Below are 111,057 nucleotides of genomic sequence, written 5' to 3' on the forward strand. Positions count from 1 at the left end.
GCACGCGGTCATGGACGACCCGAGCATGCGCGCGAAGATGGCATACGTTGCTCGCCTCCTTCAGTCCGACCCGGATTACGCGAAGAACTTGACGACGAAGAAGCTCATCGCTTTCGTCGAGTCATATCCGGACTACGACATTCCGATCACCACGGTTGACGGGAAGAAGGCGCTGAGGTTCGACACTTCGCCTCAGCACCGGCACCAGATCCCGCGACTGCTTGCCGACGATTATCTCCACAGCTACCTCACTGACCGCAACTATGAGGCGGGTTCGAAGCAGCGCGTCCGAACCTAGCGGAGAGCGGACCCGATGTCAGAGGCGATTCGTGCACGGACATTGCAGGCTCTGCGTGCCGCAGCCCAGTTCGACATCCCGCCGGAGTCGCTCGCTCGTGTGATGGCAGCGACTCCTGACCTGCTCTCCCGGCCGGAGCGCGTCGCGGAAATCGAAGGGCACATTCGGGCGATTCGCTTGGAGGGAGTCACGATTCCCGTGCACGCTCGATGGGCGACGCTTCCAGCGCTCGGCAACATGGCCGAGGCGTTCGTTGAGTCGATGCTCGTCGACTTCGGATGGCAGCCGCTGTATGACGACGACAGCGGGTACTCCGCTGGGCACGGCGTCGATCTGCTTATGCTCGATCCATCACTGTCACCGGTCGTCGCGATAGAGGTCAAGTCGACGATTCAGCGAGGACGCTGGCCGCGGCGTCCCCCGGAGTCCCGAGCGCAGATGACCCCCGCATGGCTTGGGCGCGCGAGCAACGAAGGGATGCGTGAGTGGACTTTCGATGCAGACGATGTCCACTCGATGATTGTGCAAGCGCACCTGGGACGTTTGAAGTGGCGCGTATGTGTCGCGGGTGACTTGGACTCGCCGCTGCCAGTTGCGAGCGTTGATCAATTAGTCGATCTCAGCTGGCTGATCGAGCGCAACTAGATAGATTGGACCTCCCACGTTTCGTGTCGTAGCCAACTGAACGGCCCAGGCGTCCAGACGGCGTCGCCATTCCCGGAATCTTCTCAATTCCGGGGCTCAGATCACGAAACGCATGTCATCAAACGCATGTCATCAAACGCTAAGAAGCGCCACGCGAGGCTCTGCGGCCAATGCCCGATCGCCCACTCTCATCACCTGAGCGTCACCGCGTCACGACGCTCCCGCAGGCGGCCATCGTCCCGCGGACTCTGGCTCCAACGCTGAGGCAGCCACATTTCTTCCAGGGCGCCGTCACAGCTTCCCCCAATCCGCTTCGGCGAACTGAAATGAGTCGCAGCGCTGCGATCATCCAACGCGGTACCGTGTGCGGGAGAATACGGGCATGGTCGAAGTCTTCATGGATAGCGGTACCGCGGAGATGCACAGGTTCGAGGCAATGGGAATCCAGCTGGTCGAGACGATCATCGCGCGAGCTGGTCTCACCGGATCCGTCACGTCGAACCCTCGAATGAGGGTCATCGGCCCCGATTTCGACTATCGGGAGAGCTCGGTCATGTTCGCGGGACGTGTCGGCCGCGGCCCGCTTAGGGTTGCAATGGACACCAACCTCCTCATCGACTACTTCGAGCATGGTCATGCGATGTGGGCGGGAGAATCGGTTGCGAAAGCGCACGTCGGTGAGTATGGGGAACATCTCGAGGCGCTACAGCTGATCCTGGCCGTCTGGGTCCTGCGCGACATCGAATTCGTCATGCTCAAGGAGTCTCTTCGCGACTCGAAACACAGGAAGCTCGCGCCGCACTTGGACAAGAGAAATCGAAGAGCTTGGATGGAGTTCTACAGCGCGCTCACGCACAGCCCTCATCACTCAGCCGACAGAGCCGACGCGGCGCAACGCCTGCACCCAAGACTGATCGATTGGGTCATCGAGGCGGTCCCAGCGGGCGGAGATCAGCGCCTGGTTCGCGCCGCCCTCAACGACGGCGCGCATGTGTATCTCACCCGGGACAAGGGCGTGGTCCGCGCTTCCGATCAGCTCCGAGTTGTCGGGCTTTCCGTGATGACCCCGGGCGACCTGCTCGAAGCTCTATCGCTATACGGTGCGCTCAATTTTCTCTGGGATCCGACAAGCCTCTATTGGCCGCTTCCCGACCAGGAGAAGGTCGCACATATGATATGGGCGTTGCCGAAACGTGGAGAACCTCCCGAGGACGGGGGTAACGATGTGGGTGAACTACCCTGACCACTGTGAATGACCGTCGACCTGAGCTCGCGACCGAGCAACACCCGCTTCGTGTGGTCGCCGCGATTCTGTTCGACGGTCAAGAAGTGCTGGCTTGCCGCCGGAAGCTAGACGGGGCGGCCGGCGGACTCTGGGAATTCCCTGGCGGAAAGATCGAGCCGGGTGAGACCCCCGCTGCTGCGCTCATCCGAGAAATCAGGGAAAAGCTCGACATCGCGATCCTCGTCGACGACGAGCTGAGCACAGATGTCACTCCTGTGCTCAACGTATCGATCGAGCTCATCTGCCTGCGTGCCCGCTTGAAGGGTGCCCGACCGATCGGCAGCTCCGACCATGACCAGCTTCTTTGGCTTCGTGTAGCCGATCTCGATCAGCTCGAATGGGCCGCGCCCTATAGACCAGCTGTACGACGTCTGATCGCGGCGGACGATAGTCCGCGGCCCGCGGACGCTCGGGTGGAGCAATCGGAGCTCCCGGCGACTGGGGAAACCGTTCCCCCTCTGAACACCTCGACGTCGTGGGCGTCCTCACCGGGAGTGCGGCGTTCAATGCTTGGGAATCGAGCTCGCGACACGCAACCCGAGCTCGCGGTACGCGGAATTCTCCACAGGATGGGGCTGCGTTATCGAGTCGATCTCCGTCCCACTCCTCGAGTACGGGCGCGAGGGGACATCGTGTTTCCTCGTCGACGTCTCGTCGTGTTCATTGATGGGTGCCACTGGCACGGCTGTCCCCAGCACTACACAGCGCCCAAATCGAACACCGCCTATTGGTCGGCCAAGCTCGCCGCAAATCGCGAGCGCGATGCTCGCACGACGGACGTGCTGACGGAGCTCGGCTGGACGGTGCTGCGATTCTGGACACATCAGGACTCGGCCGAGATCGCCGAGGAGATCAGGAATGCCGTCCTATCCGATCAACCGACGTCCGACTAAGCGCCGAGACGAGGAGCTCATCGAACCCCATGAGCCGGCGATGGGTTCGCGCGTACGCGACCTTGAGGAGGTGGTCCGGGTGCACATTCAGCGAACCCAGCTGGCGACCATCACGGTCGAGCGCTGTCCAGTCGTCCGCGAAGCAAATCGCGCCGTGGTCGAGCATCACGTGGTGGTTGGGGCAGAGCGACAGCACATTGGCATCGATATCGGGCCCGTCAGCGCCGCCGCCGAGCGGCACGAGGTGGGCGCCCTCACTGTAGGGCCCGGCAAGGGTTTCGATTCGGATGTCGCAGACCTGGCAACGGTAATCGTAGAGCTCCTTGACTCGTGTCGGGACTCCGGAGTCTCGCACGATTCGATAGTGAGTTGAGAGGACTCGCTTTGCCTCCACTTGCTTGATGTCGCCGCTGTCGGACTCTCCGGGTGATTGCAGGGATCTCAAGCGGTACTGACAGATCTGGAAGCCGCTCGCTCCGGGCCGCAGGAAGGCATCCTCGACCACGTACTGACCAGAGTATTCGAACTCGCTCACCGTGGCTCGAATCAATCTGATGGGCTGGGTGGTCTGGGCGTTCACCGCGAGGGAGCGGTTGAGACCGCTGAATTCTTGATCGGCTATTAAACGCCCGCTGCCGTCGCGTCTGCCGATCCCCGTGTAGTACACGATCTGGCCGAAATCCAAATCGTCCTCATTTGCTCCGGACAGGACGACGCTCTCCGCGCCTCGCTTCTTGTCGGCTCCGCCGCAGATGCCACGGCGTATGTCGCGGTGGATCCTTGCGTCGTAGAGCGATCTGCGGTTCCGGAAGCGCGCTCCGATCGGTATCCCGTGGACGGCTCCGTAGGTCACGAGAGTTCCTTCCGCAGGTACCCGTTGCTTCCGAAGAGCGTCTTGCGGTCGAGGAACTTGTTGTAGTGCGAGCAGGATGGTTCACCGATGTGCAGGCAGGCCAGGCACGCGCCGGTCGAGCGATCGCATCCGGGGTCGAGGGGACACCGTGTCTCTGCGTCGACTTGCAGGTCGAGGAGACGATCGAGGTCAGTTTCGAAGACGGACTGGAGTCCGCCGAGAACGAACTGTCCGCGTGGTGTGGCGTAGATGAAGACTCCAAGGTGATGGGGCACCAGGTATTCGGCGAGAGATTCGCGGTCGACACCGGCAAGCACCGCCAGCTGGCGGATGAATCGGTGTGCGTAGGTGTGCAGCAACGAGAGGACCGCGCTCCCGGCGGTCTGGACGGGGACATCGTCGCCGCGGCCTGGGAACTCGGCGGCGTTGACGATCGCGATCCTCGCCTTGGTGGGATCGGTCGGCGCCACTTTGAGGAGCCCGCGTCGATACAGCCATGCTGCGACTCGTACCGGGTCAAGTCGCAAGTACAAAGCCTCGGTCTCATTCGTGTCGGCGTATACCCGAATCGACTGCTGTCGTCCTTGGTAAGCGACCAGCCTGCTCTCTCCTACGGGCTTTCCTCCGCGCGTGTACCCGAAGACGCCTCGCAGGATCGGGAACCGGTCGACATGGTCGACGTCGACGAGTCCGGCGCGATGGATCGCCGGCACGTACTTGTCTTCGTAAATCGCTCGAAGGTTGGCGCCAACAGGATCGCCGGGGAGCTGGCTCGCGGTGCGTCGCCCTTCATATGTGGCTAGGGCGACCTCGAGTGCCGTGGCTTCGGCTTCTTCTCGGCGAAGGGGCGAGATGTCGAGGACATCGACAGGTTTGTCGAGGTGGCCGGCGCCGGCGTCGATCGCGGCCTGCACGGCGGCTTCTGCCGCCGCGAGTGGAAGACCCTGCTGTACGAAGCTGTCGATCATCGACTGTCTGGTCGGTGCCAGCTTCTCGGGACGTGCGGTCTGCATCTCACTCATTAGCCATCGCAGGCTTTTCTCCCGTCCCCCGTCGGCGAGTAGCGCTTGCAGGTGTTCGGGGCGTGCGGGGTTGACCATTGTGAAGGTGTGCGGACTGTAGACCGACGCTGCGCGGTGGACGTTGAATGTGAGTCCTGGCTGTTTGCATCCGGGGCAGGGCCGTCCGGCTCCGAGTCCTTGTTGAAGGGCGCGGTGGCAGATAGGGCATACGAATTCGAGGTCGCGCACGCTACTACTGCTGGAGTGCTTCACGAGGGCCTGATTGTGCTCGGGACACTTCGGGATGAAGGGCTCGCCCAGGTAGCCGCATTCATGGAATCCGACGAAATGCAGCTGTGCCCAGGTCTTGTTGCCGCACACACATTGTCCCTTGAAGCTAGTCACCCGCCGGCAGCTCTGGCAGCGCCAGACGTTTGGCCAGGCGTCGACTTTGACGCCCTGCTCGGGGTTCACGCCGACGACCTCGACAGTCTTTCCTTGGTGGAGTTGGCTAGCGAGGCCGGTGTCGTTTCCTTGCGCACGCCAGGGGTCGATCGCCGACAGGAGGCGCTGCCTGACTCCGTCAGTGTCGACTCGGAGGGTGAGGGGGTTCAGCCAGGACTGCACTTTCCAGATCCGGCTCTTGATGTCGGTGGTCTGCGCGGGCAGGTGTGAGAAGAGGACTTGGCTGGGACTGCGGGTTTCTCTCATCGTCATTCTTCTCCGGTGATCGGGACGCCCTCTTCGACGTCTCGTAGGGATCTCATGGGCTGTCCGCTGGGCGATAGGTCGCTCGGCCACTTTGCTTGGGTGGCGGGGTCTGTGAGGTTGTCGAAGTAGCTGATGGCCCATTCGTTGATGTCTCTGCGCAGCAGTTCGTCGAGTGGGCCGTCCAGACCCAGCGCGTCGGTGAGCGCGGCGGTTTCGGTCTCCGCAGTGATGCCCGCGTCACGGTAGTAATTCCGGAGCTTGGTGATGGTGGTCAAGGCGGTTCCTGCTGTGTATTCGTGGACCGAGAGGCGGCGGGCTTCTTCCGCTCCGATGGCTGTGAGCGCGAGAACGCGACGGCTGGCGCGGGTGATAGGGATCGGTTCGACGAATCGGTCCCCCTGAGTGATGAACTTGTCGAATTGCGCATAGGTCGCGACTTCGCGCTCCCGTGTGATGCGGTGCAGGACGTAAACGATGCCCGGCCACCGGCGTCCGACGCGTGCCGAGGTTTGGATGAACTCTGCCGTGGTCAGCGGAAGCCCTTTCATGACCATGATGTTGAATCGGTCGATGTCCACTCCGTGCGAGATCATGCTGGATGCCGCAATGAGGTGGATGCGGGCCGCAAAGTCGGACTCTGGGGTGTCGAGTCGTTCGAGGATCCGGCGGACATCGTCGAACGGTGTGGCGCCGGTAAGGGATTCGGCGTTGACTGAGTACGGGAACTCAGTCTCGGCGGAACGGCGAGCTGCCTCCACATCGCGGACTGTGTTTCCGTAGACGAGGTCCACTCCGTACTGGCTGATCAAGTGTGCAGCGTGGTCAACGGGGATCCCGAGCGATCCGCAGACGCGGGTCGGGTCGTCAATGAGTTCGCGGACGCAGGATTGGAGCGTGTTCAGAGCGCGGTCCGCGACGAATTCGAGCGTGACACCCCGGGGCGCGACTGCCACGTATCGCCGTGCAGGAACACTGTTTGGTTCGGACCAGAATGACTCGTCGAGCGCTGGTCCCGGTTGTGGGAAGACACGAACGTCGCGCCGGTAGAGGACGTCTACCTGCCGTTCCACCCCGCTGAGGGTCGCGGACGAGGCGACGATCTTCGCGCGAGTGCCGGTAAGCGCGTGCTGCAGGTGGTCCATCAAGGACTCGTAGTGGGAGTCGACGGCGCCCAACGAGTCGCGCAGCAGGTGGAGCTCGTCCTGAAGGCGGAAGCTTGGTGCCCACCTCGACGCGTCCATACCGAGTGGTCCACGGGTGCCCTTGCAGCCTGGAACGAGACAGCCGGAGGGGGACTTGCTGCGGCTGGCGTAGCTGTAGCCGTGTCCAGGTTTGCTGCACACTCCGGCGGGTGGTCCAAAGAATCCCCGCATGGCGGTCTGCATCGCGGCGAGGGCAGCCTTGTCCAATGTGCCGACCACCACGGTCGGCAGGAATCGGTAGATCTCCTGGTCGACGACGTAGAACGGCAGCGGCTTGTCGCCCCATGCGCAGACCGCTTCCCCGCAGACGTGCTCGAGAGTCCATTTCGCTCGGTCGAAGCGCATCGTGATCTGCTCGTTTCGGCAGAACGGGCAGCGCAGCAGCACCTGGTACCGCGCGGGCATGGAGCGGTCGACCGCGTTCGGTTCTCCCTCAAGGGGGATGCTGTTGGGCGTACCTCCCTGGCCAACATAGAAACCGAGGGAGATCGGGGCACCGCCGATTCCGTGTTTGCGGCGTTCCAGTTCGGCGCCGGCGAGAGCGTCCGCGAATCGTTGGGTCTGCTGGAGCGAGAGCATGCGGAGCGGGAACCGGGTCCATGCAGTGATGCCGTCGATCTTGCCGGTGAGGCGGTCATAGATTATCGCGGTGACGAGTAGGCCGAGGTAGGTTTCGGTCTTTCCCCCGCCTGTGGCGAACCACACGGTATCGACTGTCTGAGCATCGTCCGGATCTATGATTCCGGGAAGCGCCGAGATGAGGAATCCGATCTGAAATGGCCTCCAGGCTTCGTATTTCCCCGCCGCGGCGTGGCGGATGGCTGCTGAGGCAACCTTGAATGCCTGCAGTAGCTGCGAATCGGTAACGAGAGCGTCGTATCCACGCTCAAGCCTGTCGACCTCGGCCGTGTACGCCGCGGCGGCTTTCTCTGCTTCGGCGTGCATGGCCGCCGTCCATCCCACGGATCGGGCGACGAGCGCCCCGCTCCCCCAGTGTTCTTCGCCCCATTCCCGTGCAGAATCGATGAGTTGCCGTAGCTGCGGGAGGGGGTGCGTGGACAGTGTGTCGAAGGTGCAGTCGGGCTCGGGTGCGGAGTGATTCCAGTAGCGTGGACGGTTCTTGTCGACCGTGATGGTGTCGCTGGTCCTGAATCCGCTGTCCGTATTTTCGACGCCGCAGTTGATCCCGATAGCGGCGACGCTGCGGTCGTAGCGGAACGAGTCCGGCAACGATTCGAGCTGGAAGTCGGTCGTGGCCAGGCCTGCGACCTCGAGCACTGCTTCGTAGAGGTGCGTATCGGGTGTGTTCTTGTCTGGTTCGTCGCTTGTGTTGACGAGGGACACGACGAGCTCGTCGTGGTCGCGCCATGTTTCGAGATCGACACGGACCTCCGCGCTTCGGCCTGCGAGTCCGAGCGCGCCTAATTGGGTTGCGATCGAGTTAGCGCCGTTGTCCGAGAGAGTTCCGTCTCGGGCCACGGTTGCATTGATCGTCGCAGAGACGAGGGTCGACTTCGTAAAAGTGCCGGCCGGCTGCGGCTCCCAGCAGCGGAGTCGGATGGCGAGTTCGAGGTTCCAGGGTCCTGCAGTAGCCGGCCGCAGGCGGATACCAATCGCGCAGGGGTCGAGTTTCTCCGCACGTTGACCGAGCGGGCTATTGATGACGGACGTCTCGGATGCGAGGCGGCCGAGCCAGAAGCGGTTTCTCGGTGCAGTGTCGCTGGTGTCGAGATGGTCGCCGCGTGCTTCCTCTACGACATGTCGGTGCATCCATTCGAGGAACCGCCAGGACGAGTCGTATCGCCCGTCGGGGTCGTTGTCGTGAGTCATGTGGTCGGGTCCTCGTCAGTCGATATCGGTGAGTTGGGCGAGTGGCGTCCGCAGTTTCGGAGACGCGAGGATTTTATTGAGGATCTGGCGTGCGCGTTCTCGTGTGATGCCATATGCGGCGCCGACTTCATCGAGGGTGCGTTCGTGGTCGTCGTCGAGTCCGTACCGGAGCTTCAGCATGGCAACCGCATGTGCGGTCGCTCCTTTGGCGGTCTTGGCCTGGTGTTCAGCAATGTCGTCGAGGACGACGCGGATATGGGCGTTGGTGAGTGCATTGAGGACTTCGTCGGCGACGTCTGCTGCGTAAAGGTCGAGAATCGCGCCGAGGTCGGTGTCGGTGTCATCACCGACGGGCGCGTCGATGCTGATCGGATCGCGGGCGAGGTCGAGGATGGCGCGGATGTCTGCGGGATCGGCGTCGAGCTCGACGGCGAGCTCCTGCATAGTCGGTTCGCGGTCTAGTGAGGCGCGGAGCCTGCTTTGGGTACCGGTGATCCGTTGCAGTTTCTCGGTGATATAGACGGGGAGTCGGATGAGACGGCCTTTGTCTGCGATTCCTCGTTGGATGGCTTGGCGGATCCACCAGGTGGCGTAAGTGGAGAACTTGTAGCCGAGCGTGTGGTCGAATTTGTCGGCGGCTCGCATCAGTCCGATCGTGCCCTCTTGGATGAGATCTGCGAGGTCCATCCCCGTGGGCCGGTAGCGTCGCGCGATCGATACAACCAGCCGAAGGTTAGCTAGAACTAGCTGATCGTGGGCGCGTTTGCCATCGGCGATTTGTTTCGCTTCGTCGCTTCCATGCAACGGCGACGCATCTTCCTCTGTGAGGTTTTGACCGATGCGGATGCGTCGCCCCAGAAGCACTTCTTCGTCTGCGGTAAGCAGCTTGGCGCGGCCGGCAGCGCGGAGCATCAGGCCCAGCGTGTCCCGGGCAACTCCATTGACATCCTCACTCGCCAAAGAGATGGTGGGGTTGTCGGGCCCATCCTCGTCGAGGTCTATTCCACTTCGGCGGATTGCTGTGAATACTGAGGCAATCTCGGCGCCATCGAGCTTGTGGAGATCAACAAGGCGTTGCACATCTGTGAGGTGAATATATCCCTGCCGTTCAAAGTCGGCCAAAGCGTCGTTCACGCATTCGGCGACCTTGTCGGAGTTCATGACTGAACTCTAGGACCTTGTCCCGAGCTCGTCTAGGTCGACGCCGACTCAGCCGGAAAGATCAGTCATTTGTTATCGACGTGAGGACTCCCAGGAGCAGCTGACGAGCGAGTTGCGGCGGGACCGCGTTGCCGATCATCGTCGCGAGTGCACTGCGCGTGGTTGCCTTGTCAAAGGCGAAGTAGTCGGGAAAGCCCTGTATGCGAGCTGCTTCGTGTGGCGTCAGCGCTCGGGGCAGTTCGGGATGCATGTAGCGACCTTGTCCGATGCTCCCAAAGCCGCTAGTAATCGTTTGAGCCGGCTCCTTCCACCTGAGACGTCCGTACATCGATTTGTATGAATGTTTCCCCTGGTGACATTTTGGACGGAGGTGGTTGGGAAGATCGTACTCGTCTTCCGCAAGTAGGTATCGCATGCGCTTGGTGTTTTCTGCCGACGGCGTCGGGGCTCGATCGAACGGGCCGTTGCTCGCCTGCTCGACCAGATCACCGATCGCCCATTCCAGATCGACGCCGCCGGTGGTTTCCAACGGAAGGCTGTCGAAGATCTCCAGTGCTTTCTTGTCGTTGCGCGTGGCAAGCAGGACGTGGCGTTTCCGCTTCTGAGGCACACCGAGTTCGTGGAGCGAGACCACGCGATCACTGACCTCGTAGCCCAGCGCTGCGAGTCGCTCGCGTACGACCGACACAGCGTTCATTGCCTTATACTTGTCGTTGAGAACGGCTGGCACGTTCTCAATGACTATTACGTCCGGAGAGAGCACTCGGGCGGCCCTGGCCATTATGGCATAAAGGGCGTTCTTAGGGTCATCCCGGCGAGTGTGATTGTTGAGGTTACTATGGCCTTGACAAGGTGGTCCACCGACGAGCACGTCGAGTCCGCCGACCTTCTCGCGCAGTAGTTTCTCGGTCTTGGTTAGCGGCTCGTCCAGCTCAGACGAGAAGAGTGTCGTGATGTCTTCAACTTTGACGTCGCGCGCGTCCGGGAAGTTCGCAAGATACACGTCCGCAGCGACCTGGTCGAACTCGACTGCCAACCGCACGTCGACGCCTCGCCCGACGTGGTCCGCCGCTTGTGCCACCCCAAGGGTGAGCCCCCCACACCCAGCGAAGAGGTCCACAACTGTCACGGGATCCGCGGCAGACTCGAAAGATGGTCGCTCGACAACAGCGAGAGGATGCAGGTCGGTCGCGCCATCGATAGTCATAGATCTCAACAATATCGACGTTCCGACATCCGCTCGAGCACCTGTCGGCATGCTTGGTGTATGGCTTTCGCCGGCCTCATCAGGATCAGCTTCAGCACGCCCCGAAAGAGCTGTAGCACAGGGAGAATGAGCCATCCAGGACCACCTTACGTTGTGAGATTGGTGCAGATGCTCGCGACCACGAGGTAGGACACCGCGAGCAACATCGCTGCGATCAGCTCGGTCGCGATCCGGCGAGGGTGTCAGCGCGGCAGGCTGTTTGCGCGGTGTACATGGTGTCGATTATCGCCTTGTTACTGCCGCCAGCGATGCGATCGTGGTAGGTGTCGATGGCATTGGCGTGGCCGTCGCGCAGGTCGAGAGAGGCGGTCTTCTTCCACTCCTCCACGAACCGGTGCACGTCAAGCAATTCGGGGACATCGTCGCGGTCGTGAACGAGGAGGAAGAACGCGCCACCTGAGGCTACGAATTGGAGGTGCGCCCAGTTCTCACCAGCAACACCTTCGCACCGGCCTGCTCGGCCAAAGCCGTGATGCGGTCGAGGGAGGGACACTTGCAAGGAAGGCTTCGTCGAAGGTAATCAACTGCCCTTCCAGAAAGTCGCATTGGCCCACTGATGGGTGTCCCACAATTTCGCCGTGTTCTCTACGAGTGCCGAAGTCGTCCGCGAGGACTTGCACGGCGACTGCTGACGGGGCGAGTCTGGCGACGCTACCGCGTCCCTGCTCACGCTCTCACGCAGCGCGGAGAGGCCGCGCGGTCGTGGTCTTCCAGGCGCCATCGGGACCGACCCGCACATCGACTACTCGAACGGCCACCGCCACGCCACAAGCGCCGCGGCCTGCACTCGCCAAGCGGTCGCCCTTCCCTCTCAGGTTGAGCGGTACCTTCTCAACAACGTTGATGGGCAGGGTCAGCGCAGTGGCTAAGCGGGCGCCCTCGAGAAGCCGGCGCTAGGTGTATTGACCTGGGACGTTGTGAACGTTTGATGGTTTGAGGGAAGCGAAAACCTCCGTGAGGATGTGGGTTACCACACTCGCATCGCAACACGGAGGTTTTCGTGACCCACGCTAACGCACGCCCGCAGCCCCGCACGCCCGCAGCCCCGCACGATCCCGCGCGCCCTGCCCCGCGCCAGATGGGCCACTTTCCCCCCATCAAACGGCTCAACATGGGCGCAAACTGACCTCTTGACCAGCCGCAGCGACACCGGGACGGCCGCGGATACGCCCGGCAGTGAAGAACTTCCGCGGGACGACGCCCACGTGCGTACGTTTCCGACCCGGCCGCGCACACCCCCGCACGCACGGCCCCGCGCCAGATGGGCCACTTTCCCCCCATCAGACCGCTCAACATGGGCTCAAACTGACCTTCTGACCAGCCGCAGCAGCAGCGGGAGCGGCCGCGGATACGCCCGGCAGTGAAGAACTTCCGCGGGACGACGCCCACGCGCGTAGGCTTCCGACCCAGCCGCGCGCATCCCCGCACGCACAGCCCCGCGCCAGATGGGCCACTTTCCCCCCATCAGACCGCTCAACATGGGCTCAAACTGACCTCCTGACCAGGCGCAGCGACACCGGGAGCCGAAGCGGAAGCAGAAGCGGAGGCGAAAGCAGCGGTCAGCGGAAGCGGCGGTCAGCGAAAGCGGCGGGCGCTGGGTGCGGCGGGCATCGGGGGCTGTGGAGAACTTCCGCGGGACGACGCCCACGCGCGTAGGTTTCCGGCATGGCCGCGCGCATCCCGATCCCCGAGGAGCTCAGAGACCGCGCGTTCGGGATCGCGGAGGGGAACGCCGCGGGTCTCACGAAGAAAGCCCTTGCCAGGCAGAGCCTCGCTCGTCCGTACCGCGGAGTGCGAGCGACGGAGCCCGCACACGACACCAGGGAGCAGGTCCTCCGCTTCGGGCCGCGACTTCGCGGCGGCCAGGCGCTGAGCGGGCCCTCCGCGCTGCACGCCTACGGGTTGCCGGTACCGCGGCGCCATCGCTCCACGACCGTCGATGTGCTTTGCAGGCAGTCGGCCTCGAGACCACGAGCGGCGGGCGTCCGTGCGCGGCGCATCCGGGATGAGCTCTGGGAGGCGGACCTCATCGACGGGGTCCGAGTGGTTCCCGCGCCGCTGCTCTTCGCTCTGCTGGGGAGCTCGTTCAGCGAGACGGAGCTGATCACGGTCGGCGACGCGATGATCAGCGACTTCGACCGCTACCCGGGGCGGGTTTCGTCCGGCTCGATGACACCGCTCTCGAGCTTGGAGGACGCCGTCGAGCGCTGGGGCCGACTCCGCGGCTGCTCGGTCCTGCGCAGCGTACTGCCGCGCCTTCGGGAGCACGTCGCCTCCCCGCCGGAGAGCTGGCTTCGCTGTCTCATCGTGGATGCGGGCTTCGAGGAACCGGCCGTCAACGCCGATATCCACGCGGGCGGACGCTTCCTGGCACGAGGCGACCTCGTCTTTCGGGCCCAGCGCGTCATCGTCGAGTACGAGGGCGAAGGCCACCTGAGTCCCGCGCAGTTCCGACGCGACATAACGCGCACCGAGGCGCTGATCGCAGCCGGATGGCGCGTGATCCGCGTCACCCACGCTGACCTGTTTCCGGACGCCGCCGTCTTCCTCGCGCGGTTGCGTGCGGCGCTGTCCCGGTGACCCGGCAGCGCGGAAGGGCCACAGGGCCAAGGCCTCATTTGGGTCACTTTCACCCCGTGCGGAGCCGTCCAGAGGGGGGAAAGTGACCCAACTGGCCCAGGCCGGGCCATCCGCAGGGGCAAAGCGACCCAGGCAGCCCTGGAGGCGCCATCCGCAGGGGCGAAAGTGACCCAGGTGTCCCAGGCGACCCAGGCCGGGCCATCCGCAGGGGCGAAAGTGACCCAGGTGTCCCAGGCGACCCCGGCCGGGCCATCCGCAGGGGCAGAGCGACCCAGGCAGCTCTGCAGGCGCCATCCGCAGGGGCGAAAGTGACCCAGGACGGCCAGGGTGCCCGTGCGCGGAGCCGTCCGGAGGGGGAAAGCGACCCAGCTGCCCCCTCCTACCGAGCGGGCCGAGCCGGGATGCGGTCAGGGGATTCGGTCAGGGGATGAGGCGGTCGGCGCGGTAGCGCGCGAAGAGGTCGGCGAAGGCCTGGTCGGTTCGGCGGAAGCTGAGGAAGCCGGCGGCCCGGCTCTTGCCCATGTCGGTGACGACCTCCATCTCGCGTCCGAGGTCGGCGTCGGTGTGCCACCAGGATGCGAGCCGCGAGATGTCCGCCTCGACGAGCCCGTGCTCGGCCGCGATGGCCGGCCAGTGCTGCTCGAGCTGCGCCATCTGCTCCTCGAGCGGGCGCGCCTGCCCGTCGAACCCGACGACCTGCTCGGCGGGGACGCCGAGCATCTCGGCGAGGCGAGGCCACATCCACCGCCAACGGAAGATGTCCCCGTTGACGATATTGAACGCCTCGTTGCGGCCTGCCGACTCCGTCGACGCCCACACCATCTGCTCGGCGAGGACCCCAGCGTCGGTCATGTCGGTGAGGCCGTTCCACTGCGCCGCGCTTCCGGGGAACACGAAGGGCACGCCGAGGTGCTTCGCGATCGTGGCCTGCACGGCGATCGTCAGGCCCATGTTCATTGCGTTGCCGACGGCATGCCCGATGACGGTGTGCGATCGATGCACCGACCACGTGAACTGCTGGCGGGCGGCAGCGGCGAAGAGCTCGTCTTCCTGCGCGTAGTAGAAGTTCGGGGTGTCGAGCCGCTCGGATTCCTCACGGAACGGGGTGTCGGGCATCTCGCCCGCGGCGTAGGCCTCGAATGGGCCCAGGTAGTGCTTGAGACCGGTGACCAGGGCGACGTGCTCCACGGGGGCGTCGTCGAGCGCCGCGAGCAGGTCACGGACCATGGCGCCGTTCACGGCGATGTTCTCCGCCTCCGTCGCCTGTCGCTGCCAGGCGGTGAAGAACACGTGCGTGGGGCGCTCCTCCGCGAGCGCAGCGCGCAGGCTCGCCGGGTCGCGGAGGTCGGCGGCGATGCCCCGCACGGTGCCGCTCGTCACGGCGCGGCGAGAGAGGGCGAGGACCTCCCAACCGTCCTTGCTCAGGCGATCAACGAGGGCGGAGCCGGTGATCCCGGAGGCGCCCACAACAAGCGCGGTCCTCGGTGCGTTGGTGGTGCTGTTCGAGTTCGAGGTCATCAGGGGTGCAACGAGGCTGCCGCGATTGCTATTCCGTGGCCGCGCGGTTCGGGATGCGCGCCACAGGCCGAGAATGGCGCGGTTCTACACTGGGTCGGTGAGTGAACCCGCGTCTCCCCCTGACCCCAGCACGCTGCATCCGATCGAGGGGCAGGAGCGGGTCATCCTCCTGAAGCCGCTCATCACGAGCCCGCTCATCAGCGTCGGAGACTTCACGTACTACGACGACCCCGACGACCCCTCGGCGTTCGAGACGCGCAACGTGCTGCACCATTACGGGCCCGAGCGTCTCGTCATCGGGAAGTTCTGCGCGATCGCCTCCGGCGTGCGGTTCATCATGAACGGCGCCAACCATCGCATGTCGGGGCCGTCCACGTATCCGTTCCCCATCATGGGCGGAGCCTGGGGGCAGCACGTCGACCTCGTCAGCGACCTGCCGAGCCGCGGCGACACGGTCATCGGCAACGACGTCTGGATCGGCGGGGACGTCACCATCATGCCGGGGGTGCGCATCGGCGACGGGGCGATCGTCTCGACGGGATCCGTCGTGACGAAGGATGTGCCCGACTACGGCATCGTCGGCGGCAACCCGGCGACGCTCATCCGTCGCCGCTTCGATGACAATGACGTCCAGACGCTCCTCGATACTGCCTGGTGGGACTGGCCCCTCGAGGCGATCACGGAGCATGTCCGTGTCATCGCCGACGGATCAGTGGCCGAGCTCGCTTCGATCGCCGGCCGGTTGGCGTAGCCGCGGCGCTGCACGATCACGCCGCGGCGCGGCGCGGCGCCACTGCACAGCCGCGCTGCACAGCACCGCCGCGCCGCACCGCGCCACAGTCGGCTTACGGGTAGGCGACGTAGAGGCGGTACATGCCCGCGAACGTGCCCGTCGTGTCCTGCGAGCAGGCGTTCGGCCCGATGTACACGTTCGATCCGGTGCCGACGGAGCCGCCGACGACGGCTCCCCACTTCGTCACGCACTCCGCCTGGGTCTCGAAGGCGTAGTAGGCCGACCCGGCGGCGCTGGCGGGGGTGGCGGCGAAGAGCGCTCCCGCGAGCGCGCCGACCGCGGCGAGTCCACTGAGCCCTGCAAACTTGCGAGTCTTTGAATTCGTCATCGTGCGAGGCTAGGACGCCTCCTTGAGCGAGCCATCCGAAGTCCCTCCGTATCCAGTGGGCGCAGGAGAAGCAGGAGATCCAGCTCAACGCCCGTTGACGATCGCGACCACAATCCAAAAGACCGTGTGCAGTGCCAGTGCGGTCGCAACGACTCCCGGCGCAAGCCACGCGGGCACGCGGAATCCTCGACCCACGACGGCGGCGAGCCAGACGGACAGCACGATCAGCCCAGCCGCAACAGCTCCCATACCGAGCGCCATGGACAGCGCTTCCTGCCGGTACGGATTCGAAGTGAAAGACGGGTCTCGCTGAAGGAAATCCATCAGCTCCAACGAGGCGAGCCCCCCGATGAAGAAGAACAGGAAGTTGCTGACCATGACGATGGCCGCGACCGCGAACCACGCGCGCAGCGGGCCATCGGCCTCATCGAGAGGCTCTTGGCCCTCGCTGGAGGCACCGTCGCGCTGAGCGGTCTCGCTCACAGGGAGCCCCTCGGGAAGCGCATGCGACGAACCTAGCTCACGTCGGTCGACTACGCGGTGGCGTCCGCGACCTGGCGCAGCACGTTGGAGTCGAGCGCCGCGAGTGCGACGACCTTGTAGCCCTCCGTCTCGAAGAAGATCGTCGCCCGGTCCTCTTCCACGCTGATGACCGTGCCTGCTCCCCACTCACGGTGCTCGACGGACTCGTCGACGGCGAGCGGCGCGTCCGCCGGCACGCTGTCTGCCTGGGCGTCTGACATGTCCTCGCGCCGCTCGCAGCCGTCGCAGTTCCCGCACCAATCCGGCCCCTCGACCCCGAAGTAGTCGAGCAGCACGCGACGGCGGCACTGGGTCCCCTCCGCGTAGGCGCGCATCATCGCCAATCGCGACTCGGCGATTCGCTCCCGGGCGGCGGACGCCTCCTTGACGGCCTTCACCACGGCATCGACTCGGGTCTTGCGCAGCGGATGCACGCCCCCGGTCGTCTCGACGAGTTCGGCATCCACGAGCTGGTTGACGAGCCTCGCGACGGTTCTTGCGGGCTGACCGACGGCCTCGGAGAGGTCCCGGATGCTCGCACCTGGCGTGCGCGCGATGGCGCGCCACAGCTTGCGCAGCCCGGCCTTGTCGAGCGAGCGCTTCGCGAAGAAGCGCCGCAGCGCGAGGTCCTCGACGCGGTAGTGCAGCACGGCCGTCGCGGGCTCGCCGTCCCGCCCCGCGCGGCCGACCTCCTGGTAGTAGGCGTCGAGCGACTCCGTCGTCGCCGCGTGGAGCACGAAGCGCACGTCACCCCGGTCGATGCCCATGCCGAACGCGGACGTCGCGACGACGACATCGAGTTCACCGTCCCGCCACCGGTCCTGCACCGCTCGGCGCTCTGCGACCTTGAGGCCGGCGTGGTAGGCGGCAACCTCCCGCCCTTCCGCGGCGAGCTCGGCCGCATACGACTCCGTCTCCTTGCGCGAGGCCACGTAGACGAGACCGGGGGCGGTCCAGCTGCGCGCTTCGTCGACGATCGCGGCCCGCTTGTCGTCCTCGCTCTCATGGCGCTGGACTGCGAGTCGGATCTCGGGTCGATCGACGCCGTGCACCTGCACGTCAGGATCCTGCATCCGCAGCCGCTCGATGATGTCCGCCCTCACCGGCTTCGACGCCGTCGCGGTCATCGCGAGCACCGGCGGGTCGCCGAGCTCTGATCGCACGTCGCCGAGCCTCAGGTAGTCGGGCCGGAAATCGTGCCCCCACGAGGAGACGCAGTGCGCCTCATCCACGACGAGCAGAGCAACGTCCTGCGCCGCGAGGCGGGCGACGTTGTCCTCGTTCGCGAGCTGCTCTGGTGCGAGGAGCACGTACAACGACCCGCCCGCGTCGATCCGTTCCCAGGCGCGGGCCACCGCGGCGGCGCCCCGTGATGAGTTGATGGCGACGACATCCGGGGCGTCCGGGGCGGCTTCGATCGATGCGCGCTGGTCTGCCTGGAGGGCGATGAGCGGCGAGATGACGAGAACGATGCCGCCGCGCGCGGCGCCCGCGACCTGGTAGACCGCTGACTTCCCGCCACCTGTCGCGAGCACGAGCAGCGTGTCGCGCCCCGCAGCCGCAGAGCGGATCGCGTCGCCTTGACCAGGGAGCAGCGACTCCCACCCGAACCGCTCCCGCGCGATGCGCTCGAGCGTGCGACGGGTTGGTGCGGAGGAACTCATGCACCGACGCTATCTTCGTCGAACTGCGCGAAGACTTCGCTTGACAGGCCCGACGGCGCCGTGATCGCAACCCTCTGCGCCCCGTCCGACCGCGCCAATGACGAGACGGCCGGCACCCTCTGGGGCGCCGGCCGTCTCAGCAGCTGCTGGAAGCTAGTTCACTTCGTTGGGGTGCGCCGCGACGCGTCCCTCTTCGCCGCGCTCGAGTGCCGTGATGGCGTCGTACTCGGCGCCCGACAGCTCGAAGTCGAAGACCTGAGCGTTCTCGACCATGCGCTCACGCGACGTGGTCTTCGGGAAGACGATGTTGCCCTTCTGGAGGTGCCAGCGGATGACGACCTGCGCGGGCGTCTTGCCGTGTGCGTCCGCTGCCGCCTTCACGGGCTCCAGCTCGAAGAGCGGGTACTTGGCCTGGCCAAGCGGTCCCCACGCTTCGGTCTTGATGTCCTCGGCCTGCAGGTAGGCGTCGAGCTCCGGCTGCTGGAAGATCGGGTGCTGCTCGATCTGGTTGACGACCGGCTTCACGCCGGTTGCCGAGATGATGTCGCGCAGGTGCGACTCGAAGAAGTTGCACACGCCGATCGACGTGGTCAGGCCGGCCTGCTGCAGCTCGACGAGCGCCTCCCAGCTCTCGACGTACGTGTTCTGCTTCGGCGTCGGCCAGTGGATGAGGTAGAGGTCGGCCTTCTCGAGGCCGAGGCGCTCGAGGCTCGCGTCGATCGCCGCGCGGGGCGTGTCGCGGCCCTGCTCGTCGTTCCAGAGCTTCGTGGTCACGTAGAGCTCGTCGCGCGGGATGCCGGACTTCGCGATAGCCCTGCCCACGCCCTCCTCGTTGCCGTAGATCTTGGCGGTGTCGATGTGGCGGTAGCCGACCTCGAGGGCGTCGGACACGATGCGCTCGGTCTCTGCCGGGTCGACCTTGAAGACGCCGAAGCCGAGCTGGGGAATGCTGGTGCCGTCGTTGAGGGAAACGTTGGGGATCTGCAATGCGGTCATCCCACTGTTCTAGCAAGCGGAACTGGTTCCGCGCTGACCGGACACGGCAATAGACTGTAATGCTCATGACTACGACTCCCCTCGAGATCTCCTACCCGCCGGAGCTGCCCGTCAGCCAGATGCGGGACGAGATCCGCGACGCCATCGCCGGCAACCAGGTGGTCATCGTCGCGGGCGAGACCGGGTCGGGCAAGACGACGCAGCTGCCGAAGATCTGCCTCGAGCTCGGCAGGCAGATGATCGGGCACACGCAGCCTCGACGCATCGCCGCCCGCACGATCGCGGAGCGGATCGCGGATGAGCTCGGCGGCGACATCGGCGGGCTCGTCGGCTACCAGGTGCGCTTCACCGACGAGGTGTCGGCCGAGACGCGCGTGAAGCTCATGACCGACGGCATCCTCCTCAACGAGATCCACCGCGACCGCCTGCTGCGCAAGTACGACACGATCATCATCGACGAGGCGCACGAGCGCAGCCTCAACATCGACTTCCTCCTCGGCTACCTGAAGACGCTCCTCCCGAAGCGACCCGACCTGAAGGTCATCATCACGTCGGCGACGATCGACCCCGAGTCGTTCTCGAAGCACTTCAACGACGCCCCGATGATCGAGGTCTCGGGCCGCACCTTCCCCGTCGACGTCCGCTACCGGCCGCTCGTCGCCGACGCACCGCTCCCCGGCGACGAGGACGAGGACGCCGCCCCGCAGACACCGGAGCGGGACATGTTCGAGGGCATCGTGGACGCGCTCGACGAGCTCGACCGCGACCTGCCCGGCGACGTGCTCGTGTTCCTGTCCGGCGAGCAGGAGATCCGGGACGCGCAGGACGCGATCCGCGCCCACGTCGCGCGCGACGCTCGCCCGGAGTCGACCGAGGTCCTCCCGCTCTTCGGCCGCCTCTCCTCCGCGGAGCAGCACCGCGTGTTCGAGTCGAAGCGTCCGCCCGGCGTGCGCCGGCGCGTGGTGCTCGCGACGAACGTCGCCGAGACGAGCCTCACGGTGCCAGGCATCGTCGCCGTCATCGACACGGGGACGGCGCGCATCTCCCGCTACTCGACGCGCGCGAAGGTGCAGCGCCTCCCCATCGAGGCGATCTCGCAGGCGTCCGCGAAGCAGCGTTCGGGCCGCGCCGGCCGCACCTCGGCTGGCGTCGCCATCCGCCTCTACTCGGAGGCCGACTTCGATCGCCGCCCCGAGTTCACCGAACCCGAGATCCTCCGCACGAACCTCGCGAGCGTGCTCCTGCAGATGCTCGAGCTGGGCCTCGGGGCCCTCTCCGAGTTCCCGTTCCTGCAGCCGCCGGACGCGCGCGGCATCAAGGACGGCACCGACCTCCTCAGCGAGCTCGGGGCCGTCGAACCGGGCAAGGCCAGCCACGGGAAGGACAGCCAGCTGCGCCTCACGAAGACGGGCCGCAGCCTCGCCCGCCTCCCCATCGACCCCCGATTCGGCCGCATGGTCATCGAGTCGAAGCAGCACGACGTGAGCCGCGAGATCCTCATCATCGTCGCCGGCATGACGGTGCAAGACATCCGCGAGCGTCCGCTCGAGAAACGACAGAAGGCCGACGAGCTGCACGCGCGGTTCCGCGACCCGTCCAGCGACTTCCTCACGCTCGTGAACCTGTGGAACTACCTCGAGGAGCAGAGCCACGAGCTCGGCTCGAGCGCGTTCCGTCGCAAGTGCCGCGACGAGTTCATCAACTTCGTCCGCTTCCGCGAGTGGCAGGACGTGTTCCGTCAGCTCCGCCAGCTCGCCGGCCCCATCGGCTTGAAGGTGCAGCGGCCAGCCGCCGGGCAGGTGCAGGAGCCCGGCGCCCTCGCCGACGCCATCCACCGCTCGATGCTCGCCGGGCTCCTCAGCCACATCGGCATCCGCGACGAGCTGAAGCGCGACTACGCGGGAGCGCGCGGCACCCGGTTCCAGATCTTCCCCGGCTCCGGGCTCGCGAAGGCGAAGAAGCAGCCGGATGTCGTCATGGCGGCGGAGCTCGTCGAGACGAGCCGCCTCTTCGGGCGCACCGTCGCGAAGATCGACCCAGCCTGGGCGGAGGTGCTCGCGGGCTCCCTCGCGAAGCGCAACCACTCCGACCCGCACTGGGAGAAGAAGCAGGGTTCCGCCGTCGCCATCGAGCGGGTGACCCTCTACGGCGTGCCCATCGTCCGCGGACGCACCGTGCAGTTCTCGAAGATCGACCCGGCCTGGTCGCGCGACCTGTTCATCCGCCACGCCCTCGTCGAGGGCGACTGGAACGGGCGCCACAGCTTCGACTCCAAGAACCGGGCGCTGCGCAAGAGCCTCGCCGACCTCGAGGAGCGCACCCGTTCGCGCGGCGCCTACACCGACGACGAGGACGCCGTCTTCGAGTTCTACGACGAGCGCCTCCCGAGGGACGTCGTCTCGCAGTCCACGTTCGAGAAGTGGTGGCAGGGCGCGCAGCAGCAGACGCCGCAGCTGCTCACCATGACGAGGGCGGATGTGCTCGGCGAGGAGCACGCAGACCCCGACGAGCAGGGTGCCGGGTTCCCCACCGAGTGGAAGCAGGGCGACCAGCGCCTCCGCCTCCGGTACCGCTTCGACCCGGGTGCGCCCGACGACGGTGTGACGGTCAACATCCCGCTGCCTCTGCTATCGCGCCTCGACGACCGCGGCTTCGACTGGCAGGTGCCCGGCATGCGCCGGGAGCTGGTCATCGCGCTCCTGAAGTCGCTGCCGAAGGCCACCCGCCGCAACTTCGTGCCCTCCGCGGACTGGGCCGACAAGCTCCTCGGCGAGCTCGGCGAGGCGAGGCCAGACCTCGGCCAGGGGGTTCCTGGCGACTTCGACGACGCGTTGCGGCAGATCATGCAGCGGCAGGCGGGCATCCGCTTCGATGTGAGCGAGTTCGACTGGAGCCGTGTCCCCTCGCACCTTCGGGTTCGCTTCCGAGTGCTCGACGACCGCGGCCGCGAGCTCGGCACGGGAGAGGACCTCAAGGCGCTGCAGGAGAAACTCAAGAAGGCATCGGAGGCGTCGGTGCTGCGTGCGACGCAGCAGGTCGCGGCGCCCGCCCGTCCCGGGAACGGCGTACGCGAGGCCGGTTCGGTGCCCGCGCAGAGCGCGTCGACCGCGGAGCTCCGGTACGACCAGCACGGCCTCACCGAGTGGCCGCTCGACGAGATCCCCGAGCTCATCGACATCAAGCGCAAGCACGGCGTGATCCGCGCCTACCCGTCGCTCGCCGTCGTCAAGGGGAGCATCGACCTGCGCCTCGTGACGACGCCAGAGGACCAGGCGCGCGAGCATCCCATTGGTGTGGCTGCCCTCCTCGTCGCGTCGGTGCCCTCCCCTGCGAGCTACGTGCAGGAGCACCTGACGGCGAAGGAGAAGCTGGCTCTCGCGACGAGCCCATACCACTCGACTCCCGCGCTCTTCGGCGACATCGTCGCGGCCCTCGCCCAGGATGCGGTTGCCGCGTATAGCCAGGAACATGGCGGCCCCGTGCGCACGCGCGCCGCGTTCGACGAGCTGCGCGAGACGTTCAACGCGACCCTGCTCGACCGCATGTTCGCGCAGACCAAGCTCGTCTCCGAGGTCCTCGACCGCTTCCGCGAGGCCAACAAGGCGCTCAAGACGGCGAACCACATCTCGGTGCTGCCATCGCTCTCCGACGCCCGCTCGCAGCTGCAGGCGCTCGTCTACCCTGGCTTCGTGTCGAAGACCGGCGTCACGCGGCTTGCGCATCTCCCCCGCTACCTGCGGGCGCTCACCTACCGCCTGGAGCGGGTGCTCAGCCACTCCAGCATCGAGCGGGCCGGCCTCATGCAGGTGGAGCAGGCGACGGCCCTGTACACGGAGGCGGGCGGCACGTTCCCCGCGAACCGTTCCGCCCCGGCGTCCGTCGTCCAGGCGAGGTGGATGCTCGAGGAGTTCCGCGTGAGCCTCTTCGCGCAGCAGCTCGGCACGGCTGAGACGGCCTCGCTGAAGCGCATCCGCCAGGCCCTCGCGGAGAAATAGCAGGCCCTGGCGGAGAAGCAGCGCCGGACGCGGACGCCGCCCCGCAGCCTACTCTCGCGCCCTACCGCATCCACCCACCAAGCGCAAAAGTCAGCCAGATGCACCCTCCCGGTGTTGGGAGCGTGCATCTGGCTGACTCTTGGAACGCGAGCCGGGCTGCGCTGAGCCCGCCAGCCGGCGCTAGACGGCCGTGTAGCCGCCGTCGACGAGCACGTAGGAGCCCGTCATGAAGCTCGCCTTGTCGGAGAGCAGGTAGGTGGTGAGGTTCGCGACCTCTTCCGCCTTGCCGAGGCGCCCCAGCGGGTGCTTCGCGACGAGGGCTTCGAGCTGCTCCTCGCTGAGGTGCTTCTCGAGCAGCGGCGTGGAGATGTACCCGGGTCCGACGGCGTTGATCCGCAGCCCCTGCGGGCCGTACTCGGCAGCCGAGTTCTTCGTGATGCCGACAACCGCGTGCTTGGACGCCGTGTAGGCGCCGCTGCCGATCGCCGCGACCGTTCCGTGGATGGAGGCCATGTTGACGATGGCTCCCTCTTCGGCGCCAGCCTCGAGGATCGCGGGGATCTGCGCGCGGAGCCCGTACAGCACTCCGTTGAGGTTGATGTTGATGACGCGGTCCCAGTCGTCGACCTCGACGTCAGCGGCGGGGGCCGCCTTGCCGCCGATTCCGGCGTTGTTCACGGCGTAGTTGAGCTTGCCGTAGGTGGCAACGGCATGCTCGACCGTGCGGACGCTGTCCTCTGCGACGGCGGTGTTCGCCTCGAACGGCGAGGCGGTGCCGCCGGCCGCCTCGATCTCGGCGACCACTCGCTTCGCGCCCTCGAGGTTGATGTCGGAGACGACCACCTGGACGCCGTTGGCGGCGAGCTCCTTCGAGATCGCCTCGCCGATTCCCGAACCGCCGCCGGTCACGATCGCGACTTTTCCTGCAAATGCCATGGTGCTGTTCCTCTCAGAGTGCGCGGCCGGTGGTCACCGGTTGCTCCTTCGAGTGTGCTCCCGTGCACCCACAGTTGGCTGTGTTTCGGGTCAGCGAACAGGCGTAGCATTCAGTTGTTCTGTATCCCTGACCGGCCCACTGTCTCTCCCGGCGTGCACACCCAGCAGCTACTCGGCGGCGCCCAGCCAGACCGTCGTATCGGTCTTCAGGAGACCGGCGTCCTCGACGTTCGCCACCTCGCTGCGGGCGAGCACTCGAAGCCCCTCCGGCAGCGCGACCGGCCGAGCGCCGAAGTTGGTGATCACCGTGACGTCGCCGTTGCGGTACGCGAGCACCTCGTCGCCGAAGCCGTCGACCCACGCGAAGCGGGCATCCCCCATGCCGAGGTCGTGCTCGCGGCGCAGCGCCAGCAGGGAGCGGTACAGGTTCAGGGTCGAGGAGGCGTCGTGCACCTGCTCGCTGCGCGCGAGCTCGGCCCACAGCTCCGGCTGCGGAAGCCACGACTCTCCCGTCGCGCTGAAGCCGTAGCTGTCGCCATGGGCCTCCCACGGAATCGGCACCCGGCAGCCGTCGCGGCCGTACAGCTCACCCTCCGAGCGGATGAAGATCGGGTCCTGGCGGGCCTCGTCCGCGAGGTCGATGACGTCGGGCAGGCCGAGCTCCTCACCCTGGTACAGATAGCTGGAGCCCGGCAGACCGAGCATGAGCGCCGTCGCAGCTCGTGCGCGCCGCTCGCCGACCACTGGGTCAGGCTGACCGGGGGTCTTCGGGCCGACGCCGGCTCCGTGCGCGTTCGGCTCGGTCAGGGCGAGGCGGGTCGCGTGGCGAACCGTGTCGTGGTTCGAGAGCACCCACGTGCTCGGCGCACCGGATGCGGCGAACGCGGCGAGCGACCGGGTCACGACCTCCTTCTGGCCATCCGCATCCCACGGCGCGCGCAGGTAGGCGAAGTTGAAGGTCTGGTGCAGCTGGCCGGGGCGAACCCACTCGGCCATCTCCTCGACGCTCGGCAGCCACGCCTCGCCGCACAGCACGCGGTCGCCGTCGTACTCGGCGGCGACGAGGTGCCAGGCGCGGAAGATCTCGTGGACCGCTTCCTGTCCGAGGTACGGGGTGCGGGGGTCGCCGACGATGGGCAGGTTGCTCTCGACGGGGATGTAGTCCGGCAGACCGTCCTCCTTCGCGAGGCCGTGGGCCACGTCGATGCGGAAGCCGTCGACGCCGCGGTCGAGCCAGAAGCGGAGGATGTCCTCGAAGTCCTGGTGCACAACCGGGTTCGACCAGTCGAAGTCGGGCTGCGTGGAGTCGAACAGGTGCAGGTACCACTGGCCGGGCGTGCCGTCTGCCTCGGTGAGACGTGTCCACGCTGGCCCCCCGAAGAGCGACTGCCAGTTGTTCGGCGGCAGCTCGCCGTGCTCGCCCTTGCCCTCGCGGAACAGGTAGCGCGCACGCTCCGGACTGCCGGGGCCGGCGGCGAGCGCGGCCTTGAACCAGGCGTGCTCCGACGAGGAATGGTTGGGGACGATGTCGACGATGATGCGGATGCCCCGCGCGTGGGCCGCCTCGAGCATCCGGTCGAACTCGTCGAGGGTGCCGAAGACGGGGTCGACGTCGCAGTAGTCGGCGACGTCGTAGCCGGCGTCATTCAGGGGTGACGGGTAGAACGGGGAGAGCCAGATGGCGTCGATCCCGAGGTCGGCGAGGTCCGGGATGTGCGCCGTGACGCCAGCGAGGTCGCCGATGCCGTCGCCGCTCCCGTCTGCGAAGGAGCGCGGGTAGACCTGGTAGATGACGGCTGAGCGCCACCATTCGGATCCTGGGGTGGTGTCCTTCGCGAACTGGGCCTCTGTGGGTGCATCGTTGAGCGTCACCACGACAGGCTAGTGGATGCGACGTGCCCCCTGTCCGCTGGACAGGGGGCACGTCGTCGCCGAGCGCCGGTGAGCGCGGTCGCTGTTAGATCTACTGCTAAAGGACCTTGCCGAGGAAGTCCTGCGTGCGCGACTCCTTCGGGTTCCCGAAGAGCTCGTCGGGAGTGCCCGTCTCGACGATCTTGCCGTCGGCCATGAACACGACACGGTCGGCGACTTCGCGCGCGAAGCCCATCTCGTGGGTGACGAGGGCCATCGTCATGCCCGACTTGGCGAGGTCGCGGATGACCTGGAGCACTTCGCCGACCATCTCGGGGTCGAGGGCGCTCGTCGCCTCGTCGAAGAGCATGATCTCCGGGTCCATGGCCAGCGCGCGGGCGATGGCCACGCGCTGCTTCTGACCGCCGGACAGCTGCGAGGGGCGGCGGTCCATGAGGTGGTCGAGGCCCACTCGACGCAGCAGCTCCTCGCCGCGCTTGTTGGCCGCGTCCTTCGTGACGCCCTTGATCTCGCGGGGCGCCAGCGTCACGTTCTCGAGCACCGTCATGTGCGGGAAGAGGTTGAAGTGCTGGAACACCATGCCGATGCGCTGTCGAACCTTGTCGAGGTTCGTCTTCGGGGCGGTGATGTCATCGTCGTCGACGAAGACGTGCCCCTTCGTGACCTCTTCGAGGCGGTTCAGGCAGCGGAGCAGCGTCGACTTACCCGAGCCGGACGGGCCGATGATCGCGATGACCTCGCCGTTCGCGATCTCGAGATCGATGCCCTTGAGCACCTCTACGGGTCCGAAGGACTTGTGCATCTCGACGACCCGCACGCGCGGCTGGCCGGAGTTGACCGCGTCGAAGCGACCGGTGAATGGCGTCTGCTCCACGGCTGATGCATCCGACGCTGAGTTGTTCACGTCACTCATTTGTTGAACCTCTTGTCGACGTAGTTGGAGAGGACCGTCAGCAGGTAGATGACGATGAAGTAGAGCACGCCGACGACGAGCCAGATCTCGAACGACCGGAAGGTCGAGGCGATGACGATGCGGCCCTGGTAGGTGAGCTCAGCGAAACCGAGGACGGACAGCAGCGAGGTGTCCTTCAGCGTGATGATGAACTGGTTGATGAGCGACGGCGTCATGATCTTGAATGCCTGCGGCAGCACTACCCGGCGCATCGACTTGCCGCGGGTCAGGCCGAGCGAGCGAGCGGCTTCCATCTGGCCGGGGTCGACCGACTGGATGCCGGAGCGCACCGTCTCCGTGATGTACGCGCCGGCGTTGAGGCTCAGCGTGATCACACCGGCGGTGAGCGCGTCGAGCGAGATGCCCGTCACGGCTGGCACGCCGAAGTAGAAGAAGAACGCCTGCACCAGCACCGGGGTGCCTCGGAAGATGTTCACGTACGTGGAGGCGATGCCGCGAAGCAGCAGGTTCTTCGAGATCTTCAGGAAGCCGAACGCGAGGCCCAGGATCATCGCGAAGACGAGCGACAGGGCGGTTGCGAGCAGCGTGTAGCCGAGGCCGACCATGAGCGACGGGAAGGCGGCGACGACGAGCTCGAAGAAGCCGAGCTGGCCCGACTCCTCTTCGCTGCCGAGGTAGCGGTCGCTGATCGTCGCGAGTACGCCCGTGTCCTCGGCGTTGGCGAGGCCAGCGTCGAAGAGCTCGAGGAGCTCTGGGTTCTGGCCCTTGAGGACTGCGAAGCCGTACTCGCCACCCTCGATGGGGTCGGTCACGGTCATGAGGCCGTTGCCCTGCTGGATGCCGTACTGCAGCACCGGGAAGTCCTCGAAGAGCGCGACGGAGTTGCCCGTCTGCACCTCCGCGATCATGTCGGCGGTGTCGGAGAACGTGCGGATCGTGAAGCCGTATTCGGAGGACAGCTCCTCGGCGGTGGTCGCGCCGACCGTGCCGGTCTTGACGGCCACGTTCTTGCCGGCGAGGTCCTCGTAGCCGGTGATGCTGGTGTCGCCGTCCTTGACGGCCATCTGCACGCCCGAGGTGAAGTAGGGCTCCGAGAAGTCGAAGACCTGCTTGCGCTCGTCGGTGATGGTCATGCCGGCGATGATGCCGTCGGCCTGGCCGGACTGCACGGCCTGGAGCGCTGCGTCGAAGCCGAGCGGCTTGATGTCGATCTCGAAGCCCTGGTTCGCGGCGATGGCACGGATGAGATCCATGTCGATGCCGAGGAGTTCACCGTTCTGCTCGAACTCGAAGGGCGCGTAGGTGTTGTCCGTCGCGATGACGTACGAGCCTTTGTCCTTGGGGGTGTCGACGGCGAAGAGCGGGTTCTTGGGGAGCGTTCCGGGGCCGTCGTCCTCGATGACCTCGTTGCCGAGGGTGACGACGCCGCCGGAGATCTTGGTCGCATCCGGTGCGCCGTCGCCGAGGTACTCGTCGAGGATGCCCTGGTAGGTGCCGTTCTCTACGACGTTCTTGAGTCCGTCGTTGAAGGCCTCGCGGAGTTCCGCGTTCTGGCCCTTGTTGACGGCGAAGCCGTAGGAGGAGGCGCGCTCGGGCTCGGTGACCGTCTTGAGGTTGATCTCGCCGGTCTCGATGCCGTACTGGAGGATCGGGAAGTCGTCGAAGACCGCGACCGAGTTGCCGCTCGTGACGTCGTTGAACGCGTCGGACGCGTCCTGGAAGCCCGTGACGGTGAAGCCGATCTCCTTGCCGAGCGTCTCGGCGAAGGTGAAGCCCTCTGTGCCGTTCTTCGCGGCGACGGTCTTGCCCTCGAGGTCTTCGTAGCTGGTGACGTCGTTGTTGCTCTTGGCGACGGCCATCTGGATGCCGGAGTCGAAGTAGGGGTTCGAGAAGTCGAACGTGCCCTTCCGCTCGTCGGTGATCGACATTCCGGCGATCATGCCGTCGACGGCGTTGGTCTGCACTGCTTGCAGCGCGCCGTCGAAGCCGAGCGACTTGATCTCGACGTTGAAGCCCTGATCTTCCGCGATGGCGTTGATCAGGTCCATGTCGATCCCGCGGAGCTCGCCGTCGATCTCGAACTCGAACGGCGCCCACGTGGTGTCGGTGGCGATCGTGTAGGTCTGTCCCTCGACCGCGCTCTTGCCGATCGTGGCCGCTTGAGCGGTTCCCGCGATGGCTCCACCGGTCAGCAGCAGCAGCAGTGCGACCGCGATGACGGACAGGACTTGGTTTCGTGAGTCTGCGACTCGTTGCAGGAGTGAGGTGAGCGAAGTTCGCATCGTGCTCCTCGGCCAGGGCAGTTTCTGGAGGAGCGTTGGAACCTGGCGGAACCCGGCGCAGCCCCCGCTTCTGCCGGTCTGTCAGCAGCCGCAGATCGCAGCAACCGAATTGTGAGCGCAACGCTACCTGGCTGGGAGTCTGCTGTATGACACGATCCGCAGATCGTGTTCGCCTTGTGATGTTTTTGCGATGGCGTCTGGGGCGTCGAGGGTGCGGCGGGAGACGCCCTCGTGATTACGCTTGGCTGGGCCGGATCTGCGGCCGGGGGTCGGCGGAGGGCGGAACGATGCGGGACGAGGACGACGTCAGCTTGCTGTGCGAGCCGTATCTGGTGCTGCCCGACGCTTTGGGCGTGGAAGTCGCCTGGGTGACGGACGGGGAGGCTCGCGACTCCCGCCTCATCGTCGTGCCGATCGGGCTCGGCGAGCGTCTCGCGGAGCTATCGGTCGAGGAGCTGAAGGACCCTGCGCTCGCGAGCTCGCTGCCGGGTGCTCAGGTGATGAGGTCCGCTGGCGTTCAACTGCCCGCGATGGCGGAGGACCGCGAGAGCTTCCTCCCCGCCGGCCTCGAGGATCTCCGGAAGGCACTCGAGACGGAGACGACGGTTGCTCGTGAGGTGTGGCGCCAGTCGGCTCGAGCCTCGGGGCTCGAGCCCGGAGTCGACTACGCGTATCGCGTCGTGAGCGGTGCCGCCGCTTCCCGAGTCGAACGCCTCTCCGCAGCCCCCTCAGCGGACGCTCCTCTCCTGCGCCTGCTGCTGACGAGCGACCACCAGCTCGGCGCTCCCGTCCCCGCCGCGATGCGGCACGCGAGCGAAGCCGCTGGCCCCTTCGATGCCGTGCTGTACGCGGGCGACTTCGTGAATGTCGCCGACCGGGCCTCGGAGTGGTTCGACGATGCTCGCGGCTCCGCGTTCTTCCCATCCATGCGCGACATCCTGCCGAGCGCGCCGATCTTCTCGGTGGTCGGCAACCACGAGGTCCAGGGCAGGCGAGAGCCTGGGCGGACGCTCTCGGAGTCCTTCGAGGGCGCGCTGCCCGTGCGCGTGTCCGAAGACGGTCTGAGCCTCTCGAATTACGAGACCCTGTTCCCCTCGCCATCCGGCTCCCGCTTCTACGCGATCACCTTCGGCGGGGTGCGCATCGTCGCCTTGAGCGCGACGCGGGTGTGGCGCTCAGACCGGGCCGACGAAGACCCCGCCGCTCGCCTGGTGTCGAGCCGCTACCAGGAGGCCGAGCACGCACTCGGGGATCCGCTGGCTCAACGCTACGGATCGCACATCGTCGACGACCTGCAGGCCGGCAGCCCGCAGTTCGAGTGGCTGCGCCGCGAGCTCGCGAGCCCCGCCTTCATGGATGCGAGGCTGCGCGTGGTCGTCATGCACGAGAGCCCGCACAGCATCGGCGTGAACGCGATGCCGCACTTCGCGCATCCCGTTCGCCTCGAGGAGCGCGACGGACTCGGTGAGCTGACCGGCGTGCGCTACGACTACCCGTCGGCCGAGAGCATCCTGCTGCGCGACGTCGCACCGCTCTTCGAAGCGGCACGCGTCGACCTCGTCATCGGCGGGCACTCGCACCTGTGGTCGAGGTTCGCCTCAGCGGCGGGCGTGCAGTACCTCGAGACGTCGCACGCTGGGAGCACACACGGGGCGTTCGATCGGAGCAGCGGGCGCCGTCGAACGCGCCCGCCGTCCCGGTGGAACGCGCACGATGCCGTGGCGCAGGGTGACGCGGGCGGCCTCGACCCGATCGTTCCGACGCGTGCGCCTCGGCTCGGCGCGGCCGGCGAGCCACTCCCCTATGTCGCAGAGCCGGGGCTGAGCGTGTTCAGCGTGCTGACCGTGTCTGCAGATGCAGGCGCGCGTGCAGGTGCAGGTGCGAAAGCGGATTCGGCTGCCGTGGTCGAGAGCTACCTGTACGACGCCCGGACCCCCGCGGTGCCGGCTCAGGTCTTCGACGCGTTCGTCGTCGGCGAGGCGTGAGCCGCTCGGTCGCGGGCATTTCTGAGGAGCCTTGGGCCGACCGTCCAGAGGAGCAGCACGAGCACGGCCACGGCTCCCCCTGCCCAGATTCCGGCGGTCGGCGAGACCACGAAGTCGAACACGAAGAGCACGATCCCGACGAAGAGCAGTGACGCTGCGATGAGGCAGAGGATGAGGATGGCGCTGGCGGCGTGGACGAGCTGCGCTTTCGCCCGTTCCCCGAACAGGATGCGGTGCAGCATGACGGGCGCGAGCGCGAGGAGTGTGACGAGGACGGCGAAGATGACGAGGCACAGGTAGAGCACGTGGTCGAACGGCCCGAGCTCCGCGAAACGCTGCTGGAACGGCAGCGTCAGCAGGAACCCGGCCATGATCTGCGTGCCGGTCTGCAGCACGCGGAACTCCTGCATGAGCTCGCTCCAGTTGCGGTCCGAGCGCTCGTTTGGGGTTTCGTCTCGTCCGTCGTCGGACGTGGTGTCGACGTCGTCGTCGATCATGGCTTCTCCTGCGGTGTTGGGAGGCGTTCGCCCATCGCTCGTCCCTCCGGGTGCCCGGCACGCGGCTCGTGGCGTGCCGGGCTCAGCGGTCAGGCGAGGTCGCTGATGCCGTCCTGGCGTCGGCGGTCCTGCGATCCTTCGTCGTCGACGGCGCCGTCGCCGGTCTCGAACTTCTCGTCGCGACGTTCCTGGCGGTGCTCTTCCTGGTGCTCGTGCTCTTCGCGCAGCTCTTCGTTCTTGTCGTGTCCCATGGGGTCTCCTCGATCGTCTTCGGCGCATCGTTGCGCTGCCCGCGCGGCGGAGTGCCGCAGGCTGAGCGTAGCGCTCGGCGCTTGGATGCCGGCAGGGATTGGCTCGCATACACCAGGACGAAAACAACCCCAAATCCGCCACGGGCGCGGCCTCCAAGATCGACGGCGGTGTTGTGGTCGTCAAAACTCACCGAAGGCAACCACTAGTCCGCTACCGACTCTGAGGGCAACGGTTTGCTCGTCACGTGCGGGGCGCGGCCGGGCGTTGTAGCGTGACACACCTCGACGCGGCACCGACCAGTTTCCTGGTCGGTGCCGCGTTAAGGGTGACGCCGTCGAAGTCGTGAGCTTAGGTCCCAGACCCTCGTCTTGCGTGTTGATGCCTCACCGATGGCTTATGAGCGGGCGATCCGTTGTCTGGAAGTGCCCAGCGTTTCAGCTAGGCCTTGTGACGGCGATCCTGTTCACGCAGCCAACCCGCCAGGTAGGCCTCGAAGGCCGAGGGCAGGTCTTGCCCCAAGTCCAATGCGCTCAGACTGACGCGCGCATTGGAATCATGGACGTTTCGCAGATCCTGGCGCTGTTGGAGCGCCCACTTGGGCGATCTAGTGACTCGCCCCGTGACCGAGGAGACCGTAGCCTCAACGTCTTGAACGTGGCCGAGCACACTCTTCTTGTGAAACCTGCCAGCTGTGACCAACGGATTACGTCTTGCCCAGTCACGCGGGACCAGGAGCAGGGGTTTGCCGTTGGCTGACGGGAGTTCAACAGAGCGCACAACCCAGTCCCGAGTTTCCGGGTTCCACATCTTCGCGTCTACAGGGAGCGCTCCGTACGACAGCTGAGGGTATTCCCCGAGCATCGCCGCCGTGAACCCCGCCAAGGCCGAGTAGGTGACGCGCGTCGTCAGGTCAGAGGTGATATCGGACCCGATTCCCGAAACGTACAGCGGGATTCGGTCGAGCTGTGAGAGCAGCCCTACCTCAACAAGAGCGCGACGATCGGTAACGAGCGCGTCCCAGATGTCCGCCCCCACCCCGTCTGAACCTCCGTGCCCAAAGTAGCCATCTTTGGACATGCCGAGACGAGTCTCCCAGGGCTCGCTGAATTGGGAGAGAAGTGCTCTACCGAGCTCGAATGAGGAGCCCGAGCCGGCATGCACGTACGCCACGATGGTGCTCATAAAACTGTCGGCTTGCCGCAGTGCCTCCGCCCGGAAGGGTTCCGGTCCGGTGCTCAGCCTGATGGCGTGCAGGTCCAAAAACGCCAGGTTGTCGGCGTCGACCTCGATGTCTAGGAAGGGAACGTCTCCCGGAATACCGAAGTACTCGGTGATGCTGCTCATTGGATTGCCAATCTGGGCTTCGCCCGTCTTGACACGCGGGACCGGAGCAGGTGGACAATCCACCATCGGACTCCGTAGGCTGAGGACGACGCTTCACAGTCATCTTCGATGCCCCTCGGGTGTCGAATCTGGCCCTCGCATGCTCGAACATGCTGGGGCCAGAAATTTTTGTCGTTGCAACCGCATTGCCTAGACGACCAGGGGCCCCTACACGCATGTAGGGGCCCTTGGTGTGATCAGGAGCACGGTCGGCGTCGTGCGGTGCGCACTTCTCTTGGGCGAGCAAAGGTCCTGCGTATGCTCGCGTTGGGAAAATTTCACCCAACGGTTGCTCAGCACCTTTACTCTCACCCAAGTTCTTCATGCAGATACTCATCGTCGTGGGTCTAGAAGTCCCAGTCCTCGTCTTCCGTGTTGACGGCCTTGCCGATGACGTAGGAGGAGCCCGACCCGGAGAAGAAGTCGTGGTTCTCGTCGGCGTTTGGCGAGAGCGCCGACAGGATCGCCGGGTTCACGTCGGTGACGCTCGAGGGGAACATGGGCTCGTACCCGAGGTTCATGAGCGCCTTGTTGGCGTTGTAGTGCAGGAACTTCTTGACGTCCTCGGCGAGGCCGACTTCGTCGTACAGGTCGTGCGTGTACTGCACTTCGTTCTCGTAGAGCTCGAAGAGCAGCTCGAACGTGTAGTCCTTGAGCTCCTGGCGCTTGGCCTCGTCGACCAGCTCGAGACCCTTCTGGTACTTGTAGCCGATGTAGTAGCCGTGCACTGCCTCGTCGCGGATGATGAGGCGGATGAGGTCGGCCGTGTTGGTGAGCTTGGCGTGGCTCGACCAGTACATGGGCAGGTAGAAGCCCGAGTAGAACAGGAACGACTCCAGCAGCGTCGACGCGATCTTCCGCTTGAGCGGGTCGTTGCCGTGGTAGTAGTTCATGACGATCTGCGCCTTGCGCTGCAGGTTCTCGTTCTCCGTCGACCAGCGGAACGCGTCGTCGATCTGCGGCGTGCTCGAGAGGGTCGAGAAGATCGACGAGTAGCTCTTGGCGTGCACCGACTCCATGAACGCGATGTTCGTGTAGACGGCCTCCTCGTGCGGTGTCAGCGAGTCGGGGATGAGGCTGACCGCGCCCACGGTTCCCTGGATCGTGTCGAGCAGGGTGAGCCCCGTGAAGACGCGCATGGTGAGCGTCTGCTCTGCAGGCGTGAGCGTGTTCCACGACTGCACGTCGTTCGACAGCGGCACCTTCTCGGGGAGCCAGAAGTTGTTGACGAGTCGGTTCCAGACCTCGACATCTTTCTCGTCTGGGATGCGGTTCCAGTTGATCGCCTGGACCTTCTCGAGAAGGTGGCTCGTCTCGGCCTGCGGGTTCATGTGCGTGGAGTTCTTTTCTGTCGCGTTCGTGCGGGAATGGTCGGGCAGCTCACCCGGAGGCAGGCCTCACTCGAGAGCAGGGCTGACTCGAAAGCAGGGAGGGGCCTACAGCATGCAGCTGACGCAGCCGTCGACCTCGGTGCCCTCGAGCGCGAGCTGGCGAAGACGAATGTAGTAGATCGTCTTGATGCCCTTCTTCCACGCGTAGATCTGCGCGCGGTTGATGTCGCGGGTCGTCGCCGTGTCCTTGAAGAAGAGCGTCAGCGACAGGCCCTGGTCGACGTGCTGCGTCGCCTCGGCGTAGGTGTCGATGATCTTCTCGTAGCCGATCTCGTAGGCGTCCTCGAAGTACTCGAGGTTGTCGTTCGAGAGGTAGGGCGCCGGGTAGTAGACGCGGCCGAGCTTGCCTTCCTTGCGGATCTCGATCTTGGACGCGATCGGGTGGATCGAAGAGGTCGAGTGGTTGATGTAGCTGATCGACCCGGTCGGCGGGACCGCCTGCAGGTTGCGGTTGTACATGCCGTGCTTCTGCACGAGCTCACGCAGCTCGGCCCAGTCGGCCTGCGTCGGGATGTGCATGCCCTCGAAGAGCTCGCGGACGCGCTCCGTCTTGGGAGCCCACTCGACGTCGACGTACTTGTCGAAGAACTCGCCAGACGCGTAGGTGGAGCGCTCGAAGCCCGCGAAGGACTTGCCACGCTCGGTCGCGATGAGGTTCGAGGCGCGGATCGCGTGGAACACGACCGTGTAGAAGTAGATGTTCGTGAAGTCGAGAGCCTCTTCGGAACCGTAGAAGATGCGCTCGCGGCCGAGGAAGCCGTGCAGGTTCATCTGGCCGAGGCCGATGGCGTGCGACTCGTCGTTGCCCTTCGCGATGGAGGGCACCGACGCGATGTGGCTCATGTCGCTGACGGCGGTGAGGCCGCGGATCGCGGTCTCGACGGCCGTCGCGAGGTTGCGCGAGTCCATTGCGGCGGCGATGTTCATCGACCCGAGATTGCAGGAGATGTCGTTGCCGATGGTCTCGTACCCGAGGTCGTCGGTGTACGTCGTCGGCGAGTTGACCTGGAGGATCTCCGAGCACAGGTTCGACATGTTGATGCGGCCCTCGATGGGGTTCGCACGGTTCACCGTGTCCTCGTACATGATGTACGGGTATCCGGACTCGAACTGAATCTCGGCAAGCGTCTGGAACAGCTGGCGTGCGCTGATCTTCGTCTTCTGGATGCGTGCGTCGTCGACCATCTCGTAGTACTTCTCCGTGACGGAGATGTCGCCAAACGGCTTGCCGTAGACGCGCTCAACGTCGTACGGGGAGAAGAGGTACATGTCTTCGCCGCGCTTGGCGAGGTCGAACGTGATGTCCGGGACGACGACGCCGAGGGACAGCGTCTTGATGCGAATCTTCTCATCGGCGTTCTCGCGCTTGGTGTCGAGGAATCGCATGATGTCGGGGTGGTGCACGTTGAGGTACACGGCTCCAGCGCCCTGACGCGCGCCGAGCTGGTTCGCGTAGGAGAAGGAGTCTTCCAGCAGCTTCATGATCGGGATGATTCCCGAGGACTGGTTCTGGATCTGCTTGATCGGCGCACCCGACTCGCGGATGTTCGACAGGTTGAAGGCGACGCCGCCTCCGCGCTTCGAGAGCTGCAGGGCGGAATTGATGGAGCGGCCGATCGACTCCATGTTGTCCTCGATGCGGAGGAGGAAGCAGGAGACGAGCTCGCCTCGCTGCTTCTTGCCCGTGTTGAGGAACGTCGGGGTCGCGGGCTGGAAGCGCCCGGCGATCATCTCGTCGGCGAGCGACGTGGCGAGGGTCTCGTCGCCCTGCGCAAGGCCGAGCGCGACCATGAGCACGCGGTCTTCGAAGCGCTCGAGGTAGCGCTTGCCGTCGAACGTCTTGAGCGCGTACGAGGTGTAGAACTTGAAGGCGCCGAGGAAGGTCGGGAAGCGGAACTTCTTCGCGTAGAGGCGGTTGCGGAGCCCCTCGATGAAGGAGTGCGCGTACATCGCCAGGGTCTCGGGCTCGTAGTACTCGTTCTCGACGAGGTACTCGAGGCGCTCCTCCAGGTCGTGGAAGAAGACCGTGTTCTGGTTGACGTGCTGGATGAAGTACTGGTGAGCGGCTTCGCGATCCTTGTCGAACTGGATCTGGCCGTTCTCGTCGTACAGGTTGAGCATCGCGTTGAGCGAGTGATAGTCGAGCGTGTTCGCCGCGGTTGGTGCGTTCATCGTGATGACACTTGCGTCGTCGAGAGCGGTTGTTGCTGCCAAAACCTGTCCAATCCAGAGTTGACTGCGGCGACGTCGTCTGGCGTGCCGAAGAGTTCGAAGCGATACAGCGTGGGTACGCCGCACTTCGAGGAGATGATGTCGGCGGCGAGGCCGTAGCCCTTGCCGAAGTTCGTGTTCCCGCCGGCGATGACGCCGCGGAGGAGCTCGCGGTTGCGTGGCTCGTTGAGGAATCTGATGACCTGCTTGGGGACGGCCCCGCGCCCATCTCCCCCGCCGTAGGTGGGGAGGATGAGCACGTAGGGCTCGTCCGCGACAAGCTGGGGTTCGCTCGGGAAGAGCGGGATGCGGCTCGCTGGCCGGTCCAGCTTCTCGACGAAGCGGCGCGTGTTCTCGGAGACGCTCGAGAAGTAGATGAGCCCGGTCATGGGTGCACTCCCTTCTTCATCCGCGTCATGTCTTGATGCGCGTCATGAGTCGCGTTTCGAGATGCGAGCGCTCAGAGCAGTGAGGATTGAGCCTCGCGCGGTGCGACGGCTAGGCCGTTGCGAGAGCAGCCAGCTGGCTGATCTTGTCGGGGCGGAAGCCCGACCAGTGGTCGTCGCCCGCGATGACGACGGGAGCCTGCATGTAGCCGAGCTCCTTGACGGTCTGCAGCGCCTTCTCGTCTGCGGAGACGTCGAAGATCTCGTACTCGATGCCCTGCTTGTCGAGGGCACGGTAGGTGGCGGTGCACTGCACGCATGACGGCTTGCTGTAGACGGCGATTGCCATGGTTTTCTCCTGGTTCCTAAGTGCTTGGGGAGTGCTATTCGTGCAGTGTGTTGAAAGCGTCTCGCCCGGTCTCTCGCGGCCCTGCCGAAGCAGTCTCACGCGGTGCCAGGTGGATGAACCCCCGTTGTGTCGCAGTTTCCTGCGGCCACTACATCTTGTGCTCGATGAGGCTACCACCACTAGATAGGGTGTTACAACCGTGTAGTTCTCCACAAGTCCTCCACAGAAAATGCCTCAGTTTCCGGCGTTTCTCCACCGTTTTCCGGCGGTTGTGCACAGTCTGTCCCCAACCACCGACATTCCTCGTCCGAGGCGTACGATTGTCGGCGCTGTGACGAACTACGCGACTGTACTCAGAACCCCAGGCCTGACACGACTCCTGCTCTCGCAGCTCGTCGCCAGGTTCCCCGCTGGCATGCTCTCGCTCGCGATCCTCATGCACGTCGAGGACACCTACAACAACTTCACCTCCGCCGGCGTGGTTCTCGCCGCCCTGAGCATCGGCCAGGCGGTCTCAGGCCCGGTCGCCGGGCGCCTCATGACCGTCTGGGGCATGCGGCCCGTGCTGATCTTCACGATGATCGCGTGCTCGCTCTCGCTCACGGCGCTCGCGCTCTGGCCACCAGTACTCTGGCAGGCGGCGATCCTCGCGGTGCTGGCTGGGCTCAGCATCCCTCCCGTCTCCCCCGCAGTCCGGACGATCTACCCCAAGGTCGTCACCGCATCGCAGCTGTCGCGCCTCTTCTCGCTCGACGCCTCCCTCCAGGAGGTCATCTGGGTGATCGGGCCCGTCGCCACGACCGCCGTCGCGTTCGCGATCTCGCCAGCAGCCGGCATCCTCGTCGGTGCCGGCATCACCCTCATCGGCGGCCTCTGGTTCGTGGCCGCCCCGGAGGTGGGCAAGGTGCGCATCCCGAAGTCACGACGCAGAGCGGGGGCGGTGCTCCGCAACCCGGTCGTCGTCCTCATGGCCGTGACGGGCGCCCTCCTCGTCGGCGCCTGCTCCGCCATCGAGGCCGCCGTCGTGGCGGAATTCGGCCACGAGCGCGCGGAGACCGGCATCCTGCTCGCCGTCTTCGCCGTGGGCTCCCTCGTCGGCGGCCTTGCCTTCGGGCACCTGCCGCTTGCGCCCCTCTCCCTCGCCCGCCGCATGGGGATCGTGTTCCTCGGCATCGGCCTCGCACTGATCTCGACGAACCCGGTCTGGCTCGGCGCCGCGTTCTTCGTGAGCGGCCTCGGCATCGCGCCCGTCTTCTCCGGCAGCTTCTCTGCGGTCTCCTCGAGCGTCCGCTTCAGCGAGAGCGCCGAGTCGTACGGCTGGATGGCGACGGGGCAGCTCATCGGCGCCGCGGCGGGGTCCGCGCTCGCCGGCATCGCGAACGACCTGGCTGGTTCCCTCGGCGGCTTCCTGGTGAGCGCCGCGTTCGCCCTCGCGGGTGCAGTCGTCGCCCTCCTCTGGCGCGGGCACATCCCGGACCTGCGTGGTGCCGACATCGCGCCGCGACCCGACACCGAGCCCATGAACATCCTGAACGCCCCTTCCTGATCCCGCTCCCGGTGCTCAGAACGCCGACCGAAAGGCCTCGATGACCTCGCCGCTCACCCCCAGCCTGACCATGAACGACGGCATCGAGATCCCCCAACTCGGTCTCGGCGTCTACAAGGTGCCGGACCTCGAGGCGACCAGGGTCGTGGTGGATGCCATCGACCTGGGCTACCGGCACCTCGACACGGCGGCGTTCTACGACAACGAGGCGGGCGTCGGCCGCGGCATCCGCGAGAGCGGGGCTCCCCGCGAGGAGCTCTTCGTGGCGACGAAGGTCTGGCACGACCGGCACGGCTTCGAGGAGACGCTCGCCTCCTTCGATGAGAGCCTCGAGAAGCTCGGCCTCGACTACGTCGACCTCTACCTCATCCACTGGCCGGCCCCGGCGCAGGGCAGGTACGTCGAGACCTGGCGCGCGCTCGAGCGGCTCCATGGCGAGGGGCGTGCCCGATCCATCGGCGTCTCGAACTTCAAGGGACACCGCCTCGACCGCCTCGCGGCAGAGACCGAGACCGTGCCAGCCGTCAACCAGATCGAGCTGCATCCTCGCCTGCCGCAGGTCGAGACGCGCGCATACAACCGAGCGCACCGCATCCTCACGGAGGCCTGGTCGCCGCTCGCACGGGGAACGCTGCTCGACGAGCCGACGCTCCTCGCCCTGGCAGACAAGCATGGCAAGACGGTCGCCCAGGTCGTGCTGCGCTGGCAGCTGGACCTCGGCAACGTCGTCATCCCGAAGTCGGTGCACCGCGACCGACTCGCCTCGAACCTCGAGGTCTTCGACTTCGCACTCGACGCCGACGACCTCGACGTCATCGCCGCCCTCGAGTCCGGCGAACGCACCGGCAAGGACCCCGACCTGTTCTTCTGATCGCGCGCCAGCAGCGGATCTCTGGGGGAATTCGGAGCACGCCGAGCCCCGCCAGGTGCTTGCATGACTCCTATGCGCACCTCATTCCGGCGGCTCGGCGCCGCGACCGCCCTTGCCCTCAGTGCGCTCCTCCTCTCCGGCTGTGCGGGCGGCATGTCCTCGACCGAGTCGCAATCCGAATCGGCACCTCAGGGCGTCGCGCAGGACTACGCGGGAGCCCCGGAAGCGGCCGCGGGCGCCGCCCAGGAGAATCGCGACGTGGTCACGACGGGCTACGTCGGGATCCAGACGGGCGACGTGCCTGGGGCTCGCACGCGGGTGGAGGACCTCGTCGAAGCACGCGACGGGCGCATCGACGCCCGATCGGAGACGGGCGGGGATTCCGTCTCGGCGCAGCTGACCGCGCGGGTGCCCGCAGCCGACTACGACGCGTTCATCACCGAGCTGCGCGAGGTCGGCGACGTGGTCTCGGTCGAGACCTCCGCCGTCGACGTCACACTGCAGAAGACGGACATGTCCTCACGCGTCTCGACGCTCGAGGCGTCAGTGACGTCGCTGCGAGGGATGCTCTCCTCGGCCACCGAGGTCGACGACCTTCTCGCGATCGAGACGACGCTGACCGAGCGCACGAGCGAGCTGCAGAGCCTGCGCGCGCAGCTGGAGGTGCTCGAGGAGAGCATCGCGTACTCGACCGTCTCCATCTCGATCTCGAGCGATGCCCCTTCCCCAGGGCAGGAGCCCGCTGGCTTCCTCGCGGGCCTGCAGGACGGCATGGCGGCGCTGTTGCGCGGGTTCGCCTCGTTCTGGACCGCGCTCGGCTTCGCGCTCCCCGGGCTCGCCCTCCTCGCCGTGCTCGGCGCCGCAGCCTGGCTCATCGTGCGTCTCAGCATGCGGTCTGCAGCTGCTCGGGCGGCCCGCCGGGCGGAGGCGGTCAGCGTTGCACAGCCTGCTCCCGCGGCACCGGAAGGCACAGGCCGCGCACCCGCCGAGCCCGCTTCCTAGCGCCGACTCGGCCAGCGCACCGCTGCAATCGCTAGTCTTGTGCAGGTCGTTCGTGCGCACGTGGGCACGAATGGCCCGCCACATCCACGTTGACCGAGGAGCACAGCATGGCTGCCGACGACACGAACACGAAGTTCGACCCCGATTTCGAGCCGCGCGACGATGACACCACGCGCATCGAGGCCGCGGGTGTCCCCGACGAGGACCTGGCTCCGGGCGACACGATCGGGGACCTCGCAGACGACCCCATCGAACCGCCCCAGGAGACCGACGAGGCCTCAGACTCACTTGCCGCCGGCACCGGCCATGTGAGCGGCGAGAGCAGCGCAGCCGCCCAGCTCAAGGCCCACGAGGCGAAGCTCACCCGCATCTTCCAGGCGACCGTCTTCGGACCAGGAGACGAGCGGATCGGCCGTGTAGGCCAGGTCTACCTCGACGACCAGACCCGCGACCCCAACTGGGTCACGGTGAAGACCGGCCTGTTCGGCACCAAGGAGTTCTTCATCCCCCTCGACGTCGCGGAGCTGGACGAGAAGCGCATCCTCGTGCCCTACTCGAAGTCGCTCGTGACGAGCGCTCCGAGCACGGAGGTCGACCAGAACCTCAGCCCTGCTGAGGAGGACGCGCTGTACGTGCACTACGAGGTTCCCGGGCGCATGCCCGAGAACGGCACCGAGACGAGCCTCGTCGAGGGCGGAAGCGAACTCCGTCCGGGCAGCGCTCCCGTCATCCTGGAGCCGAGCGGCGACGACTTCGACGACGCCGACGAGGCGTCGCGGACCGAGGACGCCCTGCTCGCCGAGACCGTCGCCGATTCCGCCTTCGACACCGAGGCCAGCATCGACGCCCATGAGACGGCAGCCCCTCTGCTCTCGGCCGACGACGACGACACTCGCCTCATCGCGACGGCGGAAGCCGCGGCAAGCGACGACGAGTTCGAGGCTCCGACGGTGACCGAGTGGGAGGAAGTCAGCTTCCAGCGGCCGAGCGACGAGCCGATCGACCCGACCAGCCCCGACCGGAACTAGGAGCCTCCGTGCCTCTCTTCGCCACGATCTACCACTACGCAGACGGCTCAGCCGACACTCGCGACGAGCACCGCCCCGCGCACCGAGCCTGGCTCGGCGAGCAGAAGGACGCCGGCATCCTGAAGGCCTCGGGCCCATGGGCCGCTCCTCACTCGGGCGCGCTGCTCCTCTGGGAGAGCGACGACGAGGCGTCCCTGCGTGAGCTCCTCCCCGCCGATCCCTTCGCCGTTGTCGGCGTCATCCGCCAGACCGACGTCTACGAGTGGACACAGGTCTTCGGACCGTTCACCCCGTAACTGACGAACTCCCCGGCACCTCGACGAAGCCGGTCGCCGCACTCGCGGCGGCCGGCTTCGTCACGAGCTAGGCCTTCTCCTGCGCCTGCACCGACTCAGCGGAGCTGCTGGGCGCCGCTGCCCTCGGCTTCTCGAAGAACAGCACGACCACCGCCCCCACGAGGAAGGCGGCGATCGGCAGCAGCAGCGACTGCCCCAGCGCTGCGGAGAATCCCTCGGCGACCGCGGGCGGCAGCGCGCCGCTGCTCTGCTCTGTGGCATCCGCCGGCATGCCAGGCAGCTCGGCCGCGAGACGCGAGCTGATGAGGGCGGCGATCGCGGCAGAGCCGAGCACCGAGCCGACCTGGCGGGTCATGTTGTAGACGCCGGACCCCGCGCCCGCGAGCGCGGGAGGCAGGTTTCGCGTGGCGCTCGTCGCGAGGGGTGCCCAGAGACCGGAAAGCCCCAGGCCGAGGAACGCGGGTGGGATGAGCAGCTGCCAGAGCGGCGTGTCGGCCGTCATGAGCAGCGACATCCATCCGAGAGCGGCAGCCACGATGAGGAAGCCCGCGAACGCGATCCAGCGTGGCTCGGTGCGGTCGGTGAGGCGACCCACGAACGGCGCCATGACCCCGGACACGACGGCCATGGGAACCAGCATGAGCGCCGCCTGCGTCGGCTCGAGCGCGCGCGCCGTCTGGAAGTAGAACGCGATCGGGAGCGGCATGGAGACGATCGCGAGGCCGAGCACCGAGATGCCGAGGTTCGCGACCGTGAAGTTCCTGTCGCGGAAGAGCCCCAGCGGCAGGAGCGGCTCCTTGCGGTTGAAGCGCTGCCAGACGACGAAGCCGACGAGCACGACCACACCCGAGACGATGAGTCCCCACACGGAGATCGGTCCGACGATCTGCCCCCAATCGAACGTCTCGCCTTCCTGGATGCCGAACACGAGCAGGAAGAGACCCGCCGCGCTCAACACGACGCCCAGCCAGTCGAACGAGTGCGCCTTGGTCTCGAGGTCGGGCACGAGACGCCAAGCCAGGATGAACGCGACGACACCGACGGGCACGTTGACGAAGAAGATCCACTCCCAGCCGAGGCCGTCGACGAGGAACCCTCCGAGGATGGGGCCGACAAGCGTGGCGACGCCGGCGACTGCACCCCAGAGCCCCATGGCCGCGCCTCGCTTGTCCGGCGCGAAGATCCGAGTGATGACCGACATGGTCTGCGGGGTCATGAGGGCGGCACCGAGGCCCTGCACTGCACGTGCCGCGATGAGCATCCCGATGTCGCCCGAGAAGCCGCACCAGAGCGACGCGAGGGTGAAGACGACGAGGCCGATGAGGTAGATGCGCTTCGGGCCGAAGCGGTCGCCGAGGCGACCGGTGATGAGCAGCGGCACTGCGTAGCTGAGCAGGTACGCGCTGGTCACCCAGATGACGGCGGTGATGTCGGTCTGGAGATCCTTGAGGATGGCCGGGTTCGCGATGGAGACGATCGTCGAGTCGACCAAGATCATGAAGAAGCCGATGACGAGGGCCCAGAGGGCGGGCCAGGGGCGGGAGACTGTTTCCACGAGGGTGGATGCTACGCCCCTTGTCGGACCGTTGCGCGCCACGCGAGGAATAGTCGGCGGGCGGGGCGCGTTGTGCTCCCCGTACGCCCAGAGACAGGAGACGCATGCCAACCATCGACATCACCACCGAGACGTTCAAGGACACGGTTGCCTCCGAGGGCATCGTCCTCATCGACTTCTGGGCCGAATGGTGCGGCCCCTGCCGCCAGTTCGGTCCCATCTACTCCGCCGCGTCGGAGCGCCACGAGGACATCACCTTCGCGAAGGTCGACACGGAGAACAACCAGGAGCTGTCCGCTGGTCTGCAGATCACGTCGATCCCGACGCTGATGGCGTTCCGCGACGGCGTGCTGCTCTACCGCGAGGCCGGCGCCATGCCGCTCGCTGGAGTCGAGAAGCTGATCGAGGCGCTCGAGAACGTCGACATGGATCAGGTTCGCGCTGAGATCGCCGAGAAGTCGGGCGCCGTGCCCGCCAACGAGGCACAGTAGGCCCAGAGCTTCTCCCCCAGCTCGGGGTCGTAGCTGCGCCACTGCGAGGTGCCGATCACGGGCATTCCTCGAGTGAGGTGGGCGGGGACGATCGTCTCCCCGCCTGCCAGCTGCGGGTCGGTGACGGCCCTGAGCTGGCAGAGAGCGCCCTCGTGCTTCCCTTGCGCCGCGAAGGCGAGGAGGCTGTCCAGGGCGCGCTTGCCGAGCGACGGCTCGTGGACGCCCGGGATTGTCGGCGTGAGACCGCCCGTCGAATAGCCGGGATGCGCGACGAGGCTGCGTACGTGCCCGCCAGCGGCGCGTGCTCGCCGGTCGCCCTCGATCGCGAGCACCTGCGTCGCGAGCTTCGACTGCGCGTAGGCGTTCCACGACGTGTAGCCGCCGCGCAGCTGCACGTCCTCGAGGTGTGCCCTCGTGAGCGCGGGCGCGATGCTGCCGAGCCACACGACCGCGGCGCCCGCTCGGAGCGCTGCCCCCACCGAGAGATGGCTCAGGAGGGCGAAGTGGCCGAGGGCGTTCGTGGCGAAGACCCGCTCGATGCCGTCGCTCGTCTCCTCTCGCTCGGTCGGCGGATGCACGACTCCGGCGTTGAGGACAAGACCGTCGAATCCGGATGCAGCTGGCGAAGCATCGACGAGGAGCCTGGATGCCGCGCCGCGGGTCGCCTCGAGCTCCGCGATATCGCAGACGAGGGTCGTCACGAGGTCGGCTCGACCCATGGCTGAGGCCGCTGCCTCGAGCCTCGCGGTGCTTCGTCCCGTGATGACGACATTCGCACCCCGATCAACCAGGCTCTTCGCCGTGAAGAAGCCGAGCCCCGTCGACGCGCCCGTGATCAGGTAGCGCCTGCCGGAGAGGTCGTGAGGACCGAACTCCGCTGCGGCGCTCATGCTGCGTCGCCTTCGCGCGCCTCGATGAGGCAGAAGCTGGCGCCGAAGGGATCGACGAGGGTCGTCATCCGGCCGAACGGCGAGTCCGCCGGTGCACCTCGCACCTGCCCGCCCAGACTTGCAGCCCTCGCGGCGGCGGCATCGACGGAGTCAGTGATGAAGTACACGAGCCACTCGGAGTCGGGGGGTACGTCAGCTCCGTGCTGCCGAGGACTGTCCGTGCTCGTCTCGAGCGCGCCGAAGCGAGCATCCACCCCGCCGGGCTGAGGACCGAACTGGGTGTAGCGGAACTCCGGGGAGTCGACCATGGGGTGCGATTCGAAGCCGGTCACTGCGGCGTAGAAGCCGGTCGCGGCCTGCAGCCGCGTCGTATGGAGCTCGAACCAGGCGGTCGTGGCGGGCTCACCCCACGCGTCGAACCCTCGCCGCCCCGCGGGCTGCCAGAGCCCGAAGGTGACGCCCTGTGGGTCGGAGAGAAGCGCCATGCTCCCCTGCTCCATGACGGCCTCAGGTCCCGCCACCGAGCTCGCTCCGGCCTGCAGAGCCCGTTCGCGGACCGCGTCGAGGTCCGGAGCGTTGAAGTACACGATCCACGAGCTCCGCTCCCCTGGCTCGGCAGCGCCGAGCCCGCCCACGGTGGCCGGGCGACCATCGGGCAGCGGGCCGGCTGAGATCAGGTGGTAGTGCCCCGACTCCGGCCCCATGTCGCGCAGACTCCATCCGAGAACGCTTCCATAGAAGGACGCAGACCCGAGTGGATCGGGCGTCGCCAGCTCCACCCAGCAGGGGTCGCCCTCATCGAAGTGCTCGTACCGTGGCATGGTCCGCTCCTCTTGACTCTGGCTGAGAGATCTTGCCCCAGCAGTCTAGGAGCGTCAGATCTCCAGAGCCGGGGAGGCCTGCAGGTCGTAGCCGAACGCGTAGAGGTGCACGACCACGCCGGGGGCGACCTCCTTGGGCCCCTCCCGGTCGGTGAGGTGGACGAAGCCGAGCCGTTCGTACAGGCGGTGGGCGCCGAGCATTTCCGGGCCGCTGTTCATGACGACCCGCGACGCGCCCCGATCACGCCCGAGGGCGATGACGTGGCCCGCGAGCGTCTGACCGATGCCACGCCCGCGCGCCTCGGGAGCTACGGCGAGCATCCTGAAGTCGAGCTCGCCCTGCTTGGCGAGCTGCGAGATCCGCTGCCCTGGTCGTGGCGTCCAGACGGAGCCGAGGATCGTTCCGGTCGCGATGTCCTCGGCGACCCAGACCTCGTCCTCGCTGGCCCGGCTCGCCGCGTCCCGCAGGTCCTCGGCGTAGCTCGCCGTGACCTCGTAGTCGTTGCTGTAGGCCCGCTCGGTGAGGCGCCCGACGAGCTCGACCTCGTCGTGCCGAACCAGACGAAGGCGAACCCCTTCGGTCTGCGTGAGGTCGTAGCGATAGGCGAGCTCGGCTCCGAACGTCTCGTCATCGGTGTCACGTCCTTTGACACGCGAGAAGCCGACGCGTTCGGCCAGTCGCCGCGCCTGCGAGTTCGCGACGCCGACATCGAGCACCGCCGCGCGAGAGCCGCTTCGCCGCGCGAGGTCGAGAGCGGCGTGGACAAGCGCGTCTGCGACTCCCGCGCCGCGAGCTTCCGGGGCCACGGCGGTGAAACGCAGCTCCGCCTCATCGCCACGAGCGAGACGCGCCGGTTCGGTGCCGGCGCGCAGCAGCGTCGAGGTGCCGATGATGCTCGGAGCGCCGTGCTCGGGTTCGGCCGCGACGGCGACGAGGACCGTCCCGGCTTCGCTCCGGGCGGCGACGTCGAGTTCGGCTGCCCGGCGGGATTCGCGCCAGCGATCATTGCCATGCCCGCCCGAGTCGAACGAGCGAACCGTGAGTGCTCCGATGGCGGCGAATTCGTCCGCTTTGGCCTCTCGAACGGTGAAGGCGCCAGGGTTCGTGTTCGTGCGGGGATCGACGCTTGGTGCGACGCTCATAGACCATCCAATACTTCTCCGGGCAAGCCGCGCCCGCATGTGCAACTGTCCAGCATACGACGATGGAGTCACACGCGCGGCGGCGCGGTGCCGCTCAGGAGTCAGTTGTCGTCGTCGTCAGGCGCGATGATGCGGTGCGAACCGGTCGCCGGATGCGCGGCCCTGGCCCGCACGGAAGCGAACTGGCTCTCGACGACGTCGGCGACGACGGCGATCGACTGCTCATCGAAGCGGTCGTGTTCCCCCGCGGCGACTTCCTGCGCGTCGACGTGGCGCAGCCACGACGTCGTGGCGCTCACCGACGAGGGTGTGTAGCCGTTCGTCTCCGCCACCGACCCGCCGAACAGGAACGCGACGGGAACTCGGAGACCTGCGAGGGCGTCGCGTGACGAGGAGCCGTGGTCGTCGGCGGGCAGGGTGTCACCGAGGCCGCCGTTGACGAGGACGAGGGCTCCGACACGATCTGGGTGAGCCGCGGCGACGGCGACGGCGAGGTCTGCACCCGCCTCCGTGCCGACGAGCACCGCTCGCTCGACGGAGAAGTGGTCCATCAGCTCCACGACCGCGTGCGCGGTCGTTTCCCTCGCCACCCTCGAGCGCTGCGGCCAGCCCAGGTCGTCGATCGACGGTGCCAGGACGTGCGCGTCCGGGAGCAACCCGGCGAGCGTCTCGGCCCTCGCGCTATGTGCCTCCCCGAGCAGCAGGAGATTGTCGTGCTTGCGTCCCTCTCTGGAGACGCGAACCAGCACCCCGACGCTGCCGCCGGCGAGGTCGACGCTGAGTCCTCTTGGCCCGACCGAGTGAGGTTCCGGCTTGGCGGAGCCGAGTGGTCGCAGCGCGCGAACGGGGGCGTCTGCCTCGTCACCCGTCATGCGATCCACTCCTTCGCTGGCTCTCAATGCTACGCACCCTTGCTCCAGCGTAGACGCGGCACCGTGTGCACCGCAGACAGCGCACCTCTCGGATGCGCCCACTGGCCCAGCCGCACCCTCGCGACTAAGGTAAACCTAACCCGAGAAGGAGCGCCCATGTCGAACATCGCCACCACGCACGCCGCGAGCGGTCTCGTCAGATCGCGCCTCGCGGCCAGAGAGCGAGTGAGCGAGCACGTCGTCCGCGTGACGCTGGAGGGCGATGACCTCGCTCGTTTCCAAGGCCTCGGCTTCGACCAGTGGTTCCGCCTGCTGCTCCCACAACAGGACGAGACCGTCTTCGATCGCGTGCCCGACCGCATCGACTTCAAGGGCTACCTCAGGTACCTGCTCATCTCGCAGTCGAAGCGCCCCGCCATGCGCAACTACACCGTGCGCGAGTTCCGCCAAGCCGACCGGCAGCTCGACATCGACGTCATCGTGCACGGCGACGCCGGCATCGCCGGCCCGTGGGCTCGCGACGCGCAGATCGGCGCACCCGTCGCGTTCATCGACCAGGGCTGCGGATTCGCGCCACCCGCATCCACCGACTGGCAGCTGCTGGTCGCCGACGAGACGGGGATGCCCGCGATCGTCGGCATCCTCCGCGACCTGCCGAGGGCAGCCCTCGGGCACGCGATCGTGGAGATCCCATCCCAAGGGGATGCGCAGCCCGTGGAGCTCCCCTCGGGGTTCACGATCGACTGGGTGACACGCCCGAACGGGGCGCGTCCGGGCGAGATGGCGCTGCAGGCGGCCCGAGAGACCCGGCTCGAGGGCTCGACGCCATACGCCTTCGCCGTCGGCGAGTCGCAGCTCGCGACGGGCGTCCGGCGACACCTGGTCAGGGACCTCGCCGTACCCAAGACCCAGGTGACCTTCTGCGGATACTGGAAACTCGGGCGCAGCGAAGCCCCACAGGGCTGACCGAACGGCGGGAATGGGATGCGTGACCCCGCGTGACTTTCCCACGAGAAATCACCTTCGATTGCGAGCTCGGAGCGTGATAGCGTTGGTTTCACGCGCTGAGCGTCGGGAAGCCGTCCAGTAGCACCGCAGTTAACACGGGTCGAGCGCGCGCCCCATCCGAATCGGAACTGCCCCCAGACAGCACCGAGCCCAAGAACTTATCCACCCCTTATCTTTGCTTTTCTACGGCGCCGTGGAAGAGCAGCCCGAATCGTCCAAGATTCGGCAGCGCATTCCTGCGCGAAATAAACCGTGCCTAATAAGCACAGATCCGTTCGCGGATCACCCGCCCGAAGTACGGGCTGCATAACAATGAAGGAAGAAAAACATGGCAACTGGCATCGTGAAGTGGTTCAACGCAGACAAGGGCTACGGCTTCATCGCTCCGGACGACGGAACGCCCGACGTCTTCGCGCACCACTCCGCAATCGACGTCCAGGGTTTCCGCACGCTTGAAGAGAACCAGCGCGTGGAGTTCGATGTGACCCAGGGACCCAAGGGTCTCCAGGCCGAGAGCATCCGCCCGCTCTAAATACAGGCTCTCAGCGGTCCCCGTCCTCTGACGGGATGACCACGCACAACGAGTGCGACCTTCGGGTCGCACTCGTTTTGTCTGTCCTGACGGGTGCATCCCGGTGACCATTCGCCACGAATGACCCTGCGGCTCGCAGAGCAGAAGCCGACTTCACCTCACCCGCAGCCTCCGATCTGTCAACGACGACGATCGCGGCGAACGCGTGGTGCCCGCTTGACGAGGCGAGAGAGCAGAGCATTCGCCTCGCCGACGCGGAATGGTCAGTCCCATCCGTCTGCGCTTGCGGTTCGCGGCGCTCGCGACTGCGCGACCGAGTCCCGTCACGAGCCGCCTTGGGGCAGCATTCGTCGTTCACGGGGAGTCCTGCCCTGCGAGCCGAAGATCAGGTGTGTTCCAGGCTCAACCGGCAGGGAGGAAGGTATCCTTCTGGGGCGAGGCGCGGACCCCCGGCCGCGAATACCTCGTTCACTACCAGCACCAGACCTCGAACGGAGCAACACTCCCTCCATGACCACTCCCCCCACGTGGCCTCATACCCCAGTCGTCCGCCCCAAGGACCGCAAGCAGCGCATCGAGTCCGCCGCCACCCAGGCATTCGCCCTGCGCGGCTACCACCAGGTGAGCATGAGCGACGTGGCAGCGTCGGTCGGCATCTCGGCCCCAGCCCTCTACCGTCACTTCGCGAACAAGTACGACCTCTTCAAGCACACGGCATTCGGCATCGTCGACGCGGTCGAGACGGCTACTGACGATGCCGCCGAGAGCGCAGCGGTCACCAGCGCTCCCCCGGCCGAGCAGTCAGCGGCGCTCATCGGCGCAACGCTCGAGAGTCTCATCAAGTGCCGAGGCACCGGAGAGATCATCCGCTGGGAGTCCCGCTACCTCGAGCCCGCCGACCGCGCGTCCGTCGACCAGCGCCTCGCCAAGGTCTACGGCCGCTTCTCGACGGTGCTCAAGGAGCTGCGCCCGAACCTGCGCAGCGAAGACGCCGCCTTGCAGAGCCGCGCCGCCTTCGCCGTGCTCGCGAGCGTCTCGATGCACCGCACGAGCATCTCGTCTGCCGCAGCCGACTACCTCCGGGCGGCCGCCCAGCGTGCCTTCGACGCGGAGCTGCCCGAAGTCGAGTCGTACGTCGCTCCCGCAGCCACCGGAATCCCCTCCACGGCGAAGCGTGAGCAGATCGTCGCCCGGTCCATCGAGCTCTTCTTCGCCCGCGGATACAACCTCGTGAGCATCGAGGAGATCGGCGGCGCCGTCGGCATCACCGCATCCGGCGTGTATCGGCACTTCGAGAGCAAGAGCGGAATCCTCGCCGCTGCCTGCTCCCGTGCGGCCGAGTACCTCGGCCAGGTGACCCGCGAGGTCTTCGCCGCCGTCGACAGCCACGAAGACGCGCTCGATGGCCTGATCGACGCCTACGTGGAAGCCCAGCTCGCCCACCACCGGCTGCTGCAGGTCTACATCGCCGAGTCGACGAATCTCGGCGACGATGAGCGGGAGCGCCTCATCGCTCTCCAGCGCGACCACGTCGAAGAATGGGCAGGACTCCTGCGTGCCGTGAAGCCGCAGTTCTCCGCCTCAGAGGCGCGCTGCGTCGCGCACGCCGGTTTCCACGTCGTGGACTCTCTCGGGCGAGTGCTCGCCTGGCAGGACACGCCGAGCAACCGAACGCGCGTCGCCCACATGCTGCGTGCGGTCCTCGACGTCTGACGTTCGAGCACACGACGAGCCGTGGCCCGCCCCGTTCAGGGTGCGGGCCACACTCGTCTCTCGACCCGGGCACGTCACACGACGGTGCGTTCCTCGGCGGCCCCGGTCGCACCTGCAGACTCGGGACGGCCTGCCGCTCTGACCTGGTCGGCGAGCAGCTGCGCGCCGCTGGTGGTGAGGGCACGACGCCACGGCAGCACACCCTCGATCTCGATCTGGATGGACATGCTCAGCACCGTTCGGATCACGACGATGAGTCCCAGGATGAGGGCATCCTCAAGCGAGGGCTTCGACGTGATCGTGCGGACGAGGTCGGCGGCCACGAGCACCTCCAGCCCGAGCAGGATGCCAGCTCCGAGCGAGGTGCGGAGCGTCGCGAGGGCGACCTTGCCGCCCCTCCCGCGCACGAGCGCCAAGACGGCGAGCACCACCGCGATGACGATCCCGATGACGATGGCCGACGCGCCGAGTACCTCGACGACGACCGCGACGATCTCGAACACCTGGTCCATGGATTGCTGCATACCTGCCCCTAGGAGGTCGAGTCTGATCGGCGGGTGCGCCCGGCGAGGACGCCTGCGCACAGGAACGCCACGATTCCGGCGATCGGAACCACGATAAGCCCGACGCGGAGCGACGTCGCGTCGGCAAGCAGCCCGACGAGGGGCGGTGCGGCGAGGAAGCCGAGGCGCATGAGCCACGAGACCAGGGTGATGGCCGTGCCCGGCTTGAATCCGGGCAGCTCATCTGCCGCGTGCAGGGCCGCGGGCACCAGCGTGGCGATTCCGAGACCAGCGGCGGCGAAGCCCGCGATCGTCCCCCCGACGCTCGGGAAGAGCAGCGCGACGCCCATGCCGAGCGCTGTCACGAGGCCACCCGCCTGCGCGACCCGACGCTCCCCGAAACGATCGACGAGCCGATCCCCGAGCATCCGCCCCACGAACTGCGCGCCGACGAGCGCGATGAAGCCGAAGGCGGCGAGCGCTTGAGGGGCCTCGAGCGAACCGGACAGGTACAGCGCCGCCCAGGTGCTGCCCGAGTCCTCGACGACCGACCCGGCCACGGTGAGCAGCACGAGCGCGAGCAGCACCAGGTACTTCGCCGACCCTCCGCGAGCGGAAGTCCCGGCCTTGACGACCCTGATCCCCGCCGTCGTGACCTCGACGTCGTCGTGCTCCGGGCCGGGGATCATCCACCGGTACGCAAGGATCGCGACGAGCGTGAACACGGCGCCGCTGAGGCCGAGGTGCAGCGGGAGCGGCACCTGGAGTGCCACCGCGGCAGCCCCCATGAGGCCGCCGAGTACGGCCCCGATCGACCAGATCGCGTGGAAGCCGTTGATGATGGAGCGCCCGAAGCGACGCTGCACCCGCAGCCCGTGCGAGTTCTGCGCCACGTCAGTGAGCGCATCCGCTGCCCCACCGAACGCGAAGGCGGCCGCCAGCAGCAGCCCGTTGGGGGCGAAGCTCGCGGCGAACAGCGCGAGGCTCGTGATGGCCGTCCCGGCCACGGCGAGACGCGACGACCAGAAGCGGCGGATGAGCGCCGCGGCCGCCAGCCCCGCGAGAAGGGCCCCGCTCGGGTAGGCGGCGACGACGAGCCCGAACTCGACGTTGCTCAGCGCGAGCTCGGCCTTCAGCCCCGGATAGCGTGGCAGCAGATTCGCGAAGAGCGCCCCGTTGGTGAGGAACATGGCCGCGACAGCGATGCGCGCGCGCCGGTCGACCCGGGAGGTCACTCCCCGACCGCGATGTCATGGTTCTTGCTGAGCATGCTGCAATCCAAGCACAGCGCGAGCACCCGGCTCGCCGCAGTCACTGCTGCACGAGCGGGAAGGCGAGGCAGCGCAGACAAGGCTGGCGGGCCCGGCGGCGCTGGATCATTCCACCGTCTGCGAGGCGCGGGGCGCCGCGAGGGCCGCGAACCGCTGGCCAGTCCAGGTCACGGCCGCCTCCAGCGGGCCGCGCCGCTGCCACCAGAAGAAGACCGCACCGACAGCCAGGGCCCCAGCCACGTGGATCAGCCAGATCGGGGCGCTCGAGACGAGCCAGAACAGCTCGGGGGCCTCCGCGAGCCACCCTCCGCTGACGAGGGTCGTGTAGGTCACACCCGCGACGATCACATGCAGCGAGTAGATGGTGAGCGGCGTCGCACCTGCACCCAGCGCGGGTCCGATCGCACGGATGGCCGTGTCGCCGAGTCGGAGGCAGACGGCCAGGCACAGGCCGATCGCGATGAGCGAGGTGCCGGCTGTGATGGCGAGATCGAACGTCGTTCCCGAGTGCGGTGCGGGTGAGGCGAGGAACCAGCTGCTCTCCGTCGGCGTGGTGCCGAACGCCGCTGAGTAGAAGAGCTCGGAGGCCTGCGCCCCCGTGCCAGTCGAGGCGCCGATCGAGTTGAGGCCGCCGAAGGGGCCCGCCAGCAGCATGCTGATGCCGACTCCGACCAGTGCGAGGAGAGCGCCGACTGCCGTGAGTCCGAGGCTCAGCTGCAGGATCGTGCCGCGTTCTCGGGCCGCCAGCAGCATCCGCCCGACCACCATGCCCACGATCGCGTAGACCACCCAGGTGAGCACGGGATAGGTGCCCGTCACGAAGAGTCCCCGGAGCAGCTCGAGCGGATGCGCCAGGTCGAACCAGTTCGGCGTTCCGAGCTCAGAGCCCACGTTGAGCGGGGCCCGCAGCAGCATGGAGAGGAAGGGCCAGAGGCCGGCCCAGGCGGTCGCGACCATGAGCAGGGAGAGGTTCGAGAGCCGCAGCAGTGGGACGAGGAGCCAGAAGACGAGCCCGTAGTAGACGAGGATCACGGCGATCGGTGTGGGGACGAGACCGAGCGTCATGCCGATCAGCATGAGGGCGAGGCCGCGCCCGAAGACGTTGAGGGCCGCGGCGCCGAATGCTCGGCGCTCGCGCTGCCGCTGCGTCGTCAGCACGACCCCGATGCCGGCGAGGACGGCGAACAGGGCTGCGGCCTTCCCGCCGAGGAACGCGGCGAGCGCTGGCGTCGAGCCGTCGGCGTTCGTGACCCAGACGTGCGTCGCCATCATGCCGATGAGCGCGAGGAACCTCGCAAGGTCCAGCCCGGAGATGCGTCCGCCGCGCCGAGAGCCCGCGCCGCCCCCGATCCGCCGGCGACCGAGAGAGGAAGTGGCCGGGTTGCCTGCGGGGTTCGGGGCGCTCACACCCTCACGCTACCGGCAGAGAGCCCCGCGCCGCACTCCGCCGACAGGCTGGGCCTCAGGCGCGGAGGATCTTCTCCATCGCCTTGCCCTTGGCCAGCTCGTCGACGAGCTTGTCGAGGTAGCGGATCTCCTGCATGAGGGGCTCCTCGATCTCCTCGACACGGATGCCGCAGACGACCCCGGTGATGAGCGAGCGCTTCGGCTGCATGAGCGGCGCATCGCGGAAGAAGGTCTCGAAGTCTACGCGCGTCTCGATGGTGCCGCCGAGCTGCTCTTCGCTGTAGCCGGTGAGCCAGCGGATGATCTCGTCGACCTCGGCCTTCGTGCGTCCTTTGCGCTCCGCCTTCGCCACGTAGTGGGGGTAGACGTCCGCGAACGCGGTTCCGTAGATGCGATGCCCGGCCATGTCAGCTCCTCCGTGTCGTCGAGATTCTACCGGCGTCACATGCCGTCACCCGGTGTCATCTCGGAAGAGCCGCCTTCGTCCGCGAGTTGTCTCGAGCATGACGACTCTTGGAATCATCGGAGCAGGGAACATCGGCAGCCAGGTCGCACGCAAGGCGATCGAGGCGGGCTACGACGTGGTCATCGGCAACTCGCGCGGACCGGAGACGCTCGCCGGCCTCGTCGCGGAGCTGGGACCGAATGCCCGTGCGGCGACGGCGCTCGACGTCGCGGAGGCCGCCGACGTCGCGGTCGTGACCGTGCCGCTGCATGCGTACCAGAGCATCCCCGTCGACGCCCTTGCCGGCAAGATCGTGCTCGACACCAACAACTACTACCCGCAGCGCGACGGCAGCATCGCCGAGCTCGACGATGAGTCGACCACAACTGCCGAGCTCCTCCAGGCGCACCTGCCTGGGTCTCGCGTCGTCAAGGCCTTCAACCACATCGCCGCGGCCGACATCACCGCCGACGCTCGCCCAGCGGGTTCCGACTCGCGTCGCGCGCTCGTCGCGGCGAGCGACAGTGACGAGGCGCTGGAGTTCGCGCGCGGTCTCTACGACCAGTTCGGATTCGACACCGTCGCGCTCACCCCGCTCGCGGAGGGCTGGCGCATCCAGCGCGACACCCCCGGCTACGGAGCGAAGGCGTCCGAGGCGGAGCTTCGGGACCTGGTCTCGGCCGCCAAGCGGTATCGCGAGACCGCCTGAGCCCATCCGGCCGGCGGTCACCGGCGCCCCGCGAGGGAGCGAGGTCGGGCCCCGCCCACAACCCGCAGGTACCGTGCGGGCAAACAAAGAAGCCCGCCGGAGACCGGCGGGCTTCTTGTGTCTGGGTGGACCTAAGGAGATTCGAACTCCTGACCTCCTCGATGCGAACGAGGCGCGCTACCAACTGCGCCATAGGCCCTGACGAACGGAAACACTACCACCAGGGGCCCGACACCGCCAATCTCGCAGGCGCCACACGGGCGACCACTCACACCACCCCGATCAGTCGCTACCCCTCACCGCGGCTAACCAGGATTCTGAAGGTTGCAGAATGCTCGTGAGCTTCTTGACGACGCATGGAAGCTTGTTGGAACGGTCCGAGCTTGTGTAGCATGTCGAAATATGCGCACCGCCGGACCGCTGCCCACATGGCAACCTGACTCTCGCACCCTTGTGCTCAAACCAGATATCTCACCTCCCCCTTCACTGCTCCCCGCAGCCAGGAGCTCGCCAGTGCAGAAAGGCGGGAGGCCACTCGAGTGGGAGCCCCACTCCCACCCCGTCAGTCAGCTGCTCTCTGTGCAACGCGGAGTCCTGAAGGTCGTCGTCGAACGAAGCGCGTGGGTGGTGCCTCCGCATTTCGCCGTTTGGGTCCCAGCGGGCACAGTGCACACGAGCCGGGCAACGGCACGCTGTGAATTCCAGGCAACATTCTTCTCAGAGCGCGAATCGTTCCTCCGACCCCGCGAAGCGTACGGAGTCACCGTCACACCCCTGCTCCACGAGCTCCTCGAGCGGCTCGCGGCCGAGGGCATCTCGCAGATGCAGCGTCGCAACATCGAACGAGTCCTGTTCGACAACCTGGACCCGGCCAGCCACGACCTGCGGGTCCGCATGCCCCGCGACCACCGCATCAGCCCGATCGCGGATGCGCTCAGGGCAGAGCCCGGCAACCGCACGTCACTCGAGGAGTGGGCTTCCTCCCTCGATGTCAGCAGCAAGACCCTGGCGCGCATCTTCCAGAACGAGACGGGCGTCTCCTTCCACAGCTGGCGCCAGATGGTCCGCGTGCAGTCAGCGCTCGAGCAGCTCTCGAACGGATCGAGCGTCGCCCTCGTGGCGCGCTCGCTCGGCTACGCGCAGACCAGCACCTTCATCGACGCCTTCCGGCGCGTCCTCGACGTCACGCCCGGTCACTACCGCGCACGAGCGCTCACCGTCTGAGCTGCTCCGGGAAGCGAGACCAGGTCGCCTCAGCTAGTCGCCGTTCGGAGCCGACGTGAAGTTGGGCCCACCTGTTGGCTCCGGCTCAGGCTTCGGATCCTTGGACGGCTCAGGAGCGGACGTCTGCGACGGCGCTGGTGCCTGAGTCAGCTGAGGCGCTTCCGTTGCGGGCGGCTGCGTCGCCGCGGAGCTCGTCGGGGCGGGGGCCGCGGTCGTGGGGGCCGGTGGAACGTACGTCCTGCGGTTCCCGAAATGCTCGGCTCGCGCGTCACCGACAACCTGCGGGATCTCGATGACGGCAGACACAAGAGCGGTGAGGTCCTGCCCTTGCGCATTCGCCCGCACGATCGCGATCAGCTCGGCCAGGCGCTCGTCGGTCTCGTACTCGGACTGGACGTACTCTTCGACCTCCGTCTCGGCAGCCGTCGCTACGCGCTGCGAGTACTCCGACACGAAGTACGGCACGGCCGACTCCATCGTCGAGGCAGCACCCGCGGCATCGTTCACGTTGATCTGGTCACGAGCTGTCGCCAGCATGTCACCCATCGTCGTCTTCGACTCGTCCGTGACGAGGCCGTTCGACATGACATAGGCGGGCTCGATGGCGTCGACCTGCGCGCTGACCGCGAGCGTCTCGGCGCTCAGCACGACAACGGCAGGCTGGGCGGGCGCATCGGTGGAGGCGGCGAGCGACTCCTTGCGGACAGCGGCGAACGAGCCGATCGCGACGGGAATGACGACGACCACGACGAGAAGCGCGACCGCAGCGACGAACCAGCTCACGCGAGCAGCGGAAGGCGCCGCACGGAACCGCGCGAAGGGACCGCCGAGCACCAGGCGCGCATTCGTCGCGCCAGTGCGGTCAAGCATCTCGTCACCCGCCGCGAAGGTACCGTTCGGCACATCGATCGATGCGTTGTCGGTCAGCGCGAAGGGGTCGCCGTCTACTGGTGAAGCCATGATCCGACCACACTAGTGGATGGCGCGCGAGGCCCGGCGGCAACTAGCCGACACGGCGACGGCGCAGTGCTGCATCGAGGTCGCCCATCCCGGGCTCGATCTCCTCGATGACCCCCATGCTCGCCCAGCGGCTCGGCCGCTTCTCGACGGGGGCGACGACGATCGGGTTCAGGACGACCTCGCTCAGCGCGGGCGACGACTGCGCGAGGCCCGCCCGGGTTGCAGCGGTCTGCGCAAGCGGCATGCCCTGCGTCGCAGCAGATGCGCGCGTCGAGAACGTCGCGATGCCCGGCTGCGCGTGTGCATCCCTGATCTTCTGCTCGGAGCGACGAGCCGCCTCGCGAAGCAGCTCGAGGTGGTTGATCTTCTCGACCTCGACACCGCCGCCGGGACCATCCGGGCCGGGACGGCCGGAAGCATCCGCCGAATTCTCGACGGCAGTCAGCTCCTCGACCGGCTGGCGCTCGAGGTAGAGCGGCTTCGGCACGGGAACCGGAACCCAGCTCGCGAGTGGCTCCGCGGCGTCAGCAACCGCAATCGGCTGGATCTCGACGGTGGGGGCGTCGCTCACGGAGAAGTCGATCGTCGAGTCGGGGCGACGCTCGGCGCGCGGCGCCCGCTGACTGCCGCCCGCCGCGCGCACCGCGAGGCGCTGCGCGTTCGCGATGCGTGCAAGGCGCTGGAGACCGGCGACCCCGGCGAGCACGGTCACGACTCCGGCGACGAGCACCCACCAGACGCCGATGCTCGAGCCCAGTGCGATCCCGACGCCGACCGCGATGAGGCCGGCGAGCGTGAGCAGGGAAGTGACGAGGCGGCCGCGTCGAGTCGCGCGGGCGGCCCGCTGACGGTCCTCGACGGAGCGTGGGACGGCGACCGTCGGAAGAGCACGCCGCGCGGCTTCGTCCCGCTCGCGTTCGGCGCGCTCCGCCTCAGCCTTCGCGCGCTTGATGCGTCGCTCCTGCTCGACCACGCTGCGACCGTCGGCACGCACACGCGCCTGACCGAGCTCGCTCGTGTTCGCGAGCGAGTGGAGCGCCTGCTGCATCCGGATCGCGTTCTCCTCGGTTGCGAGGTAGTTGCGACGGCGCACCCACGTCGGCACGAAATAGGCAAGCCAGAGCGTCACCGCCAGGGCGAGGACGAGACTGCTGCCGAACTGCATGGCGTCAACATTAAGCGCGGACCGAGCCGCCAACCCCGATTGGTGCGGAGTGTCTGATTCGGGATTGCCGAACTTCTTGCGACAACCGGCGAAGCGGGTGAATATCGACGCTCGAAGCGGGGTGACGACTCAGACGAGGGGCTGCGCGGTCCGCGCCCAGTCGGCCTGGGGCACCTGCGCCTCGCGCTCATCAGCGAGGCCCTCCCGCCAGCGCCGCAGCACGCCGTGCGGGACTTCCTCGCGGACGACGCCGAAGCAGAAATGGTCGCGCCAGTCGCCATCGATATGAATGTAACGACGACGCAGGCCCTCGTACCTGAAGCCGAGCTTCTCGACGACCCGCAGGGACTTGGCGTTCTCCGGTCGGATGCACACCTCCATGCGATGCAGGCCGAGGCCCTGCAGGCAGTGATCGGTGGCCATCGCCGTGGCGATCGTCGCGAGCCCCTTGCCGGCGAACTCACGTGCAACCCAGTAGCCGAGCGTCGCGGACGAGAGTGCGCCGTAGCTGATACCGGAAACGGTGAGCTGTCCGGCGAATCTGCCCTCGTAGGTGATCACGAACGGCAGCGCAGTGTGCGCCGACGCCTGGGACAGGAGCGAGCGGATGCCACCCCGAACATCCCAGCGGCCACCACCGCCGGGGCTCGTCGCCTCCCACGGCTGCAGCCACTCGCGGTTCGCGAGGAGCACGGATTCCAGCTCACGCGCATCCCGGACCCTGATGGGACGCAGCGACACCGGGCCGTGCGTCAGCGTGGGGACGGATGCGCTCATAGAAAGCGGAGTCTACTCGGCGATCGAGGCGGCGAACTGCTTCAGCCACGGGCCGAGCGCGGGTCCGAGCTTCGGGTCGTCGACAGCGAGCTCGACGATCGCCTTGATGTAGTCGAGCTTGTTGCCGGTGTCGAAGCGGCGTTCACGGTAGACCACGCCGACGACCCCTCCCAGCTCCTCGCGGTTCGCGGCGAGCACCTGCAGCGCGTCGGTGAGCTGGATCTCTCCCCCGGCACCCGGCTTGGTCTGCTCGAGCACCCCGAAGACCTCGGGCCGCAGCAGGTAGCGGCCGATGACCGCGTAGTTCGACGGAGCATCCTCGAGCGCGGGCTTCTCGACGAGCCCGGTGATCTGGATCGTGTCCGGCCCCGCCCCGGGAACGCCGTCTTCGACACTCGACGACGCATCGTAGGCGGCGACACCGTACGAGGAGATCATGGCCGGGTCGACTTCCTGGAGCGCGACGACGCTTGCGCCCGTCGCCTCGTGCACCTCGATCATGCGCGAGAGCAGCGAGCCACCACCCGCCATGATGTCGTCGCCGAGGAGCACGGCGAAGGCCTCGTCGCCGACGTGCTGGTGGGCCCGCAGGACCGCGTGCCCCAGACCGAGCGGATCGCCCTGGCGCAGATAGTGGACATCGGCGAGGTTCGTCGCCGCGCGGACGCGATCGAGCTTCTCGGTCTCTCCACGGGCCTCGAGCAGCGCTTCGATCTCGGCGACGCGATCGAAGTGGTTCTCGAGCGTCGTCTTGTTGCGCCCGGTGATCATGAGCACGTCCGAGAGGCCCGCCTCGACGGCTTCCTCGACCACGTACTGAATGGCAGGGCGGTCGACGACCGGGAGCATCTCCTTCGGAATGGCTTTCGTCGCGGGAAGGAACCTCGTCCCGAGGCCCGCAGCTGGAATAACGGCCTTAGTGATGCGCGAGGACATAGGCCGTATCGTATGGCCACCGAATGCCATCGCGAAACGCAGCTGTACGTGGCGCGTCACTGCGGCACGGGCTGCGGGTTCTCGCCCAAGCTCTCCCCAACCCGCGACGGGGCGCTTCGCTAGGCTCGTTCCCATGTCGACCGATGCGAAGACCGAGAAGCGAGCCCTCCGCGCCGACACCAGACAGCGCCGCCGCAATCACGGGGAGCTGCTCCTGGCGGAGCACGGGGAACAGATCTCCCTCCACCTGCAGCAGCTGGTCGCCGAGCACGGCGCGAAACGCATCTCCTGCTACCTGTCGGGCGAATTCGAACCGAGCACACGGCCTTTCCTCGCCTGGGCCGGTACAGCTGACATCACCGTGCTGCTCCCCGTCACGCGGGAGGACGGACTCCTCGACTGGGTCGTCTCCGACGGGCAGTCTGAGCGCCCGCACGAGCTCGGGTTCCCCGAGGCAACGGGCGACCTCCTCGGCCCGATCGCCCTGGGCGACGCCGACCTGCTCATCATCCCCGCCGCGTCCGTCGACCGGGACGGCTACCGGATGGGCTGGGGTCGCGGCTACTTCGACCGCACGCTCGGCTCCATGGCCGGGCGACCGCCCGTCTACGCGGTCGTCTACGACGACGAGGTCCTCGAGGCGGTCCCCCGCGAAGTGCACGACGAGCGCGTGGATGGGGTCGTCACCCCATCGGGAATCCAACGTTTCTGAAGCATTCCCCCGCCGGCTCTCTCGCGCGATTATGCTGTTCTGGTCCCGAAAGCGAGATTATGCCTACCTACTCATACCGTTGCACCGAATGTGACAACGCCTTCGATATCCAGCAGGGGTTCGCTGACGCGAGCCTCACCGTCTGCGACAAGTGCGGAGGCAAGCTGCGCAAGGTCTTCGGTGCCGTCGGCGTCTCCTTCAAGGGATCCGGCTTCTACCGGACCGATTCCGCAGCCAGCGCGAAGAAGAGCTCGAGCTCTTCCTCCGCCTCGACTTCCGCGGAGGCGAAGCCCGCCGCGGCCAAGAAGGAACCGGCACCCGCCGCCGCCTCGAGCGGCAGCAGCTCCCCCGCCGCGTCCTGAACTGACACGACTCAGCACTCCAGCACAGAACGAAAGGGGGACCCCGTGAAGGGATTCCGCGAATTCATCATGCGTGGCAATGTCATCGAGCTTGCCGTCGCCGTCATCATCGGTGCAGCGTTCACGAGCATCGTCAACGCCATCGTCGACGGCATCTTCAACCCGATCATCGCCAAGCTGTTCGCGGCTGACGACATCGCGGCCGCCACGGTCACGATCGGCACGGTGCCCATCGGCTTCGGCGCGGTCATCGCCGCGATCATCCAGTTCGTCCTGATCGCAGCGGTCGTGTACTTCGCGATCATCCTGCCGATCAACAAGCTCAACGACATGAGCTACCGCCTCATCCACGGCAAGCCGAAGCCCGCCGTCGAGGCCGCTGTCACCGAGAAGGACGTGCTCGAGGAGATCCGCGACCTTCTCAAGGCACAGCAGGAGGCACCTGCGAAGCTCCAGGGTGAAGGCCCCGAGACCCGCTCCTAGGGCCCCGAGGCCGGCGTAGCAGCGCTGCCGGCTCGGACCACTACGCAGAGACAGGAACGCCGCCGGTCACCCCGGCGGCGTTCCTGTCTCTGCGCGCACACGCTCCTGGCCGCATCCACCAAGGGGCGCGGGCCGTCGCTGACGCCGTGCCCTCGTGCACCTCCACGCTGTGGGTCGGGTCCGCTCAGGACGAGCGGAACGTCTCGCGCCCCCACACCCAGGAGAGGCAGGCGATGGCGAGCATCATCGAGGAGATGATGATCGCCCAGGTGAAGCCGAACAGGTCGGCGATGACGCCGGCGACGATGGGGCCGAGGATGCTGCCGGCGTCCTGCGTCATCTGGTAGGTGGAGAGCACCTGGCCGCCGCTGCGGCCGTAGCCGATGATGTCCGAGATGACCGCCTGCTCGGCGGGCGCGGCCAATCCGGAGCCGAGCCCGAGTACGAAGCTGAGGGCGAGCATCGTGACGATGTCGCCGGCGAACGCGGTCGCGAACATCGCGACCGCGGAGACGCCGAGTCCGACGAGGATGAAGGGCCGTCGCCCGATGCGGTCGGTCTTCCGGCCGGCGTACTGGAGCGAGATGACGTTCCCGACGGCGCCGACCGCGATGACGACACCGATGACCCAGGGCTCCTGGCTGATGCTCGTCGCGACGAACAGCGGGAGGATCGCCGTGCGGACCCCGAAGTTCGCCCATCCGTTGGCGAAGCCGAACACGAGGGACGCGCGATACGCGGAGTCCTGGAGCGCCTCGCGGAGCGACTTCGGCTCGAGCTTCTTGGCCGCGGGCGCGCGATCGTCGCCAGCGTCGTGCAGGCCGGCCTCCTCGGCGGTCTTCTTCGCCGTGATGCGGTGAGCGCGGCCCATCATGATGCCGACGATGGCCGCCGCGATCACGAGCGTTCCCGAGTAGACGAGGAACGGCACCCCGATGCCGAACTGCGCAAGCGCCCCGCCGACCGCCGGGCCCGCGATGTTCCCGATGAGGAATATGCCGCCCCAGAGGGCGGAGATGCGGCCACGGATCTGCGGCGGCGAGTAGCGGGCGATCATGCCGGCCGCCGAGATCGTGAACATGACCGATCCGACGCCGCCGAGTCCACGGAACACGAGCAGCTGCCAGTAGTCCTGCGCGAACGCGACGGCAGCGGTCGAGGCGGCGACGATCAGGAGTCCGGCGACGTAGATGCGCCGCTCCCCCAGTCGGTTGATGAGGGCTCCCGCTCCGGGCGCGAAGACGAGTCGCATGAACGCGAACGCACTCACGACGACGGACACGAGCGTCGCGCCGACACCGAAGCTCAACGCGTACTGCGGGAGGACGGGCACGATGAGCGCGAAGCCGATCGCGATGAAGAAGGTCGCGACGAGCAGGACCCAGATCTCGGCGGGGATGGGCGGTCGCGGGTCGTCGGCGCTCGAGACGATGGGGACCTGGCCGGTCGTCGGATGCTCGGGATCGGAGCCGGGGACCGTCGGGTCGTTCGGCTCTATCGCCCGCTCAGCCATAGTGCGGTGGCTTGTCGGCGCGCAGCCGGTCGTCGTTGGGCCCGCGGGGGCTCTCCACCCGCTCGTCGGCGTAGCGGACGGGCGCGTCGCCCCAGGCTGCGGGCGAGTCCTCGCCAGCGAGCACGGCTGGCCCGCTCGAGCCGTCGGGCGATTGGGGGGTCGGGTCGCTGCCGGGAGGTGGTTCCGTGGTGACTCGACGTCGCGGTTTCCGTGGTGCGGGCGTGCCGGGGTTCACGCTCAGCTCGCACCGCCTGGCTCGCCAGGGCGGCCGATCGCGATCTGCTGGTTCCCATCCGGCAGGGTGACCGATTCGAGGTTCGCGCTGGATGCCGCGCCACTCGACGCTGCGGAACCGGAGGTGAGCTGGCCGAGCTCGCCCTGCAGGGAACCGGCCGTGACGACCGAGGTCTCTGCCGGCAGCGGCACCTTGAGGGCCTTCGCGATGCGTCGCGCCACTGCTTCCGGGTGCGCGAAGAGCTCGAAGGAGTGCACTCGAAGGTAGTACCAGCCGAGGCGTTTGAGGAGCTCCGGGCGGAGGCGCAGCGTCTCCCGCAGCGTCGCATCGGCAGAGCCCGCGATTCTCAGGTCGAGGCCGTCGGTGTCGATCGCTATGGCGCGGCCCTTGTACGCCGCGGCGAGGGGGACGCGGCCACGGTGGAACAGCTCGACCGTCATGCCGAACGACTCGAGACGGTTCGCGAGATCGAGCAGCATGGGCGGCGCCTCGACCTCGCGGTCGTCGCCCTCGGTGCCGTCATCGCCGGACGTGGAAGTCTGCTCGGCTGCACCCTGTTCGGCACCTGGGTCCGTGCCCGTGCCCGATGCATCGCCCTTGGTCTCTGCCTCGCCCAGGATCTGCGCGAGTCCGAGCACTCCGCGGGACATGCGCGAAGGGTCGAGCTCGCCGGGGCGGATGCACGACACGATGACGAGCGAGCGACGCGCCCGCGTCATCGCGACAGCGAGCGCGCGCTCGCCGAGCTCGGTGCCGAGCACTCCGAAGTTCGCGAGGACGCGCCCGTGGGGTGTCCGGCCGAAGCCGATGGAGAAGATCACACGGTCGCGCGACTGCGCTGTGGCCAGCTCGATCGTGGTGACGGTGAACGGTTCGCCACGTGCTGCGGTGAAGAAGTCGGCGATGTCGCTCCGGCGCGAGGCGGCCGAGTACACGGCCTGCTCGACTCGGCGGGCGTGCAGCGCGGAAGCCGTGACGACCATGAGCGACTCGCGAGGCCGGTGCACGGCGTGGTCGACGACGAGCTCCACGACACGGCTGACCTCGCCGTCGGTGGATTCCACCCCTCCCGTGATCGGGTCGGGCAGGCCCGTCCCGTTCTCGACGAACGAGAAGCTGAGGCTCGAGTGCCCGAGGAGGGTTCCCGCCCACGGCATGGAGCGGATGCGTCCCTTGTAGAAGCGCCTGTTGATGAGCTCCGCGAGGTCCTCGCCGCCGGCCCGGTAGCTGCGCGTGAGCGCGTGCTCCGGCAGGAACTCCGCGAGCCGCGAGTACACCGACTCGCCGACGGCGTCCTCGTGACGCAGCCCCCACGCGTCGGTGCTGTCCGCCGCCGGGCGGGTCACGGCGACCGTGAACGGCGTCGGGTACTGGGTGACGGGGTCTCCGAATGCGACGACCTGGTCGCCTCTGCGGATCGCGCCGATGCTCTCGGCGATCGACATGGTTCCTGCATCCACGAGCACAACCGTGTCGAAGTGGATGCGTTCGCTCACGAGCGGCACGTCGTACGGGGTGGTCAGCCACAGCTGCGCGATGCTCTTGGAGACGTCGCCGGCCTCGACGGCCAGCTTCGTGGAGGGAACGCCGGGACGGCGCAGGAGCTGGCGGAGCGCATCCGCCTGCTCGCTGTAGTCGACGATGGCGACCTTCCATGCTTCGGCGAGCTGCCAGGCGAGCTGGGCGGCCGAGTGGTCGGTGTGGGCCTGGTCGACGACCCGGAAGTCGCTCTCGAGGCGAGTCACGACTCGCGTGTTGGCGTTCAGGAGCGCCTTGTCGCGGTCGAGGAGATCTTCGAGCACCGACTGCCACCAGGCGAGCTCGAGCTCGTCGCCGAGCGCCTCGGCCTCGACGTGGCGTTCGGAGAGGTCCTCGAGCAGCGGCGTGAGGCCGAGGTTCTCGAGGCGCTCGATGATGGTGAGGCGCTCGACGAGGTTGTGCAGCACCTCGCTGTCGGCCGCGAGCTCCGTGATGCGCGCGGGGAGCTCGGCCAGGGGCAGCTCGCTGAGCGAGACGGCTCCGGCGTCGACGAGCGGCTCGTCGAGGAGGCGCAGCTTTTCCGCGACCTCGCGGTGGAACTTGCGCACGTCGGAGATGCCCGTCGGGACGGTCGGCGTGGAGCCGTCCGTGACGTAGCGGTGCCAGAGGATGCGCTGGCGCTGGGCGAGCTTGAGCGACTCGTGGAGGTCGTCGACGACGACGCCGGGCCGCACGTAGTCCTTCGCGAGCTGGCGCAGCTGGCGGCGGCGGGCCGATGTCAGGTCGCCGCCGTCGCGCTTCGGGTTCGTGGCGTGGATGACGTCCGTCAGCGAGTGGTCGAAGACCGCGGGGCGGAAGCGGTCGAGGGTTTCGCGCAGGTCGAGCAGGAGGCGCAGGTAGATGCCGAGCTCGCCGTAGGTCTCGGCCGGGCGCATCCTGGTGCGTCCGACGAGTTCCTGGGCCCGGTCGATGACCTCGACGAGGGTGCCGGCGTCGAGCTCGATGGCGGCTTCCTGCGCCCGGTTCGCCTCGTCGGTCGACTCGAAGGAGACGCCGTACCAGGGTGAGTCGTCCGGGCCGTACTTGAACTGGCCGAGCTCGCCAGCGGCGCGCAGCTGGCGGGCGATGGCGTCGCGGCCCGTCGCGATCGCCTCGATGGCGTCGCGGTCGAGTCGAGCGGTCGTCGTCGGGGGCTGCTCGCGCAGCTCGAGGCGGGAGAGCTCCTCGAGCGCGTCGAGGGCCGAGACACCGAGGGCGGGGTCGGGATGCACGAGCGCGTCGCGGTAGTCGGCGAGCACGTGGCGGAGGCGGACGAGGGCGTCGTCGAGCTCGTGCATCGCGGGCTTGCGGGCCTTCTCGTTGCGGGAGATCGAGGCGATCGCGTCGCGGCGCAGGGTGCGCGGCGTGACGGCGAGCCCCTCGAGGCCGACGCTCTTGAGGCGCGCCCGGATGGCGCGAATGCTCGCGGAACGGGGCGTGACGACGAGCACGCGCTTGCCGTCGGCGACGAGCAGGCCGAGCGCATTGATGACGGTCTGCGTGAGGCCTGTCCCTGGCATGGTGTTGATGACGGCCGAGTTGCCGGCAGCGATGGCGTCGACGACGCGCTCCTGCTCGGTGTCCGCGTCGAGCAGGAACCGGTCCCCCACGGGGTCGCGGCGGTCAGGGCTCGGCCGCTGCTCAGCAGGCTGCACGGCGGCCACCTTCTGGCGCGCCTCCTCGTCTCCGGCGAGTGCCCGCAGGACGGGGTGCGTGAGCTCGTTCGTGTCGCGGAGCATGGCGCTCGCGACCTCCCCGAAGCTCGAGATGACGGCGCGCGCCGAGACCGTGAACTGCGGGATGGATGCGCCGAGCGCTCGAGTGCGGTCGAAGACGTGCTGCGGGAGGAAGGCGTCGTTCGACTTCGCCAGCTCGAGCAGCTCGGCAACCGGGAGGCGCACTCCGAAGTGCTGCGCGAGGTGCCTCGCAAGGGAGGCGTTCACCCGGCTCGGGCCCTTGAGGGTGAACTCGTAGTCGCGGCCCGCGCGGCGCAGGTCGACCGTTCGGGTCAGGATGGGGGCGCGGAAGTGCGTGCCGTCCTGCGTCCACTCGGCGAATCCCGTGGCCAGCTGGATCGTGCTCATGCCACGGCCAGCGAGCAGCTCGGTGCCCTTCTGCGCGATGAGGTCGGCCGCGTCGCGCGCCCCGCGGAACGAGGAGTGCTCGCGGACGAGGGCAGACAGCAGCACGGTCTTACCCGCCGCGAAGGGGGCGATGCCGCCCGGGTGCGCGCTGGTCAGCTCGACGTACGTGCCAGGTTCGTCGGCGAAGTCGAGAAGAGGGGATGGTCCGCCGAGCTGCGCGAGCTCGTGCAACCATGAGTCCTGCGCCGCGTCGACTGCGGCCTCGAGCGCCCTCGCCTGTTCGGCGCGCTCGAGATCGAGCGCCGTGAGTGCTTCCTCGTCAGCGGAGGGAACCGGATGGGTCTTGCGCTCGTGCGCAACCGCATCCGCGACCCAGGAACGGCCTCGCGTGAGGCTCGGGCCGTCGCCGCCGCGTGCCCTGACGCCGTCCTCGTGATCGCGTCCGAGATCGAGGTCGTCGTCCGCCTCGCGGGACTCGCTGTCGCGCGCCTCACGCTCACGTTCGAGGCGTTCGCGCACTGGACTGAGGTCGGGTATCGGCTCCGTCTCATTGTTTGTGGGCGCACCCTTGCCGGAGCCGTGACCGTCGCTCTTCGCGTCGCCCGGCTCTGAACCTCGTTTACGAAACAGACCCCACACGCGTGACACTGTAGGTGTCCGGGCCGGTCGGCGGGTGGAGGCGCGCGTGCGTCGCCCGCACCTCGACCAAGATTTCGTCCACAAATCAGGCGCCAGTGCACACGGGAGGCCGCCAGCACCGGTAGCATTGTCGCGCCAGCCTCTGTAGCTCAATGGAAGAGCAGTTGCGTCCTAAGCAAACGGTTGGGGGTTCGAGTCCCTCCAGGGGCACCCACTCTAGAGCCACAGAATCGGCCTACTTCCGCATGTTTGCGCGGAAGTAGGCCGATTATCGTTGGCGCGGCATTCAGGCCGATTCGGGGCTATTCAGGGCGTTTCGGGGTCATGTTGTGGGCAAAATGTGGGCACCGAGGCCGACACTCTTCGCGGCCCTCGCGCGCCTCGGACCGGGGTGCTCGCCGTGCCCGCACTAGGCTCTGCCTCAGATACGCCAGCGACGCCGAGGAGAAACCGTGCCCCGATTCAACCCCGCCCCTGGATGGCCGACAGCACCAGCGGGATGGACGCCAGGCCCCGACTGGCGTCCAGACCCCGCCTGGCCCGAGGCCCCCGCAGGCTGGCAGTATCTAGTCGAGGATGAGGTCGAAGCTCAAGCCGCGCCGTCATCAACACCAGCCCCGTCTCGCGCTGCCGCGGCACTCAAGAAGCTCCGCACTGCGACAGGCAATTCGAGCGCCACGGGCGCGGGATTCGGCGAAGGCGACGACGTCACCAGCGACGACCTGCTCTGGGAAGGCAACTCCAAGACCATCACCGGCGTGGGTGGCGGACGCTACAAGCTCACGCGCTACTACCTCCACTTCGAGAAAGGTGTGCTCTCCACCAAGGGGCAGCAGATCGCCATCGAGAAGATCACCGACGTCGACCACAAACAGTCGCTACCGCAGAAGGCGCGCGGGGTCAGTGACCTCCACCTCCACGCTGACGACCTCAGCGAAACCGCCATCCTCGAATCAATCACCGACGCTCGCGACGTGCAACAGCTGATCAACGAGGCTGCCCGCGCCCGGCGACACGAACTGCAGCGCCGCTCTCGGCAGCTTGCGCACCCGATCTACACGCAACAGACCACTCCACCAGTGACACCTCCCACCCCGGCGAGCTCAACGGTCGCCCCGGGGCTCATCGAAAAGCTCCAGCAGCTTGCCGACCTTCACGCCGCAGGCGCGCTCACGGCGGAAGAGTTCACGGCCGCGAAAAAGCAAGCCCTCGGTCTGTAGACAGACATGAACGAACCAGCCGTGCAGGTCACAGCCGAAGTCGCCCTCGGGTCGCTGGCGTTGCGGTGCGAGACGGTTCGTGAGCGGGTTGACTCGAAGTGGTCGAAGCGCATCGTCTGCTGGCGTCCGGTGGCGACGAGGCCCGTCGACGGCATGTCATGGCTCCTGTGGGGCGAGACGCCGCCACTGCAGGACGTCGACGGCGAGCTAGTGCCGGCGCAGGCCACCGTCGGCGGCGACACGTACGAGCCGATCCTGTTCGAGCCGGTCGAGGTGTTCAACGAGTGGCTGGACATGTTGCAGTGGGTGACCGAGGGCGACGTACGCGCGGAGGTGCGGGACGCCCTCGAAGTCGGGACCATGACCGAGAAGGAATGGGCGATCTCCCACGGGAACGCGCAGATCCGCGGCACCGTCACCCTCGAAGGCGACGCCCTCGCATCTGAGCGCCTCGCGTCCGAGCTCTCGATCGCGCTGCTCTACATGGCTTTGCGGGCGACGAGGAAGAAGGGTTGGTGAGTTCCCCACAGCCCCGTCACGGGCCTGCCGGCGCGGCTACGCTCCCGGCATGGACGATGACTCGATCGGCTGGCCGAAGTGCCCGCGCTGCCTCGTGTTGCTCGAGGTCGGCGAGGCGATGCGGTGCCGCGTGTGCGGGGTCGTGGTGATTAACTGAACGCACGTCACCTACGCGGAGCGGTTTCCGTCGTCGCTCTCATCGTCTTGTTCCGCAGCCGCTGCCTCGAGCAGCTTCTCCTGAAGTATTCTGCGGAGTTCCCCGTACCTGACTTCCAGAGCTGACATTGCATCCTGAATCACGGCGGTTCGCTTAGTAGACCAGTCGTCGCTGTCTTCCTCGTAGAGAGAGTTAAATCGCGGGATGAGGTCGTACGCGAGCTCGAGGCTAGTGCTCAACATGAGACTTGGCCGGGTGAGACTGTCCGGGAACTGGAGACCAGATTTTCGGATTTCGAATCCTCCGTCGACGTGGACCCGCACCTCGTATGCATGGCGCTCATCGCCGACGCTCTTAACGAAACGCATGTCGATTGGTCCGAGGGTGTCACTCTCAGCCACAGCCGTGAGGAAGTTCGGCCTCTCGAAGTCCACTCCGTACTTCAAATCAGCCGTGCGACGCGCTTCGTCACGGCTACTGATGCCGGCTATGACATCCAAGGTGATGTCGTCTGCAATCTTCTCATCGTCCCTCTGCTTCACTGCGAGCCAGAGGAAGAACTCTTCGTCTTTGAGTTCGAGGTGGGAGCTCCATCGATCGATCTTGATGGTGGCGTCGGCCGATTGGAGGATGCTGGTGAGAGATGCAAGAATTCCCTCGGCGCGCCCCAGGTAGCTCCGCGTCCGCGTCGAGAAAAGCAAGCCAATCTGTTGATCCGATAGCGCGGTGATCATGACATCGATTGCGTTCAGACGTCTCGCCCTCAGGGGGTCCAGAGGCGAGGCGCCGCCGTAACCCGATGGCACAGGATCCCAGTAGTAGAAGCGTGCCTGGAGTATTTCCGGCAAGGCACCGTTCGCGGGAACGATCACCGGGTCCGACGTAGGCGGCGCGAGGCCAACAGTCCTGAGATTGGAGCGCAGATCGCTGATACTCGCCCACCCGCCCCGAAAGCCATCCAGGCTTGGCCGTCGAGAAGCCATGGCATCTCGGATCTCGACCAACGTCATGGCCGATCGCGATCGCATCGGCAACGCACTGACCGATTCCTGACTCATCACTGGCATTTACGGTCCTACCACTCGAAGATGTTTGACTGCCTTGCTTCGCCAGATGACAAGGTTCAGCAAGAACTTCACCACGGGGCACCTGTGGTGAAAGACGTAGTCGACGTTGAACTCCTCCCGGGTTGGTGTAGAGATGTTCCGCCAACGCACATCCGCATAGTGCCACAATTCGGGCCGCTTGGGTGCGCGCCCGAGGTCCACGATGAAGCCGTGGAAGCTATCCTCGGCGCGAATCGTGGGCAAGTCGGCACAGAACGAGGTCGACTCACAGGTCGGAACGAGGTCCACACGATCTACCCGAACCTGCAGCTGGACCCTCATCGTCATGAGACCACGCAGCAGGAGATAGCCAAGCCACCCACCCCCGATTGAAGTGATTTTTAAAGCGAATACCTGCGAATCAGGCCTGCGCTTAGTTATGCGGACCACGATCGATGCCAGAACGGCATCATCCGCCTTGTCGACCCACTCGATTTTGAGGCGCGGCCATCCGAGAAAAACCTGGACAAGAATCTCGAGCACCAGTGCCGCCATCAGCGCGGCCACTAGGAACGGCCATGGTTCAGGGATTGCTTTCAGGGTTTCGCTCACATGAGGCTCGAGGCGGAGCGCAGCCCACGCAGACACTGAAATTTTCGCCGTTTCGACAAGAACCGACGTAACGCGGTTACTCAAGACAAGTGCAATTCGCGCCACGCGTCTGCGAGTAGAACCTCTGCGGCCTGCACCACAGAAGTCTCTACAAAGCCGCGGCGTCGAAGACTTAGATGCAAGCCATCCGTTGGCGAAATCAAGTCGACGCCAACGACATACATGCCCTCGAACTCGTCTCCCATCGCGGCCACAAGCTCGCTGCCACCGTACTCACGCAAGATCCTGACCATCTCGTCCGAGACTGCCCCCTCTTCATCTGGATCGATTGGCGCTAGGTACGGATCAGCCAGCATGAAGGAGGTCACGTTCGCGCCATGAGTGGTCGCGTACGCTGCGAAGCGAATCAGATCCTGACTACCAAGATGTAGCTCACGGCCATCGTGCTTTTTCCCTGCCACGAGGGCGCTGATGTGCAAGTCAACGCGGCCGTCACTCGACGGACTCAACACCACCTGACTCAGCATGGGACCATTCTGGTCTAATTTTCTGACTTTGGGCACTGCACTCGGAACACGAAACCGCCCCCTCCCGCGAAGCGTCGTCCCGGGTGTCCGGGATCGCTTCAGCGAGAGGGGGCGAAGTCGCGCTCAGGGATGGCTCAGGCGGCGTGCTTGGGCCCGTCGTGGACACCGGTCGCCTGGACGGCGGCCGAGATGCCGGAACCCTTGAGGATGCCGTAGTGGACGGCCACGGCGGTCACGAACGTCGCGAAGCCGAGCAGGATGCCCTGGCCGATGTCGTACGGGGTGCCGGTCTCGGCGGAGTTCAAGAGCGAGGACGCGATCGACGTCAGGAACGAGAGGGCCGCGAGGAGCACGCCCTTCAAGCCACCCGACCAGGACGCCCTCGTGACGAGCCCCACCAGGATCGGGAGCAGCGAGCCAATGACCAGCTGCAGGATGAGCACCCAGCTGAGCGTGAACTCGATGATGGGAGCGTCGCTCGTCGCGGCCGGCGCGAGCGCGGCGCCCGTCGTCAGCACGACGAGCGCCGCGGCGACGACGAGCAGCACGAGCGTGCCGCCGAAGCGCTGGTAGCTGACGTGCTCACGCGTTGCAATGGGATCAGGAATGAGGCTCATCGCCTACCTTTCGTTCGAGCGCCCGCTCTCGCTTGCGCAGTTCTTTGAGTTCTTCGTCGTGGGTGTCGAGCTTGTCGGCGTGCCGGCCGAGGTCTTTGCGGATGCCACGCACGTCCGCGGCGCCAGCCTCGAAACGGTTCTCCATGCGGTCCCAGAGGTTCTGGATCCTGTCGAGCAGCTGGTCGTGCTTGGCGTCCATGTCGTCGCGCATGACCCCCGAGTGGGAGTTCTGCACCTGGTCCTGCACGGCGGCTGCCGACTTCGAGGTGCGCAGCAGGATCGGCCAGAGGATCGCCGAGACCGCGCCGACCTGGATCAGCGTGACCTCGACGAGCTTCCCGGAGAGCATCGGCTTCCCGTCGGCCCCGTCGATCGAGCCGAGCGCGATGACAAAGACGACGACGCCGACCGTGGTCACGGCCGTCCAGACGAGCGACCAGTTCCGCTTCTGCGTGTGAGGGTTCGCGCTCGGATCGTGAATCGTGCGAACCGGCCGCGACTCCGTGGACGGTTCGATCATCAGCTGATCTTGAGCACCGAAGCGATGCGCTTGAGGATGCCGGGCCTCTGGTCGGTGCCGGTGAGACTGCGCGCCTCGGCAAGTGTCGCCGTCGCCAGCGATCCTTCCTGCAGCGCCTCGGAGAGGTTCGTGATGTAGTGCCACGGCACGTTGGCGGGCTCGGACCAGGAGGGCCCTGTGAGCCCTGAGATGCGGTTCATCTCAGCGATTTGGGCGACGATGGCCGGGTCTTTGATGTAGCCCGCGCCTCCTCCGCCGATGACGAAGATCTGTCCCTTGTTGCCGACTTCGCGGAACATGCGAGTCATGGTGCTCTCCTTCTTGAGGTTGCTGGGTGGGGTGGGCTTCGCCGGGGTGACGACGCCCTGCACGGTCGCGACCCAGGGGCCGAGATCGGTCTTCGGCTCTGCGAGGGGCTCGCAGTGCCAGGACTCGGAGGCGACGTTGAACTCGAGGCCAGCGAGGTAGGCGCCCTGAGCGCGCAGCATGAAGTCGCGCAGGGTGGGGGCGTTCGAGTCGAGTGCTTCGCCCGTGCGGTGCTTCGAGAGGTTCGAGCCGCTCGCGTTCGGGACGATCGCCGACGGCGTCTCGCCCCGCCACATGCGACCAACCTGGAACCACTGCGTCGAGATGCCGGCGCTCGTCATGAACGGCAGCGGCACGTCCGCATCCGAGCGGACGCCCGTCGGCCGGAAGCCCTCGTTGATGGAGAGATCCGCGCCGTTCTGCTCCATGAACCAGACGAGGATCGCGACCCTCGCGGCCATGTGCAGCTCGAAGAGGCCCGACGTGGACCGCCCCTTGCCCGCGCCGTAGACGCGGAACATCACGAGGCCGCCGACGATCTCCATCAGATGGCAGCTGCGCGGCGCTTGCGCAGCGCCTCGCCCGTGTCTGGCGCCTCGATGCTCACGCCGTTCGCGCGCTGAATGATCGCCTCAGCGGTGTCGTCCATGAGGCACGCCGTGCCGTATGAGACTCCCCAGCGGTCGAGCATCTCTCGGTGCAGGTAGACGTTGTTCCGCGTGAGCGCCTGCAGGCCACGGTCCGCCTTGAGGGCAGCTGCGACGCGGCCGAAGGCAGCCTTGGCGGCCGGTGAGAGGCGGTAGTCAGGCGCGAGCGTGGCGTTGGCGGTCTCCGCCGTGATTGCCGCGGCGTCGAAGGAAGCGCTGCCGCTGGTCCATGCTCGGCGATTGAGGTTGACGACGCGGATGATGTCGCCGTTGTCGTCGATCGCGAGGTTCGAGGACACCTGCCGGGAGCCCGACTGCACCATGCTGATGTAGGCGGCAGCCGAGCGGATCGTCGAGTGGTGAGGCTGGAACGCGTTGACCGTCGCGCCGTTGCGGGACGACGACTGGCCGCCATCACCGGTCGCCCGCGTGATGAGCGCGCAGAGGTTCGGCCACATCGCGATCTCGTCCGCCGTGAGGCCAGGCGCGTACCGACTGACAGCGCGCGGCATCGCCGAGAGCAGCGACATGGCCGGTGCGACGAGCGCACGGGGCGTGCCGTCGACGTCGAGGCCAGGCTTCGGGTCCGCGACGACAAGCCATGCCTCGGCCTGGCCGGGGTTCAGCTCGTCGGTGCGCACTGACTCGAGGGACGCCTGCGCGATCCGCAGCCGGGACGCACCCGGCGCGATCGCCTGCACCTCCGCGCATAGGTCCGGCTTGATCTCGAGATTGACTTCGACGAGCTTGCCGTCGACGCGCGCCGTGAGCGACGTCGGCGTGACCGTGACCACGTCGACATCGCGGAACTTGCGACCGCTGAGGAGCTGGTCGGGAGAGATCATGAGGGCCTCCTTGACATGAGAAAAGCCCCGCACGGTGAGTGCAGGGCCGGAAACATAGGAATGGAATTGGTGACTTGTGACCGCGGCAAGCTCCACCGCCACCTTGTGGATATGGTTCGTCTCGTGGACTTCATCAACTTGCACGGAACCGCTGCCGGGTGGATCGGGGCAGTTGGAACCCTTGCCGAGGTGTTCGGGGCGATTGGAACCGTCGCAGCGTTTGGCATTGCCGCGGCCGGTTACTTCTGGAGCGTGCGGCGCGCGAGAGAAGCGCAAGCCCGACGCGTCTATGCGCACGTCGACGACCTCGTCTGCCACCGAGAGCGGGAATTTGTCGATACCGGGCAGTTCATCCGCGGCGGAGAATCCGACACGGCGTACAGCGAGCACCTTTCCTGGGAGCCAGGCGAGGACCGCCACGGCAATAGCATCCGCCACTACTCGACACCGATCGTCGCGTGCCACGTCAAGCTCTCCAACGGGAGCGACGAGATCATGGGTCCAATACGAGTCGACCTCGTCGACCCAATCAGTGGCTCCCTCGTGCGCGATGGCTCGAGTGAGGTGCGTCGTCTCGAGCCACTCGGGTCGCTCATCCGTGTCATGGTCATCGAGGACGAGTGGAGCGGGCGCCCGCCCCTCAAAGCGCGCATCGTGTTCCGCGACAGCTCGGGAACATGGTGGCACCGCTACGAGAGCGAACCCATCCAGAGAGCCCCACGCTCTATCAGAGGCGGAGCATCTGCCGAGCAAGTATTCGCGCGAAAATTGCGGTCGCGGGGCTAGTGAAGACCGTGGAGCACCAGCGAATCTTGCGTGCCCTCGCGTGATGCTTCCCCACCAAATTCAGGAGTCAAAGCGTGCCAAAGAGCAGACACCAGCGCCAGGACTGGAACCGCAAAGCGAGCAAGCAGGAAACGTACGACTACTTCGTGCGCGCCTCAGTGCGTTTCACCCGACACTTCACGAGCTACAGGGAAGGCGAGTTCGCGGCAATCGATGACGTTGTGGCGCTCATGCGGACACTCTGCGGAGATGGGCTGATCGCACGAGCCATCGAGACATTCGAGCTGACCGACCCAGTGCTCTACACCTCGAAGGCTCCGGAGCGCTCCGCAACGACGCACTTGACCGTCGGGAACCTTCCGTTCCTGATCGAGCAGTCCGAGTCCACGCAGACAACGCTCACCGGCTGGCTGAAGTCACCCGCTGCGATCTTCACTGAAACTGGCGGCAGTGGAGGCAAACAACGAAGTCAGCGGATTCGGTCTTGGTCCGATCTGCTGGCGGGGATCAGCAACACGTCTGGATCCCACGCGAGCGAGTGGATCCCCAAGTGGATCGAAGAGACGCGGCTCGTGGGTATCGATACCTTGAACCTCGCGGGCTACCTCGTGGAGTTCGCGGCCGCCGTCGTTGAGCACTGCCTGGCAGACCTGCTCACCGAGCTTGGAGAAGCGGAACACGCTCCGAACCGTCACCCCATACCGATACGACCAGTGAACCTCGCCTGGCTGCATCTCTACCTTGACGACCAGAAACTCATGCACTTGGAGTTCTTCGGAGGCTCACATGAAGGAACCCCAGACGGCAAGTACACGCTGATCCGAGTGCGACAAGGCGGTCTCGAAGTCGGTATGGACCTCATCCGTAGCGGTGGCCGGGACCTGCTCTTCAGTATCCCCGTGCGCACGGTCTCCTAGTCACCAACCTCGGCAGACCAGACACGTATCTGCATCTCCTGGTCGACCCCTCCGAACATGACCTGGCCGTCGACGACTGCGGCTACCTCGAGCGGGAGCTCGCGCCACCCCTCCGAGAGAAGTACGAGCGTTGCATCGGGGTCCGCCGAGGCCAGCACCTCCCGCAACTCTCTGACCGTGATTCCCATGAGATCATCGCCTCTTCTCTACACCGACGGCGTCGGTGCGCTGTCGCCCTCGTAGCGTCCACCCGTTCCGAACGCGGCCGCCCAGAGCGCCTGGTCACGCTGACGCACTTGGTCGAACGAGCGGCCCGACACGGTGAGGTCTTCGATGTAGACGCGGTAGAACCAGCCCGACGGTGACTTCATCTCCTCACCCGAGAGGCGCGCGCCGTACTGTACGACCTGCTCGAAGGCGCTCGTGACTGCGGCCGTCCATCCACTCGACGGGGCACCGTTCGCGGCGACCGCCTGGAAGCGGTTCACGCCGACACGGACCTCAGTCGCGCCCAGGCGGCGCGCATCCGACGCGGTCGGCGTGGAAAAGAACGTCCCCGCCCCGTCGTGAGCGATGCCGGCGATGGAGGCGGTCGTCGCCGATGACGTCGGGATGATGAACGCGTAGCGCCACGTGGTGCCGGATGCGGGGTTCTTGGTCGGTCGGAACCACAGCGACATGTAGAACTTGTTCGCCTTGTTCGTCGCGATATAGGTGCGAATCGACTCCGGGATCGCGACGCCGAACTGCCGAGGGAACGTACCGGCGGTCTGCGAGACGACCGTGTTCACGCCGCCCTTCGCGGTGCGCTCGACGACGCCCTCGGTGGCGGTGATCGTGTTCTTCGCGATCGCTTCCACCGCTGATGGGGTGACGCCGAGCAGCGCTGCCGCCTGGGTGCGAGCCACGTTGGGGATGGTCGCGTTCTGCGCGGGCACGCCCGCCGCCCACGCTCGGCGCGGGTGTGCCGGCTCCACGAGCAGCAGCGAGCCGTTCGTGAGCATCGGGTCAGCGGGGGTGAGCTCGCCGCTGATGGACGCGCCGGGGGTCTTGATGACAACAGGCATGGGCTACTTCCTTACGGTCGCGAAGAGGTTGAGGCGGATGCCAGGGTTCGTGCCACCCGTGAAGTTCAGGTCGAACGCCACCCGGTGCCGGAGATCGCGGCAGCGCATTGTGCGGCGCGTGACCATTGGCAGCGTGTCGCCCGTGGACGCGATGACCCCGGCAGCGCCACCCACGGGCGCGGCCTTGCCGGCTGCATGCCAGCCGACGCCTTCGACGACGTCCGACTTGATGGATACCTCGTCGAGGTCCACCCAGCGGGGCCGCTGGTACTGGAACCCGGTGGTCGTCTCCACGCACGTCTGGAACTTGAGCTTGATCTCGTACGCGGTCGGAGTTCCGACGACTTCGGCGATTTCCGCGAGCCAGGACACCTCAGTGCCGTAGGCCGCGAACTCGACTCGGTTCGGGGGCTGCACGAGGTGGATCGGGTGACCCTCGGGGCGGAGGATGCCCTGCGACTGCGAGATGAGGATGTGCGTCTTGCCGGCCATCAGTAGTTCCTCACATCGTTGAAGGTCACGACGAGGTCGTCGAACACGACCGCGTTCTCCGTGTACTCCGGTACCCGGTACGAGCGGGCGATCGCGAGGCCGGGGTTGAAGCCGCCAGCGAAGGAATCCATCGCGGAGCCCGCCTGCGGGGCGTCGATCGGTGGCGCATACGCGCGAAGGTCGAACGTGCGGGAGTTGAGCTGCAGCTCCACGTACCCGCCGAGCCCGTCAGGGCCACCAGCGAGGTCGATCGTGAGGCGGTAGTAGTTGAAGTTCCACTTGCGCTCGTTGATGCCCGCCGTGATGTTGCCCGTGCTCGGGACGACGATCTGCCCCTCGCGGGTCGTGATCATCCATGCCGGTGTCGCCGAGCCTGGTCGGGTCGTCAGTGAGGCCCGGTAGAAGCGGCGCACGTCCGCCCACGACTGCGTGTCGAAGAAGATCCCGACGTTGTCGAAGCCCACGTCCTGCGAGCCCGCCGTGTTCGACGCGTCAGATGCCTGCGCGAACCAGCCGGAGAACGACACGAGGCCCTTCTCGCGCGGGAACGACAGGTTCTTGTACGTGCCCGAAGAGTTGGACGCGTTGTCCGCGAAGTACGGCACCGACCCGGTCGAGAGCATCATCGCGTGAGAGCCCGACATGACCGGGTACTGCGTCAGCCCGACCGCGGGAGAGGGCGACCCCGTTCCGTAGTGGTCGCGCCACCCCTGGAACTCGCCGCCATCGAACGTCGAGTGGAACATGACCTTGCCGCGCTTGCGCAGCAGCCCACCCTCCGGGGCGAGCACGTCGAGGTTCATCGCCTGAGCGGCAGCACCCCCGCCGCCACCGAGGAGGCTCTCGAATCCCGTCACAGTGCAACTCCCTTGATGTCGATGAGGTTCCCGAAACCGTCGGTCTCGAACCAGATAGCAGGCCGCCCCGCGGGCGGCTCCGGGGGCAAATGCGGCCCCATGTGAATGCCGAGGAAGCGATGCAGCACGTCGATCACATCCGACGTCGGCAGGCCATTTGCGTTCGCCTGCAGCCACGTCGGGTTGCCGTCCGCGTCGCCGACCGCCACCTCGTAGTCACCGGCCGAGGGTGCTGCCGTCGGGACGCCCTTGCTCTCGAGCGCGGCAATCGCATCGGCCGTCGGGGCGCCAGCCTTGTCCGCTTGCAGCCAGGTGATGTTGCCATCAGCGTCACCGATCGCAACCTCGTAGACGCTCGTCGTGCGCGGCGCAGTAGTCATCACCGACGCATCAGCGAGGGCACCCGAGACTGCCGTCTTCGCCGCCTCGACCACGTCCGGAGACTCTGCGATCACCGGGGTGATGAGATCCTTCGTCGCCTCCTGGACAAGCGAGCCCGGAGTGCGCATCGGGATTTCCATGGACTTGTCCGTAGCGACCTCGATGGAAATACGTTCAGTCTCGATCATTCGAGCGCTCCCTTCTCGATGACGAGCTCGGCCATGCCGTTTGCGTCACCCTTGATGTCGATTGCCAACACGCCGCGACGCGCCTGAGTGATTCCGTAGCCGAGCACGATCGTCCCGATCGCGGCCGCGGCGTCCTCGGCGGCGCGGAGAGACCCGCCGCCTGGTGGCGCGACCACTTCGACGCGATTCACTTCCATGCCGTTGCTGTAGCGACCTACGAGCCAGTAGCGGACGCGAGGTGTGGTCTCGACGTTCGGCAGGAGGTCGAACGTCGCCAGAGACCCGGTGAACGCCTTCGGCTCAACCGCCCTCTCGAAAGCGACCCGATTCCCGCGCCACGCGGAACGCTCCGCTTCGACCGTCAGCCGCAGCCCGGGGATGCTCTGCAGCCCGAAGTCGCCGACGTTGACTGTGTACTCAGGCATCAGCCCTCCCCGAAGGTCTTGACGAATTGGCGTGGGTTCCACGGGATGCCGTGGCGCAGCGTCCACCAGCAGAGGTGCGGGCCGGACGCGTTGCCGGTCTGGCCGACGTAGCCGAGGAGGTCGCCCTGGTTGACGACGTCGCCCTTCTTCACGAGGGGCGCGTCGCGGAGGTGGTGGTATTGGGTTTGGAACTCGTGCTCGTCGCCGTGCTTCATGCACACCGAGTTGCCGACGCCCTCGTTGCCGGGATCGTCGGCGAGCTCCACGAGGGACACCTCGCCGTCCGCGGATGCGTAGACGGGCGTGCCTTCTTCGGCGTTGATGTCGACGGCGTCGTGCTGGACGCGCTCGCCGGGGATGCCGCTGTCGCGGGGACCGAACTCGCCGAGCGGGGGGATGCGACCTTCTACGGGCCACCGGAACATTGCGGCCTCCTACGGCTGGTACGGCTTCGTGATGTGCGAGCGGGGGTTCTCTGGGGTGCCGTTGATGTGCACCTCGAAGTGGTAGTGCGCGCCCGTTGACGTGCCCGTGTTGCCGACGCGGCCGATGATCGCGCCCTTCGGCACGACGTCGCCCATCTGGAACGGCGACGGCTCGAGCATGTGAGCGCCGAGGGTGGCCGTCGTCTGGTTGTGCTGCACCGTCAGGTAGTAGCCGAAGCCAGCACCGGGGTTCGTGCCCCGCTCGATGACGGTTCCGCGGGCGGCGACGCGAATGTCGGTGCCCTCGCCTGGCGCGAAGTCCATGCCGTTGTGGTTGCGCAGCTCCCCCGTGATGGGGTGGATGCGGGGGCCGAACTCGTCGGTGTTCGTCTCGGGGTCGAACGGCCACTCGAGGTCGCCGCCGAGCGGGGAGCCGGCGTCTTGGGAGACGCGGACGAGCTTCCCGCTCGGGCGGCGGAACGCGATGAAGTCGAGATCCGCGAGCTGCCCGGATTCGGTGATGCGCTCCATGAGCGGGATGTACACGCCATCGGTCTTGATCTGGAGCCCGTACGAGCCAGCCGAGTAGAGCTCCAGGCCGCCGGACTCAGCGAGGATCTGCTGCCCGAAGCCCCAGCGGACCGAGCCATTGTGGTTGGCGGGGTCGATCTCGATGGCGCCGGCCTTGAACTTGCCGTTGTTGATGAGCTCGAGGTCGTCCTCGATGCGGACGCGTGCACGGAAGCGGGAGTCGGCCGTGACGTCGAGGCTCTTGGTGACCGCGACGTCGCCGTCGAAGATGCTCAGGCCCTTGAACTTCGCGGGGCCCTCCCACTCCAAGTCACCCTTGCCGCGGAGGAAGCCGTCGACGGTCAGTGTCGAGCCGTCGAGGAGGTTGAAGAGGCCGGTGACGTTGCCCGTTCCGTTGAGCGTGAAGACCGAACCGTCCTTGAGGTTCAGGGCGCCGGTCACATCGATCCTGCCGGTGGCATCCATGTTCCCGATGAGCAGGATGCCGGCACCGTTCCGGACGATGAGGCCCTGCGGGGAGATGATCTCGAGCGCACCTCGGTCCACGGCCCCACGGTTCAGCGAGTTCGAGAGGCGGTACTCGCGGAACTCGCGAGCCAGCTTCTCGATCTTGCTGTTCAGGACGCCCATGTCGTGGTTGGTCACGCGTCCTCCTTGACCTTGAACGTGATCGTCTCGTCACGGTTGCCGGAGAACGCGAGCACGTAGCTGAACGGCGTCCACCCGGCGGGCATCCACTCGTCCTCGGCGACCTTCGCGCGCACCCGCATGCCGGGAACGAACGCGGCCGCGGTCGGATACGAGGACGCCTGCACGGAGAACCCGACCGTGTCGGTGGGTTCCTGGTGCTCGAGGCGGATGGAGCGCGCGATCGCGTCGAGCTTCGACACGTTCGCCTCCTGGGAGACGACTTCTACGCGGTCGAGGTACGGGTAGGGGCGAGTCTCGAAGCCGGTGTCGAGAGCGGCCTGCCCGAACGGACGGGTCGACCCGGTGCCCTCACCAGGAGTGAAGATGCCGGAGGTCATGTTCATGCCGTTGGTGTCGGCGTCGATGTCCTGTGCGCCCGAGTCGGAGGTGAGGTCCCATTCGAAGGCGGGACCGTCGAGCAGCCCCCCGTTCGAGGGGTTGCCGATGCGAGCTTCCCAGTCGAAGTAGTCGGAGACCGGTACGCGGCGTGGGTTGAAGTCGAGGTCGGGGCCGTTCTCGGCGGTCTCGAGGCGAGAGACGACGTCCTCGATCGTCGCGAACTGGTCGTTGTGGACCGTGTCCCTGCGTGAGCCGCCGACGTGGGAGATCACGTCGAGCGGGATCTTCCACCGCGGCAGGCCGTCGATGAGGCCCTTGCGCACGAACAGCGCCATGGCTCGGCGGGCGTCGAGCGAGTAGGCGTCGACGGTGCCGGTCCCCCACCCGCCGACCGGGAACGGCAAGCGGCGGGAGAGGAGCACGCGCACCTCTGCGTGAGACACGGTGAGGAGCTTCGTCTTCGCCTTCCATCCGGCACGGTTCAGCAGCCCCGAGTAGACCGGCCACGGACCGGTGGGCGTGTCCCAGCACTGGTGCAGGGTGTGAATCCACGGGTAGAACAGGTCTCGGTGCTGCGAGCGGGAGAAGGGCGAGTCGGCGAGCGAGAACACCGTCGACCCGGACCCCACGCCGCGCAGCTGCCGAGTCCACGGGGAGTCGCCGCCGACGAGGTTCGTGACCTCAGCGACGGGCCTCCCCGTGATCGTCTCCGCGATGATCCAACGCCAGCCCATGCCCGCTCCTCTCACGAGCGCGGAGGCTCAGACGCGGTTGTCGTACCCGGTGACGGTGATCGTGCCGGCACCGGAGTTCGGCGCCAGGTGCACGTAGTAGGTGCCCGCCGGCGGAATCGCCCAGACGTTGCCGGACTGCACACCGCCGAGGATGGGCGTCGCACCGTTCAGCACCTGTCCGGTCACCATGTCGATGACGTGCGTCGACCCGGCGGCGAGCGGCGCTTGGATGCGGATCGCTCCGAGCGTCGCCCCGTCGCGCATGAGGTTGACGCCGTACCCCTCGAGCATTGAGCTCGTCGCCCGCACGGTGATGCGCGGCCGCGACGGGTAGGTGCCCGCCGTCTGCTCGACGAACACCGCCGGCGCCGGGCCGAAGCTATACGCCGCTCCGTAGATGCGCGGGTCGGGGCACCAGAGCGTGATCTTGAACGGGGCGAGGAGTGAGCCCGCTCGCGCCACGGAGACGCTCGTGCGCGCCCCCAGGCGTCCGCGAGCCCACCACTGCTCGTTGCCGGCGGCCTCGCTGATCCTGATCATGTTGCCGCCGGTGCCGAACGACGACACCTGACGGCGCAGCGTCTCGAACTTCTGAATGCCCTGGGCCGTGATGAGCCCCTCGAAGGCGACCACGCGGGCGTCGAGTGTGCCGATCGAGTCGAACGAGCCAGCACCTGCATGCCGCTCGGTGACCTCTCGGCGCACATCGACGCCCTCATGCCAACCACTGACACCGTTCTCGGTGAGCAGCAGCCCCTCGAAGTGCTCGTGCGGTTGCCCGACGTAGAGCGCAAGGTCGTCCAACTGGAAGTGCCGATCCATCACACCCCCACCAATCCGAGCTTCCACTCCATGTCCTCAGCAGCGATGTGCCCGACTGTCTGCTCGCTCATGCCGGGAGCCGAGTGGTAGTGGCTCTCGAACGTGACCGCGCGGCCAGCACCAGGAGCGACCGACGTGCCGCCGGATACGGTCAGCGAGCTCGCGATGTCCGGGACCGCGATCAGGTCGTCGACGGCGGAGCGCACGTCCGGCATGGACTTCTCCACGCCGACCGCGACGCCTTCGCCGAACGGCTTGCCGATGAGGTCGCGCGTCTTCCTCGACGGTGAGTTGATGTCGAGGATGTCGCGGGCGCCGTCGATCATCGAGCCGACGCCGTCCTGCACTGCGGTCACGGCTCCGTCGATCGCGTCGGTGACGCCGTTGATGAGCCCGGCGATCATGTCCTTACCGGTCTGCACCAGCCACTCCCCCGCGTTGGAGAGAGCTTCCTGGATCTTCGTCGGCAGCTCGGTGAAGAACGTCACCACCGCAGTGATGCCGTCGCTGACAGCCGTCGAGATGTTCGTCATCGTGTCGCTGACGAACGTCTTCGCGGACTCGAACCCGTTCGTGATGAACGCGACGATCATGGCGATCGCCGTCGCAACGAAGCCCTGAGCACGCGCCCAGGCACCCTCGATCGCGAAGACGATGTCGTTGAACGTCTGCTGGATCTGTCCCCAAATTTGGAGGACGGTGACCGTCAGGAATCCGAGGATCCAGTTCCAGGCGGTGGTGATCCCGGTGGTGATCGTGAGCCACGCATTGGCGAGGATCTGCCCGATGAACATCGCGGCGCTGAGGAACAGCGCTTGGATGTTGGCCCAGGCTGCGGACACGATTTCGCCGATCGCGGCGAAGTCTCCCGTGAAGATCGAGACGATCACGAGGAACGCGGCCGCGACGACCTGCTGCACGATGGCGACGGCCGTCTCGAAGATCGTCGAGATGATCAGCCAGGCGCCCTGGACGACGCCCGAGATCAACTCGAATGCCGTCGTGAAGACCTGGGTGATGATCGCCCAACCAGCAGCGAGGGTTTCCGTGATTCCGTTCCAGGCGTCCGTGAAGAACGTCGAGATACCTTCCCAGGCAGACGACACCCCTTCCGAGATCGTCGCCCACGCGGAGGAGAACACCTCGGTGACGGACGCCCACAGCGACGTGAAGAACTCGCCGATGGGCTGCCAGAACGACTGCAGGTCACCCGCGGCCGACTCGCTGCCGGTGACGAGCTGCACGAACCAGTCGATGGCTCCCGCGATCGCGCCGACGACGAGCGTCAGGATGTCGACGACCCACGTCAGCGCGGGCACGAGGAGCGACACGAGGCCGGTCACGAGCGCGAGCACTGGGTCGAGGATCACGACCAACAGGCCGATCAGTGGCGTGAGGATCGCGGCCACCAGCCCCAGCAGCGGCGACAGCAGCTGCAGGACAGGAGCGAGGAGCCCGAGGAGCGCCGTAACCAGCGGCATGACCGCGGCCAGGATCTCCGAGAGCGCCTCGGCGAGCAGCGTGATCACCGGAGCGATCGCAGTGACGATCGACCCCAGCGTCGTGCCGAGCGCTTCGCCGAGAGTGCCGAGGACCGGCCCGAGCCCGGTGAGCAACGGAGTGAGCGCGGTGAGGGCGGTCACGAGCACGTCGGCGAGCACCCCGGCGACCGTGGTCACGATGGGGATCAGCGCGGACAGCACAGGCTCGAGCACGGCGGTCAGGCCCGACACGACCCCCGTCAGCGCCGGACCGAGAGATGCGAGGATCCCGCCAAGCGCGTCCGTGAGGGTCGACGCTGCCGGAGCGAGCGCTGCGCCGAGCTGGGCCGCGACGCCCCCGAGCATTCCGAAGAGACCACCGAGTGCACCCTGCAGATCCGACGAGGAGGCCACCACTCCGGCGAACAGCCCGAGCATGAGCCCGATCGGGCCAGTGAGCCCGGCCAGCAGTGGCTTGAGCAGCTTCACGTTCTTGAGCAGCGGCAGCAGCGCGCCGGCGGCGACCCCGAGCAGCGGGGCAATGGAGGTCATCGCGTCCTTGAACCCGGAGATGTCGACGCCGGTGAACGTGTCCTTGAACGACTTGAAGCGTTCGGTGAGGTCCAGGAGGAACCCGCCGACCGTGTCCGCGATCTGCCCACCGAACAGCGACGTGAACGGCATGACCGCGGCACCGGCGGCGTCGAGGCCAGCCTTGATCGTGTCGAAGAGGATCTTGAACAGCGGCCAGAGCCCGCCGACGACCTGGTCGCCTTCGAGCTTCGCTCCGATGAGCGAGACGCCGAAGCGCTTGAGGGCTGCCGACATGTTGCGGAGCGAGACACCAGTGGTGTTCTCCATCGCCGCGGCCATGCCACCGGTCGCGGAGGTGACGGCGTCCTCAAGCATCTGCGCGCTGATGCCGCCCTCGGTGGCGAGCTTCTGGACATCCTCGATGCTGACGCCCAGCTGCTCACTGAGCGCCTTCCACACGGGGATCTGCCGGTCGGCGATCATCGCGATGTCGCCCGTGTACGCCTTACCGTTGGCGCGGACCTTGCCGAAGATCGAACCGATCTCCGCGACGGAAGCACCGGATGCGATCGCGGCGCCCTTGATCGCGTCGAGGTACTTGACGAGCGGGTCGCCGAGCTCGACGCCCGAGGTGAGTGCCATGGCCGCAGCGGATGCCAGCTCGTCCATTCCGAACGCCGTGCCCTGCGCGGCCTGGTCCGCGATCTTCATCGCGACGGCCGTCTGAGTCGCGTCGAGGCCGAGGCCCTTCATTCGCGCGGCGGCCGTCTCGATGGAGTTCAGACGATTGAACCCGCCGACGAGCGCGGCCCCAGCCGTGGCTGCAGCGGCGGCGACGGTGCCGGTGAGGACGTTCGTCGCGACGCTGCCGATGGAGTTCAGAGCGGACGCGACGGCGGTTGCTCCGCGCTGGAAGGCACCGACGAGCGCGTTCGCTGACGTCCCCGCGAGGTTGGTGACGGATGGGAACGCGCTGGATGCTGCCTGGCTGAGGCGGGGGAAACGGTTGGAGACTGCCGTCACAGCGGCGGAGAACCTGCTTGTGACGGCTGAGGCGGCGACAGAGACGCGGTCGGACACGATGCGGGCAAAGCCACCCACCGTGCCGCCGAGCCCCGTGAGCGCGGACTGGGCGGCCCGTGAGCTACCAAACCCGAGACGGACGGCCTTCCCGAACCGCTCGAACGCCGTAGACGCCTTCGCGGTCTGCGGGCCGAGCGCCTTGACGGCATCCGCGAGGCGCGTCTTCGCCGTGGTCAGACCGTCCGTCGCGGCCTTGGTCTTGTCCTGGGAAGTGGTGAGCGCGCGCTGCGCCGCGGCGAGACGCTCCTCGGCGCGGACGACCGCGGTGGAACCGTCGACGCCCTTCTTGCGAGCCTCGGCGAGTGCAGCCTCAGCGACGCGGACCTTCCCGGCCGCCGTCTGCTCCACCAGTCGCGCCGCCGACACTGCCTGTGCCGACTTCGCGATCTGCTGGTTGAACGGGGCCAGGAAGTCCTTGCGCTGCTCCGCGGTGAACGTGGAAGCGAAGGCCTTCCCGGCCGACGATCCGTGCCTGCCGAACCCCTTCGTGAGGCGGTTGCCCGCATCCTTCGAGGTGTCCTGCACTTCCCGGTTGACCTTCGACCGGAAGCCGGGCATGACGGCGTGTACTGCGATGTGGACGGAACCGGCTTCGACGGACAAGCGGCACCCCCTGTTGAGTTATCTGTTGCGGAACACCGAGCGCTTGGCGAGCGCGGCTTTGCCTTCGCGGCGTTCCTCGGGGGTGACTTCCGGCTTCTCCGGTTCGCGAGAGAAGGGCATCGGGAATTTGAACGGTTCCCGGCCCTGCTCGCGGTTGGCGTTGATGAACGACTCGAAGTTGAGCATCTGCGCGATCTCGGCCATGGAGGCGACGTAGGAGTAGCCGGCGACGTGCGCGTAGAGGTGCGACCCTGAGTCGCGGACGAGCTCCTTGATCAGCGCGAGCGCCCGGCTCCACGACCCTTCGGGGCCGTCGAAGTCCCAGCCGATGCCGAGCTTCGCGAAGTCCATCTGGAGGGCTTGCTCGCGCCCCTCTATTACTTCGAGGAGCTCCCAGGTTCCCCCAGGCTGGCCTTCCGCATCTTCTCGTAGGCGCCGAAGTAGGCCTCGGCGAACTCGGTCGCCTCGAGCACGTCGAGGTTGTCGAGCACTTCCTGCGCTTTCGCGTTGCCGATGCCCTCGAGCACCTGGAAGAGGATGTCGATGTCGTCGCCGCCCTCGGCGCCGATCTTGCGGGCGGCGCGCATGACGGAGGTCTTGAGGCGCAGCGGCACGCGCAGCTCGCCGTCGCTGGTCTGGCCGATGAACGTCTGGTCGACGGTCTGGTACTTGGGCCGCTCGGTCTTCGCGGCGGCTGGCTTCTTGGTGGTGGGCTTCTTGGCAGCCATGAGGTGTGTCCCTTCTGGTTGTGTCCCGGAGTTGGTCCTGTGGGGCGCAGGGGACACGCCGCGCCCCACAGGGGTCTCAGGCCCCGGTGCGCTCGAAAGCGACCGTGGCGTTGCCGTTCGGGTGAACGACGGTGATCTGTGCGGAGCCGGTGTTCCCGGCGGGGACGACGGCAGTGACCTGCGTCGGCGAGACGTTGTCGAACCCGGTCGCGTTGGTCGACCCGAACCGCACCTGCGATGTGCCGCTGAGGTTCGCGCCCGTGATGGTGACCGTCGCTCCGGCGGCCGCGGACGCCGGGTTGACGGACGCGATCGTCGGGGCGGGCTGACCTTCCGGCGGGATGACCCAGAAGCCGTAGTGGTCGTTGTTGAGGAGCGCGGAGCGGTTGACCGTCCACGTCACCTCGATGCCACGAGGCGAGCCCTTCTCGCCCTTCTGGAGCTTCACCGTCTTGACGGTGCAGTTCGGCGCCCACTTGCGTTCGATGAGGCCGTTCTTGAAGATCTCCTCGGTGAAGATGCCGTAGCGCTTCGAGGAGCCGCCGCCGTCGACGGTCATGTAGCCGTTCTCGTCGAACTTCTTGCCGCGAGTGATCTCGTGGACGAGGGGGTCCGACTGGGCGAGGATGAGCGTCACCTCGACGGTCGCGAGACCGGTCGGGATGGAGTAGCCGTCCTGGTAGAGCGGGATGGCATCGCCGTCTGGCTCTTCGGTCCAGTCGGGTGCGCCGTCCTCTTTCCAGAGGCCGGGGAGCCGCCACTCGCCGGGGCTGAGCGAGAGCTCCGGGTCTGCGCCTTCCGAGGGTGTGGGGCCGGTGACACCGAAGTCGGAGACCGCGAGGTTTCCGGACATCGGGATCGCGACCGAGTCGAGGTTGAAACCGCCTGTGATGGGGGCCATGCTGTTGCCTTTCCGTGCAATGGAAAACGCCCCCATCTGGGAGCGTTGGTGGTGCCGTGGATTCGGGTCTAGAGCTGCTGCCCCACGACGGACAAAACAGCGGTCTGGTAGGCGCGGTAGAGGTCGTTGTCCTCTTCGATGAGGTACGGGCCGCGCAGCTGGTCGTCGGGCACGTCAGCGACCGGGCTAGCTCCTGGTCGCGCGGTGCGCTTGAGGAACACCTGCGTGATCTCCGCGACGCGCTTCACGAGCACGAGATCGTCGCCGATGACGGAGACACCGACCTGCGCGTCTCGCATGAGCAGGTCGCGGCGGGGTCCGGAGTCGTCGCGCACGATGACGTGCAACTCCCCCGGCTGTGCGGGCTTGGCGCGCTCCTTGTTCGACACCCACACGACGGCGTCGCACTCGGGGTGGACGGCGTACTGGGCGCGGAGGTCACCGCTGAGCCACAGTTCGATGTCGACGTGCACGACATCAGGCACGAGCACTCCTCGCAGCTCGCGCCATGTTCCCGGTGCGCGCTTCGATGTAGAGCGACTTCGGGTCGGTGGCGGTGACCATCTTGACCTTGCGGTGCTTGGCCTGCTTCTCGCGCATCTCGATGCGACGCTCGTAGTCGCCCGTATCGACGGGGGCTGTGGCCTTGGCCGTACCCATCACGCCGGCCGCGACGGTGTCGACGCGGTTCGTGACGACGGGCAGGTTGAGGATCGTCTCGAAGACACCCTCGTTCCACTCCATCTCGCCGTCAGCCATTGCCCCTCCTGAGGATCGCGGAGGCCTCGAGCACGTCGCCGGTGAAGGGGCTGCGGTCTCGTTGGATCTCCCCGTCGATGACGTACACCTGGCCGTCGAACTCGATGCGGTCCGTCTCGACGACGTCGGATGCGGGCGGCATCGAGAGTGCCTTGGTGGTGATGACGCGCTTGCGGAGCGGGTCGGCGGGGTCGGTGGTGTTGACGGTGAGCACGGACGCGCCGGGGATGGTTAGGCGGTCTGGCTTCTTCCAGTCCTCACCGACCTCTTCCTCGCTGTACGGGTCGACCGTCTTCGCTGCGCGGAGTCGGACGACTCCCGGCGCGAACGGCATGTGCAGCGTCATCGTGGGCTCCCGTCCTCTGGCCAGATGCTCGTCAGGAGTCCCGGCTTCGGGAACTGCCCGATGGGGTGCGGGCCGGATGCGCTGTGCTGCTTGCAGAGCGATCGCAGGCCAGCGCGGTCGTCTGCGGAGAACCATGACTCGATCGACGTGTAGTCGACGCGCGCGCCGGTCGTGGACTGCGAGCGCAGTCGCCGGTGGAAGGCGGCCGCCTCCTCGGCGACGCCCTGCAGGATCGCGATCGCGTTCTGGCGGGGCTCCCCCTCGAGGTCGTCGAGGGTGGGGGCGATGGAGTGAGCCACGGTCAGCACTCGTCGTGCCAGCTTCGTCTCGACACCGGTCAGTGCTTCGTGCGTGATCACTCCATCGCCCCTTCTCGTTACTTGGTGGGGGTCGTCGAAGCTGCCTTAGCAGCGGCCTCGGCGACCTTCGGGTCGGCGGCAGCCTTCTCGTCCGCGGCCTTCTTCTCGGCAGCGACCTTCGCGTCAGCTACTGCCTTGTCGGCGGCAGCCTGGTCCTCGGTGGGCTCGTCGTAGACCTCGCTGACGAGACCGACCGAGATCGCGTGCTTGACGCTGTCCTCGTCGAACTCGCTGGCGATGACCGGAGCACCCTGGTACAGGTAGCGCTCCGACTTGCTCTTCGTGGCGAGGACCACCGCGGCGCCGATGACGACGTGACCGGTGACCTTCCGGCGGCCAGCCATCAGAGGCCCGTGTTCGTGATCGTGACGCCGGCGAGCGGGTCGGTGACCACGGGGACGGTGACGCGACGAGCGCGGAGCTCGTACTTGTCGTCCTTGTGGCGCTCCGACTTCGTCTCGACGCCGGAAGCGCCAGCGCTCGAGTAGCCCGGCGAGCCGAGCTTCTCGTCCGCCATGCCGCCGAGCTGGTCGCGGTCCACGAGCAGCGGGTTGTTGCCCGTGTAGAACGGGCTCGTCACCCAGGTGAAGCCGAGCGCGTCGACGGGGAGGCTGCCCGTGATGACGGCGTTGCCCTGCTCGCGCGGGAGCGCCTTGTCGTCCATGAGCATCCCGATGAGCTTCGCGTACTGCGCGGGCTTCAGGACGACCGTGTCGAGGTCGAGGCCCGTCGCGAGCTCCTGGCGGGTCGTGCTGATCGACATGAGGGCTTCCGCCATCGCGCCGGCCGTGGTCCAGGTGCTCGGCGACGCGAACGTCGACGTGACCTTGGATGCGATGACCGCCATCGCCGTGGCGTCGACGTGACGGATCACCGTGTTTGAGAGGCGCTGCAGCCCCTTGTTGACGTGGACGATGCCCTCGCGGGCGATCTTCTCGTCGGTGATGTCCGTCTCGAGGCCCCACTTGACCGTCTTCGCGGCGGCGATCTCGCCAGCCGTGAGGACCGTCTTCGGGTACTCGGCGCCCGGGGCGACAGCCTCGGGAGCGTCGGCGGCGAAGATCTCCTCGCCGGTCTCGTAGTAGACGCCACCGCCGACCGCGTTGAAGCGGCCGGAGAGGAGGAAGTCCGCGATGAACTTCATGTTGGTGATGTCCGCGACGCGCTTCGCGATGAGCGTCGGGCTCTGCAGCAGAAGGTGAATCTGCGCAGTGGTGAGCGTCCCCTCGGGGCGCGCTACCGGGTAGGTGTACGAGGGCATCCGTGTGCTCCTTAGATGAACAGGACGTCGATGACGTCGTTGTCGGCGGACGCGGCTTCGAGCGCGAGCCCGATGGGGTTGGCCCCCGCGCCGATGGTGGCGACCTTCCCGGCTGCTGCCGAGATGACCTTCGCGCCGGCGGCGATCGCGGCCGAGGCAGTGAGCTGCTGCACGCCATGCGCTCGCGTGTAGACGGTCACCTGCTCGCCGACGGGAGCGTCGAAGCCAGCGACGCCGACGACGGCGGCAGAGTCGGCACCAGCGGGCCCGACGGTGCGGTTGCCGGTGACCGCGACGAGGCGACCCCCGGTGACGGCGGCGGATGCGGTGAACGTGACCGCGCCGCCTGGCAGGAACTTGGGCAGGTAGTCGACCACGGTCAACTCTCCTTCTCGTTGGACCAGCCGGCGGCAGCGAAGAGCGCCTCGGCTTCGGTTGCCGTCTCGTCGGTGTGACCGAGCTCGGCGACGGGGATGGTGTTCTCGGGGAGCGTGGAGAGCAGCGCGGTGACGCCCTCCTCGTCCTTGGCGAGGCTCGCGAGCCAGCCCGCGGCGGCGGATGGCGCGATGCGTCCGGCCTTGACGGCGTCGTTGACGATGCCCTCCTGGCGGGACTTGATCTGCTCGGCCCGCGCGGCCTGGCCCTGTGCTGCCTGGTCCTGCAGCTGGGCGAAGGCGGCGGCGTCGACGACGACAGCGCCCTCGGGGACGTTGCTCGCGGCGACTGGTGCGGCCTGCTCCGTGAGCGCCTCGTCGACAGCTGCGAGCAGCTGGTCAGCGGAAGCGTCGGCATCGGGTACGCCGAGCCGCTCGCGAAGGCCAGCCTTGAAGGCGTCGTAGTCCACGACGTTCTCCTTTCGGTTGGGGTCACCCGGCTCGGACGAGCTCGGGAGTTCAGTGCCCAGGGCGGGCGCCCTGGAAGTCATGACGACGACGCGGGCTTTCGCCTCGGCGTCCTCGTCGTCTTCGTCGGGGATGACGAGCGTGTCGGGGTCTTCGTCGCCGACCGTCGCGGCTTCGCCGGCGTCCGGGACGACGGCGGAGCGATCAGCGAGACCCATCTCAACGGCCTCCGTGGCGGTGAGCCATGTCTCGTCGGCCAGGAGCGTTGTCCAGTCCTTCTCGCCAGCCTTGGCCGTGTAGATCTCGACCATGGACGCTTCGATGCCATCGAGCACTGTCGCGGTCTTGCGAAGCTCGACGGCGTTCCCCCACGCGATGACTGACGGCGAGTGGATCATCATCTGCGTGCCGGGCGACATGACCGTCTCGTCGCATCCGGCGGTGATGATGGATGCGGCCGAAGCGGCTCGGCCGTCGACGACTGCAGTGATGGTCGCCTTGTGAGCGCGGAGGAGGTTGAGGATGGATACGCCCTCGAAGACTTCTCCACCCGGGGAGTTCACGCGGAGGTTGATCTGCGTGATGGAGTCAGGCAGCGCGTCAAGCACCGCGCCGACGTCCTTGGCTGAGATGCCCCAGAATCCGCCGTAGGAATCGATCGGCCCGTAAAGGCGGATCGTCGCGATCGTTCCCGCCCCGGAGGGGGCGGGCGTCGTGACGGCGTTGAAGAACTCCGACTTCGTCTTCGGGAGGGACGCGTCGCCCCAGTAGCGGTTCCCGCGCGGGTTGTCGCTCGCCATGATGGTCCTTCCGGTGGTCGCTGAGACCGTCGTCGTGCTGTCAGGGAGTTCGGGCGGGTTGGCGTACCACGCCCGGATCGTGTCTTCGGTGCCGTCCGGACGCTTGTCGTCTTCCGCGCGTTGGATGCAGACGTCTTCGCCTGGGTCGAGGAGCGCGAAGAGGGCTCCGGCTTCCTCGTAGGCGCTGATCTGCTCCGCCGAAGGCGAGGTGTGCAGAACCCACGAACCTTGCGAGGTGTTGAGCGCGACCCCGATCGCGGCCTCGCGCGCTGCGAACGCTGCCTCTCGGATCGCGCCCGTCGCTGCGTGTGCTGTTGAAGACCCGAGGGCCTGCGCCACGCGGTCGTAGTCCACGACGAGCTCCGTCGCATCCCGGGTCGCCCATGCATAGGTGGACTTTCCGGCGCATGGGGGGCCGACGATCACCGTCGCCGTCATGGCGTCTCCTCGGTCTCTTCGCTAGGGCCAGCGGGCTCTTCTGTCGGCAGTGGTGGCGGTGGCACCTCGCCGAGGACAGCTCCCGCTCGGCGTGCGAGATCTCGCCCCTCGTCCTGGGTGAGGACCTTGCCGACGCCGAGGTAGACCTTCTGGACCGTCTCGGCCGCGAAGCGCGCCACCTGGGCGTCCTCGCTCACGTTCGGATCGCCCTGCAGGGGTGTCACGTCGTCGCCAGTGGACGCGTCCTCGGCGTCGCCTTCCTCCATAACGGGCAGCTGGTAGCGCATCCGGAGGTACGCCTCGAGCTTCGGGTCGGGCGTGAGTGCACCGCAGTCGATGAGCGCCTTGATTGCCTCAGCCGTTGCGGGCTGCTCCTCACCGATGGTGGCGGCGACGAGTCGTGGTGCTCGCTCGGTGGGGCCCCAATTGAGGTCGACGAGGTCTTCCACGACGTGCTGCTGAGTGACGTCGGCGATGTGCTTCGCGACCGCGTTGAGCGAGTCGGTGAAGAAGTTCGCGAACGTCGACCCGAGCGCCCAGGATCCCGTCTCGGTGCCGAGGTTCAGGAAGTGCGCGAGGACGGCGCGAGCGATCTGCTCGTCGTGGTAGCGGATGGGCTTGTCGGTGTCGGGCAGGTCGCCCGTCACGCCCTTGAGTTCGAGTGTCGCGCCGTTCGGGATGGATGCTCCCGCGGCGTCGCCAGCGCGGAAGCCGGTCGCGAGCGTGAGGCCCGCTTCCTTCTCCGACTTCTGCCACTCGTCGATCTGCTCCATCGACGCTTTGTCCAGCGCGGCTGCCCCCGTGTAGACGGGCACGCCGAGGCCGTTGCGTTCGACCGTGAGGGCCTGAGCGCGCAGCATGCGGTCCTTGAGGAGCCAGTTCTTGTAGGCGGTGCGGAGCAGGCTATTGCCGACCCAGTTGCCGCCCTCGCGCTCGTTGACGTACACCACGAGTCGGTCGATGGGGATGCGCACGTCGCCGCTGATGAGGCCGTGCTGCTCGATCGCGGCCAGTCCCCCGTCACGCTCGACGTCGAACTTAGAGATCGAGCGAGGCGGGCGCCACGCGAGCTTGCTGAGTCGACCCTTGCCGTTCTCAGCTCGGTACACCTGCTCGAAGATCGAGTGGCCGTGTGGGAGCTCGAGCAGCGCGAGGCGCAGGTGCTCGTCCCAGGAGAACTTCCCCCGGGTGCGCAGCGGCATCCCCTCGCCCTCTTCGCGGCCCTTCACGGGCAGGCCGAGGTCTGTCGCGACGAGGTCCACGACTTCGTCGCGGGCCCCGGCCGGATCGATCATCCAGGACGTCGACCGGATCGGCATCGTGACTGCTCGCAGCACGGACCCGACCTGCGAGTCCTCGCGGCGCATCTTGTCGTACACGTCGATGGACAACGGCCAGCGAAGCGCCGGGTTCGACTCGTGCGAGTCCTGGCCAAGATCACCCCACGATGCGAGCGTTCCACCAGACTGATAGCCGAGCTCCGACACGGACACCTCCTAGAAGTCGACCGTCGCGAGGTTGTCCTCGGACGGTGCTACATCGGTCCGCCGAACCATCTCGGCCTGCGGCGGCGGAGGTGGTATCTCCTCCGGCGGAGGGGGCGGGAACATCTCGAACGCGTAGAGCGCGTCACTCAGGGCGGCAACCGGCGCCACGTCGACGGGCGACTCGAACAGATCCCAGACGGGCATCTTCGAGAGCAACTTCGTCGTGCCGTTCGCGACCGCCATGTTCACGGGCGGCTGGTCCAGGTGGCGGAATCCGGCACCCGTGGTGCGATCGCGGAAGCGGCCGGCCCCGTTGAGGAGCGCGGTCTTCGCGATCGCGTGGACCGTGAAGCCCTTGTCGGTGAGTGGCTTGATGAAGTCGGCAGCCGGGCAGCCCGAGGCTTGGATCGCGACCTCACTGACGCCCGTCTTCTCCCGGATCGCCAGCGCGTAATCGACGACCCAGAGGTTCCCGGAACCCTGCTCGATCAGCTCGAGGTGCTTGAGGCCGTCCTCGCGCTCCCCGACGACGCCGATGAAGCTCATCGACCGATCGCCGGACTGCGAGATGCCGAGCACGCGCCGCGAGCCCGGAGCGATCTGCGAACCGGGGTGGATCATGTCGCCGTCGTCGTCGAACGTCGGCGCATCCGCGAGGTCGCCCCAGTCGTCGGGATCGACGAACGGCTTCGCTCGGGATGTCACCCACTGGCAGAGACACTCGGTGCGGTAGCCCGCTTCCTCCATCGAGGGAGGCATGTCAGCGAGCACCGTCTGCACGGTGATGGCGCCGTACCCGATCGAGGGGTTCGCCTGCAGGATCGCGTCGACGTCGTCGAGCGCGCACCCCTCCGGAGCCGACCAGTCGAACAGAGCCAGCGACGAGTCGTGGCTGTTCGCCCAGTCCTCGGCAGCCATGAGGCCACCGTCGACGTACGTCTCCCACGACAGCTGCAACGCGATCGCCGCGTCACGCTGCGCCTTGAGGACGACGGCGTCGGTGTCGCCGGCGTTCGAGATCCCCCACAGCTGACCAGACCAGAAGGCCTTCGTCGTCTGCGAGACGGCGTTCCACGCCTCCCACGTCTTCTGCTCGCGCATCTCGTCCATGAGGACGCGTGCAGCGGGCTTGCCTCGGGCGTTCTTCGCGGCGCGGATCTCGTAGTGAGCCCGCGAGCGAGCGACGACGTTCTCCTTGCCGTTCGTGTCGGAGACCTTCGCGGTGGCGTCCTGCAGTGCAGGGATCGCAAGCTCCGCTTCCTCGGCCGTCTCGGGGTCGGGGTCGACCCACATCTTCACGGCGTTCCAAGGCTCCCGAGCGATGTCGAGGTTCTGCGCGACGCCGACGACCTTGAACTTGAGCGGCGGCACCCGGTCGGGGTGGCGCGCCGAGTCCATGTACAGCCACCAGGCGGCGAGCACCGACGCGAGCGTCGTCTTCCCGTTCTGCCTGGCGACGAGCACGATCACGCGACGGAACCGGTACTGCCCGTCCTCGCGCAACTCGAGCGCGTGGATGAGGAGCCACTTCTGCCAGGGGTACAGCGTCACGCCCAGGATCACGAGCGCGAACTGGATCACCTCGAAGCCGAGGCTGGTCTCAGGCGTGAGCTTGCGGAGCGGCTTCGTCCAGAGGCGAGGCTCGGTGCGTCCGTAGACGGTCGTCACTCTGCCTCCTCGACTCAGCCGATGCCCTGCTCCTTGCGGAACGCGGCGAGATCATTCACTTGAGCGGTCGGCGTCTCGTCTTCGACCTCGGCGACTTCCACCTCGCGAGGTGGAGCAGGGTCGGGCGACGACACCGGGGCGCGCGACGACGACGCGTTGAGCACGCGACGCAGGTCTTTCAGCGCGGAGAGGTAGGCCGTGTACGTCCTCGACCCGCCGCCGTTGTCCATCTCGTCAGCGAGCGACCTGCACAGCTCGACGAGGGGCGCTTCCTCCGGGACGTGCGCGAGGCCAGTCGACCTCAGGAGACGCGTCAGGGCGGCTCTGTGCGCCCGTTTGGGCTTCCTGGGCATACCGACCCTCCCTGTGGTAAAAATCGCCCGCAGGTTCCGGGGGGAGAGGACCTGCGGACGCGGGAACCGGGCCGGGGTGGTCAGGTTTCTGGATTTTTTGACGGATCGAGGCTCGTGAGGACCGCCTGAGAGCCGCGAGGATCGATTTTGCGGGCCTATCGGCCTTCGAGCGCGTCCCTGAGTGTCACGGTGACTGCGTCGCGCTGTGCGGCGCTGAGGTCACGTGTGCCGTCGAGGGTGCCTTGGAAGACAGAGGCATCGGCTCCGTCACCCTCAAGCTCGTCGAGTGTGTGCACTCCCCCGTTGCGGTAGCAGTCCTCCTCGCGGAAGGCGTGCTCGCAGGTCATGAGCATGGGGTCGTTCCGGGTAGGTAGTGGTGGGTCGTGCATTGGTGCCCACGAGGGTCGGTTCATGGCTGCCTCCCTGCTGCGGTGATGGCCCTGTCGAGCATGGCCGAGGTGACTGCGCCTTGCGCGATGGCCGCTGGTACGTCCTCGCGTCGGATGCCCATGCCCTTGGCGAGCTCGGTGTAGATGGCTGGTCCCGCTCCGTCGTGCTTCCAGAGCAAAGCTCCGTCCGCGGTCGTGAGGTGGTCCGTCTCCTGCGTGCGGGCAAGGACGAGTTGTACGTCGATCTCGCGGGCCATGTCTCGCAAGAGGTCGGCGGCCTGCAGCTTGAGGTCGGCGCCCACGGTGACGCTGTCCGCGTTGCTGGCGACGACGGTGAGGTCGATGGGTGCTTCCCCCGTGCCGATCTCGATGTGCTCGTCCTGGCCTTCGAGGATGCCGTGAATAGTCACGCGCAGTGCGCCGAGGACGCCCACCTTGGTCGGCTCCGTCTCGTCGGCGTAGTGGATGGTCGCGTGGGGCGGGAGGTCCTGAATGTCGACCCCCTCGGCGAAGACGTCGAGGGTGACGCGCTTGCGGTCACCGCCCATGCTGGTGATGGTGACCTGTTGCCCAATGGCTGGCAATGGCACGCCGTCGATGTCGGGTGCGGCGCCGAGCGTGATGAGCTTTGCGGGCTTGGGGTATGCCATGTGGAGTGTCCCTTCCATCAGACCCAGGCTTGCGAGCGGTTGCCGATCGCGGGCCTGGGCGGCTTGTTGCTGCGGTCTCGGTTGCACTTCGCGTGTGAGGGCCGGAAGTTGTCCCAGTCCTCTTCGAGATGCGGGTGCGTGCTCACTGGGTAGAAGTGGTCGCGCTGGAATCGGTCGTCGTTCCGGTAGTCGTCGGACGGCGCGTCGTAGTCGATGGGGCGAGGGCAGAGCCAGCACGGCGCGTCCTCGCGGGCGCACTGCTCACGGAACGCGGCGAGGAGGCTCTTGCCGCGGCGGGTGCTGGTGTGGTTCTTCCCCATCACTCCCCCTCGAGGTCGGGGCCCGTCGCCTCCCCCGAGGTGACGGGCCCGCTTCCCTCTCACCGCTCGTCTGTGACACGACGCTGAGCTGGCGTCCCGCGGCCGTCCCGTCCTGCCCGGTCTCACGCGGGGGCGGGTGCACTGTCCGGATACGACGAAACCCCGGTGCGCGATGCGCTGCCGGGGCTTCTGAAACTGTGTCGATCTTTACTAAACAGGGTGAAGACGCTCCCCTGTCAAGTCGTGACGGAAATTTCTTTCTGAGATCGTCGGATGCGGTACGGGGTGACGGGGTTCGCGAAGGTCTTCTGCCTCCACCAGAGCAGCAGGTGCTCCTCCTCGACCTCCATGCGGCGACCAACGAAGCGCACCTGCATGCCGTCGCGGCGCCACGTCCGCAACGAACGAACCGACCTATTGACGCGGCGTGCTGCTGCACGCGTGGTCAGATAGGTCGGCTCTGTGTTCATGGGATTGATTATCCCAGGTGAGGCGGCGATTGGACGGACGTTCCACTGAATTCAGGGTCAGTCGTTCTCAAAGACTTCCGCGTGCGCATTCACAAACCGGGAAGAGACCCTGAGGTTCACATCATCAGCCAAATGGAACACTTTGTGAGCATCAGGTGCCACGCGTCCGACTCCATGCTGAGTAAGCAGTGTGTGGACGAACAGCGCGTTCAACGACGACCCCGGGGAAAGGTCGGGAACGTCTTGTGTCGCCCTTTCCCTTGAGAGGACGCTGAAATCGACCAGCTTCGCGCGGTCCTTCCGGAGTGCCGCGAGGACACTGTCCGTATCTTCAAAGCCCGCGCCTTTCAGATGACGCGCAAGCCGCGACATCGCCTTCACGTGCGGGGTTGGACCTTCCTCGACGCCGAGCTTCGCGCGAATCTCAGCATCCATTTCTCTTACGAACGGTTGCTTCAGAACCAGCGCTCGGATGGAGTTCGCGCTGATGGGCAAGTTCTCGCTCTTGGACACAGCACTCTCCTTCTGGCGCTTGTCCACTTCGAGGTCGATACGAAGCTGCTGGAAGTTTCGATCGAGCAATTCCAAGGCGCCAGAGATCGCCGAGAAGGTCCGCGTAAACTCGGCGGGAACATCGTCGCCCTGATAGCCCATGTCGTGCTCAATTTCGGCCCAGGCGTGCTGAAGTATTGTGCGGATCTGGATTTCAAACACCACATCCTTGAACCGAGCCCACTCGGGCAGCACCAGCCGACTGCCGGATGTCGAAACCTTGAGATGCACCGACGCGTATCCGAAGATGCGCGGATCGTCCGTGGTTCGCTTGTCTTTCACCTGGACAACGGTGAATTCACCTTGGAGTATCTCCGAGACGCGGTCCACTTGATCCGGGAAGTAGACGATCACCCGCAGGCCAAGCAGGTCGTGCAGGTCAGCCAGAGTCTCGTACTCTCCACCCGAGTTCTGCATCTTCCGCGTCGCGCTCTTGCGCGACTTGACTCGATAGCGCGCCGCGTGCACCTTGACCTCGTGCCCTCGGAGAACTTCCTCGATAAGGCTTTGCACTTTGCGGCCGAGCGCGTCGCGGGGCTCCGCGAGCTTGGAGTACTCGTCCTCGTTGTCGTTTTCGTTCTCAGCCACACACACCTCTTTGATCGAGTACACCCTACAGACGTTGAGGTCTCGTAAGAAGACACGAGCCATCGCTATCGACTTTTGCTCTCTGGTTTCGGTGCGGTGTGGCATTGGCAGGCGCCGCGCTTCCCGCATGGGGAGAACGGGCCGACCCAGCAGCAGTTGCGGTGGCAGGAACCCTTGAGGAGGTTCTTCGGGTGGGTGGGGCGGTCGGCGGCGCGGGACGGGCGGATCACGAGTCGTCCTCGTCAAGGTCGACGAGGTAGTGCTCGCAGGGCCGCACGTCCTCGCCAGTGGAGCGCCCGTCGTGGTCCAGCGGGGCGGGGTGCCGCACGTCGGTGATGCCGCGACTCAGAACGTGCTTCATCTGCCACGTCGTCTCGATGCGCGGCTCGCCATACATGCCGCTGATGTCCGTCAGGGAGGAGTAAACGCACCAGTCGTCGGATGGTCGCCCGGTGGACTTGTCGAGCAGTGCTGCGTCGCGCTCGGCGCACGTCAGCTTCGAGATCCGGCTCATGACGCTTGCTCCCCTGCTCGCCCGAACTCCTCGAACGCTGCCTGCACCTGCACCTCGAACACGAGACGCGGGTCGAATGCGGGGGCGGGGAGGTGGCAGGTCTTGCACTGCACTTTCGCGGTGCCGTCGTCCTGCCAGTCCACTTCGACGGTGTTCGTGCCGCACACGATGCACGCAGCCCGCGCTCGGCGGGGTCTGGCGTCGTGCATGCCCGCGAGTCCGCGGCCCTTCTTGACGGCGTCGACGACCTCGTCGTGGATCTGTCCCACGTCGGCGAGGTAGGCGACGGACTCGAGGTAGCGGAGCATCCACTCCGCCGCGTCGGCGACCGCTGCGTGTGCGTCCCGTGGGGTCATGACAGCTCGGAGTCCGCCGGCGTTCATGTCCGCCGCGAGCCGCTGGTGGGACGTTTCGGGGCCGGCGACGCCCATGATGCGGATGCACTCGTCCGTGTTGCGGGCGATGACTTCGTGGATGGTGTCGGCCGCTTCGAGGTGGGCGATGGAGAACGGGAGGCGCTGCTCGTGCGACCCGTCCACGCGGATGGCCTCGAAGTCGACGGCCTGCAGAGCGGGGATCACCTCGGCGCGGAGCTGTGAGACGACGTTCGGCGCCCACGACAGGTGATCGCGGAGGCGCAGGAAGCACCACTCGCACAGCTGCCCCCTGGTTGCCTCGGACGGGCCGGACTCGTCGCCGTCGGTCCAGGTGCAGCCACGGATGCAGTCAGCCACGGGACACCGCCCAGTCGCCCGCGATGACCTGGCGAGTCACGACGACGCCCTCGTACTGGCCCGAGGCGGTCCGCGCCTGCTCTTCGCTCGAGCATCGGAGGATATGGGCGGTCTCGCCGGTGTCGATCGAGATGCCCCACTCGGTGATGCGCTCAGCCACGGGACACCTCCCGAGCGGCTTCGAGAGCAGAACGGATGAGTGCCCGCCCTTCGAGCGCCGAACCGTACAGGATGTGCTCGGCGCGATCGACCTCCGCGTCGGTGACCTCGCGGGCCTCCGGGTGGACACGGCGACCGCCGACGATGTGATGGTCCGTGATCGGTGTCCCGATGCCCTCGCCGGAGAAGCAAGGTCGCCCGCTGTGGAGATCGCGCTTCACTGCCGCCGTCCGGGTCTCGCCGCTGTCGAGCGTCAGCACCCAGAGGTCACCAGGACGCGCGTCCTGCCATGAACCGCCCGCGCTCATTTCCTCGCGGGCCTCGGGTTCGAGAGCGAGCGAGCCGCAATCAACAACATGGAGTGCTGTCGGATAGCGCAGGTCGCATCCGCATGATGAGCAGCACTCGTCCCGTTCGGGTCGCTTCGCGCGCTCGTCGGCCCTCACCCGGTCAAGCAATGACCACGCCGCATCCCACGACATGCCCCGCTCAACCAGGGGCGCAATGAACTCGAGGCGCTCCTCCTGCCGCTCAGCCACGAGCCACCTCGATCCCGAGCGAAGCGAGCGCGGCGGTCAGAGCGAGCTTCGACATAGTCGGAGACGGCGTCTTGTCGAACTGGGCGTAGACGGCCTTGAAGTGGCCACGAGCAATCTCGAACTCGGCCGCTGGGATCACCCGGACGGGCATCGCCACACCGAGCTCGTTCGCTTTCGCCAGCACCTCACCGACGGTGTGCGCATCCAGGGCGCACCCGTTCGCGAACATGCGCACCTTGTCGTCGTCCTCGCGGTTCATGTCGACGGTGCAGCCGTCGGCGTCGAAGAGCGTTCGTGTGTCTTTCATCGGTTCCAGTTCCCTTCGTCTGGGATCTGCCACGGCAGACCCGTTGATGCCTTGACAAGCCGGTGCGGCCAGAGGCGTTCCTCGCGGTTCCCGCGCCACGGCACGAGCTCCGCTTCCAACGGCTTCCCCCGCGCCGGCTGCAAGCCCAGGCCGAACTCCGGCCACCCCAGCAGCGCGGACGAACCGCGAGGCGCGAGGTTCCTGGCGCCCTTCCCGTTGTCCGACTTCCCCGCGTGCGCCTCGATCAGCAACGCGATGCCGCGGTCGCGGATCGTGTCCAGCGCGGTGAGCACGGGCGCCGCGTCGTCGTCGTTCGTGATCGACCCCGGCACCAACCGGTAGAGGGGGCCGATCATGACGATGTCGAGTTTGTGCCGGTCGATGTACTTGTGCAGCTTCGCGAGGTCGCGGGGCTTCGTGATGTCCCCGCGGGGGATCATCTTCGCCGCGAAGTGATGCTCCACGGAGGCGTGCGCCTGAGGGTCAGGGATGCGCCTCGCCAGGTTCAGGAGGTTGCGCGTCCACTGACGTTCGGTGTTCTCCGCGTCGATCACGAGCACCCGCTTGGGAGGCATCTGCTCATAGTCGCGGAACGGATGGATGCCCGCGGCGGCAGCGAACACGAACTGCCTCAGGAGGGCGGTCTTCCCGAACCCCTCCACGCCAGTCAGCATGAGCCGGTCCTGGCGTTCGATGAGGCCCGAGATGAGCCAGTCGTGCTCCACCGGCATCGCGATGAGCTCGTTGAAGCCCAGCAGCTTCCCCTCGTCGACGACCTGCTTCTGCTCGACCGCCTCGAGACCTTCCTTCGCGGCCCTGATCGCCTCCCCCGGGTCGCCCTCCGCGTCGTCCCGCAGCTTCACGGCGACGGCAAGGAGGTCACGGGCGGACGCCTCACGCGCCACCTGCTCCGCGTAGAACCCCACGTTCGCGCCCGTGAACACCTCTGAGGTCCACGCGTGCAGATCGTGCGCCTCGATACCGCGGATGCCCCACTCCTGCAGCTGCAGACCGACAGTCATCGCGTCGATGCCCTGCCCGCGCTCCCGCATGGTCAGCATGCGCGAGTAGATCTCGCCCAGGCGGACGTCCCCGAAGTCGCTCGCCTCGACGGCCTTCATCGCCTCCGGGAAATACTGCTCCTCGAGGAGGAGCGCAGCGATGACCGACTGCTCGACGGTGATCATCGCGCCCACTCCATGTCGTCGACGTAGCCGCGCTGCGGAGCAGCCTCGGCGCGCTGAGGCAGAGGTTCGTCGTCCCAGCGGCCCTTGTTGAGCCACGACGACGGGTGCGGGATGTACTGCTTCTCGGGGAGGTTCGGATCGGCAGCGAAGCGGGCCGCGCCCTCCACGATGTACTGAGCCGGTGTCGAGCGCGCCGCCTTCGCGAACGCCTTGCGCGCATCGACCTTCCCGACCTTGCGCGGGTAGACCTCGTAGAACTTCTCGAAGAGTTCCTCTGTCCGGTCGCTCTCCCCCGGGTTCTTCTTAACGGGTTCTTCTTCTATAAGAGGAGTGGCTTGCAGGCTGTGGCCGGTCGCTACGTCTCCGGTGGCCGGTCGCTTCGGAACCGACCGGACACCCATGGCCGGTCCCTCCTGTGGTTTCCCGTTCGGGTGGAGCGTGTAGCCGTCGGGCAGCCCGTTGCCCTTTCCTCGCGAGTTCGCTCGGCGAGCGACCCGCTGGATGAGGCCGCGCTCCTCGAGCTCGGCGAGCCATCGGCGCACCGATCGCTCCGACACCTCGAGTTCGCGTGCGAGGGTCGCCTGCGATGGGTGGATACCTCCGGGGCCCGATCGTGATGCGAGTGCCATGAACACGGACACCGCGCCGCGCGAGATGCTCGGGTCTCGGATGATCCAGTTCGGCACAGCCGCGAATCCTTCAGTCATGCGGCCAACCTCCATTCGTCGTATTGCGGCCCGTAGATGTCACGCATCGTTGCGAGGGCCTGCTGTTCAGTGATGTGCATGCGGGCACCCATGATGAGGACGCACCAGATGCGTTCGACGGCGTAGTAGACGGGCACGTCGCCGACGAGGTTCATGCCCTCGCGTTTGCCCTTCTCCTGCAGCCAGCGGGGCACCTTCCACCCGTTGAGGAGCGCCCCCGTCTGCAGGAACCCCTCGAAGGCTTCGTTGCAGATCAGGCACGCGGTGAGGAGTTCCGTGGTCGTGGGGCGGAGCTTCGTGCCGCCCATCCCCACCGCGGCCCGGTGCTGCACGGTGAGCAGCTGCTCTCCCCCACACCGCACGCACCGGAACACGTCCCGCGCGTAGACGGCTTGCCGGTCGGCCGCGGTCGGGTCGGCCATCAGATGACCTGACTCGGCGGGGTCGCGGCGTAGCGCTTCTCCATGTCGGCGAGCGTGAGCTCCCCCTCGAGTTCCTGGATCCGCGCATCCTTCTCCGCGCACTCCTGCTCGAGGCGAACCGCGATGCTGCGTGCCCGGTCGCGTTCCCCGCGGAGCTTCTTGTTCGCGTTCGCGAGGTTCGCGAGGCGACGAGTGCGGGCGCTCACGACTCCACCGGCCAGACCCGGACAGCTTCGACCGGACCGGGCAACGACATCGTCGGGATCAGCGAGTTGGACGGCCCTACCAGAAGGTTGCTGCCCTTGTGCTCGAATGGACGCCATTCCTTCATGAGCCCGTGTTCGACGTTGCGGATCATCCACACGTCTCCCTCTTTCGACTCCGCGTAGGGCATCGGCTCCGGGTGGGCGGCGAAGTACTTTCGGGCGATGACGACACCCCACGTCTCGCCTTGCTCATTGACGCCATGCTCGGCTTCTTCGCGGGTGTACGTCGCGAAATCACCGAGCCGCTTCACGCTCTGGACGATGACCTTCCCGCTGCCGTTGAATTCCTGAACCACGAGACCCGGATCGTTTGGGGGCCGCCAGAGCTTGAAGCTCTCGTCGTGCTCATGCAGGAAGAACGCACGCAGAGCATCGACGTCCTCCGCGTATAGGTAGTCCCCGCTCGGCAGGCTGTAGATCCTGCCGTTGTCAGCGATGTGGAGCGCCTGCTCCTGTGTTTCGTCTGCCATCTCAGTGGCCTCTCCCGGAGCCCGAGGCCCCGTACATCTGTGTGACTGATTTCAAAACGGACTGGTACGCCGACAGGCGCTTCTCGAGCGACTTCAACCGCCGCTCCGTGGTCGAGAACCCCACCTGAGCGACCTGCGCCGCCGTGCGGAGATCAGCGGTCGCGATCTCCGCACGGATGCGCTTCTCGGTCGGTGTCCCCTTGGCCTCGAGGTAGGCGTTGTTGAACGCCCGCCGCGCGTCCTCAGCGGTGTCCTTCGCCTGTTCCTCCCACTGCGAGACGATCTCGACGCCCTTCTCGATCTCGGCAGCGGCCGCGAGGATCGCCGCCTCGACCTCGACTGGGTTCACCGGCTCGTTCATCAGCGGAAGTTCTCCGGCAACGTCCCGAACTCCTCGCGCTCCTCACGCGTGAGGCCGAGCGGGTTCCCGACGAACGGCTCCGTGTCGTCCGGAGCGACGAGCGCCATCGGAGCGTCCTCCTGGGGCGGCTCCGTGGCCTCCTCCGGCGCTGGCTCCACCTCGGTGGCATCCTCGGACGGTGCCGGCGTCTCAGGCTCCTCAGCGGGCTCCTGCGCCTCGCGTTCGGCCTGCTCCTTGAGCGCCTGCGCCGGCTTCTTGCGCTGGATCGTTGCGCGCTTCGGCTTCGGCTTCTCCGCCTCGGTCGCAGACTCGGGCACGACCGAGCCGTCCTCGAGCTCCTCCGCCGCGTACAGACCCATGAGCATGTCCGACGCGATGAGCCGGACGAGCTCCGACGTGGCGCGAGCGAGGAGCATCGCCTTCGGCTGCTTCTTCCAGTTGTCCTTGCTCGTGAGCTGCAAGTTCCGAGCACGGTCCATGTCCCACTCGGACTGCTGCACCCGGTCATCGCCCTTGCGTCGACCAGCGACGATCGCGCGCTGCGTCGTCGACTCCTCAACCCATATCTCATGACCAGCCGCCTGCGCCAAACCACGGAGCGTGTTCGCCCGGAACGCCGGGGTGCCCTGGATGACGTCGATAGCTCGCAGCGCCGCCATCGGATCCTTGATGCCGACCCCTCGAGCGGCCATGATCGCGGCCGTCGCGTTCCCCGGGTTCCGCTGGTACTGCTGCGGGACGAACGGGGTCTGCACGAGTGAGCAAGCGAACGCGTAGACGATGTGCATGTTGCGGCTGAACTCGAGGAGGTCGTTCGACGCGTACTCGACCTGCTCGAGGTACTCGACCTCGGTCGGTGCGACGGACTCCTGAGCTTCGAGTTCCGTGTTGGTGGTGTCGGTCATCTGCCGATCCCTTCTGTGAATGTGGTGCGGGGCGTCTCGATACCGAGTGCCTTGTTGGCGTTGGCGTGTGCGTCCTTGGAGTTCCAGAGAGCGCGTTGCGCGATCAGGTCGACCGAGCGGACGCGTTTGCGGAGGGCCGAGACCTGGAAGCCCTGCCAGACGATCGCGGCGGCCAGGACGAGCACGAGGAAGCCGAGCGGAGTCATGCCGCGACCCTCGGGCGCAGCGGCGCGCTCTTCCACGTCTCCGCCACTTCCTTGTCGGAGATCGACCGAGCAACCCCGGCCGCGTGAGCGAACGCCGCCCACGTGTCGTCCGAGCACTCCATGTCGTAGACCTCGTACCCGTCCGAGCGGATCCAAACCGCCCACGTGTCCGTGATCCCCAGCTGGGAGATCAGCTGCTCGCGCTTCTCCGCGTCCAGGTAGTGGGTGGCCTTCGCGTACGCCGTCAGCTGCAGCGCCGTCTCCGGGTAGATGCCCGTGCGGTTCGTCTTCCAGTCCGCGAGGATCACCCGCCCCGGGAAGAGCTTCGAGCGGAGCAGCAGGTCGAACGTGCCCCCGTACAGGGCGCGGTCGTGGAAGACCGACGTCTCCGTGAGGATCACCTCGACCTCGAACTCGTCGAGGAACTTCACCGCCGACTCGACGTGACCGCGGATCTCCGTCGGCACCTCGACCTCCTCGCCGTGCGCGATCCGCTCGGCCAGGTCGTGCACTTCCGTGCCTCGCGCCTTCGCCTCGTCGGAGATCGCGTACCGGGACTTGCGGAGCGTCTCGTTGCGCTTCGAGAGGGGAAGCTCGGCGAGCTCGTCCCAGTGGTCCGTCGCGTAGTCCGAGGTGGCGTTCGCCGCCCAGTACACGAGGGCCGGCTTCGGGATGCCGTTCGACAGGATCGTCGTGACGCCGTCGAGCTTCACCTCGGAGCCGTCAGCCTGGCGGAGGTAGTAGGCGTGGTTCTTGCCGTACTTGCGCTTGCGGAAGCGGCTCGTCGACGTGGGCTTGGGTGCTGTCTTCGTCGCCATGGTCTACGCCGCCTTCGGGCCGTCGTCCTCGGGGGTGTCCGAGAAGTCCGGCGTGAGGGGAGGGAAGTCGGAGACGGTGGCCGCGGGGGTCTCGTCGATGTCCAGTTCGGCGTCGTCCGAGTCCTCCTCGGTGCCGTCGAGGTCGAGCTGCGCGTCACCCGTTCGTGCCGAGGTGAGCCGGTTCAGCGTCTGCACGAGGTGCTTCCGGTCGTCGCCCTCCGCCACCTCGATGCGAGTGATGCGAGCGATCGCGGACGGCTCCCCCGTCACGTCGTCGTGCGCCCACTTCTTGCGCTGGATCTCGACGACAGCGATCGTCGTCTCGGTCGGCCCGCCCTGCTCGAGGAACGTGTCGTAGTGCTCCTCGAGGCCGTTCGTCTCGTTGCCGGGGAGTCGGCCGGAGAGCTGGAAGTTGCTGGTCATGGGGTTTCTCCTTCTTCGATACGGGACACGCGGACGCGCACCCCGGGGGTCTCATGGGGCAGCGCGTAGCGCTTGCGTTCGGCGGACTCGACGATCTGTGCGTCGTCGTGGAACACGCCCGCCTTGGTCATGGCGTCGTTCGTGCTGCGCAGGATCTTGTCCAGGTCGGGCGACGTCGTCGGGAGGCCGCGCTTCACGGTCTTCCCGCGCGGCATCCGGAACACCATCTGCACGAGCACGGGGATGTGGGGGCCGTAGCCGCCCTCTGCTGGCACGGCAGCTCGAGCGGCCTTCTCGACCGCGTCCCGCCATGTCTTGAGGCTCTTCGGGTTCTTGTCGATCACGCGGGCCTTGCCACCCACGGTCACGGCGGTCTTCGAGCCCTGGGCGCTTGGGAGGCCGTCGACCTCGAACTCGATCACGGCCACACCTCCGCAGCCGGCTGCCAAGCGAACCGGGCCGGGTCGCTCCGGCCAGCCGTCAGGGCGAGCGCCAGAGCGAAGATCCGAGCCTGCGACGAGCCGAAGAATCCGGTCGCCCACTGGATCTCGGGATCCGCCTTGTGCGTGGCGACGATGCCCCAGTTACCGTTCGGCTTCTTCTTGACCGAGTACCGCCAGACAGGAGCCTGGGACGGCTTCGGTGCCCGTACTGCGGGCGTTTTTGGGTACGACAATTGATGCCCCCTTCCAGAGGGGTGAGATGGGGAACGGCTCAGAGAGGCCGGGAGTCCAGCGAGTCGGCGAGAAGACCGACCCGGCCGCAGTAGGCGCAATGCCCGCGGCGGGGATCTTCGAGAGCGCCGTGCAGACACGGAGCGCAGATCTCGAACCAGGGAGCGGAGCAGCCTGGGTTGTTGCAAGTGATGAGGTGTGTCGCTGTTCTCCCGCAGACCTTGCGGCCGCAGAGGATCGGGGGAAGTTTGAAGTCGAGGGCGTCTAGGAGGGCTGCGTCATCGGCCATTCTCGGACTCGATCGCGTCGTCGGTGACCTGCTTATCGCGGTGCCAGTCCGTCTCCTCGTCGATGTACCCGTGAGGGTCCATGTCTCGGTCGTACGGATCGACGTCGAGTTCCTCGTCATCCGCCGGGCCGTAGTCCATGACGAGCGTCAGGCGCTGCAGCATCTCGTTGAAAAGGTAGATGCCGATGACCGCGAGCGCGAGCGCTGCCCACGTCTGGAGGGGCGTGAGGGAGATCACGACGCCACCTGCTGCGCGTCGAGCCATGAGGCGATGTCGCTCGGCTTGTAGCGGACGAGACGACCGACCTTCGTTGCCTTCGGACCACGGTGACCGTTGTCCTTGTCATCCAGGTACTTCCACTCTCGAAGGAGTCCGACACGGGTGCCCAGCTGGGCGGCCACTTCCTCGGTAGTGAGGAGCGTCTCGAGCACTGTGGCGCTCATGAGGCCACATCCAGATCGAGACCGTTGCTCGGGCGGTATCGGTCGATGAAGTACTGCTGTCCGCGCCCTGTGACCTTGGTCGTCTTCGACACGAGCACGGACCCATCAGGCTGCTGCCTCGTGGACTCCTTGATCTCGAATAGACCAAGCTCCATCGACTTCTGCGTCGGCATGTTCCGATCCGAGCCACGGCGAGCTATGAGGTACCCCTCCTCGCGGAGCCTCTCGAAGAGGCGGTTCTGACCGATCAGTACGCCGTTTCCGCGGAGGATTTTTGCCAACTCCCCGATGAGGATCGTCGTCGGGGAGGCAGCGACCGCGTCGGCGAAATGCACCTTGGGAGCATCCGCCGCGACCTTCGCCTCGAGCGCCGAGCGCGCCTCGACGGAGGAAGCGAGTTCGCGGAGCGCCGACGCGTAGTCCCGAGGCAACTGCGGCACCTGCTCTCGGGCCATCTCGTAGAACGCCTTCACGAGCGCCTTCTTGAACGTGCGCACCTGCTCCGTGTTTCGCTGGTACGTCATCAGGAGCGTCGCCTGCTGCTCGTTGAGGAGAGCGACGCGCGTCGACTTTGCGAAGCCACCTTGGGGAAGCTCCTGACCCTTCCGCATTTCAAATGCGAGTGGGCCGAAGCCCTCAA

The 111,057-nt window shown here is 66.8% G+C and carries 121 protein-coding genes and 2 tRNA genes (2 of these 123 running past the window's edge); 27 read left to right on the forward strand and 96 right to left on the reverse strand.

Annotated features, from left to right (window positions below; all coding sequences use genetic code 11):
- From GV007_RS13405 to vsr, 4 genes are all read left to right on the forward strand, one after another.
- Nucleotides 1–298: the end of a Kiwa anti-phage protein KwaB-like domain-containing protein gene (locus GV007_RS13405; protein WP_160073285.1), read on the forward strand. The gene continues 650 nt to the left of window position 1, outside the view; 298 of the gene's 948 nt are visible here — the last part of the coding sequence; its start codon lies off the left edge, out of view; the stop codon is at nt 296–298.
- 15 nt (nt 299–313) lie between these two features.
- Entirely contained in the window at nt 314–943 is a 630-nt protein-coding gene (locus tag GV007_RS13410; protein WP_160073287.1) for a hypothetical protein, read from the forward strand.
- Between the two features lie 382 nt (nt 944–1,325).
- Complete coding sequence (locus GV007_RS13415) at nt 1,326–2,186, forward strand: hypothetical protein (protein WP_160073289.1); 861 nt, start codon at nt 1,326–1,328, stop codon at nt 2,184–2,186.
- Between the two features lie 5 nt (nt 2,187–2,191).
- Entirely contained in the window at nt 2,192–3,121 is a 930-nt protein-coding gene (gene vsr / locus GV007_RS19405) for a DNA mismatch endonuclease Vsr (RefSeq protein ID WP_160073291.1), read from the forward strand.
- On the opposite strand, the gene GV007_RS13425 is transcribed toward vsr, so the two are convergent.
- The 6 genes from GV007_RS13425 to GV007_RS19080 form a co-directional block, all read right to left on the reverse strand.
- Nucleotides 3,081–3,974 (reverse strand): YDG/SRA domain-containing protein, encoded by an 894-nt coding sequence (locus GV007_RS13425; protein ID WP_160073293.1) that lies wholly within the window; start codon nt 3,972–3,974, stop codon nt 3,081–3,083. The two genes, vsr and GV007_RS13425, sit on opposite strands and share 41 nt — an antisense overlap.
- The gene (locus GV007_RS13430) at nt 3,971–5,686 is read right to left on the reverse strand and encodes a hypothetical protein (RefSeq protein ID WP_160073295.1); all 1,716 of its coding nucleotides are present in this window, start codon (nt 5,684–5,686) and stop codon (nt 3,971–3,973) included. Before GV007_RS13430 ends, GV007_RS13425 begins: the two co-directional genes overlap by 4 nt.
- 2 nt (nt 5,687–5,688) lie before the next feature.
- Nucleotides 5,689–8,718, reverse strand: a complete 3,030-nt coding sequence (locus GV007_RS13435; RefSeq protein WP_160073297.1) for a helicase-related protein — start codon at nt 8,716–8,718, stop codon at nt 5,689–5,691.
- 15 nt (nt 8,719–8,733) lie between these two features.
- Complete coding sequence (locus tag GV007_RS13440) at nt 8,734–9,879, reverse strand: sigma-70 family RNA polymerase sigma factor (protein ID WP_160073299.1); 1,146 nt, start codon at nt 9,877–9,879, stop codon at nt 8,734–8,736.
- Between the two features lie 61 nt (nt 9,880–9,940).
- Nucleotides 9,941–11,086: a DNA cytosine methyltransferase gene (locus GV007_RS13445; RefSeq protein WP_160073301.1), complete on the reverse strand. Its 1,146-nt coding sequence runs from the start codon at nt 11,084–11,086 to the stop codon at nt 9,941–9,943.
- Nucleotides 11,087–11,300: 214 nt separating this feature from the next.
- Nucleotides 11,301–11,639 (reverse strand): AAA family ATPase, encoded by a 339-nt coding sequence (locus tag GV007_RS19080; protein ID WP_201297704.1) that lies wholly within the window; start codon nt 11,637–11,639, stop codon nt 11,301–11,303.
- 1,172 nt (nt 11,640–12,811) lie between these two features.
- Between GV007_RS19080 and GV007_RS13455 the strand changes: the two genes are divergently transcribed.
- Entirely contained in the window at nt 12,812–13,726 is a 915-nt protein-coding gene (locus tag GV007_RS13455) for an endonuclease domain-containing protein (RefSeq protein ID WP_160073303.1), read from the forward strand.
- 420 nt (nt 13,727–14,146) lie between these two features.
- Here the strand turns inward: GV007_RS13455 and GV007_RS13460 are convergent, their stop codons facing one another.
- Complete coding sequence (locus tag GV007_RS13460; RefSeq protein WP_160073305.1) at nt 14,147–15,244, reverse strand: SDR family oxidoreductase; 1,098 nt, start codon at nt 15,242–15,244, stop codon at nt 14,147–14,149.
- A gap of 97 nt (nt 15,245–15,341) precedes the next feature.
- Between GV007_RS13460 and GV007_RS13465 the strand changes: the two genes are divergently transcribed.
- Nucleotides 15,342–15,995 (forward strand): CatB-related O-acetyltransferase, encoded by a 654-nt coding sequence (locus GV007_RS13465; RefSeq protein WP_236558502.1) that lies wholly within the window; start codon nt 15,342–15,344, stop codon nt 15,993–15,995.
- A gap of 94 nt (nt 15,996–16,089) precedes the next feature.
- Here GV007_RS13465 and GV007_RS13470 read toward each other — a convergent pair whose 3' ends face one another.
- The 4 genes from GV007_RS13470 to GV007_RS13485 form a co-directional block, all read right to left on the reverse strand.
- Entirely contained in the window at nt 16,090–16,365 is a 276-nt protein-coding gene (locus GV007_RS13470) for a hypothetical protein (protein WP_104332256.1), read from the reverse strand.
- Nucleotides 16,366–16,449: 84 nt separating this feature from the next.
- Nucleotides 16,450–16,848: a hypothetical protein gene (locus GV007_RS13475; protein ID WP_104307031.1), complete on the reverse strand. Its 399-nt coding sequence runs from the start codon at nt 16,846–16,848 to the stop codon at nt 16,450–16,452.
- Nucleotides 16,849–16,898: 50 nt separating this feature from the next.
- Nucleotides 16,899–18,551, reverse strand: a complete 1,653-nt coding sequence (locus GV007_RS13480) for a RecQ family ATP-dependent DNA helicase (RefSeq protein WP_160073309.1) — start codon at nt 18,549–18,551, stop codon at nt 16,899–16,901.
- 153 nt (nt 18,552–18,704) lie between these two features.
- A complete protein-coding gene (locus tag GV007_RS13485) occupies nt 18,705–19,538 on the reverse strand; it encodes an aldo/keto reductase (RefSeq protein ID WP_201297745.1) in 834 nt (277 codons plus the stop codon).
- A gap of 68 nt (nt 19,539–19,606) precedes the next feature.
- Here GV007_RS13485 and hrpA point away from each other — a divergent pair, with 68 nt between their 5' ends.
- Entirely contained in the window at nt 19,607–23,542 is a 3,936-nt protein-coding gene (gene hrpA, locus GV007_RS13490) for an ATP-dependent RNA helicase HrpA (RefSeq protein ID WP_442960381.1), read from the forward strand.
- A 180-nt stretch (nt 23,543–23,722) separates the two neighbouring features.
- On the opposite strand, the gene GV007_RS13495 is transcribed toward hrpA, so the two are convergent.
- From GV007_RS13495 to GV007_RS13510, 4 genes are all read right to left on the reverse strand, one after another.
- The gene (locus GV007_RS13495) at nt 23,723–24,478 is read right to left on the reverse strand and encodes an SDR family NAD(P)-dependent oxidoreductase (protein ID WP_104241755.1); all 756 of its coding nucleotides are present in this window, start codon (nt 24,476–24,478) and stop codon (nt 23,723–23,725) included.
- A gap of 168 nt (nt 24,479–24,646) precedes the next feature.
- Nucleotides 24,647–26,350 carry a glycoside hydrolase family 13 protein gene (locus GV007_RS13500; protein ID WP_236558503.1) on the reverse strand — a complete coding sequence of 568 codons (1,704 nt, stop codon included), beginning with the start codon at nt 26,348–26,350 and terminating at the stop codon, nt 24,647–24,649.
- 97 nt (nt 26,351–26,447) lie between these two features.
- The gene (locus GV007_RS13505; RefSeq protein ID WP_181059429.1) at nt 26,448–27,152 is read right to left on the reverse strand and encodes an amino acid ABC transporter ATP-binding protein; all 705 of its coding nucleotides are present in this window, start codon (nt 27,150–27,152) and stop codon (nt 26,448–26,450) included.
- 107 nt (nt 27,153–27,259) lie between these two features.
- Nucleotides 27,260–29,545, reverse strand: a complete 2,286-nt coding sequence (locus GV007_RS13510) for an amino acid ABC transporter substrate-binding protein/permease (RefSeq protein WP_160073317.1) — start codon at nt 29,543–29,545, stop codon at nt 27,260–27,262.
- A gap of 353 nt (nt 29,546–29,898) precedes the next feature.
- Here GV007_RS13510 and GV007_RS13515 point away from each other — a divergent pair, with 353 nt between their 5' ends.
- A complete protein-coding gene (locus GV007_RS13515; protein WP_160073319.1) occupies nt 29,899–31,530 on the forward strand; it encodes a metallophosphoesterase family protein in 1,632 nt (543 codons plus the stop codon).
- Here GV007_RS13515 and GV007_RS13520 read toward each other — a convergent pair.
- From GV007_RS13520 to nrdH, 7 genes are all read right to left on the reverse strand, one after another.
- A complete protein-coding gene (locus GV007_RS13520; RefSeq protein WP_160073321.1) occupies nt 31,494–32,027 on the reverse strand; it encodes a DUF6328 family protein in 534 nt (177 codons plus the stop codon). The genes GV007_RS13515 and GV007_RS13520 overlap by 37 nt on opposite strands.
- An 89-nt stretch (nt 32,028–32,116) precedes the next feature.
- A complete protein-coding gene (locus GV007_RS13525; RefSeq protein WP_160073323.1) occupies nt 32,117–32,278 on the reverse strand; it encodes a hypothetical protein in 162 nt (53 codons plus the stop codon).
- A gap of 439 nt (nt 32,279–32,717) precedes the next feature.
- The gene (locus GV007_RS13530; protein ID WP_160073325.1) at nt 32,718–33,623 is read right to left on the reverse strand and encodes a hypothetical protein; all 906 of its coding nucleotides are present in this window, start codon (nt 33,621–33,623) and stop codon (nt 32,718–32,720) included.
- 386 nt (nt 33,624–34,009) lie between these two features.
- Complete coding sequence (gene nrdF / locus GV007_RS13535; protein ID WP_104241767.1) at nt 34,010–34,993, reverse strand: class 1b ribonucleoside-diphosphate reductase subunit beta; 984 nt, start codon at nt 34,991–34,993, stop codon at nt 34,010–34,012.
- Nucleotides 34,994–35,098: 105 nt separating this feature from the next.
- A complete protein-coding gene (gene nrdE, locus GV007_RS13540) occupies nt 35,099–37,225 on the reverse strand; it encodes a class 1b ribonucleoside-diphosphate reductase subunit alpha (protein WP_160073327.1) in 2,127 nt (708 codons plus the stop codon).
- The gene (gene nrdI / locus GV007_RS13545) at nt 37,222–37,653 is read right to left on the reverse strand and encodes a class Ib ribonucleoside-diphosphate reductase assembly flavoprotein NrdI (RefSeq protein ID WP_104241771.1); all 432 of its coding nucleotides are present in this window, start codon (nt 37,651–37,653) and stop codon (nt 37,222–37,224) included. The genes nrdE and nrdI overlap by 4 nt, the downstream gene beginning before the upstream one ends.
- Nucleotides 37,654–37,762: 109 nt before the next feature.
- A complete protein-coding gene (gene nrdH / locus GV007_RS13550; RefSeq protein WP_068478736.1) occupies nt 37,763–37,999 on the reverse strand; it encodes a glutaredoxin-like protein NrdH in 237 nt (78 codons plus the stop codon).
- Nucleotides 38,000–38,330: 331 nt separating this feature from the next.
- Between nrdH and GV007_RS13555 the strand changes: the two genes are divergently transcribed.
- The 5 genes from GV007_RS13555 (at nt 38,331) to GV007_RS13575 (ending at nt 42,742) form a co-directional block, all read left to right on the forward strand.
- Nucleotides 38,331–39,545, forward strand: coding sequence for an MFS transporter (locus tag GV007_RS13555; protein ID WP_160073329.1), 1,215 nt, complete (start codon nt 38,331–38,333; stop codon nt 39,543–39,545).
- A gap of 40 nt (nt 39,546–39,585) precedes the next feature.
- A complete protein-coding gene (locus GV007_RS13560; protein WP_160073331.1) occupies nt 39,586–40,416 on the forward strand; it encodes an aldo/keto reductase in 831 nt (276 codons plus the stop codon).
- A 72-nt stretch (nt 40,417–40,488) separates the two neighbouring features.
- The gene (locus tag GV007_RS13565; RefSeq protein ID WP_160073333.1) at nt 40,489–41,418 is read left to right on the forward strand and encodes a DUF4349 domain-containing protein; all 930 of its coding nucleotides are present in this window, start codon (nt 40,489–40,491) and stop codon (nt 41,416–41,418) included.
- Between the two features lie 107 nt (nt 41,419–41,525).
- Nucleotides 41,526–42,446, forward strand: a complete 921-nt coding sequence (locus tag GV007_RS13570) for a PRC-barrel domain-containing protein (RefSeq protein WP_160073335.1) — start codon at nt 41,526–41,528, stop codon at nt 42,444–42,446.
- 8 nt (nt 42,447–42,454) lie between these two features.
- On the forward strand, nt 42,455–42,742 hold the full coding sequence (locus GV007_RS13575; RefSeq protein ID WP_160073337.1) for a YciI family protein: 288 nt from the start codon (nt 42,455–42,457) through the stop codon (nt 42,740–42,742).
- Between the two features lie 67 nt (nt 42,743–42,809).
- Here the strand turns inward: GV007_RS13575 and GV007_RS13580 are convergent, their stop codons facing one another.
- Complete coding sequence (locus GV007_RS13580; protein ID WP_160073339.1) at nt 42,810–44,297, reverse strand: MFS transporter; 1,488 nt, start codon at nt 44,295–44,297, stop codon at nt 42,810–42,812.
- Between the two features lie 104 nt (nt 44,298–44,401).
- Here GV007_RS13580 and trxA point away from each other — a divergent pair, with 104 nt between their 5' ends.
- Nucleotides 44,402–44,788 (forward strand): thioredoxin, encoded by a 387-nt coding sequence (gene trxA / locus GV007_RS13585; protein WP_160073341.1) that lies wholly within the window; start codon nt 44,402–44,404, stop codon nt 44,786–44,788.
- Here trxA and GV007_RS13590 read toward each other — a convergent pair.
- The 4 genes from GV007_RS13590 to GV007_RS13605 all read right to left on the reverse strand — a co-directional run bounded on the left by GV007_RS13590 (nt 44,728) and on the right by GV007_RS13605 (nt 48,514).
- Nucleotides 44,728–45,678 (reverse strand): SDR family NAD(P)-dependent oxidoreductase, encoded by a 951-nt coding sequence (locus GV007_RS13590; RefSeq protein WP_160073343.1) that lies wholly within the window; start codon nt 45,676–45,678, stop codon nt 44,728–44,730. The genes trxA and GV007_RS13590 overlap by 61 nt on opposite strands.
- The gene (locus GV007_RS13595) at nt 45,675–46,499 is read right to left on the reverse strand and encodes a VOC family protein (protein WP_160073345.1); all 825 of its coding nucleotides are present in this window, start codon (nt 46,497–46,499) and stop codon (nt 45,675–45,677) included. The genes GV007_RS13590 and GV007_RS13595 overlap by 4 nt, the downstream gene beginning before the upstream one ends.
- A 54-nt stretch (nt 46,500–46,553) precedes the next feature.
- Nucleotides 46,554–47,642: a GNAT family N-acetyltransferase gene (locus GV007_RS13600; RefSeq protein ID WP_160073347.1), complete on the reverse strand. Its 1,089-nt coding sequence runs from the start codon at nt 47,640–47,642 to the stop codon at nt 46,554–46,556.
- A 101-nt stretch (nt 47,643–47,743) separates the two neighbouring features.
- Complete coding sequence (locus GV007_RS13605) at nt 47,744–48,514, reverse strand: hypothetical protein (protein WP_160073349.1); 771 nt, start codon at nt 48,512–48,514, stop codon at nt 47,744–47,746.
- Nucleotides 48,515–48,670: 156 nt separating this feature from the next.
- On the opposite strand from GV007_RS13605, the gene GV007_RS13610 reads away from it, so the two are divergent.
- The 3 genes from GV007_RS13610 (at nt 48,671) to GV007_RS13620 (ending at nt 51,767) form a co-directional block, all read left to right on the forward strand.
- The gene (locus GV007_RS13610) at nt 48,671–49,480 is read left to right on the forward strand and encodes a siderophore-interacting protein (protein WP_160073351.1); all 810 of its coding nucleotides are present in this window, start codon (nt 48,671–48,673) and stop codon (nt 49,478–49,480) included.
- A 370-nt stretch (nt 49,481–49,850) separates the two neighbouring features.
- Nucleotides 49,851–50,054, forward strand: a complete 204-nt coding sequence (locus GV007_RS13615; RefSeq protein ID WP_068478769.1) for a cold-shock protein — start codon at nt 49,851–49,853, stop codon at nt 50,052–50,054.
- 510 nt (nt 50,055–50,564) lie between these two features.
- Entirely contained in the window at nt 50,565–51,767 is a 1,203-nt protein-coding gene (locus tag GV007_RS13620) for a TetR/AcrR family transcriptional regulator (protein WP_160073353.1), read from the forward strand.
- 74 nt (nt 51,768–51,841) lie between these two features.
- Here GV007_RS13620 and GV007_RS13625 read toward each other — a convergent pair whose 3' ends face one another.
- The 4 genes from GV007_RS13625 to GV007_RS13640 all read right to left on the reverse strand — a co-directional run bounded on the left by GV007_RS13625 (nt 51,842) and on the right by GV007_RS13640 (nt 55,354).
- Nucleotides 51,842–52,291 carry a DUF1622 domain-containing protein gene (locus GV007_RS13625; protein WP_160073355.1) on the reverse strand — a complete coding sequence of 150 codons (450 nt, stop codon included), beginning with the start codon at nt 52,289–52,291 and terminating at the stop codon, nt 51,842–51,844.
- A gap of 8 nt (nt 52,292–52,299) precedes the next feature.
- Nucleotides 52,300–53,505, reverse strand: coding sequence for an MFS transporter (locus GV007_RS13630; protein WP_323741468.1), 1,206 nt, complete (start codon nt 53,503–53,505; stop codon nt 52,300–52,302).
- Between the two features lie 141 nt (nt 53,506–53,646).
- Nucleotides 53,647–54,948: a heparan-alpha-glucosaminide N-acetyltransferase domain-containing protein gene (locus GV007_RS13635; RefSeq protein WP_160073357.1), complete on the reverse strand. Its 1,302-nt coding sequence runs from the start codon at nt 54,946–54,948 to the stop codon at nt 53,647–53,649.
- Nucleotides 54,949–55,003: 55 nt separating this feature from the next.
- A complete protein-coding gene (locus GV007_RS13640; RefSeq protein WP_160073359.1) occupies nt 55,004–55,354 on the reverse strand; it encodes a DUF2200 domain-containing protein in 351 nt (116 codons plus the stop codon).
- A 97-nt stretch (nt 55,355–55,451) separates the two neighbouring features.
- Here GV007_RS13640 and GV007_RS13645 point away from each other — a divergent pair, with 97 nt between their 5' ends.
- Nucleotides 55,452–56,102: an NADPH-dependent F420 reductase gene (locus tag GV007_RS13645; protein ID WP_160073361.1), complete on the forward strand. Its 651-nt coding sequence runs from the start codon at nt 55,452–55,454 to the stop codon at nt 56,100–56,102.
- A 126-nt stretch (nt 56,103–56,228) separates the two neighbouring features.
- Here GV007_RS13645 and GV007_RS13650 read toward each other — a convergent pair.
- Nucleotides 56,229–56,301, reverse strand: a tRNA-Ala gene (locus GV007_RS13650).
- 467 nt (nt 56,302–56,768) lie between these two features.
- Here GV007_RS13650 and GV007_RS13655 point away from each other — a divergent pair.
- Nucleotides 56,769–57,326, forward strand: a complete 558-nt coding sequence (locus tag GV007_RS13655; protein ID WP_160073363.1) for an AraC family transcriptional regulator — start codon at nt 56,769–56,771, stop codon at nt 57,324–57,326.
- Nucleotides 57,327–57,359: 33 nt separating this feature from the next.
- Here GV007_RS13655 and GV007_RS13660 read toward each other — a convergent pair whose 3' ends face one another.
- From GV007_RS13660 to GV007_RS13675, 4 genes are all read right to left on the reverse strand, one after another.
- Nucleotides 57,360–58,286 (reverse strand): hypothetical protein, encoded by a 927-nt coding sequence (locus tag GV007_RS13660; protein ID WP_160073365.1) that lies wholly within the window; start codon nt 58,284–58,286, stop codon nt 57,360–57,362.
- A 43-nt stretch (nt 58,287–58,329) separates the two neighbouring features.
- Nucleotides 58,330–59,451 (reverse strand): hypothetical protein, encoded by a 1,122-nt coding sequence (locus GV007_RS13665; protein WP_160073367.1) that lies wholly within the window; start codon nt 59,449–59,451, stop codon nt 58,330–58,332.
- Nucleotides 59,452–59,580: 129 nt separating this feature from the next.
- Nucleotides 59,581–60,228 carry a GNAT family N-acetyltransferase gene (locus tag GV007_RS13670; protein WP_160073369.1) on the reverse strand — a complete coding sequence of 216 codons (648 nt, stop codon included), beginning with the start codon at nt 60,226–60,228 and terminating at the stop codon, nt 59,581–59,583.
- A gap of 12 nt (nt 60,229–60,240) precedes the next feature.
- Nucleotides 60,241–61,164 (reverse strand): UTP--glucose-1-phosphate uridylyltransferase, encoded by a 924-nt coding sequence (locus tag GV007_RS13675; RefSeq protein ID WP_160073371.1) that lies wholly within the window; start codon nt 61,162–61,164, stop codon nt 60,241–60,243.
- A gap of 133 nt (nt 61,165–61,297) precedes the next feature.
- On the opposite strand from GV007_RS13675, the gene GV007_RS13680 reads away from it, so the two are divergent.
- The 3 genes from GV007_RS13680 to mscL are packed head-to-tail and all read left to right on the forward strand — an operon-like array spanning nt 61,298 to nt 62,721.
- On the forward strand, nt 61,298–61,876 hold the full coding sequence (locus GV007_RS13680; RefSeq protein ID WP_160073373.1) for a 5-formyltetrahydrofolate cyclo-ligase: 579 nt from the start codon (nt 61,298–61,300) through the stop codon (nt 61,874–61,876).
- Between the two features lie 59 nt (nt 61,877–61,935).
- Complete coding sequence (locus GV007_RS13685) at nt 61,936–62,238, forward strand: FmdB family zinc ribbon protein (RefSeq protein WP_160073375.1); 303 nt, start codon at nt 61,936–61,938, stop codon at nt 62,236–62,238.
- 45 nt (nt 62,239–62,283) lie between these two features.
- Nucleotides 62,284–62,721, forward strand: a complete 438-nt coding sequence (mscL, locus tag GV007_RS13690; RefSeq protein WP_160073377.1) for a large conductance mechanosensitive channel protein MscL — start codon at nt 62,284–62,286, stop codon at nt 62,719–62,721.
- 184 nt (nt 62,722–62,905) lie between these two features.
- On the opposite strand, the gene GV007_RS13695 is transcribed toward mscL, so the two are convergent.
- From GV007_RS13695 to GV007_RS13700, 3 genes are all read right to left on the reverse strand, one after another.
- Nucleotides 62,906–64,234 carry an MFS transporter gene (locus GV007_RS13695; protein ID WP_160073379.1) on the reverse strand — a complete coding sequence of 443 codons (1,329 nt, stop codon included), beginning with the start codon at nt 64,232–64,234 and terminating at the stop codon, nt 62,906–62,908.
- Nucleotides 64,227–64,358 (reverse strand): hypothetical protein, encoded by a 132-nt coding sequence (locus GV007_RS19365; RefSeq protein ID WP_268893492.1) that lies wholly within the window; start codon nt 64,356–64,358, stop codon nt 64,227–64,229. Before GV007_RS19365 ends, GV007_RS13695 begins: the two co-directional genes overlap by 8 nt.
- 113 nt (nt 64,359–64,471) lie before the next feature.
- Complete coding sequence (locus tag GV007_RS13700) at nt 64,472–68,590, reverse strand: AAA family ATPase (RefSeq protein ID WP_160073381.1); 4,119 nt, start codon at nt 68,588–68,590, stop codon at nt 64,472–64,474.
- A gap of 258 nt (nt 68,591–68,848) precedes the next feature.
- Between GV007_RS13700 and GV007_RS13705 the strand changes: the two genes are divergently transcribed.
- From GV007_RS13705 to GV007_RS13715, 3 genes are all read left to right on the forward strand, one after another.
- A tRNA-Arg gene (locus GV007_RS13705) sits at nt 68,849–68,920 on the forward strand.
- A 242-nt stretch (nt 68,921–69,162) separates the two neighbouring features.
- Nucleotides 69,163–69,930, forward strand: a complete 768-nt coding sequence (locus tag GV007_RS19090) for an SHOCT domain-containing protein (RefSeq protein ID WP_201297706.1) — start codon at nt 69,163–69,165, stop codon at nt 69,928–69,930.
- Between the two features lie 6 nt (nt 69,931–69,936).
- On the forward strand, nt 69,937–70,449 hold the full coding sequence (locus GV007_RS13715; protein ID WP_160073383.1) for a hypothetical protein: 513 nt from the start codon (nt 69,937–69,939) through the stop codon (nt 70,447–70,449).
- A gap of 168 nt (nt 70,450–70,617) precedes the next feature.
- On the opposite strand, the gene GV007_RS13720 is transcribed toward GV007_RS13715, so the two are convergent.
- The 7 genes from GV007_RS13720 to GV007_RS13750 all read right to left on the reverse strand — a co-directional run bounded on the left by GV007_RS13720 (nt 70,618) and on the right by GV007_RS13750 (nt 75,726).
- The gene (locus GV007_RS13720) at nt 70,618–71,616 is read right to left on the reverse strand and encodes a hypothetical protein (RefSeq protein ID WP_160073385.1); all 999 of its coding nucleotides are present in this window, start codon (nt 71,614–71,616) and stop codon (nt 70,618–70,620) included.
- Between the two features lie 57 nt (nt 71,617–71,673).
- A complete protein-coding gene (locus GV007_RS13725; RefSeq protein WP_160073387.1) occupies nt 71,674–72,264 on the reverse strand; it encodes a hypothetical protein in 591 nt (196 codons plus the stop codon).
- Between the two features lie 80 nt (nt 72,265–72,344).
- Nucleotides 72,345–72,791 carry a hypothetical protein gene (locus tag GV007_RS13730; RefSeq protein ID WP_160073389.1) on the reverse strand — a complete coding sequence of 149 codons (447 nt, stop codon included), beginning with the start codon at nt 72,789–72,791 and terminating at the stop codon, nt 72,345–72,347.
- Between the two features lie 134 nt (nt 72,792–72,925).
- Complete coding sequence (locus GV007_RS13735) at nt 72,926–73,408, reverse strand: hypothetical protein (protein ID WP_160073391.1); 483 nt, start codon at nt 73,406–73,408, stop codon at nt 72,926–72,928.
- Complete coding sequence (locus GV007_RS13740) at nt 73,392–73,928, reverse strand: hypothetical protein (RefSeq protein WP_160073393.1); 537 nt, start codon at nt 73,926–73,928, stop codon at nt 73,392–73,394. Before GV007_RS13740 ends, GV007_RS13735 begins: the two co-directional genes overlap by 17 nt.
- The gene (locus GV007_RS13745; protein WP_160073395.1) at nt 73,928–74,779 is read right to left on the reverse strand and encodes a hypothetical protein; all 852 of its coding nucleotides are present in this window, start codon (nt 74,777–74,779) and stop codon (nt 73,928–73,930) included. The genes GV007_RS13740 and GV007_RS13745 overlap by 1 nt, the downstream gene beginning before the upstream one ends.
- On the reverse strand, nt 74,779–75,726 hold the full coding sequence (locus tag GV007_RS13750) for a peptidoglycan recognition protein family protein (protein WP_160073397.1): 948 nt from the start codon (nt 75,724–75,726) through the stop codon (nt 74,779–74,781). Before GV007_RS13750 ends, GV007_RS13745 begins: the two co-directional genes overlap by 1 nt.
- A gap of 123 nt (nt 75,727–75,849) precedes the next feature.
- Between GV007_RS13750 and GV007_RS13755 the strand changes: the two genes are divergently transcribed.
- Nucleotides 75,850–76,512: a hypothetical protein gene (locus GV007_RS13755; RefSeq protein ID WP_160073399.1), complete on the forward strand. Its 663-nt coding sequence runs from the start codon at nt 75,850–75,852 to the stop codon at nt 76,510–76,512.
- Between the two features lie 74 nt (nt 76,513–76,586).
- Nucleotides 76,587–77,429 (forward strand): hypothetical protein, encoded by an 843-nt coding sequence (locus GV007_RS13760; protein ID WP_160073401.1) that lies wholly within the window; start codon nt 76,587–76,589, stop codon nt 77,427–77,429.
- On the opposite strand, the gene GV007_RS13765 is transcribed toward GV007_RS13760, so the two are convergent.
- From GV007_RS13765 to GV007_RS14010, 50 genes are all read right to left on the reverse strand, one after another.
- Entirely contained in the window at nt 77,426–77,617 is a 192-nt protein-coding gene (locus GV007_RS13765; protein ID WP_160073403.1) for a hypothetical protein, read from the reverse strand. The two genes, GV007_RS13760 and GV007_RS13765, sit on opposite strands and share 4 nt — an antisense overlap.
- An 18-nt stretch (nt 77,618–77,635) precedes the next feature.
- Nucleotides 77,636–78,496 (reverse strand): hypothetical protein, encoded by an 861-nt coding sequence (locus GV007_RS13770; protein ID WP_160073405.1) that lies wholly within the window; start codon nt 78,494–78,496, stop codon nt 77,636–77,638.
- Between the two features lie 3 nt (nt 78,497–78,499).
- Nucleotides 78,500–78,988 (reverse strand): hypothetical protein, encoded by a 489-nt coding sequence (locus tag GV007_RS13775; RefSeq protein ID WP_160073407.1) that lies wholly within the window; start codon nt 78,986–78,988, stop codon nt 78,500–78,502.
- Nucleotides 78,988–79,845: a hypothetical protein gene (locus GV007_RS13780; protein ID WP_160073409.1), complete on the reverse strand. Its 858-nt coding sequence runs from the start codon at nt 79,843–79,845 to the stop codon at nt 78,988–78,990. The genes GV007_RS13775 and GV007_RS13780 overlap by 1 nt, the downstream gene beginning before the upstream one ends.
- Nucleotides 79,842–80,414, reverse strand: coding sequence for a hypothetical protein (locus tag GV007_RS13785; RefSeq protein WP_160073411.1), 573 nt, complete (start codon nt 80,412–80,414; stop codon nt 79,842–79,844). Before GV007_RS13785 ends, GV007_RS13780 begins: the two co-directional genes overlap by 4 nt.
- Entirely contained in the window at nt 80,411–80,839 is a 429-nt protein-coding gene (locus GV007_RS13790; RefSeq protein ID WP_160073413.1) for a hypothetical protein, read from the reverse strand. Before GV007_RS13790 ends, GV007_RS13785 begins: the two co-directional genes overlap by 4 nt.
- Nucleotides 80,839–81,264: a M23 family metallopeptidase gene (locus GV007_RS13795; protein ID WP_160073415.1), complete on the reverse strand. Its 426-nt coding sequence runs from the start codon at nt 81,262–81,264 to the stop codon at nt 80,839–80,841. The genes GV007_RS13790 and GV007_RS13795 overlap by 1 nt, the downstream gene beginning before the upstream one ends.
- Nucleotides 81,265–81,273: 9 nt before the next feature.
- Entirely contained in the window at nt 81,274–82,440 is a 1,167-nt protein-coding gene (locus GV007_RS19410; RefSeq protein WP_160073417.1) for a M23 family metallopeptidase, read from the reverse strand.
- Nucleotides 82,437–83,558, reverse strand: a complete 1,122-nt coding sequence (locus GV007_RS13805) for a hypothetical protein (RefSeq protein WP_160073419.1) — start codon at nt 83,556–83,558, stop codon at nt 82,437–82,439. Before GV007_RS13805 ends, GV007_RS19410 begins: the two co-directional genes overlap by 4 nt.
- A gap of 27 nt (nt 83,559–83,585) precedes the next feature.
- Nucleotides 83,586–84,380, reverse strand: coding sequence for a hypothetical protein (locus GV007_RS13810; protein ID WP_160073421.1), 795 nt, complete (start codon nt 84,378–84,380; stop codon nt 83,586–83,588).
- Nucleotides 84,380–88,081 carry a tape measure protein gene (locus GV007_RS13815; protein WP_160073423.1) on the reverse strand — a complete coding sequence of 1,234 codons (3,702 nt, stop codon included), beginning with the start codon at nt 88,079–88,081 and terminating at the stop codon, nt 84,380–84,382. The genes GV007_RS13810 and GV007_RS13815 overlap by 1 nt, the downstream gene beginning before the upstream one ends.
- An 18-nt stretch (nt 88,082–88,099) precedes the next feature.
- Nucleotides 88,100–88,432 carry a hypothetical protein gene (locus GV007_RS13820; protein WP_160073425.1) on the reverse strand — a complete coding sequence of 111 codons (333 nt, stop codon included), beginning with the start codon at nt 88,430–88,432 and terminating at the stop codon, nt 88,100–88,102.
- Nucleotides 88,433–88,458: 26 nt separating this feature from the next.
- Nucleotides 88,459–88,809 carry a hypothetical protein gene (locus GV007_RS13825; RefSeq protein ID WP_160073427.1) on the reverse strand — a complete coding sequence of 117 codons (351 nt, stop codon included), beginning with the start codon at nt 88,807–88,809 and terminating at the stop codon, nt 88,459–88,461.
- Between the two features lie 76 nt (nt 88,810–88,885).
- Nucleotides 88,886–89,710 carry an IPT/TIG domain-containing protein gene (locus GV007_RS19095; protein WP_201297708.1) on the reverse strand — a complete coding sequence of 275 codons (825 nt, stop codon included), beginning with the start codon at nt 89,708–89,710 and terminating at the stop codon, nt 88,886–88,888.
- A gap of 68 nt (nt 89,711–89,778) precedes the next feature.
- Nucleotides 89,779–90,195: a hypothetical protein gene (locus GV007_RS13835; protein WP_160073429.1), complete on the reverse strand. Its 417-nt coding sequence runs from the start codon at nt 90,193–90,195 to the stop codon at nt 89,779–89,781.
- Nucleotides 90,188–90,469: an HK97 gp10 family phage protein gene (locus tag GV007_RS13840; RefSeq protein ID WP_160073431.1), complete on the reverse strand. Its 282-nt coding sequence runs from the start codon at nt 90,467–90,469 to the stop codon at nt 90,188–90,190. The genes GV007_RS13835 and GV007_RS13840 overlap by 8 nt, the downstream gene beginning before the upstream one ends.
- Complete coding sequence (locus tag GV007_RS13845) at nt 90,462–90,815, reverse strand: hypothetical protein (RefSeq protein WP_160073433.1); 354 nt, start codon at nt 90,813–90,815, stop codon at nt 90,462–90,464. The genes GV007_RS13840 and GV007_RS13845 overlap by 8 nt, the downstream gene beginning before the upstream one ends.
- The gene (locus GV007_RS13850) at nt 90,812–91,174 is read right to left on the reverse strand and encodes a hypothetical protein (protein WP_160073435.1); all 363 of its coding nucleotides are present in this window, start codon (nt 91,172–91,174) and stop codon (nt 90,812–90,814) included. Before GV007_RS13850 ends, GV007_RS13845 begins: the two co-directional genes overlap by 4 nt.
- Before the next feature lie 17 nt (nt 91,175–91,191).
- Complete coding sequence (locus GV007_RS13855; protein ID WP_160073437.1) at nt 91,192–91,518, reverse strand: hypothetical protein; 327 nt, start codon at nt 91,516–91,518, stop codon at nt 91,192–91,194.
- Nucleotides 91,518–92,435, reverse strand: coding sequence for a phage major capsid protein (locus tag GV007_RS13860; RefSeq protein WP_160073439.1), 918 nt, complete (start codon nt 92,433–92,435; stop codon nt 91,518–91,520). Before GV007_RS13860 ends, GV007_RS13855 begins: the two co-directional genes overlap by 1 nt.
- Before the next feature lie 11 nt (nt 92,436–92,446).
- The gene (locus GV007_RS13865) at nt 92,447–92,812 is read right to left on the reverse strand and encodes a DUF2190 family protein (RefSeq protein ID WP_160073441.1); all 366 of its coding nucleotides are present in this window, start codon (nt 92,810–92,812) and stop codon (nt 92,447–92,449) included.
- 2 nt (nt 92,813–92,814) lie between these two features.
- Nucleotides 92,815–94,515, reverse strand: coding sequence for a head maturation protease, ClpP-related (locus tag GV007_RS13870; RefSeq protein ID WP_160073443.1), 1,701 nt, complete (start codon nt 94,513–94,515; stop codon nt 92,815–92,817).
- Entirely contained in the window at nt 94,512–96,002 is a 1,491-nt protein-coding gene (locus GV007_RS13875) for a phage portal protein family protein (protein WP_201297710.1), read from the reverse strand. The genes GV007_RS13870 and GV007_RS13875 overlap by 4 nt, the downstream gene beginning before the upstream one ends.
- 9 nt (nt 96,003–96,011) lie before the next feature.
- Nucleotides 96,012–97,670: a terminase gene (locus GV007_RS13880; RefSeq protein ID WP_160073445.1), complete on the reverse strand. Its 1,659-nt coding sequence runs from the start codon at nt 97,668–97,670 to the stop codon at nt 96,012–96,014.
- Nucleotides 97,671–97,684: 14 nt separating this feature from the next.
- Nucleotides 97,685–98,023, reverse strand: a complete 339-nt coding sequence (locus GV007_RS13885; protein WP_160073447.1) for a hypothetical protein — start codon at nt 98,021–98,023, stop codon at nt 97,685–97,687.
- Between the two features lie 155 nt (nt 98,024–98,178).
- On the reverse strand, nt 98,179–98,436 hold the full coding sequence (locus GV007_RS13890) for a hypothetical protein (protein ID WP_160073449.1): 258 nt from the start codon (nt 98,434–98,436) through the stop codon (nt 98,179–98,181).
- Entirely contained in the window at nt 98,433–99,062 is a 630-nt protein-coding gene (locus GV007_RS13895) for a hypothetical protein (protein ID WP_160073451.1), read from the reverse strand. Before GV007_RS13895 ends, GV007_RS13890 begins: the two co-directional genes overlap by 4 nt.
- 17 nt (nt 99,063–99,079) lie before the next feature.
- Nucleotides 99,080–99,382: an HNH endonuclease gene (locus GV007_RS13900; RefSeq protein WP_160073453.1), complete on the reverse strand. Its 303-nt coding sequence runs from the start codon at nt 99,380–99,382 to the stop codon at nt 99,080–99,082.
- Nucleotides 99,383–99,618: 236 nt separating this feature from the next.
- Nucleotides 99,619–99,852 carry a hypothetical protein gene (locus GV007_RS13905; protein WP_160073455.1) on the reverse strand — a complete coding sequence of 78 codons (234 nt, stop codon included), beginning with the start codon at nt 99,850–99,852 and terminating at the stop codon, nt 99,619–99,621.
- Nucleotides 99,853–99,909: 57 nt separating this feature from the next.
- Nucleotides 99,910–100,992 (reverse strand): GTP pyrophosphokinase, encoded by a 1,083-nt coding sequence (locus GV007_RS13910; RefSeq protein ID WP_160073457.1) that lies wholly within the window; start codon nt 100,990–100,992, stop codon nt 99,910–99,912.
- A gap of 226 nt (nt 100,993–101,218) precedes the next feature.
- Nucleotides 101,219–101,506: a hypothetical protein gene (locus GV007_RS13915; protein ID WP_160073459.1), complete on the reverse strand. Its 288-nt coding sequence runs from the start codon at nt 101,504–101,506 to the stop codon at nt 101,219–101,221.
- Complete coding sequence (locus GV007_RS13920) at nt 101,503–102,240, reverse strand: hypothetical protein (RefSeq protein WP_160073461.1); 738 nt, start codon at nt 102,238–102,240, stop codon at nt 101,503–101,505. Before GV007_RS13920 ends, GV007_RS13915 begins: the two co-directional genes overlap by 4 nt.
- Nucleotides 102,233–102,400, reverse strand: a complete 168-nt coding sequence (locus GV007_RS13925) for a hypothetical protein (protein ID WP_160073463.1) — start codon at nt 102,398–102,400, stop codon at nt 102,233–102,235. Before GV007_RS13925 ends, GV007_RS13920 begins: the two co-directional genes overlap by 8 nt.
- The gene (locus GV007_RS13930; RefSeq protein ID WP_160073465.1) at nt 102,393–102,881 is read right to left on the reverse strand and encodes a hypothetical protein; all 489 of its coding nucleotides are present in this window, start codon (nt 102,879–102,881) and stop codon (nt 102,393–102,395) included. The genes GV007_RS13925 and GV007_RS13930 overlap by 8 nt, the downstream gene beginning before the upstream one ends.
- A gap of 49 nt (nt 102,882–102,930) precedes the next feature.
- Nucleotides 102,931–103,245, reverse strand: coding sequence for a hypothetical protein (locus GV007_RS13935; protein ID WP_160073467.1), 315 nt, complete (start codon nt 103,243–103,245; stop codon nt 102,931–102,933).
- Nucleotides 103,242–104,432: an AAA family ATPase gene (locus GV007_RS13940; protein ID WP_160073469.1), complete on the reverse strand. Its 1,191-nt coding sequence runs from the start codon at nt 104,430–104,432 to the stop codon at nt 103,242–103,244. The genes GV007_RS13935 and GV007_RS13940 overlap by 4 nt, the downstream gene beginning before the upstream one ends.
- Entirely contained in the window at nt 104,429–105,139 is a 711-nt protein-coding gene (locus tag GV007_RS13945) for a helix-turn-helix domain-containing protein (RefSeq protein ID WP_160073471.1), read from the reverse strand. Before GV007_RS13945 ends, GV007_RS13940 begins: the two co-directional genes overlap by 4 nt.
- Nucleotides 105,136–105,561: a hypothetical protein gene (locus GV007_RS13950; protein ID WP_160073473.1), complete on the reverse strand. Its 426-nt coding sequence runs from the start codon at nt 105,559–105,561 to the stop codon at nt 105,136–105,138. Before GV007_RS13950 ends, GV007_RS13945 begins: the two co-directional genes overlap by 4 nt.
- On the reverse strand, nt 105,561–105,767 hold the full coding sequence (locus GV007_RS13955; RefSeq protein WP_160073475.1) for a hypothetical protein: 207 nt from the start codon (nt 105,765–105,767) through the stop codon (nt 105,561–105,563). The genes GV007_RS13950 and GV007_RS13955 overlap by 1 nt, the downstream gene beginning before the upstream one ends.
- Nucleotides 105,764–106,297: a hypothetical protein gene (locus GV007_RS13960; RefSeq protein WP_160073477.1), complete on the reverse strand. Its 534-nt coding sequence runs from the start codon at nt 106,295–106,297 to the stop codon at nt 105,764–105,766. Before GV007_RS13960 ends, GV007_RS13955 begins: the two co-directional genes overlap by 4 nt.
- A 1-nt stretch (nt 106,298) precedes the next feature.
- On the reverse strand, nt 106,299–106,658 hold the full coding sequence (locus GV007_RS13965; RefSeq protein ID WP_160073479.1) for a hypothetical protein: 360 nt from the start codon (nt 106,656–106,658) through the stop codon (nt 106,299–106,301).
- Entirely contained in the window at nt 106,658–107,563 is a 906-nt protein-coding gene (locus GV007_RS13970; protein WP_160073481.1) for a hypothetical protein, read from the reverse strand. The genes GV007_RS13965 and GV007_RS13970 overlap by 1 nt, the downstream gene beginning before the upstream one ends.
- A complete protein-coding gene (locus GV007_RS13975; RefSeq protein WP_160073483.1) occupies nt 107,560–107,769 on the reverse strand; it encodes a hypothetical protein in 210 nt (69 codons plus the stop codon). The genes GV007_RS13970 and GV007_RS13975 overlap by 4 nt, the downstream gene beginning before the upstream one ends.
- Nucleotides 107,766–108,587: a hypothetical protein gene (locus GV007_RS13980; RefSeq protein WP_160073485.1), complete on the reverse strand. Its 822-nt coding sequence runs from the start codon at nt 108,585–108,587 to the stop codon at nt 107,766–107,768. The genes GV007_RS13975 and GV007_RS13980 overlap by 4 nt, the downstream gene beginning before the upstream one ends.
- A 3-nt stretch (nt 108,588–108,590) precedes the next feature.
- Nucleotides 108,591–109,010, reverse strand: coding sequence for a hypothetical protein (locus GV007_RS13985; protein ID WP_160073487.1), 420 nt, complete (start codon nt 109,008–109,010; stop codon nt 108,591–108,593).
- Nucleotides 109,007–109,432 (reverse strand): RusA family crossover junction endodeoxyribonuclease, encoded by a 426-nt coding sequence (locus tag GV007_RS13990; RefSeq protein WP_160073489.1) that lies wholly within the window; start codon nt 109,430–109,432, stop codon nt 109,007–109,009. The genes GV007_RS13985 and GV007_RS13990 overlap by 4 nt, the downstream gene beginning before the upstream one ends.
- Nucleotides 109,429–109,686, reverse strand: a complete 258-nt coding sequence (locus GV007_RS13995) for a hypothetical protein (protein ID WP_160073491.1) — start codon at nt 109,684–109,686, stop codon at nt 109,429–109,431. Before GV007_RS13995 ends, GV007_RS13990 begins: the two co-directional genes overlap by 4 nt.
- 276 nt (nt 109,687–109,962) lie before the next feature.
- Complete coding sequence (locus GV007_RS14000) at nt 109,963–110,211, reverse strand: hypothetical protein (RefSeq protein ID WP_160073493.1); 249 nt, start codon at nt 110,209–110,211, stop codon at nt 109,963–109,965.
- Nucleotides 110,208–110,417: a helix-turn-helix domain-containing protein gene (locus tag GV007_RS14005; RefSeq protein WP_160073495.1), complete on the reverse strand. Its 210-nt coding sequence runs from the start codon at nt 110,415–110,417 to the stop codon at nt 110,208–110,210. Before GV007_RS14005 ends, GV007_RS14000 begins: the two co-directional genes overlap by 4 nt.
- Nucleotides 110,414–111,057, reverse strand: the 3' portion of a protein-coding gene (locus tag GV007_RS14010; RefSeq protein ID WP_236558505.1) for a phage regulatory protein/antirepressor Ant. Its footprint extends 124 nt past the window's final position; 644 of the gene's 768 nt are visible here — the last part of the coding sequence; its start codon lies off the right edge, out of view; it ends in the stop codon at nt 110,414–110,416. Before GV007_RS14010 ends, GV007_RS14005 begins: the two co-directional genes overlap by 4 nt.

The sequence above is a fragment of the Pseudoclavibacter sp. 8L genome, assembly GCF_902506465.1.
GTDB lineage: Bacteria > Actinomycetota > Actinomycetes > Actinomycetales > Microbacteriaceae > Pseudoclavibacter.

Coding starts and splice junctions, on each gene's coding strand:
- GV007_RS13410 (WP_160073287.1), top strand. CDS start 314: ATGTCAGAGGCGATTCGTGCACGGACATTGCAGGCTCTGCGTGCCGCA.
- GV007_RS13415 (WP_160073289.1), top strand. CDS start 1,326: ATGGTCGAAGTCTTCATGGATAGCGGTACCGCGGAGATGCACAGGTTC.
- GV007_RS13430 (WP_160073295.1), bottom strand. CDS start 5,686: ATGAGAGAAACCCGCAGTCCCAGCCAAGTCCTCTTCTCACACCTGCCC.
- GV007_RS13435 (WP_160073297.1), bottom strand. CDS start 8,718: ATGACTCACGACAACGACCCCGACGGGCGATACGACTCGTCCTGGCGG.
- GV007_RS13440 (WP_160073299.1), bottom strand. CDS start 9,879: ATGAACTCCGACAAGGTCGCCGAATGCGTGAACGACGCTTTGGCCGAC.
- GV007_RS13445 (WP_160073301.1), bottom strand. CDS start 11,086: ATGACTATCGATGGCGCGACCGACCTGCATCCTCTCGCTGTTGTCGAG.
- GV007_RS13455 (WP_160073303.1), top strand. CDS start 12,812: ATGGCCGCGCGCATCCCGATCCCCGAGGAGCTCAGAGACCGCGCGTTC.
- GV007_RS13460 (WP_160073305.1), bottom strand. CDS start 15,244: ATGACCTCGAACTCGAACAGCACCACCAACGCACCGAGGACCGCGCTT.
- GV007_RS13470 (WP_104332256.1), bottom strand. CDS start 16,365: ATGACGAATTCAAAGACTCGCAAGTTTGCAGGGCTCAGTGGACTCGCC.
- GV007_RS13480 (WP_160073309.1), bottom strand. CDS start 18,551: ATGAGTTCCTCCGCACCAACCCGTCGCACGCTCGAGCGCATCGCGCGG.
- hrpA (WP_442960381.1), top strand. CDS start 19,607: ATGCTCATGACTACGACTCCCCTCGAGATCTCCTACCCGCCGGAGCTG.
- GV007_RS13495 (WP_104241755.1), bottom strand. CDS start 24,478: ATGGCATTTGCAGGAAAAGTCGCGATCGTGACCGGCGGCGGTTCGGGA.
- GV007_RS13505 (WP_181059429.1), bottom strand. CDS start 27,152: ATGCACAAGTCCTTCGGACCCGTAGAGGTGCTCAAGGGCATCGATCTC.
- GV007_RS13510 (WP_160073317.1), bottom strand. CDS start 29,545: ATGCGAACTTCGCTCACCTCACTCCTGCAACGAGTCGCAGACTCACGA.
- GV007_RS13520 (WP_160073321.1), bottom strand. CDS start 32,027: ATGATCGACGACGACGTCGACACCACGTCCGACGACGGACGAGACGAA.
- GV007_RS13525 (WP_160073323.1), bottom strand. CDS start 32,278: ATGGGACACGACAAGAACGAAGAGCTGCGCGAAGAGCACGAGCACCAG.
- GV007_RS13530 (WP_160073325.1), bottom strand. CDS start 33,623: ATGAGCAGCATCACCGAGTACTTCGGTATTCCGGGAGACGTTCCCTTC.
- nrdF (WP_104241767.1), bottom strand. CDS start 34,993: ATGAACCCGCAGGCCGAGACGAGCCACCTTCTCGAGAAGGTCCAGGCG.
- nrdE (WP_160073327.1), bottom strand. CDS start 37,225: ATGAACGCACCAACCGCGGCGAACACGCTCGACTATCACTCGCTCAAC.
- nrdI (WP_104241771.1), bottom strand. CDS start 37,653: ATGACCGGGCTCATCTACTTCTCGAGCGTCTCCGAGAACACGCGCCGC.
- nrdH (WP_068478736.1), bottom strand. CDS start 37,999: ATGGCAATCGCCGTCTACAGCAAGCCGTCATGCGTGCAGTGCACCGCC.
- GV007_RS13560 (WP_160073331.1), top strand. CDS start 39,586: ATGACCTCGCCGCTCACCCCCAGCCTGACCATGAACGACGGCATCGAG.
- GV007_RS13565 (WP_160073333.1), top strand. CDS start 40,489: ATGCGCACCTCATTCCGGCGGCTCGGCGCCGCGACCGCCCTTGCCCTC.
- GV007_RS13570 (WP_160073335.1), top strand. CDS start 41,526: ATGGCTGCCGACGACACGAACACGAAGTTCGACCCCGATTTCGAGCCG.
- trxA (WP_160073341.1), top strand. CDS start 44,402: ATGCCAACCATCGACATCACCACCGAGACGTTCAAGGACACGGTTGCC.
- GV007_RS13590 (WP_160073343.1), bottom strand. CDS start 45,678: ATGAGCGCCGCAGCGGAGTTCGGTCCTCACGACCTCTCCGGCAGGCGC.
- GV007_RS13595 (WP_160073345.1), bottom strand. CDS start 46,499: ATGCCACGGTACGAGCACTTCGATGAGGGCGACCCCTGCTGGGTGGAG.
- GV007_RS13600 (WP_160073347.1), bottom strand. CDS start 47,642: ATGAGCGTCGCACCAAGCGTCGATCCCCGCACGAACACGAACCCTGGC.
- GV007_RS13605 (WP_160073349.1), bottom strand. CDS start 48,514: ATGACGGGTGACGAGGCAGACGCCCCCGTTCGCGCGCTGCGACCACTC.
- GV007_RS13610 (WP_160073351.1), top strand. CDS start 48,671: ATGTCGAACATCGCCACCACGCACGCCGCGAGCGGTCTCGTCAGATCG.
- GV007_RS13615 (WP_068478769.1), top strand. CDS start 49,851: ATGGCAACTGGCATCGTGAAGTGGTTCAACGCAGACAAGGGCTACGGC.
- GV007_RS13620 (WP_160073353.1), top strand. CDS start 50,565: ATGACCACTCCCCCCACGTGGCCTCATACCCCAGTCGTCCGCCCCAAG.
- GV007_RS13625 (WP_160073355.1), bottom strand. CDS start 52,291: ATGCAGCAATCCATGGACCAGGTGTTCGAGATCGTCGCGGTCGTCGTC.
- GV007_RS13640 (WP_160073359.1), bottom strand. CDS start 55,354: ATGGCCGGGCATCGCATCTACGGAACCGCGTTCGCGGACGTCTACCCC.
- GV007_RS13645 (WP_160073361.1), top strand. CDS start 55,452: ATGACGACTCTTGGAATCATCGGAGCAGGGAACATCGGCAGCCAGGTC.
- GV007_RS13660 (WP_160073365.1), bottom strand. CDS start 58,286: ATGGCTTCACCAGTAGACGGCGACCCCTTCGCGCTGACCGACAACGCA.
- GV007_RS13665 (WP_160073367.1), bottom strand. CDS start 59,451: ATGCAGTTCGGCAGCAGTCTCGTCCTCGCCCTGGCGGTGACGCTCTGG.
- GV007_RS13670 (WP_160073369.1), bottom strand. CDS start 60,228: ATGAGCGCATCCGTCCCCACGCTGACGCACGGCCCGGTGTCGCTGCGT.
- GV007_RS13675 (WP_160073371.1), bottom strand. CDS start 61,164: ATGTCCTCGCGCATCACTAAGGCCGTTATTCCAGCTGCGGGCCTCGGG.
- GV007_RS13680 (WP_160073373.1), top strand. CDS start 61,298: ATGTCGACCGATGCGAAGACCGAGAAGCGAGCCCTCCGCGCCGACACC.
- GV007_RS13685 (WP_160073375.1), top strand. CDS start 61,936: ATGCCTACCTACTCATACCGTTGCACCGAATGTGACAACGCCTTCGAT.
- GV007_RS13695 (WP_160073379.1), bottom strand. CDS start 64,234: ATGGCTGAGCGGGCGATAGAGCCGAACGACCCGACGGTCCCCGGCTCC.
- GV007_RS13715 (WP_160073383.1), top strand. CDS start 69,937: ATGAACGAACCAGCCGTGCAGGTCACAGCCGAAGTCGCCCTCGGGTCG.
- GV007_RS13720 (WP_160073385.1), bottom strand. CDS start 71,616: ATGACGTTGGTCGAGATCCGAGATGCCATGGCTTCTCGACGGCCAAGC.
- GV007_RS13730 (WP_160073389.1), bottom strand. CDS start 72,791: ATGCTGAGTCAGGTGGTGTTGAGTCCGTCGAGTGACGGCCGCGTTGAC.
- GV007_RS13735 (WP_160073391.1), bottom strand. CDS start 73,408: ATGAGCCTCATTCCTGATCCCATTGCAACGCGTGAGCACGTCAGCTAC.
- GV007_RS13740 (WP_160073393.1), bottom strand. CDS start 73,928: ATGATCGAACCGTCCACGGAGTCGCGGCCGGTTCGCACGATTCACGAT.
- GV007_RS13745 (WP_160073395.1), bottom strand. CDS start 74,779: ATGGAGATCGTCGGCGGCCTCGTGATGTTCCGCGTCTACGGCGCGGGC.
- GV007_RS13750 (WP_160073397.1), bottom strand. CDS start 75,726: ATGATCTCTCCCGACCAGCTCCTCAGCGGTCGCAAGTTCCGCGATGTC.
- GV007_RS13765 (WP_160073403.1), bottom strand. CDS start 77,617: ATGGGAATCACGGTCAGAGAGTTGCGGGAGGTGCTGGCCTCGGCGGAC.
- GV007_RS13770 (WP_160073405.1), bottom strand. CDS start 78,496: ATGCCTGTTGTCATCAAGACCCCCGGCGCGTCCATCAGCGGCGAGCTC.
- GV007_RS13775 (WP_160073407.1), bottom strand. CDS start 78,988: ATGGCCGGCAAGACGCACATCCTCATCTCGCAGTCGCAGGGCATCCTC.
- GV007_RS13785 (WP_160073411.1), bottom strand. CDS start 80,414: ATGATCGAGACTGAACGTATTTCCATCGAGGTCGCTACGGACAAGTCC.
- GV007_RS13790 (WP_160073413.1), bottom strand. CDS start 80,839: ATGCCTGAGTACACAGTCAACGTCGGCGACTTCGGGCTGCAGAGCATC.
- GV007_RS13795 (WP_160073415.1), bottom strand. CDS start 81,264: ATGTTCCGGTGGCCCGTAGAAGGTCGCATCCCCCCGCTCGGCGAGTTC.
- GV007_RS13805 (WP_160073419.1), bottom strand. CDS start 83,558: ATGGGCTGGCGTTGGATCATCGCGGAGACGATCACGGGGAGGCCCGTC.
- GV007_RS13810 (WP_160073421.1), bottom strand. CDS start 84,380: ATGGATCGGCACTTCCAGTTGGACGACCTTGCGCTCTACGTCGGGCAA.
- GV007_RS13820 (WP_160073425.1), bottom strand. CDS start 88,432: ATGGACTTCGCGAAGCTCGGCATCGGCTGGGACTTCGACGGCCCCGAA.
- GV007_RS13825 (WP_160073427.1), bottom strand. CDS start 88,809: ATGGCTGCCAAGAAGCCCACCACCAAGAAGCCAGCCGCCGCGAAGACC.
- GV007_RS19095 (WP_201297708.1), bottom strand. CDS start 89,710: ATGGCCCCCATCACAGGCGGTTTCAACCTCGACTCGGTCGCGATCCCG.
- GV007_RS13840 (WP_160073431.1), bottom strand. CDS start 90,469: ATGGCTGACGGCGAGATGGAGTGGAACGAGGGTGTCTTCGAGACGATC.
- GV007_RS13845 (WP_160073433.1), bottom strand. CDS start 90,815: ATGACGCTGCACATGCCGTTCGCGCCGGGAGTCGTCCGACTCCGCGCA.
- GV007_RS13855 (WP_160073437.1), bottom strand. CDS start 91,518: ATGGCTGGCCGCCGGAAGGTCACCGGTCACGTCGTCATCGGCGCCGCG.
- GV007_RS13860 (WP_160073439.1), bottom strand. CDS start 92,435: ATGCCCTCGTACACCTACCCGGTAGCGCGCCCCGAGGGGACGCTCACC.
- GV007_RS13870 (WP_160073443.1), bottom strand. CDS start 94,515: ATGACGGCGACGGTGATCGTCGGCCCCCCATGCGCCGGAAAGTCCACC.
- GV007_RS13885 (WP_160073447.1), bottom strand. CDS start 98,023: ATGCCCAGGAAGCCCAAACGGGCGCACAGAGCCGCCCTGACGCGTCTC.
- GV007_RS13890 (WP_160073449.1), bottom strand. CDS start 98,436: ATGAACCGACCCTCGTGGGCACCAATGCACGACCCACCACTACCTACC.
- GV007_RS13895 (WP_160073451.1), bottom strand. CDS start 99,062: ATGGCATACCCCAAGCCCGCAAAGCTCATCACGCTCGGCGCCGCACCC.
- GV007_RS13900 (WP_160073453.1), bottom strand. CDS start 99,382: ATGGGGAAGAACCACACCAGCACCCGCCGCGGCAAGAGCCTCCTCGCC.
- GV007_RS13905 (WP_160073455.1), bottom strand. CDS start 99,852: ATGAACACAGAGCCGACCTATCTGACCACGCGTGCAGCAGCACGCCGC.
- GV007_RS13915 (WP_160073459.1), bottom strand. CDS start 101,506: ATGAGCCGGATCTCGAAGCTGACGTGCGCCGAGCGCGACGCAGCACTG.
- GV007_RS13930 (WP_160073465.1), bottom strand. CDS start 102,881: ATGTCGTGGGATGCGGCGTGGTCATTGCTTGACCGGGTGAGGGCCGAC.
- GV007_RS13935 (WP_160073467.1), bottom strand. CDS start 103,245: ATGAAAGACACACGAACGCTCTTCGACGCCGACGGCTGCACCGTCGAC.
- GV007_RS13940 (WP_160073469.1), bottom strand. CDS start 104,432: ATGATCACCGTCGAGCAGTCGGTCATCGCTGCGCTCCTCCTCGAGGAG.
- GV007_RS13945 (WP_160073471.1), bottom strand. CDS start 105,139: ATGACTGAAGGATTCGCGGCTGTGCCGAACTGGATCATCCGAGACCCG.
- GV007_RS13950 (WP_160073473.1), bottom strand. CDS start 105,561: ATGGCCGACCCGACCGCGGCCGACCGGCAAGCCGTCTACGCGCGGGAC.
- GV007_RS13960 (WP_160073477.1), bottom strand. CDS start 106,297: ATGGCAGACGAAACACAGGAGCAGGCGCTCCACATCGCTGACAACGGC.
- GV007_RS13965 (WP_160073479.1), bottom strand. CDS start 106,658: ATGAACGAGCCGGTGAACCCAGTCGAGGTCGAGGCGGCGATCCTCGCG.
- GV007_RS13970 (WP_160073481.1), bottom strand. CDS start 107,563: ATGACCGACACCACCAACACGGAACTCGAAGCTCAGGAGTCCGTCGCA.
- GV007_RS13975 (WP_160073483.1), bottom strand. CDS start 107,769: ATGACTCCGCTCGGCTTCCTCGTGCTCGTCCTGGCCGCCGCGATCGTC.
- GV007_RS13980 (WP_160073485.1), bottom strand. CDS start 108,587: ATGGCGACGAAGACAGCACCCAAGCCCACGTCGACGAGCCGCTTCCGC.
- GV007_RS13985 (WP_160073487.1), bottom strand. CDS start 109,010: ATGACCAGCAACTTCCAGCTCTCCGGCCGACTCCCCGGCAACGAGACG.
- GV007_RS14005 (WP_160073495.1), bottom strand. CDS start 110,417: ATGAGCGCCACAGTGCTCGAGACGCTCCTCACTACCGAGGAAGTGGCC.